The sequence below is a fragment of the Streptomyces sp. CBMA291 genome (assembly GCF_014596525.1).
Classification (GTDB): domain Bacteria; phylum Actinomycetota; class Actinomycetes; order Streptomycetales; family Streptomycetaceae; genus Streptomyces.
Genome location: NZ_MSJP01000011.1, coordinates 1 through 112,928 on the forward strand (window position 1 = coordinate 1; position 112,928 = coordinate 112,928).

Annotated in this window: 117 protein-coding genes and 2 pseudogenes (1 of these 119 running past the window's edge); 83 read left to right on the forward strand and 36 right to left on the reverse strand. The window is 70.8% G+C overall.

The features are described from left to right. Positions 1-3,426: multifunctional oxoglutarate decarboxylase/oxoglutarate dehydrogenase thiamine pyrophosphate-binding subunit/dihydrolipoyllysine-residue succinyltransferase subunit (locus BU197_RS02575; protein ID WP_188266511.1), on the forward strand; the 3,426-nt coding region annotated here is incomplete at its 5' end. Positions 3,427-3,513: 87 nt separating this feature from the next. Here the strand turns inward: BU197_RS02575 and fxsT are convergent. From fxsT to BU197_RS30180, 7 genes are all read right to left on the reverse strand, one after another. After that, positions 3,514-6,531, reverse strand: coding sequence for an FxSxx-COOH system tetratricopeptide repeat protein (fxsT, locus tag BU197_RS02580; protein WP_188266512.1), 3,018 nt, complete (start codon positions 6,529-6,531; stop codon positions 3,514-3,516). A gap of 58 nt (positions 6,532-6,589) precedes the next feature. Next, positions 6,590-8,086 (reverse strand): aKG-HExxH-type peptide beta-hydroxylase, encoded by a 1,497-nt coding sequence (locus BU197_RS02585; protein ID WP_188266513.1) that lies wholly within the window; start codon positions 8,084-8,086, stop codon positions 6,590-6,592. Positions 8,087-8,128: 42 nt separating this feature from the next. Then, the gene (locus BU197_RS02590) at positions 8,129-8,413 is read right to left on the reverse strand and encodes a hypothetical protein (protein WP_188266514.1); all 285 of its coding nucleotides are present in this window, start codon (positions 8,411-8,413) and stop codon (positions 8,129-8,131) included. A 316-nt stretch (positions 8,414-8,729) separates the two neighbouring features. Beyond that, positions 8,730-11,909, reverse strand: coding sequence for an SAV_2336 N-terminal domain-related protein (locus BU197_RS02595; protein ID WP_188266515.1), 3,180 nt, complete (start codon positions 11,907-11,909; stop codon positions 8,730-8,732). Positions 11,910-11,916: 7 nt separating this feature from the next. Beyond that, positions 11,917-12,933 (reverse strand): AAA family ATPase, encoded by a 1,017-nt coding sequence (locus BU197_RS02600; protein ID WP_188266516.1) that lies wholly within the window; start codon positions 12,931-12,933, stop codon positions 11,917-11,919. A gap of 121 nt (positions 12,934-13,054) precedes the next feature. Continuing rightward, a complete protein-coding gene (locus BU197_RS02605; protein WP_188266517.1) occupies positions 13,055-15,100 on the reverse strand; it encodes a trypsin-like peptidase domain-containing protein in 2,046 nt (681 codons plus the stop codon). After that, entirely contained in the window at positions 15,097-15,711 is a 615-nt protein-coding gene (locus BU197_RS30180) for a CU044_2847 family protein (RefSeq protein ID WP_317453375.1), read from the reverse strand. The genes BU197_RS02605 and BU197_RS30180 overlap by 4 nt, the downstream gene beginning before the upstream one ends. 94 nt (positions 15,712-15,805) lie before the next feature. On the opposite strand from BU197_RS30180, the gene BU197_RS02610 reads away from it, so the two are divergent. Next, positions 15,806-15,991 (forward strand): DUF6104 family protein, encoded by a 186-nt coding sequence (locus BU197_RS02610; protein WP_018102711.1) that lies wholly within the window; start codon positions 15,806-15,808, stop codon positions 15,989-15,991. 411 nt (positions 15,992-16,402) lie between these two features. Here the strand turns inward: BU197_RS02610 and BU197_RS02615 are convergent, their stop codons facing one another. Next, on the reverse strand, positions 16,403-17,218 hold the full coding sequence (locus tag BU197_RS02615; protein ID WP_188266518.1) for a hypothetical protein: 816 nt from the start codon (positions 17,216-17,218) through the stop codon (positions 16,403-16,405). A 152-nt stretch (positions 17,219-17,370) separates the two neighbouring features. On the opposite strand from BU197_RS02615, the gene BU197_RS02620 reads away from it, so the two are divergent. Beyond that, positions 17,371-18,240, forward strand: a complete 870-nt coding sequence (locus tag BU197_RS02620; RefSeq protein ID WP_188266519.1) for a DUF4097 family beta strand repeat-containing protein — start codon at positions 17,371-17,373, stop codon at positions 18,238-18,240. 1 nt (position 18,241) lies between these two features. After that, entirely contained in the window at positions 18,242-19,141 is a 900-nt protein-coding gene (locus BU197_RS02625; protein WP_188266520.1) for a helix-turn-helix transcriptional regulator, read from the forward strand. Positions 19,142-19,156: 15 nt separating this feature from the next. On the opposite strand, the gene BU197_RS02630 is transcribed toward BU197_RS02625, so the two are convergent. From BU197_RS02630 to BU197_RS02640, 3 genes are all read right to left on the reverse strand, one after another. Then, a complete protein-coding gene (locus tag BU197_RS02630) occupies positions 19,157-20,560 on the reverse strand; it encodes a cellulase family glycosylhydrolase (protein ID WP_188266521.1) in 1,404 nt (467 codons plus the stop codon). 79 nt (positions 20,561-20,639) lie between these two features. Continuing rightward, positions 20,640-21,605: a zinc-binding dehydrogenase gene (locus BU197_RS02635; RefSeq protein ID WP_188266522.1), complete on the reverse strand. Its 966-nt coding sequence runs from the start codon at positions 21,603-21,605 to the stop codon at positions 20,640-20,642. Positions 21,606-21,996: 391 nt separating this feature from the next. Further along, the gene (locus BU197_RS02640) at positions 21,997-23,208 is read right to left on the reverse strand and encodes an NADP-dependent malic enzyme (RefSeq protein WP_188266523.1); all 1,212 of its coding nucleotides are present in this window, start codon (positions 23,206-23,208) and stop codon (positions 21,997-21,999) included. A 537-nt stretch (positions 23,209-23,745) separates the two neighbouring features. On the opposite strand from BU197_RS02640, the gene BU197_RS02645 reads away from it, so the two are divergent. The 3 genes from BU197_RS02645 to BU197_RS02655 are packed head-to-tail and all read left to right on the forward strand — an operon-like array spanning position 23,746 to position 26,454. Further along, complete coding sequence (locus BU197_RS02645) at positions 23,746-24,711, forward strand: ABC transporter substrate-binding protein (RefSeq protein WP_188266524.1); 966 nt, start codon at positions 23,746-23,748, stop codon at positions 24,709-24,711. Positions 24,712-24,742: 31 nt separating this feature from the next. Beyond that, entirely contained in the window at positions 24,743-25,690 is a 948-nt protein-coding gene (locus BU197_RS02650) for an amino acid ABC transporter permease (protein WP_188266525.1), read from the forward strand. Then, on the forward strand, positions 25,687-26,454 hold the full coding sequence (locus tag BU197_RS02655; protein WP_317452175.1) for an amino acid ABC transporter ATP-binding protein: 768 nt from the start codon (positions 25,687-25,689) through the stop codon (positions 26,452-26,454). The genes BU197_RS02650 and BU197_RS02655 overlap by 4 nt, the downstream gene beginning before the upstream one ends. Positions 26,455-26,684: 230 nt before the next feature. Here the strand turns inward: BU197_RS02655 and BU197_RS02660 are convergent, their stop codons facing one another. Beyond that, positions 26,685-27,452 carry a class I SAM-dependent methyltransferase gene (locus BU197_RS02660; protein ID WP_188266526.1) on the reverse strand — a complete coding sequence of 256 codons (768 nt, stop codon included), beginning with the start codon at positions 27,450-27,452 and terminating at the stop codon, positions 26,685-26,687. Positions 27,453-27,529: 77 nt separating this feature from the next. On the opposite strand from BU197_RS02660, the gene BU197_RS02665 reads away from it, so the two are divergent. Then, positions 27,530-28,168, forward strand: coding sequence for a CGNR zinc finger domain-containing protein (locus tag BU197_RS02665; RefSeq protein WP_188266527.1), 639 nt, complete (start codon positions 27,530-27,532; stop codon positions 28,166-28,168). Here the strand turns inward: BU197_RS02665 and sodX are convergent. Next, positions 28,063-28,518, reverse strand: a complete 456-nt coding sequence (gene sodX, locus BU197_RS02670; RefSeq protein WP_188266528.1) for a nickel-type superoxide dismutase maturation protease — start codon at positions 28,516-28,518, stop codon at positions 28,063-28,065. The two genes, BU197_RS02665 and sodX, sit on opposite strands and share 106 nt — an antisense overlap. Positions 28,519-28,786: 268 nt before the next feature. On the opposite strand from sodX, the gene sodN reads away from it, so the two are divergent. After that, positions 28,787-29,182 (forward strand): superoxide dismutase, Ni, encoded by a 396-nt coding sequence (sodN, locus tag BU197_RS02675; protein WP_041131199.1) that lies wholly within the window; start codon positions 28,787-28,789, stop codon positions 29,180-29,182. Positions 29,183-29,316: 134 nt separating this feature from the next. Here the strand turns inward: sodN and BU197_RS31195 are convergent, their stop codons facing one another. Together BU197_RS31195 and BU197_RS02685 are read right to left on the reverse strand one after the other, a co-directional pair. Continuing rightward, the gene (locus tag BU197_RS31195) at positions 29,317-30,681 is read right to left on the reverse strand and encodes a LysM peptidoglycan-binding domain-containing protein (RefSeq protein ID WP_188266529.1); all 1,365 of its coding nucleotides are present in this window, start codon (positions 30,679-30,681) and stop codon (positions 29,317-29,319) included. A 410-nt stretch (positions 30,682-31,091) separates the two neighbouring features. Further along, on the reverse strand, positions 31,092-31,538 hold the full coding sequence (locus BU197_RS02685) for a hypothetical protein (RefSeq protein ID WP_188266530.1): 447 nt from the start codon (positions 31,536-31,538) through the stop codon (positions 31,092-31,094). 173 nt (positions 31,539-31,711) lie between these two features. On the opposite strand from BU197_RS02685, the gene BU197_RS02690 reads away from it, so the two are divergent. The 46 genes from BU197_RS02690 to BU197_RS02915 all read left to right on the forward strand — a co-directional run bounded on the left by BU197_RS02690 (position 31,712) and on the right by BU197_RS02915 (position 61,945). Next, a complete protein-coding gene (locus BU197_RS02690) occupies positions 31,712-31,957 on the forward strand; it encodes a helix-turn-helix domain-containing protein (RefSeq protein ID WP_188266531.1) in 246 nt (81 codons plus the stop codon). A gap of 10 nt (positions 31,958-31,967) precedes the next feature. After that, a complete protein-coding gene (locus BU197_RS02695; RefSeq protein ID WP_188266532.1) occupies positions 31,968-32,186 on the forward strand; it encodes a hypothetical protein in 219 nt (72 codons plus the stop codon). A 95-nt stretch (positions 32,187-32,281) separates the two neighbouring features. Continuing rightward, positions 32,282-32,644 carry a hypothetical protein gene (locus BU197_RS02700; protein WP_223183169.1) on the forward strand — a complete coding sequence of 121 codons (363 nt, stop codon included), beginning with the start codon at positions 32,282-32,284 and terminating at the stop codon, positions 32,642-32,644. Beyond that, the gene (locus BU197_RS02705; RefSeq protein WP_188266534.1) at positions 32,641-33,129 is read left to right on the forward strand and encodes a hypothetical protein; all 489 of its coding nucleotides are present in this window, start codon (positions 32,641-32,643) and stop codon (positions 33,127-33,129) included. The genes BU197_RS02700 and BU197_RS02705 overlap by 4 nt, the downstream gene beginning before the upstream one ends. Then, on the forward strand, positions 33,129-33,494 hold the full coding sequence (locus BU197_RS02710; protein WP_188266535.1) for a hypothetical protein: 366 nt from the start codon (positions 33,129-33,131) through the stop codon (positions 33,492-33,494). Before BU197_RS02705 ends, BU197_RS02710 begins: the two co-directional genes overlap by 1 nt. After that, entirely contained in the window at positions 33,491-33,895 is a 405-nt protein-coding gene (locus tag BU197_RS02715; protein WP_188266656.1) for a hypothetical protein, read from the forward strand. The genes BU197_RS02710 and BU197_RS02715 overlap by 4 nt, the downstream gene beginning before the upstream one ends. Then, a complete protein-coding gene (locus BU197_RS02720) occupies positions 33,888-34,175 on the forward strand; it encodes a hypothetical protein (protein WP_188266536.1) in 288 nt (95 codons plus the stop codon). Before BU197_RS02715 ends, BU197_RS02720 begins: the two co-directional genes overlap by 8 nt. 68 nt (positions 34,176-34,243) lie before the next feature. Continuing rightward, positions 34,244-34,390: a hypothetical protein gene (locus BU197_RS02725; RefSeq protein ID WP_223183168.1), complete on the forward strand. Its 147-nt coding sequence runs from the start codon at positions 34,244-34,246 to the stop codon at positions 34,388-34,390. Next, on the forward strand, positions 34,387-34,827 hold the full coding sequence (locus BU197_RS02730) for a hypothetical protein (RefSeq protein WP_188266538.1): 441 nt from the start codon (positions 34,387-34,389) through the stop codon (positions 34,825-34,827). The genes BU197_RS02725 and BU197_RS02730 overlap by 4 nt, the downstream gene beginning before the upstream one ends. 59 nt (positions 34,828-34,886) lie before the next feature. Beyond that, positions 34,887-35,918, forward strand: coding sequence for a hypothetical protein (locus BU197_RS02735; RefSeq protein WP_188266539.1), 1,032 nt, complete (start codon positions 34,887-34,889; stop codon positions 35,916-35,918). A 28-nt stretch (positions 35,919-35,946) separates the two neighbouring features. Next, positions 35,947-36,255: a hypothetical protein gene (locus tag BU197_RS02740; protein WP_188266540.1), complete on the forward strand. Its 309-nt coding sequence runs from the start codon at positions 35,947-35,949 to the stop codon at positions 36,253-36,255. After that, positions 36,252-36,899, forward strand: a complete 648-nt coding sequence (locus BU197_RS02745; RefSeq protein ID WP_188266541.1) for a helix-turn-helix transcriptional regulator — start codon at positions 36,252-36,254, stop codon at positions 36,897-36,899. Before BU197_RS02740 ends, BU197_RS02745 begins: the two co-directional genes overlap by 4 nt. Beyond that, positions 36,896-37,192 (forward strand): hypothetical protein, encoded by a 297-nt coding sequence (locus tag BU197_RS02750; RefSeq protein WP_188266542.1) that lies wholly within the window; start codon positions 36,896-36,898, stop codon positions 37,190-37,192. Before BU197_RS02745 ends, BU197_RS02750 begins: the two co-directional genes overlap by 4 nt. After that, positions 37,189-37,701: a hypothetical protein gene (locus BU197_RS02755; protein WP_188266543.1), complete on the forward strand. Its 513-nt coding sequence runs from the start codon at positions 37,189-37,191 to the stop codon at positions 37,699-37,701. The genes BU197_RS02750 and BU197_RS02755 overlap by 4 nt, the downstream gene beginning before the upstream one ends. Further along, the gene (locus tag BU197_RS02760) at positions 37,701-38,276 is read left to right on the forward strand and encodes a hypothetical protein (protein ID WP_188266544.1); all 576 of its coding nucleotides are present in this window, start codon (positions 37,701-37,703) and stop codon (positions 38,274-38,276) included. The genes BU197_RS02755 and BU197_RS02760 overlap by 1 nt, the downstream gene beginning before the upstream one ends. Next, positions 38,261-38,959 (forward strand): hypothetical protein, encoded by a 699-nt coding sequence (locus BU197_RS31200; RefSeq protein ID WP_188266545.1) that lies wholly within the window; start codon positions 38,261-38,263, stop codon positions 38,957-38,959. The genes BU197_RS02760 and BU197_RS31200 overlap by 16 nt, the downstream gene beginning before the upstream one ends. Continuing rightward, on the forward strand, positions 38,956-39,543 hold the full coding sequence (locus BU197_RS02770; RefSeq protein ID WP_188266546.1) for a helix-turn-helix domain-containing protein: 588 nt from the start codon (positions 38,956-38,958) through the stop codon (positions 39,541-39,543). Before BU197_RS31200 ends, BU197_RS02770 begins: the two co-directional genes overlap by 4 nt. Beyond that, complete coding sequence (locus BU197_RS02775) at positions 39,540-40,505, forward strand: hypothetical protein (protein WP_188266547.1); 966 nt, start codon at positions 39,540-39,542, stop codon at positions 40,503-40,505. The genes BU197_RS02770 and BU197_RS02775 overlap by 4 nt, the downstream gene beginning before the upstream one ends. A gap of 119 nt (positions 40,506-40,624) precedes the next feature. Further along, positions 40,625-40,858, forward strand: coding sequence for a MerR family transcriptional regulator (locus BU197_RS02780; RefSeq protein WP_188266548.1), 234 nt, complete (start codon positions 40,625-40,627; stop codon positions 40,856-40,858). Positions 40,859-40,919: 61 nt separating this feature from the next. After that, positions 40,920-41,141: a hypothetical protein gene (locus tag BU197_RS02785; protein ID WP_188266549.1), complete on the forward strand. Its 222-nt coding sequence runs from the start codon at positions 40,920-40,922 to the stop codon at positions 41,139-41,141. Between the two features lie 19 nt (positions 41,142-41,160). Beyond that, on the forward strand, positions 41,161-41,439 hold the full coding sequence (locus tag BU197_RS02790; protein WP_188266550.1) for an HNH endonuclease: 279 nt from the start codon (positions 41,161-41,163) through the stop codon (positions 41,437-41,439). 163 nt (positions 41,440-41,602) lie between these two features. Beyond that, positions 41,603-41,887: a hypothetical protein gene (locus tag BU197_RS30190; protein WP_223183167.1), complete on the forward strand. Its 285-nt coding sequence runs from the start codon at positions 41,603-41,605 to the stop codon at positions 41,885-41,887. Between the two features lie 192 nt (positions 41,888-42,079). Further along, positions 42,080-42,358, forward strand: coding sequence for a hypothetical protein (locus tag BU197_RS02800; protein WP_188266551.1), 279 nt, complete (start codon positions 42,080-42,082; stop codon positions 42,356-42,358). Beyond that, complete coding sequence (locus tag BU197_RS02805; RefSeq protein ID WP_317452174.1) at positions 42,342-43,829, forward strand: terminase; 1,488 nt, start codon at positions 42,342-42,344, stop codon at positions 43,827-43,829. Before BU197_RS02800 ends, BU197_RS02805 begins: the two co-directional genes overlap by 17 nt. A 10-nt stretch (positions 43,830-43,839) precedes the next feature. Then, complete coding sequence (locus BU197_RS02810) at positions 43,840-45,132, forward strand: phage portal protein (protein WP_188266552.1); 1,293 nt, start codon at positions 43,840-43,842, stop codon at positions 45,130-45,132. Next, complete coding sequence (locus BU197_RS02815) at positions 45,129-45,815, forward strand: HK97 family phage prohead protease (protein ID WP_188266553.1); 687 nt, start codon at positions 45,129-45,131, stop codon at positions 45,813-45,815. The genes BU197_RS02810 and BU197_RS02815 overlap by 4 nt, the downstream gene beginning before the upstream one ends. 91 nt (positions 45,816-45,906) lie before the next feature. Further along, on the forward strand, positions 45,907-47,121 hold the full coding sequence (locus BU197_RS02820) for a phage major capsid protein (protein WP_188266554.1): 1,215 nt from the start codon (positions 45,907-45,909) through the stop codon (positions 47,119-47,121). A gap of 61 nt (positions 47,122-47,182) precedes the next feature. Then, a complete protein-coding gene (locus tag BU197_RS02825; protein WP_188266555.1) occupies positions 47,183-47,437 on the forward strand; it encodes a hypothetical protein in 255 nt (84 codons plus the stop codon). 8 nt (positions 47,438-47,445) lie between these two features. Continuing rightward, entirely contained in the window at positions 47,446-47,994 is a 549-nt protein-coding gene (locus BU197_RS02830; RefSeq protein WP_188266556.1) for a head-tail connector protein, read from the forward strand. Further along, positions 47,994-48,464 carry a hypothetical protein gene (locus tag BU197_RS02835; RefSeq protein WP_188266557.1) on the forward strand — a complete coding sequence of 157 codons (471 nt, stop codon included), beginning with the start codon at positions 47,994-47,996 and terminating at the stop codon, positions 48,462-48,464. The genes BU197_RS02830 and BU197_RS02835 overlap by 1 nt, the downstream gene beginning before the upstream one ends. Positions 48,465-48,492: 28 nt before the next feature. Further along, the gene (locus BU197_RS02840; protein WP_188266558.1) at positions 48,493-48,696 is read left to right on the forward strand and encodes a hypothetical protein; all 204 of its coding nucleotides are present in this window, start codon (positions 48,493-48,495) and stop codon (positions 48,694-48,696) included. 3 nt (positions 48,697-48,699) lie between these two features. Continuing rightward, positions 48,700-49,686, forward strand: a complete 987-nt coding sequence (locus BU197_RS02845) for a phage tail tube protein (protein WP_188266559.1) — start codon at positions 48,700-48,702, stop codon at positions 49,684-49,686. 8 nt (positions 49,687-49,694) lie between these two features. Then, positions 49,695-50,207, forward strand: coding sequence for a hypothetical protein (locus BU197_RS02850; RefSeq protein ID WP_188266560.1), 513 nt, complete (start codon positions 49,695-49,697; stop codon positions 50,205-50,207). A gap of 8 nt (positions 50,208-50,215) precedes the next feature. Next, on the forward strand, positions 50,216-50,758 hold the full coding sequence (locus tag BU197_RS02855) for a hypothetical protein (RefSeq protein WP_188266561.1): 543 nt from the start codon (positions 50,216-50,218) through the stop codon (positions 50,756-50,758). Between the two features lie 73 nt (positions 50,759-50,831). Further along, a complete protein-coding gene (locus tag BU197_RS02860; RefSeq protein ID WP_188266562.1) occupies positions 50,832-54,614 on the forward strand; it encodes a hypothetical protein in 3,783 nt (1,260 codons plus the stop codon). Between the two features lie 8 nt (positions 54,615-54,622). Then, the gene (locus tag BU197_RS02865) at positions 54,623-56,959 is read left to right on the forward strand and encodes a hypothetical protein (RefSeq protein WP_188266563.1); all 2,337 of its coding nucleotides are present in this window, start codon (positions 54,623-54,625) and stop codon (positions 56,957-56,959) included. 10 nt (positions 56,960-56,969) lie between these two features. Further along, positions 56,970-57,362: a hypothetical protein gene (locus BU197_RS02870; protein ID WP_188266564.1), complete on the forward strand. Its 393-nt coding sequence runs from the start codon at positions 56,970-56,972 to the stop codon at positions 57,360-57,362. 3 nt (positions 57,363-57,365) lie between these two features. Continuing rightward, positions 57,366-57,869, forward strand: a complete 504-nt coding sequence (locus BU197_RS02875) for a hypothetical protein (RefSeq protein ID WP_188266565.1) — start codon at positions 57,366-57,368, stop codon at positions 57,867-57,869. Positions 57,870-57,937: 68 nt separating this feature from the next. After that, positions 57,938-58,831 (forward strand): peptidoglycan-binding protein, encoded by an 894-nt coding sequence (locus BU197_RS02880; RefSeq protein ID WP_188266566.1) that lies wholly within the window; start codon positions 57,938-57,940, stop codon positions 58,829-58,831. Positions 58,832-58,844: 13 nt separating this feature from the next. Then, positions 58,845-59,135, forward strand: coding sequence for a hypothetical protein (locus BU197_RS02885; protein WP_188266567.1), 291 nt, complete (start codon positions 58,845-58,847; stop codon positions 59,133-59,135). After that, the gene (locus BU197_RS02890; protein WP_188266568.1) at positions 59,132-59,476 is read left to right on the forward strand and encodes a hypothetical protein; all 345 of its coding nucleotides are present in this window, start codon (positions 59,132-59,134) and stop codon (positions 59,474-59,476) included. Before BU197_RS02885 ends, BU197_RS02890 begins: the two co-directional genes overlap by 4 nt. 127 nt (positions 59,477-59,603) lie before the next feature. Further along, a complete protein-coding gene (locus BU197_RS02895) occupies positions 59,604-60,341 on the forward strand; it encodes a DUF6879 family protein (protein WP_188266569.1) in 738 nt (245 codons plus the stop codon). Beyond that, positions 60,338-61,180 (forward strand): helix-turn-helix domain-containing protein, encoded by an 843-nt coding sequence (locus BU197_RS02900; protein ID WP_188266570.1) that lies wholly within the window; start codon positions 60,338-60,340, stop codon positions 61,178-61,180. The genes BU197_RS02895 and BU197_RS02900 overlap by 4 nt, the downstream gene beginning before the upstream one ends. 84 nt (positions 61,181-61,264) lie before the next feature. Next, positions 61,265-61,447: a hypothetical protein gene (locus BU197_RS02905; protein WP_188266571.1), complete on the forward strand. Its 183-nt coding sequence runs from the start codon at positions 61,265-61,267 to the stop codon at positions 61,445-61,447. A 5-nt stretch (positions 61,448-61,452) separates the two neighbouring features. Then, complete coding sequence (locus BU197_RS02910; RefSeq protein WP_188266572.1) at positions 61,453-61,668, forward strand: hypothetical protein; 216 nt, start codon at positions 61,453-61,455, stop codon at positions 61,666-61,668. A gap of 127 nt (positions 61,669-61,795) precedes the next feature. Continuing rightward, the gene (locus tag BU197_RS02915; RefSeq protein WP_188266573.1) at positions 61,796-61,945 is read left to right on the forward strand and encodes a hypothetical protein; all 150 of its coding nucleotides are present in this window, start codon (positions 61,796-61,798) and stop codon (positions 61,943-61,945) included. Positions 61,946-62,029: 84 nt separating this feature from the next. On the opposite strand, the gene BU197_RS02920 is transcribed toward BU197_RS02915, so the two are convergent. Together BU197_RS02920 and BU197_RS02925 are read right to left on the reverse strand one after the other, a co-directional pair. Then, a complete protein-coding gene (locus tag BU197_RS02920) occupies positions 62,030-62,308 on the reverse strand; it encodes a helix-turn-helix domain-containing protein (protein ID WP_223183166.1) in 279 nt (92 codons plus the stop codon). A gap of 314 nt (positions 62,309-62,622) precedes the next feature. Further along, positions 62,623-62,964, reverse strand: a pseudogene (locus tag BU197_RS02925) (tyrosine-type recombinase/integrase); the annotation flags it as partial. A gap of 1 nt (position 62,965) precedes the next feature. On the opposite strand from BU197_RS02925, the pseudogene BU197_RS02930 reads away from it, so the two are divergent. Then, positions 62,966-63,748: pseudogene (locus BU197_RS02930) on the forward strand (hypothetical protein); the annotation flags it as partial. A 51-nt stretch (positions 63,749-63,799) separates the two neighbouring features. On the opposite strand, the gene BU197_RS02935 reads toward BU197_RS02930, so the two are convergent. Both BU197_RS02935 and BU197_RS02940 read right to left on the reverse strand, forming a co-directional pair. Beyond that, a complete protein-coding gene (locus BU197_RS02935; protein WP_188266575.1) occupies positions 63,800-64,333 on the reverse strand; it encodes an SMI1/KNR4 family protein in 534 nt (177 codons plus the stop codon). Between the two features lie 84 nt (positions 64,334-64,417). Next, positions 64,418-65,074, reverse strand: coding sequence for a hypothetical protein (locus tag BU197_RS02940; protein ID WP_188266576.1), 657 nt, complete (start codon positions 65,072-65,074; stop codon positions 64,418-64,420). An 87-nt stretch (positions 65,075-65,161) separates the two neighbouring features. On the opposite strand from BU197_RS02940, the gene BU197_RS02945 reads away from it, so the two are divergent. Beyond that, the gene (locus BU197_RS02945; protein WP_317452173.1) at positions 65,162-66,295 is read left to right on the forward strand and encodes a hypothetical protein; all 1,134 of its coding nucleotides are present in this window, start codon (positions 65,162-65,164) and stop codon (positions 66,293-66,295) included. A gap of 2 nt (positions 66,296-66,297) precedes the next feature. Here BU197_RS02945 and BU197_RS02950 read toward each other — a convergent pair whose 3' ends face one another. From BU197_RS02950 to BU197_RS30195, 3 genes are read right to left on the reverse strand one after another with little or no spacing between them, the layout of a single operon-like run. Beyond that, complete coding sequence (locus BU197_RS02950; RefSeq protein WP_188266577.1) at positions 66,298-67,116, reverse strand: class I SAM-dependent methyltransferase; 819 nt, start codon at positions 67,114-67,116, stop codon at positions 66,298-66,300. Then, entirely contained in the window at positions 67,113-68,030 is a 918-nt protein-coding gene (locus BU197_RS02955) for a hypothetical protein (RefSeq protein ID WP_223183165.1), read from the reverse strand. The genes BU197_RS02950 and BU197_RS02955 overlap by 4 nt, the downstream gene beginning before the upstream one ends. A 48-nt stretch (positions 68,031-68,078) precedes the next feature. Then, positions 68,079-68,483 carry a helix-turn-helix domain-containing protein gene (locus tag BU197_RS30195; protein WP_223184038.1) on the reverse strand — a complete coding sequence of 135 codons (405 nt, stop codon included), beginning with the start codon at positions 68,481-68,483 and terminating at the stop codon, positions 68,079-68,081. Positions 68,484-68,587: 104 nt separating this feature from the next. Here BU197_RS30195 and BU197_RS02960 point away from each other — a divergent pair, with 104 nt between their 5' ends. From BU197_RS02960 to BU197_RS02975, 4 genes are all read left to right on the forward strand, one after another. Continuing rightward, positions 68,588-69,091 carry an ATP-binding protein gene (locus BU197_RS02960; RefSeq protein ID WP_188266578.1) on the forward strand — a complete coding sequence of 168 codons (504 nt, stop codon included), beginning with the start codon at positions 68,588-68,590 and terminating at the stop codon, positions 69,089-69,091. After that, the gene (locus BU197_RS02965) at positions 69,088-70,203 is read left to right on the forward strand and encodes a hypothetical protein (protein WP_188266579.1); all 1,116 of its coding nucleotides are present in this window, start codon (positions 69,088-69,090) and stop codon (positions 70,201-70,203) included. Before BU197_RS02960 ends, BU197_RS02965 begins: the two co-directional genes overlap by 4 nt. Further along, positions 70,200-70,553: an ASCH domain-containing protein gene (locus BU197_RS02970; RefSeq protein ID WP_188266580.1), complete on the forward strand. Its 354-nt coding sequence runs from the start codon at positions 70,200-70,202 to the stop codon at positions 70,551-70,553. The genes BU197_RS02965 and BU197_RS02970 overlap by 4 nt, the downstream gene beginning before the upstream one ends. Before the next feature lie 154 nt (positions 70,554-70,707). Beyond that, a complete protein-coding gene (locus BU197_RS02975; RefSeq protein ID WP_188266581.1) occupies positions 70,708-72,183 on the forward strand; it encodes an ATP-dependent nuclease in 1,476 nt (491 codons plus the stop codon). A 134-nt stretch (positions 72,184-72,317) separates the two neighbouring features. Here the strand turns inward: BU197_RS02975 and BU197_RS02980 are convergent, their stop codons facing one another. Together BU197_RS02980 and BU197_RS02985 are read right to left on the reverse strand one after the other, a co-directional pair. Further along, on the reverse strand, positions 72,318-77,420 hold the full coding sequence (locus tag BU197_RS02980) for an ATP-binding protein (protein ID WP_223183162.1): 5,103 nt from the start codon (positions 77,418-77,420) through the stop codon (positions 72,318-72,320). A gap of 743 nt (positions 77,421-78,163) precedes the next feature. After that, positions 78,164-79,126: a LysR family transcriptional regulator gene (locus tag BU197_RS02985; RefSeq protein ID WP_188266582.1), complete on the reverse strand. Its 963-nt coding sequence runs from the start codon at positions 79,124-79,126 to the stop codon at positions 78,164-78,166. Positions 79,127-79,313: 187 nt separating this feature from the next. Here BU197_RS02985 and snpA point away from each other — a divergent pair, with 187 nt between their 5' ends. Continuing rightward, the gene (gene snpA / locus BU197_RS02990; RefSeq protein ID WP_188266583.1) at positions 79,314-79,958 is read left to right on the forward strand and encodes a snapalysin; all 645 of its coding nucleotides are present in this window, start codon (positions 79,314-79,316) and stop codon (positions 79,956-79,958) included. Between the two features lie 141 nt (positions 79,959-80,099). On the opposite strand, the gene BU197_RS02995 is transcribed toward snpA, so the two are convergent. From BU197_RS02995 to BU197_RS03005, 3 genes are read right to left on the reverse strand one after another with little or no spacing between them, the layout of a single operon-like run. Further along, a complete protein-coding gene (locus tag BU197_RS02995) occupies positions 80,100-80,528 on the reverse strand; it encodes a DUF6304 family protein (protein WP_188266584.1) in 429 nt (142 codons plus the stop codon). 42 nt (positions 80,529-80,570) lie between these two features. Continuing rightward, positions 80,571-80,825 carry a hypothetical protein gene (locus tag BU197_RS03000; protein WP_188266585.1) on the reverse strand — a complete coding sequence of 85 codons (255 nt, stop codon included), beginning with the start codon at positions 80,823-80,825 and terminating at the stop codon, positions 80,571-80,573. 46 nt (positions 80,826-80,871) lie between these two features. Next, positions 80,872-81,471 carry a dihydrofolate reductase family protein gene (locus tag BU197_RS03005; RefSeq protein ID WP_188266586.1) on the reverse strand — a complete coding sequence of 200 codons (600 nt, stop codon included), beginning with the start codon at positions 81,469-81,471 and terminating at the stop codon, positions 80,872-80,874. A gap of 126 nt (positions 81,472-81,597) precedes the next feature. On the opposite strand from BU197_RS03005, the gene BU197_RS03010 reads away from it, so the two are divergent. Next, positions 81,598-82,173, forward strand: coding sequence for a TetR/AcrR family transcriptional regulator (locus tag BU197_RS03010; protein WP_188266587.1), 576 nt, complete (start codon positions 81,598-81,600; stop codon positions 82,171-82,173). 75 nt (positions 82,174-82,248) lie between these two features. On the opposite strand, the gene BU197_RS03015 is transcribed toward BU197_RS03010, so the two are convergent. Continuing rightward, positions 82,249-83,292 carry a family 2 encapsulin nanocompartment cargo protein polyprenyl transferase gene (locus tag BU197_RS03015; protein ID WP_188266648.1) on the reverse strand — a complete coding sequence of 348 codons (1,044 nt, stop codon included), beginning with the start codon at positions 83,290-83,292 and terminating at the stop codon, positions 82,249-82,251. Between the two features lie 101 nt (positions 83,293-83,393). Then, positions 83,394-84,809 (reverse strand): family 2B encapsulin nanocompartment shell protein, encoded by a 1,416-nt coding sequence (locus BU197_RS03020; RefSeq protein WP_188266588.1) that lies wholly within the window; start codon positions 84,807-84,809, stop codon positions 83,394-83,396. Positions 84,810-85,078: 269 nt separating this feature from the next. On the opposite strand from BU197_RS03020, the gene BU197_RS03025 reads away from it, so the two are divergent. Both BU197_RS03025 and BU197_RS03030 read left to right on the forward strand, forming a co-directional pair. After that, on the forward strand, positions 85,079-85,669 hold the full coding sequence (locus BU197_RS03025; protein WP_188266589.1) for an N-acetylmuramoyl-L-alanine amidase: 591 nt from the start codon (positions 85,079-85,081) through the stop codon (positions 85,667-85,669). 252 nt (positions 85,670-85,921) lie between these two features. Beyond that, entirely contained in the window at positions 85,922-86,821 is a 900-nt protein-coding gene (locus BU197_RS03030; protein WP_188266590.1) for a 1-aminocyclopropane-1-carboxylate deaminase/D-cysteine desulfhydrase, read from the forward strand. A gap of 77 nt (positions 86,822-86,898) precedes the next feature. Here the strand turns inward: BU197_RS03030 and BU197_RS03035 are convergent, their stop codons facing one another. After that, complete coding sequence (locus tag BU197_RS03035) at positions 86,899-88,491, reverse strand: Na+/H+ antiporter (RefSeq protein ID WP_188266591.1); 1,593 nt, start codon at positions 88,489-88,491, stop codon at positions 86,899-86,901. Between the two features lie 39 nt (positions 88,492-88,530). Between BU197_RS03035 and BU197_RS03040 the strand changes: the two genes are divergently transcribed. From BU197_RS03040 to BU197_RS03050, 3 genes are all read left to right on the forward strand, one after another. Continuing rightward, on the forward strand, positions 88,531-88,791 hold the full coding sequence (locus BU197_RS03040; RefSeq protein WP_188266592.1) for a UBP-type zinc finger domain-containing protein: 261 nt from the start codon (positions 88,531-88,533) through the stop codon (positions 88,789-88,791). Between the two features lie 426 nt (positions 88,792-89,217). Beyond that, positions 89,218-89,631, forward strand: coding sequence for an anti-sigma regulatory factor (locus BU197_RS03045; RefSeq protein WP_188266650.1), 414 nt, complete (start codon positions 89,218-89,220; stop codon positions 89,629-89,631). Beyond that, positions 89,628-90,683 (forward strand): RNA polymerase sigma factor SigF, encoded by a 1,056-nt coding sequence (locus tag BU197_RS03050; protein ID WP_411158431.1) that lies wholly within the window; start codon positions 89,628-89,630, stop codon positions 90,681-90,683. The genes BU197_RS03045 and BU197_RS03050 overlap by 4 nt, the downstream gene beginning before the upstream one ends. Positions 90,684-90,716: 33 nt before the next feature. Here BU197_RS03050 and BU197_RS03055 read toward each other — a convergent pair whose 3' ends face one another. Beyond that, on the reverse strand, positions 90,717-91,133 hold the full coding sequence (locus BU197_RS03055) for a hypothetical protein (protein WP_188266593.1): 417 nt from the start codon (positions 91,131-91,133) through the stop codon (positions 90,717-90,719). Between the two features lie 281 nt (positions 91,134-91,414). Here BU197_RS03055 and BU197_RS03060 point away from each other — a divergent pair, with 281 nt between their 5' ends. Together BU197_RS03060 and BU197_RS03065 are read left to right on the forward strand one after the other, a co-directional pair. Further along, the gene (locus BU197_RS03060; protein WP_188266594.1) at positions 91,415-92,383 is read left to right on the forward strand and encodes a diacylglycerol/lipid kinase family protein; all 969 of its coding nucleotides are present in this window, start codon (positions 91,415-91,417) and stop codon (positions 92,381-92,383) included. Between the two features lie 317 nt (positions 92,384-92,700). Beyond that, on the forward strand, positions 92,701-92,958 hold the full coding sequence (locus BU197_RS03065) for a WhiB family transcriptional regulator (RefSeq protein WP_003953983.1): 258 nt from the start codon (positions 92,701-92,703) through the stop codon (positions 92,956-92,958). 183 nt (positions 92,959-93,141) lie between these two features. On the opposite strand, the gene BU197_RS03070 is transcribed toward BU197_RS03065, so the two are convergent. After that, complete coding sequence (locus BU197_RS03070) at positions 93,142-94,608, reverse strand: sensor histidine kinase (protein WP_188266595.1); 1,467 nt, start codon at positions 94,606-94,608, stop codon at positions 93,142-93,144. Positions 94,609-95,205: 597 nt separating this feature from the next. Here BU197_RS03070 and nagB point away from each other — a divergent pair. Further along, positions 95,206-95,991 carry a glucosamine-6-phosphate deaminase gene (gene nagB, locus BU197_RS03075; protein ID WP_188266596.1) on the forward strand — a complete coding sequence of 262 codons (786 nt, stop codon included), beginning with the start codon at positions 95,206-95,208 and terminating at the stop codon, positions 95,989-95,991. A gap of 105 nt (positions 95,992-96,096) precedes the next feature. Here nagB and BU197_RS03080 read toward each other — a convergent pair whose 3' ends face one another. From BU197_RS03080 to BU197_RS03095, 4 genes are all read right to left on the reverse strand, one after another. Next, positions 96,097-97,620 carry a glycoside hydrolase family 3 protein gene (locus BU197_RS03080; RefSeq protein ID WP_188266597.1) on the reverse strand — a complete coding sequence of 508 codons (1,524 nt, stop codon included), beginning with the start codon at positions 97,618-97,620 and terminating at the stop codon, positions 96,097-96,099. 8 nt (positions 97,621-97,628) lie between these two features. Then, positions 97,629-98,495 (reverse strand): carbohydrate ABC transporter permease, encoded by an 867-nt coding sequence (locus BU197_RS03085; RefSeq protein ID WP_411158432.1) that lies wholly within the window; start codon positions 98,493-98,495, stop codon positions 97,629-97,631. Then, positions 98,492-99,514: a carbohydrate ABC transporter permease gene (locus tag BU197_RS03090; protein ID WP_188266598.1), complete on the reverse strand. Its 1,023-nt coding sequence runs from the start codon at positions 99,512-99,514 to the stop codon at positions 98,492-98,494. The genes BU197_RS03085 and BU197_RS03090 overlap by 4 nt, the downstream gene beginning before the upstream one ends. Positions 99,515-99,643: 129 nt before the next feature. Beyond that, a complete protein-coding gene (locus tag BU197_RS03095) occupies positions 99,644-100,942 on the reverse strand; it encodes an extracellular solute-binding protein (RefSeq protein ID WP_188266599.1) in 1,299 nt (432 codons plus the stop codon). A gap of 285 nt (positions 100,943-101,227) precedes the next feature. Between BU197_RS03095 and BU197_RS03100 the strand changes: the two genes are divergently transcribed. The 12 genes from BU197_RS03100 to BU197_RS03155 all read left to right on the forward strand — a co-directional run. Next, complete coding sequence (locus BU197_RS03100; protein ID WP_188266600.1) at positions 101,228-101,992, forward strand: GntR family transcriptional regulator; 765 nt, start codon at positions 101,228-101,230, stop codon at positions 101,990-101,992. A 424-nt stretch (positions 101,993-102,416) separates the two neighbouring features. Then, a complete protein-coding gene (locus tag BU197_RS03105; protein WP_188266601.1) occupies positions 102,417-102,623 on the forward strand; it encodes a hypothetical protein in 207 nt (68 codons plus the stop codon). 26 nt (positions 102,624-102,649) lie between these two features. Beyond that, entirely contained in the window at positions 102,650-102,928 is a 279-nt protein-coding gene (locus BU197_RS03110) for a hypothetical protein (RefSeq protein WP_188266602.1), read from the forward strand. Positions 102,929-103,075: 147 nt separating this feature from the next. After that, on the forward strand, positions 103,076-104,143 hold the full coding sequence (locus BU197_RS03115) for a glycosyltransferase family 2 protein (protein WP_223183158.1): 1,068 nt from the start codon (positions 103,076-103,078) through the stop codon (positions 104,141-104,143). Positions 104,144-104,248: 105 nt separating this feature from the next. Then, on the forward strand, positions 104,249-105,211 hold the full coding sequence (locus BU197_RS03120; protein ID WP_188266603.1) for a UbiA prenyltransferase family protein: 963 nt from the start codon (positions 104,249-104,251) through the stop codon (positions 105,209-105,211). After that, positions 105,208-106,281 (forward strand): lysylphosphatidylglycerol synthase domain-containing protein, encoded by a 1,074-nt coding sequence (locus BU197_RS03125; RefSeq protein WP_188266604.1) that lies wholly within the window; start codon positions 105,208-105,210, stop codon positions 106,279-106,281. Before BU197_RS03120 ends, BU197_RS03125 begins: the two co-directional genes overlap by 4 nt. Before the next feature lie 18 nt (positions 106,282-106,299). Beyond that, positions 106,300-107,730: an aspartate aminotransferase family protein gene (locus BU197_RS03130; protein WP_188266605.1), complete on the forward strand. Its 1,431-nt coding sequence runs from the start codon at positions 106,300-106,302 to the stop codon at positions 107,728-107,730. Next, positions 107,724-108,770, forward strand: a complete 1,047-nt coding sequence (locus BU197_RS03135) for an NAD-dependent epimerase/dehydratase family protein (RefSeq protein ID WP_188266606.1) — start codon at positions 107,724-107,726, stop codon at positions 108,768-108,770. Before BU197_RS03130 ends, BU197_RS03135 begins: the two co-directional genes overlap by 7 nt. 13 nt (positions 108,771-108,783) lie before the next feature. Further along, positions 108,784-109,827 carry a glycosyltransferase family 2 protein gene (locus tag BU197_RS03140; protein WP_188266607.1) on the forward strand — a complete coding sequence of 348 codons (1,044 nt, stop codon included), beginning with the start codon at positions 108,784-108,786 and terminating at the stop codon, positions 109,825-109,827. Further along, on the forward strand, positions 109,820-111,022 hold the full coding sequence (locus BU197_RS31205) for an endonuclease/exonuclease/phosphatase family protein (protein WP_188266608.1): 1,203 nt from the start codon (positions 109,820-109,822) through the stop codon (positions 111,020-111,022). Before BU197_RS03140 ends, BU197_RS31205 begins: the two co-directional genes overlap by 8 nt. 5 nt (positions 111,023-111,027) lie before the next feature. Further along, positions 111,028-112,059, forward strand: coding sequence for an endonuclease/exonuclease/phosphatase family protein (locus tag BU197_RS03150; RefSeq protein ID WP_188266609.1), 1,032 nt, complete (start codon positions 111,028-111,030; stop codon positions 112,057-112,059). Between the two features lie 22 nt (positions 112,060-112,081). Then, positions 112,082-112,928 carry the 5' portion of an aldo/keto reductase gene (locus BU197_RS03155; protein WP_188266610.1) on the forward strand. Its footprint extends 119 nt past the window's final position, so the window shows 847 of its 966 coding nt (coding positions 1-847); its start codon is at positions 112,082-112,084; the stop codon falls past the right edge of the window.

Here is a 112,928-nt window from a genome sequence, read left to right on the forward strand (position 1 = left end):
GCCGCCGCTCCGGCCGCCGCCAAGGCCGCTCCGGCCAAGCCGGCCGCCGAGGCCCCCGCGGGCCCCGAGCTGGTCACGCTGCGCGGCCCGGCCGCCGCGGTCGCGAAGAACATGAACGCCTCCCTGGAGGTGCCGACGGCCACGTCCGTCCGCGCCGTCCCGGTGAAGCTGCTCTTCGACAACCGGATCGTGATCAACAACCACCTGAAGCGCGCCCGGGGCGGGAAGATCTCCTTCACGCACCTCATCGGCTACGCGATGGTGCAGGCGATCAAGGCCATGCCGTCGATGAACTACTCCTTCACGGAGAAGGACGGCAAGCCGACCCTGGTCAAGCCGGAGCACGTGAACTTCGGCCTCGCGATCGACCTGGTGAAGCCCAACGGCGACCGTCAGCTCGTCGTCGCGGGCATCAAGAAGGCCGAGACGCTCAACTTCTTCGAGTTCTGGCAGGCGTACGAGGACATCGTGAAGCGGGCCCGTGTGGGCAAGCTGACGATGGAGGACTTCACCGGCGTCACGGTCTCCCTGACCAACCCCGGCGGCCTCGGCACCGTCCACTCCGTGCCGCGTCTGATGCCCGGACAGTCGGTCATCATGGGCGTCGGCTCGATGGACTACCCGGCCGAGTTCCAGGGGACCTCCCAGGACACCCTGAACAAGCTGGGCATCTCCAAGGTCATGACCCTGACCTCGACCTACGACCACCGGGTCGTCCAGGGTGCCGCCTCCGGCGAGTTCCTGCGCGTCGTCGCCAACTTCCTCCTCGGCGAGGAGGGCTTCTACGACGACATCTTCAAGGCCCTGCGCATCCCCTACGAGCCGGTCCGCTGGTTCCGTGACATCGACGCCTCGCACGACGACGACGTCACCAAGGCCGCGCGGGTCTTCGAGCTGATCCACTCCTACCGGGTCCGCGGCCACGTCATGGCCGACACCGACCCGCTGGAGTACAAGCAGCGCAAGCACCCCGACCTGGACATCACCGAGCACGGCCTCACCCTGTGGGACCTGGAGCGCGACTTCGCCGTCGGCGGCTTCGCCGGCAAGTCGCTGATGAAGCTCCGCGACATCCTCGGCGTGCTCCGCGACTCGTACTGCCGCACCACCGGTGTCGAGTTCATGCACATCCAGGACCCGAAGCAGCGCAAGTGGATCCAGGACCGCGTGGAGCGCCCGCACTCCCGTGTGGAGCGCGAGGAGCAGCTGCGGATCCTGCGCCGGCTGAACGCGGCGGAGGCCTTCGAGACCTTCCTCCAGACCAAGTACGTCGGTCAGAAGCGCTTCTCCCTGGAGGGCGGCGAGTCCGTCATCCCGCTGCTCGACGCGGTCATCGACTCGGCCGCCGAGTCGCGCCTCGACGAGGTCGTCATCGGCATGGCCCACCGCGGCCGGCTGAACGTCCTGGCCAACATCGTGGGCAAGTCGTACGCGCAGATCTTCCGCGAGTTCGAGGGCAACCTCGACCCGAAGTCGATGCACGGCTCCGGCGACGTCAAGTACCACCTGGGCGCCGAGGGCACCTTCACCGGTCTGGACGGCGAGCAGATCAAGGTCTCGCTCACCGCCAACCCCTCGCACCTGGAGGCGGTCGACCCGGTCCTGGAGGGCGTCGTCCGCGCCAAGCAGGACGTCGTCAACAAGGGCGGCACGGACTTCACCGTCCTGCCCGTCGCCCTCCACGGCGACGCGGCCTTCGCCGGCCAGGGCGTCGTCGCCGAGACGCTGAACATGTCGCAGCTGCGGGGCTACCGCACCGGCGGCACGGTCCACATCGTCATCAACAACCAGGTCGGCTTCACCGCCGCCCCGGAGGCCTCGCGTTCCTCGATGTACGCGACCGATGTGGCCCGCATGATCGAGGCGCCGATCTTCCATGTGAACGGTGACGACCCGGAGGCCGTGGTCCGCGTCGCGCGGCTCGCCTTCGAGTTCCGTCAGACGTTCAACAAGGACGTCGTGATCGACCTCATCTGCTACCGCCGTCGCGGTCACAACGAGGGCGACAACCCCTCGTTCACCAACCCGCAGATGTACAACCTGATCGACAAGAAGCGTTCGGTGCGCAAGCTCTACACCGAGTCGCTCATCGGTCGCGGCGACATCACCCTGGAAGAGGCGGAGCAGTCGCTCCAGGACTTCCAGGGCCAGCTGGAGAAGGTGTTCGCGGAGGTCCGCGAGGCCACCGCCGCCCCGTCCCCGGCGCACGTCCCGGACGCGCGGGCCGAGTTCCCGGTCGCCGTCACCACCGCGGTCTCCCAGGAGGTCGTGAAGCGGATCGCCGAGTCGCAGGTCAACATCCCGGAGCGGATCACGGTCCACCCGCGTCTGCTTCCGCAGATGCAGCGCCGTGCCGCCTCCATCGACGACGGCACCATCGACTGGGGCTTCGGCGAGACCCTCGCCATCGGCTCCCTGCTGATGGAGGGCACCCCGGTCCGGCTCTCCGGCCAGGACTCCCGTCGCGGCACCTTCGGCCAGCGCCACGCGGTCCTGGTGGACCAGGAGACCGGCGAGGACTACACCCCGCTGCTCTACCTGACCGACGAGCAGGCCCACTACAACGTCTACGACTCGATGCTCAGCGAGTACGCGGCGATGGGCTTCGAGTACGGCTACTCGCTGGCCCGCCCGGACTCCCTGGTCGTCTGGGAGGCGCAGTTCGGCGACTTCGTCAACGGCGCGCAGACCGTCGTCGACGAGTTCATCTCCTCCGCCGAGCAGAAGTGGGGCCAGACCTCCGGCGTCACGCTGCTCCTGCCGCACGGCTACGAGGGCCAGGGCCCGGACCACTCGTCCGCGCGCCCGGAGCGCTTCCTCCAGATGTGCGCCCAGGACAACATGACGGTCGCCATGCCGACGCTGCCGTCGAACTACTTCCACCTGCTGCGCTGGCAGGTCCACAACCCGCACCACAAGCCGCTGATCGTCTTCACCCCGAAGTCGATGCTGCGTCTGAAGGCGGCGGCGTCCAAGGTGGAGGAGTTCACCACCGGCGGCTTCCGCCCGGTGATCGGCGACTCGACGGCGAACCCGGCCGACGTCCGCAAGGTCGTCTTCTGCTCCGGCAAGGTCTACTACGACCTGGAGGCCGAGCGGCAGAAGCGTGGGGACACGGAGACCGCGATCATCCGTCTGGAGCGGCTGTACCCGCTGCCGGGTGCCGAGCTTCAGGCCGAGATCGCCAAGTACCCGAACGCGGCCAAGTACATCTGGGCCCAGGAGGAGCCGGCGAACCAGGGTGCCTGGCCGTTCATCGCGCTCAACCTGATCGACCACCTCGACCTGGCGGTCGGCGCGGACATCCCGGCGGGCGAGCGCCTGCGCCGGATCTCGCGTCCGCACTCCTCCTCCCCGGCGGTCGGCTCGGCCAAGCGCCACCAGGCGGAGCAGCAGCAGCTGGTCGACGAGGTCTTCAACGCCTGACCCGACCGGTCCCCGTACGGTGATCCGTACGGAGGGAGGCCCGGCACCCCACTCGGGGTGCCGGGCCTCCGGCGTTTCCCGGGCCGGTCAGCCGAGGTAGGCCTCGAAGTCCCAGTAGGGCCGGTTGCGCTGGCGGGCGGAGAGGGTGTGCGGGTGCTGGGCGCCGAGGCTCCGGGTGAGGGTGAGCAGGGCGTCCTCCTCGACCTTTCCCGCCTCCTCGACCTCGCGGATGCCCCGCAGGTCGGCGGCGAGCGCGATCTGGCAGGAGAGGGTGAGCGGGTGTTCGCCGCCGAGGACCCGGCGGGCGCGCCGGAGCGTCTCCCGGCTCAGTTCGGTGGCGTCGGCGACCCGGCCGTTGAAGTTGCGGGCGGCGGCGGTGTTGAGGGCGCAGCCGAGGACCCAGGGATGGTCGGGGCCGAGGGTCGCGGTCAGTCCGGCGAGGGCCGATTCGAGGAGGGCCAGGGCGTCGGAGCGTTCGCCGGAGGCCTGGAGGACGAGTCCGGTGTTGGCGACCATGCCGGTGGCGACGGGGTGGGCCGGGCCGAGGAGGGAGCGGAATCCGGCCTCGGCCTCGGTGGTGAGTTCGCGGGCGTGGTCGAGGTCGCCGTGTTCGCGGAGGAAGCTGGCGTAGTTGTTGATGAAGGTCAGGGTGGTGTGGTGGCTCCGGCCGTGGACCTGCTCGATCTGTTCGAGGAGGTGTTCCATCTGGCCGCCGATGTCCTGCTGGGTGCCGCCCTCGCGGCGGCGGCAGAGGGAGAGCTGGGCGCGGGCGGAGAGGGTCTGCGGGTGCTGGGCGCCGAGGACCTGGATGTGGAGGCGGACGCTGGCCTCCTGGCGTACCAGGGCGTCGCGGTAGCGGCCGAGGAGGCGCAGGTCGTGCGCGAGGGAGTTGCCGGAGTTGAGGGTGTTGGCGTGGAGGGGGCGCAGGATGGTCTCGCGGCGGGCGAGGTTCTCCGCGTCGAGGTCGTACGCCTCCTGGTAGCGGCCGAGGAGGCGGAGGCTGACGCCGAGGTTGTGGCGGGCGAGGAGGGTCATGAACTCGTTCTCGCCGAGGAGCCGGTGGGATTCGTCGAGCAGTCGGCGCTGGAGCGTCTCGGCTTCGGCGTACTGGCCGAGGTAGCGCAGATTGCTCGCGGTGGCGCTCTGGGCGATGAGTTCGGCGTGCTCGTTGCGGGGTGACTGGGCGCGGAGCCGGTCGAGGGCGGCCGAGTCGAGGAGTTGCGCCTCGCGGAAGCGGCCGCTGGCGCGGAGGATGTTGCCCTCCTGGGTGGTGAGGCTGAGCATGGGCGCGGCGACCGGGTCCATGAAGCCGCTCCAGCTGTGCCTGATCCGCTCGGCGAGCCGGGTGCCCGCTTTGAACTCGCCGCTGCGGTAGCAGTAGCGGAGGCAGTTGAGGACGGCGGTCTGCATGCGGGGGCTGCGGCTTTCGAGGGCGCCGGACGGTTCGAGGTGGGGCAGGAGTTCGGCGTAGCGGGGCCAGTGGCGGCTGTCCATGGGGGCGCCGGGGTCGGCTTCGGCGAGGAGGGCGCGGACGGCCTTGCGGTGGGCGGCCCGGTGGGTGCCGTCGGTGAGCCGGGACACGATGTCGTGCACCAGTCGGTGCATGTGGATGGACTCCTCGGACGGCCCGGTGTCGCTGGCGATGGGGCCGCGGGTCTCGCGGGTGAGGACGGAGTAGTTCACCAGGGTGTCGAGGGCGCGGGTCCAGGCGGGCCGGTCGGTGGCCATCCAGTGCAGGTCCTCGGGCAGGTCGGCCTGCGGGTAGGCGCGGACGAGGCCGATGGGGATGCGGCCGGGGGCGAAGGAGGCGCAGAGGCTGAGGATCTCCACCGCCTGGGGCTGGGAGCGGCGGAGGCGGTTGATCAGTATCGACCAGGAGGTGAGGGAGGCGTTGGGCATGCCGTCGGCGGCGGTGGGGTCGTCGACGGTGGAGAGGCGCCCGTCGCGGACCATGCGGAGGTATTCGGGGGCTTCCATGCCGGACTCGCCGAGCCAGGCGGCGGCCTGGACGAGTGGCAGGGGTACGTCTCCGAACTCGGTGGCGACCTCGTCGGCTTCGGCGGCGGTGAGGTGGGGGGCGCGGCGCATCAGGTAGCCGGTGGACTCGGCGCGGTCGAAGCCGCCGACCTCCAGGATCTGGGTGTGTTCGCCCCAGGCGCGGTTGCGGGAGGTGACGAGGACGTGGCCGGTGCCCTGGGGGAGCATGACGGCGGCGTCCTTGATGTCGTCCCAGCCGTCGAAGACGACGAGCCAGCGCCCGTGCGGGTCGCCCCGGCGCAGGGCTTCGCGGACGGCGCGGATGCGTTCGCCGGGTTCGCTGCCGACGGGGAGGTGGAGTTCGACGGCGAGTTCGCCGAAGCGGTCGCGCTGGACGTTGCGGTCGTCGGAGCTGACCCACCAGACGGCGTCGTAGTCGGGGCTGAAGCGGTGGGCGTACTCGGCGGCGATCTGGGTCTTGCCGATGCCGGACATGCCGAGGAGGGTGCAGGCGGCGTGGCCGCGTTCGGCGTCCATGAGGCGTTCCTGGAGTGCGGTGAGGAGGTCGTCGCGGCCGGTGAAGCGGGGGTTGCGGCGGGGGACCTCGCCCCAGATCTCGGGTGGGGTGTCGGGGTAGCGGGCGAGGGCGGCGGGCGGGATGCGGCGTCCGCCGCGGCGGGCTTCGACGCCGAGCCTGGCGAGGAGGCGGGCTTCGGCCTCGTCCTCGCCGACGCCCCAGAGGCTGACCGGTTCGAGGACGGCGGTGGCCGGGAGCAGGGGCCGGTTGGTGAGGTTGACGGCGGCGAAGCGGTCGGCGTGGGCGGCGACGAAGCCGCGCAGGACGTCGTTCCACTCGCCGGCGGGCCGGGGGCCGAGTTCGAAGAACCAGTCGTTGAGGACGAGGAGGACCTGTCCGCGGGCGAGCAGCAGATCGCCGAGGGAGTCTTCGAGGGGGACTTCCCTGGGCGGGTCCCAGCGGTGCGGGGTGGTGCGGACGCCGTGGAGGTCGAGGCGCTGGCCGATCCAGGTGGCCCAGGGCCGGTGGTAGCCGGGGAAGACCACCAGGACGTGCTCGGGTGCCGTGATTCCGCGCGGGGCTCCGCCCGTCGGCCACGCCTGTTCCGCCATGTGTTCCTCTCCCTGTCCACTCCCGTGCCACGCTGTGTCAGCACTCTGTCGCCTAGTGTCACCCATGGGTTCCGGGAACGGTCCCGAGACGCGCGTGATGGGCGTGCATGTGGTGTGTGAACTCCCGCCCCGCATAGGTCAGTTCATCGGATTCAAGCAGGACCGAGAGGGCTCGGCCCACCTGATGGTGGAATCTTTCGAACTGTCGCCCGGCCCGGTCGCGCCAGGGGGCGGGCAGTCCGGGCGTCCGCTCCGCCCGGTACCAGAGGTCGGTGAGGGCGAGATGGGCGTACGCGCCCTGGAGGACGCCCGCGACGGGCCGCGCGTCGGACCGCCAGCCGACCCGGTGCACGGTGGTGGGTCCCGATGGGTAGAGCGGTACGAGTTCGTGGACGGTCGCCAGTTTGGAGTGCTGGGTCTCGTGCACGAGGATCTCCGCCATCTCGTGGGCTCCGGCGGGCAGCGAGGCGAGAACGGCTCCGGGCGCGGCGCGGAGGGTGGCGCCGATGGGTCCGGGGGCGTGGCCTGTGTGGCTGGCGCGGTCGGTGGCATCAGTGGGGTCGGTGTGAGCCGCGTGGGCTGTGTGACCGGTGCTGTCGGTAGGGGTCGTGGGGTTGGTGGGGCTGGTGGGGCTTGTACGGCTGGCGTGGTCTGCGGGGCTGGTGTGGCCGGTGCTCCCGGCGGGGCCGAGGGGGTCTGCGGGATCGACGGGATCGGCGAGGTCGGTGAGATCTGAGAGGTCTGCGGGTCCTATGGGGACGACGACGCGGACGAGGGACCGTACCTCGGCGGCGCGGGCGGGGTCGGTCGCCGTCAGGAGACGTAGGGCCGCGTGCCAGCGGTCGGCCCAGACCGTCCGTCCGGCGTCGGTCGGCGTGGCGGCGGTACGCGGCGGGTCGCCGACGCCGCCTCGGGGCGCCCGGTAGGGGTCCAGGTCGTCGAGGACGGCCGTCCCGCCGGGCAGCCGTCGGACGGGGCGCCAGCCGGGGCCCGCGCCGAGGGGGCGGCCGGTGCGGGGGTCGGCGAGGAGCAAGGCCGCGCGGGTGGCGTCGGCGCCTTCGGGGGTGATCCAGGTCAGGCGGCCGACGGTCCGGGCCTCGGCCCGTTCCGCGCCGGTCCACAGCCTGCCGATCCCGGCGAGCGGCAGTGTTCCCCCGGGGGTGGCGACAGTGCGGGCGAGGGGGTGGCCGCCGCGCAGGGCGGCGGTGAGGGCGAGGGCGTCGAAGTGGGCGAGGTGGGCGTCGAGACCGGGGCCGGTCGGGGCGGCGAGGGCGGCGGCGAGCCAGCCGCCGGTGGCCGGGTAGTCGAGGACGTCCCGGACGGCGCCCGGTTGGCGGGACTCGACCCGTTCGAGCAGTCGCCAGGAGGCGTCGAAGCGGTGCCGGACACCGGTGCCGAGCCGGTCCCGGTCCCGGCGGACGCGGAGGAGCAGGGCCTTGAGGAGGACGAGTCGGCGCGCGTGGAGCACGGACCGGAGGAGGGCGCCCCCGTCGCCCATGGGCCGCGTCCGCGCGAACCGCCCGATGTCCTCACCCGCGAGAGGCCCGACGCTCACCGGAACCCCCGGGAGCGCGCGGGAGGGCGCGAGTTCAAGTGGTCAGCCGGGGCGGGAGGGCGAAGGGCGGCCGGGTGCGGGCCGGGAGGGCGAGGGGTCGGCGCTGGCGTCGGCCCCCTCGTCGGAGAACCAGGACTCGCCCAGCTCGGCGACGCACCGCAGGACCCGCTCCGCCTCGGCGACCAGCTCGGGATGGTCCAGAACCCGCAGAGCCCGCAGATCGACACCACCGAGCCCGGGGAACGGCGGGGCGGCGCGGGGGGCTTGAGGGGTGGGACCGCCGGACGGAACCTGGGCCGAACGACCGGCGTCGAGGCCCGGAGACACGACCGCTTCACCGGCTTCGGGCCCCTGAGGCGCGACCGCTCCCCCGGATTCGGACCCCGGAGAACCGGCCACCCCGCCACGTTCGGGCCTTGGAGACTCGACCACTTCACCGGATTCGGGCCCTGGGACCCGCCCTGTGCGGTCGGCGTCCTCGTCGACAGCACGTGCCCGCCCCGTGTGATCGAACACCCTCGGCTCCTCCTCACCGGCGTCCGTCCCCCGCGGTCATCGCGGCGCAGCGGTTCTTCCCGAGGCCGGATGGGGAGAAACACGTTCGCCCCTACTGCGCCCGTGTGCGCCCCCGTCATCACCTCCCTCACCAGGACGAATCGCCCAGGGGCCACCAGGGCGGCGCGATCCGGTGCCGGTCCGCTTCGGCCGGGTGGGCGTGGGGCCGTTCGTTCGCGCTCTCCACCTCGGCGAGGAGGCTCAGGGTCCGCTCCTCGTCCGCCCGGTCCGCTTCCACGAGCCGTCCGGTGAGCCGTCGCCACTGTCCGGCGGCCGTCCGCAGTGCGGTCCCGGCCCGCTCCGGGCGTCCCATCAGCCACAGGGTCGCGCCTTGGGCGTGCCAGGCGCGGGCGCCGGTGACCGTGCCCGGGTCGTCGCCGTGGGCGGTACGGGAGTCCTCCCCCGCGTTGCGGTACGCGGTGAGGGCGTCGCCGATGGTGCCGTCCCGTGCCACTTCGGCCAGTTCCAGTCGTACCCGGCCCAGTTGGAGCCAGACTTCGGCCCGGTCCCCGGGGTCGTGGGTGCCCCGGAGGGCCTGTTCGAGGAGGTGGCGGCTCTCGAAGAGGTCGGGCAGGAATCCGGCGCGGTGGAAGCGGAGCGCGAGGACGCTGCCGATCAGGGTCCTCGCCGCGGCCCGTTCGGGTGCCCCGGCGGGCAGCCGGGTGAGGGCCTCGCGCAGGACGCCCTCGGCCCGGTCGACGGGGGCGGTGCCGGTGGCGCCCGCGGCCCGCCGCAGGAGCGAGGCGCCCCAGACGAGGAGGAGCGGTCCGCGCCGGGCGCTGTCGTCGGGGGCGAGCAGGGTGGCCTCCTCGTAGGCCCGGTCGGCGGCGGCGCCGTCGCCCTCGGCGTCGTACAGCCGGGCGCGGGCGGTGGTGAAGCGCAGCCGCAGGGCGGGGCCTTCGCCGAGGAGGGGTTCGGCGCGGTCGAGGACGTGACGGACGCGGCCGGGGGCGGCTCCGGCGAGGTGCAGGGCGTCGGCGAGGTCGAGGAAGGCGGTGGCGCTCTCGCGGAGGGTGAGGGCGGCGCCGAGTTCCCCGGCGGCCGCCTCGCCGTCGCCCCGGGCGAGGAGGAGCCGGCCGCGTCGCAGGTGGAGGGCGTGGCGGGTGGTCTCGGGCCAGCGTCCCGCCTCCCCCGCGAGGGCGGTGAGGGCTGCGTCGAGGTGGCCGGGGTCGTCGGTGTCGCGCCACAGCGCCTGGTGGACGGCGGCGAGTTCGAGCCGGGCCTCCGCCCATGGTTCCTCTCCGGCGGGGGCGAGTTCCCCGGCGCGTACGAGGGTCCTGGCGGCCCGGTCGAGGAGTTCGGGGCGGCGGCCGGTGCGGCGGGCCGCGGCGGTCCCGGCCTCGGCGTACAGGGCGCGGGCGAGGACGATCCGGGCCTCGACCGGTTCGGCGGGGAGAGCCGCCTCGGCGCGCTCGCGGGCGTCGGCGAGCAGCGCGGGGTCGGACTGGCCGCGGCCCTGGGAGAGGAGGCGGCGGGCCTCGGTGAGCGGGTCGGGGGTGACCAGGTCGGGGTGGTAGAAGCGGAGTACGCGCGCGGGGATGCGGGCGAAGAGTTCGGTCTCGGCGCCTTCGGGACCGAGGTGTTCCTCCGTCTCCTCGGGGGTTCCCGCGCGGCCTGACACGGGTCCTTCGCCGGGTCCTGTGCCGCTTTCCGTACCGGAGAGGCGGGCGGCGGCGAGGGCGGGGAAGTTGCGGGTGCCCTGGCCGAAATTGCGCTCCACGTAGGCGGAGCAGTGTTTGAGGACGAGGGCGGCGGCGCCGGGGTCGAGCGAGCCGAGGAAGTGCCGCTGGATGCCGGGCGGGTAGCTGAAGCAGGGGTACGGGGTGGGGCCGGGGAGCCGTCGCAGCAGGCCGCTGAGGAGGACTTCGGCCAGTTCCATGGGGCCGGTGTCGGGGAGCATGGCGCGCTGGACGAGCTGCATGACGGGCAGGGTCAGGGGGGCGGCGGCGAGGTGGACGGCGAGCCGGAGCGCGCCGGGCGACGCCCCGGCGCGGAAGGCGCGCAGGAGCGCGTCGTCGCTCCGGGGCGCGCGGGGTGTCCCGGGGGCGCGGGGCGGGTGCCGTTCGGGTCCGACCCAGGCGGCCCAGCCGCGTACGGTGTCGCCGCCGTGGCCGGTGTGGAGCCGGGTCCAGGAGGCGAAGGCCTCGGGGGTGGGGGTGAGGACGGGGACGGCCCGGCGGCCGGGGACGAGGGGGCCCCAGGGTTCGTCGTCGGAGTGGAAGGAGGGGTGGCCGCCGGGGGCGGCGGAGCGCAGGAAGGTGCCGGGTTCGGCGGGGAGCGCGGTACGGGGCCACAGGCGTGGGGGCAGGGGCTGGACGAGGGCGAGGGGGGAGTTGCGGGGCCAGTGGCGCAGGAAGCGCTGGGTGGCGCCGCGCTGCCAGAGGGGTCCGACGCAGTCGCTGACGACCAGGGTGAGGCGGCGGCCGGTGGGGTCGTGGAGCTGGTCGACGGGGCGTAGCCGGGGGTGGCCGTCGGCGCCCGAGGTGGTGGTGACGAGCGGGGGTCCTTCACCGGTGTCGTAGAGGCGGTGCACCTGGACGTCGCGGAAGGCGCCGGACTGCTGGCAGGCCTGGCGGAGTTCCTCGACCATCCGGTTCCAGACGAGCATGGCGGGGCCGGTGTCCATGAGGAGCTGGATGTCGGGGCGGCGGCCCGCGGCGGGGCGCAGGACGGGGATGAGGATGCCGGAGGCGGCGCTGCGTTCGGCGGTGGCCTCCTCGTCGAGGGTGCCCTCGCCGGGGCGGTGGGGGGCGAGGGTGTAGCCGCGCAGGGGGCGCAGGGCCTTCTGGAGGCCGAGGAGTCCGGGGAGGGCGTTGGCGCCGGGGGCGCGGACGGGGAGGGTCGCGCCCCGCTCCACGCCGGGGGTGCCGCCGGGGGTCCTGGTGGCTCCAGAGGCTCGCGGGGCTCCGGTGGCCCCATGGGTACCTGTGGCCCCAGTGGCCCCTGTGCTTCCCGTGGTTCCGTTCGTCTCCGTCGTTCCGGTCGGCATGTGGAGGGAGACGGAATCGCGCCCGGGGCCGTCCGGGGCCGGGCCGCCGACGGCCCTGCCTCCTGGGGTGCCGTCGGGCGTGCCGCCGGACGCGGTCCGCGGGTCCCGCTCCCCCGGGTCCCCCCGGTCCCCCGGGTGCCGGGGGTCCTCGGGGTCCGTCGGGGAGGGTCCTGGCAGCCACCGGGAGAGCCAGACGGCGTCGGCGATGTCCTCGGCAGTGGGGTCCTGGCCGGCGGCCCGCAGTCTGCGGGTCAGCTCCTCCAGTTGCGTCCGGAGCATGCTCCCGTCACCTCGGCTGATCGAGTGGCTGCATGAGCATGTCGGCGATGCGTTCCCGGGTGACCCGTTCGGCGCGGGAGGCGTGCTGGGTCAGATAGAGGGCGTTGAGGAGCTGATCGGTGGCGATCACCTCGCCGGGCTCCCGGTTGAGGAAGCGCTGCACGAGGCCCTGTTCGCCGTCCCCGGTGGCGGCGTCGGCGCCGAGATGGGCCTCGATCATGGCGCCGACCTGCTCCTCGCCGGGCGGTTCGAGTTCCAGGCGGATGCAGCGGCGCAACAGGGCGGCGGGGAAGTCCCGTTCGCCGTTGGAGGTGAGGACGATGAAGGGGAAGGTGGTGCAGCGGACCCGGCCGCCGAGGACCCGTACCCTGCGCCCGTCGTCGCCGAGGACCTCGACGACGGGCTCCCGGTCCGCGATCCGCTCCAGCTCGGGGATGGCGAACTCGCCCTCCTCCAGGGCGTTCAGGAGGTCGTTGGGCAGGTCGAGATCGCTCTTGTCCAGCTCGTCGATGAGCAGCACCCGGGGCTGCTCGGAGGGGAGCAGCGCGGTGCCGAGCGGACCGAGGCGGATGTACGAGCCGATGCCGGCCGGGGCCGCCGCCTCGGAGCCGGGCGAGCCGACCCGGGCGCGCTCCAGTTGCACGTCCTGGAGGCGGCCGATGGCGTCGTACCGGTAGAGCCCGTCCTGGAGCGTCGTACGGCTGACGATGGGCCAGCGCAGCACCCTTCCCAGGCGCAGTTCGTGTGCGACGGCGTGCGCGAGGGTGGACTTGCCGGTGCCGGGGTTGCCGGTGACGAGCAGCGGGCGCCGCAGATAGAGAGCCGCGTTGACGGCGTCGGTCTCGGCGGGCCTGGGATGGTGGTTCTGGACGAGTCTGCGCCGGACGCCGAGCCGCCGGTCCGAGCCCGCCCGGGTGTCGTCGGCGCCGCCCGCCGAGAAGTCGCGCCAGGGCGGCGGGGCGGGCAGCCGCCGGATCTCGTCGTGCGGCAGACCGGCACCACGGTAGATCCGCCAATCGTTCACGGTGAACTCCTCCTGGCTGTGGTGGCGTTGTCCGGCCCGTCGAACGTACCGCCCGGGAACGGGGCCTGCCGATGGTCCTTCCGGGTGGATCGGGGGCACCCGGTCCCGGTGGCCGCTCCCGTCACTGCTCCCCCTCGCCGAGCAGGGGCGGGGGCTCCAGACGGCCTCCGGAGGGCGGCCGGTCGGGCGGGTCGAGCAGGATGGCGATGCCCTCCGCCCAGGCGTACGCGGCGCGTGCCTCGGGGCCGGCCGCCGGGTCGGTCGCCCGGGTGCGCAGGGAGCGCACAGGACCGCGTACGCCCCAGGCGGTGACGGCGTCCGCGAGCAGCCGGTCGGCGCGCTCGTGGAACTCCGCGCAGTCCTCGTGGCCGTGGGCGCCGGTACGCCAGATCGCCAGCGGATGACCGGCCGTCAGGGCCGCGTTCATCGCCGCCATCCCGTCGCCGCTGCCGACCGGACCGCAGTAGACGGGCACGGTGCCGCCTTCCGCGTCCCTGAGCCTGTCGTACGCCTCCGCCCAGGTTTCCCGGCGTACGCGCGCGTGGTGCCCGTCCGGGGCCGCGCCGGGGACCTCGGCGCGCAGCGGGGCGGCGCGCAGCGGGCCGAGTTCCCCCGCCTCCCAGCGTTCGCGCCATTCGGGGGCGGGTTCCGCGGCGTGTCTGCGGGCGTCCCGGATGACGACGATCCGGCGCTGGCCGAGTGTCGTCGCCCAGGCGTCGTCGGGGCCCTGGGGCGGTTCGAGGCGCCAGGTGTCGAGGGGTTCGTCGAAGAGTTCGCGGGGCAGGACCGCCTCCACGGCGGCCAGATGGGGGCCGCTGTCGCCGCGCCGCAGGGCGTCCGCGAGCGGCTCGCGCAGGGTCTCCTTGAGCCGGGCGCGCTCGACGCCCCGGTCGTCGAAGTGGAGCGGGGTGACGGTCTGCCCGTCGAGCAGGAGCTTGACCCGCCACGGGTAACGGCGGTCGTAGCGGGGGGTGTCGATCTCCAGGAGGACGTCGGCACGCGCGCGTGGTTCGCGTACGGACAGCGGGGCGGGCCGTCCGGGGCTGAGGAGCCGGTCGATCTCGCGGCGCAGAAACCGGTCGGCGTCGCCGGACGCGTCGATGATCCAGCGGGTGAGCCCCGCCGTGTCGGCCCGGGGGCCGTACCTGCGGCCGACGTGCCGGACGACATGGGCCGCGTACAGGAGCGCCGCGTCCGCTTCGAGGTCGACGCCGCCGTCCCGGTGCGCGGCGCGCAGTCCGCGCAGGAGTCCCGCGCCCTCGCTCCAGGTGCGCGGGTCCTGCTCCAGGGCGTCGGGCAGGTCGTCGTCCCTGATCCAGGCCTTGACCTGGTCGAGGAGGTCGAGGATCTCGCCGGGCGCGGTGGGCGGCGGCAGTTCGGCGAAGTGGCCGTGGAGCTGAGTGCCCATGCCGGGGCTGAGGCCCGGTGCCGGGGGCAACAGGCGCTGGGCGCGGGTCCAGTCGGGCCGGTCGTCCAGCGAGCGGTAGCGGACGAGGTGGTGGCGGTCGTGGGCGCGCAGCGCCTCGCCCATGGCCTCGCCGCCCGGCAGGTCGTGCAGCGCGCGCAGGGCGGTGACGGGGACGACGGCGCCGCCGTCACGGCTCCGGCCCTTGTTGAGTCCGACGACGGCGACCTGCCGGTGGTCGACGACGGGGCCGCCGGAGCAGCCTTCGACGGGCATGACCCAGTCGGTGAGGAGGGCTTTGCCGTCGCTGCCGTTCAGGGTGCCGTGGACGTGCCGTACACCGAGTTCGCCGGTCTCGCGGGACCAGCCGTGCAGTCCGACGGGGGTGGGCAGCACGGGCGGGCGGTAGCCGAGGCGCACACAGGAGGCCTTCTGCGTGCCGGGCACCCGGATGAGCGCGAGATCGGGGAAGGGCCACGGGTCCGGCGGGTCGTCGGGGCGGGCGGGGCGCGGCAGCGCGAGGACGACGGTGCCGACGGTCTCCCGGGAGGTCTTGCCGTCCTCCCAGGTGATGCCGACCGCCGGCTCACTCCTCCACACCGCGCTTCCCCCCTCGGCCACGACATGGGCGCAGGTCAGCACCCAGCCGGGGGCGATGAAGAAGCCGGTGCCCCAGAACCGGTCGCCGCCGGGGTCATACCCGCCGCCGGGAGCGGCGATGCGTACGAGCGCGGGGCGCACGAGGGCGTCGTAGGCGCTCATACGGCGCCATCGGCCGCCGGTGCGCCTTCGGGGGCTCTCCCCTCCGCCCCGGAGGACGCGGGCACGCGGGGCGCGGGTGGGGCGGGCGGGGCGGGCGGCGGCGCGGGGGCGGGGAGTGGGGGTGAGGTCGGGGCGGGTGGTACGGGCGGTACGGGTGGGGGCGGCGGTGACTGGGCCCGGGTCGGGTCGCTGGCGGGAGCCGGAGCGGGTGGCGCCGGAGCGGACGAGGTCGGGGCTGGTGAGGTTGGGCCGGATGCGGTCGGGCCGGGTGGGACCGTCTCCCGGCCCGTTTCGGTCCAGGTCAAGGAGACGTTGACGGAGGCGGTGCCGGAGCCGTCGGCGAGGACCCCGATGACCTTGCCCGACTGCGCCGACAGTTCGATACCGAAACTGACGGCGACCTCCACCGGCCCCCGGGGCTCAAGCCCGGCGCGCAGCGAGCCGACCACCCCGCGCACCACGTCCGTGAGGCCACCGGTCATCGACACCACGCGGTCCCTGATCCCGGTGTCCCGGAACCCGCCGCCTCCGCCGAGTTCCTGCACATCCCTGATCCGGGCCCACACGGGCGTGCCGTCGTCCAGCCGAATCCGAGCGATCCCATCCGTCACAGCGGCCCCCGCTCCCCGAAACGATGATGGGGAAGGCTAGTGGGTGGGACCGACAGGCGACAGGGGACGTGAGGGGTACGCCTATCCTGAACGCATGTACTTCACCGACCGTGGCATCGAGGAACTGGAGAAGCGGCGCGGCGAGGAGGAGGTCACTTTCGAGTGGCTCGCCGAGCAGCTGCGGACCTTCGTCGACCTCAACCCCGACTTCGAGGTGCCGGTCGAGCGCCTCGCCACCTGGCTGGCCCGTCTGGACGACGACGAGGACGAGGACGAGTAGGAAGCGGCGAACGGGTGGCCGGGTGAACGGGCCGGTGACCGGGTAAGCGGCGGGCCGGTGACGGGAGAACAGCGGACCGGTGACCGGGAAAGGCGCCCGGCCAGCGCTCACCTGCCGACCGTCTCCCCGGGACCTGGGTACGCGTGCGGGGGGCTTGACGCCCGGGTGCCTGTCCGTGCAAGGCCTTCCGTGGCCTGGGCACGCGCGCGAGGGGACGGTGCCGCTTACGGACAGGACCCTTGCCCGCATCAAGGCCTGGGTAGGCGCGCGAAGGAGCCGTGAAGCGGCCCCTCCACTCCCCCCGCACGAGAGACCTCCGTACGCACGCGCGAGGAGGGTGATTTCGGCCCCTCGTTGACGCCTGGCGTGAATCGGCCAATCGCGCCGCACGCGCGGGAGGGTCCCGCCCCGTCAGCCCGCCCGCAGCCGGTCGTAGAGCAGACCGAGCGTGCCGTGCGCGACGAGCAGCGCCCCCGCCGTCGTCCAGCCGCCGCTGCGTCGGCCGATGCCCCAGAACATCAGCGGCACCCCCGCCGCGAGCTGCGCACCGGCGAGCACGCGTGCGCGGGGACCCCGTAGATACGGGCCGAGCGGGCCCTCCTCCACCACGTCGAGTTCGGCGCGCACGGCATCGCGCCAGCCGGGCCATTCGAGCTGTTCCGCGCCCTCGGCGAGGGCCACGGAGCGGAGCCGGTCGGCGTTCTCGCCGGGGAGCAGCCCGGTGGGCAGGGCGAGCCCGGTGCGCCCGAGGACGGCGACGACGCCGAGGAGCCTGCTGGCGGCGTCCGCCTCCGGGTCGGGCCCGGTGAGCGACTCCAGGTCCTGGACGTCCAGGACGGGATCGAGGGCGAGCCGCCCGGCGAAGGTGTGCATGGCCTCGTCCTCGCCGACGGGGGTGCCGTCCGCGAGCCAGGTGTAGCCGACGGTCCGGCGGAAGCCTGAGGCGAGGGTGAGCCCGGCCCGGTCGCGGTCCCACCAGAGCGCGACGACCGGCCAGCTGGCGGCCGAGACGGCGAGGGCGGTGGCCCAGCCGGTGACGACCTGTTCGACGGACTCGCCGCCCTGGAGCCAGGGCTTTCCCTCCGGTACGAGCACGCTCCAGCCGTCACCCGCGGGGGCGAGGAGCAGTCGTTCGCGGAGCAGCTGGGCCGGTGGGCGGACCGTCGGGAGGTCGGCACGGCAGAGCAGCAGCGCCCCGGCGGGGCTCGGTCCGGTTGTCGCGTTCATGAGCCCTACGCTAGCCAGTTTGTCCGTGTACGGCACCGATCGCCCCCCCCACCCTGTCAGGGAAGAGTCAGGGTTGACTTCACTTGGCCGCGATATATCGTGTTCAGCAGGAGACGCGATATGTTGCGTTGTCGAAACGGGAGGTCAGCACCATGACAGAGTGGTCCGTCACCGAGCCGACGAAGCTGGCCCCGGCCGAGCCCGTGACCCGGCTGCGGGTCCGCGTCGTGAACGGCGCGGTGAACGTGGTGGGGACGGAGGAAAGTTCCGCCCGGGTGGAGATCAGCGAGATCGAAGGCCCGCCGCTGATCGTGTCGCAGGAGGGCTCCACGCTGACCGTGGGCTATGAGGACCTCCAGTGGAAGAGCATCCTGAAGTGGCTCGACCACAAGGAGTTCCGCCGTCGCGTCGTGGTCTCCGTCGCCGTCCCCGCCGGAACCGACGTCGAGGTGGGCGTGGTCGGCGCCGAGGCCGTGGTGACCGGCATCAGAGGGCGGACGGAGGTCCGGGGTGTCACCGGGGACACCACGCTCCTCGGGCTCTCCGGTCCGGTCCGCGCCGAGAGCGTCTCGGGCAGCCTGGAGGCCCAGTCGGTCACGGGCGCCCTGCGGGTGAACTCGGTGACCGGGGACGTCACGGTGATCGAGGGCTCGGGCGCCTCCGTGAAGGCCGAGACGGTCAGCGGCGACATGGTCATCGACCTCGACCCGGCCGACCTCGACGGGCCGCCGGCGGACATCCGGCTCGCGAGCGTCTCCGGCGAGGTCGCCATCCGGCTCCCGCACCCGGCCGACGCCCGGGTGGAGGCGAGCACCACCAGCGGCTCCGTGTCGACCGCCTTCGAGGATCTGCGGGTGGGCGGCCAATGGGGCACCAAGTCCGTCACCGGCACCCTCGGCTCCGGCCGGGGCACGCTCAAGGCCACCACCGTCTCCGGTTCCATCGCCCTGCTCCGCCGCCCCGAGCCGGACGGGGACACCGGCTCCGCTCCCTCCCCCTCCGCGTCCGGAAAGGTGCTCTGACATGCCGCCCGTCTTCGCGCACGGCCGCCTGCGTCTGTATCTGCTCAAACTGCTCGACGAGGCCCCCCGCCATGGGTACGAGGTGATCCGCCTCCTGGAGGAGCGCTTCCAGGGGCTGTACGCACCCTCGGCGGGCACGGTCTACCCGAGACTCGCCAAGCTGGAGGCCGAGGGCCTCGTCACCCACGCCAGCGAGGGCGGCCGGAAGGTCTACTCGATCACGGAAGCGGGCCGCGCCGAGCTGGCCGGGCGCGGCGGCGAGCTGGACGACCTGGAGCGGGAGATCCGCGAGTCGGTGTCGGAGCTGGCGGCGGAGATGCGCGATGACGTGCGCGGCGCCGCCGGCCGGCTCCGCAGCGAGATGCGCGCGGCGGCGGGCCAGGCCCGTACGACGGAGTCCTCCTCGTTCGCCGACGCCAAGGAGGATCTGCGCCGGGTCGGTCAGGAGTGGAAGGAGCAGGCCCGGCAGGCCCGCGCCGAGGCCAAGTCGGCCCGCCGCCAGGCGAAGGAGTTCCAGCGGATCGCCCAGCAGGTGCAGGAGGAGGTCCAGGACCGCTTCTCGCGGGGCGACTGGCCGAAGGGCGTGTGGGAGGGCATCTCCGACATCACGTCCCAGCTCGGCGGACTGGTGTCGGGCACGGCGGGCCCGAAGGCGGGCGCCAAGGAGGCGACGTACACCCCGGCGCCGCCCGGCGACGCCCCCGAGTGGGCCCGGGACACGGAGGGCACGGGCGATCCGGCCCGTGATCTGGACCGGCTCCTCGACCGGTTCCGTGACGAGATCAGGGACGCGGCCCGTGACCACGGGGTGAGCGAGGAGCAGTTGGCCGAGACCCGCGACCGCCTGTCGGCGGCGGCGGTCGGGATCACGGGCCTGCTGCGGTCCCGGCGAAGAGCGTAGGAGGCGGGGCGGGGTTCAGCCCCGGGTGACCGAGACGGTCACCCGGGCCCCGGGAGCGGCCAGGACCCGGGCCTTGCCCGGGGACGTGCGCAGGACGAGCGCCCCGCCCCGGGCCGTCACCCGCCAGTCGCCGGGCGGCAGCGACAGCTCGGTGACCCGGGGACCGCGCCGTCCGGAGTCGTAGGCGAGGCGGTAGACGCCGGTCGCCGGGTCGTAGGCGGCGGAGCGGACCGTGCCCGCGACGGCCTCCGCGTACGGCTCGGCGGTCAGCTCCTTGTTCGTACGGAAGGTGCCGGTGTCGTCGACCGCGCAGTAGCCGCCGCCGTAGCACCACACGTAGCCGGCCCAGCCGGAGCTGTAGCGGCCGAGGGAGGCCATGGCCTCGCGGTAGAAGCGGTTCATGCGCGGAAGGGAGTTGTTGAGCGGGCCCCACTCCCCCACCACCACGGGGACCTTGAACTGCTTGGGGTAGAGGGTGACCGCCTGTTCGTAGTTCTCGATCCAGCCCGCCGCCGGGTCGTAGTCGGCGCCCGCCTCCATGCCGGTGTTGTAGAAGTGCGGCGCGTAGACGACCTTCGGGTCGTCGATCCGCCCGAGTCCGGTGGGCACGCCCTCGCCCACGATCGGGGTGGGTTCGACGAAGACCCAGGTGGACCGGTCGACCGAACGGATGGCGTCGGCGAGCCGGTTGTACAGCGGGGTGAGCTGGTCGCGTTCGATGCGCCGGGCGGCCGTCGCGAGGTCCTCGTCCTCCCGGAGTTCGCCCATCGGCTCGTTGATCAGGTCGTAGCCGAGGACGGCCGGGTGGTCCCCGAAGCGGTCGGCGAGCACGCGCCACATCCGGGCTTGGGCGCGCCGCAGGTCCTCGTCCTCGTAGAGGTGGGTGAAGGCCCGTTGGACGGCGGGCTGGAAGTACTCGGCGAACCAGTCGTCCGGGTCGGGCGTGAAGGGCAGCCCGTCGGTCCTGGTCGCCCAGACGGGCACGCCCCGATGGCCGAACGCGGTTCCGAAGACGTCCTGGTGAGCGTCGATGAGGACCTTGACGTCGTATTTCTCGGCCCAGTCGAGGATGCGTCCGATCTTCTTCAGATAGCTCTGGCTGTACTGGCCGGGACGGGGCTCCAGATCGTCCCAGAAGACGAGGAGGCGAGCGAAGTTGAAGCCCTTGGCCCGCATGTCGCGGAAGTGGCGCTCGGTGATCGCGGAGAGCGCGGCGTCCCCCCGGTGGGCCTTGTCCTCGATGTTCCAGCCGCGCAGGGTGAGGGTGCGGCCCCGCGCGTCGGTGAGGGCGGGGATGGTGGCGCCGCCCGGGGTGGCCGTACCGCCGGGACCGTCCGTGCCTGCCGTCCCGGCGTGGGCGGCCGTCGGTACGAGCAGTGCGGCGACGACGGTGGTCGCGGCAAGAGTGGTTCGCAGCAAGGAAGACCTCCGGCACAAGGATGTGAGCGATGTTCACCTTTCGCGTGCCGGAGATCCCATCAGCTGTACTGACGTGTCATCAAGAGGTCGTCAGCACGATCTTTCCGAAGAGTTCGCCGGAGGCCATCCGTGCGAAGCCCTCCCGCGCCCGGTCCAGCGGCAGGACCTCGTCGACGACGGGGCGGACGCCGGTGGCAGCGCAGAAGGACAGCAGGTCCTCCAGCTCGTCCTTGGACCCCATGGTCGAGCCCACGACCTTCAGTTCCAGGAAGAAGATCCGGGTCAGCTCGGCGTGCGGGGGCCGGTCGCCGCTGGTGGCGCCCGAGATGACGAGCGTGCCGCCGGGCCGCAGCGACTTGACCGAGTGCGACCAGGTCGCCGCGCCGACGGTCTCGATGACCGCGTCCACCCGGTGCGGGAGCCGGGCGCCGGGCTCGTACGCCTCGACGGCGCCGAGTTCCACGGCCCGCTTGCGCTTGGCCTCGTCGCGGCTGGTGGCGAAGACCCGCAGACCGGCCGCCTTGCCGAGGACGATGGCGGCGGTGGCGACCCCGCCGCCCGCGCCCTGCACGAGCACCGAATCGCCGGGCCGTACGCCCGCGTTGGTGAAGAGCATCCGGTACGCGGTCAGCCAGGCGGTGGGCAGACAGGCGGCCTGTTCGAAGGAGAGTTCCCTGGGCTTGGGCAGGACGTTCCAGCGGGGCACGGTCACCCGTTCGGCGAAGGTGCCTTGATAGCGCTCGGTGAGGATGGAACGGGGCTCGTCGGGTCCGACTCCATGACCCGTCTGGCCGATCACGGAGTGCAGGACGACCTCGTTGCCGTCCTCGTCGACGCCCGCGGCGTCGCAGCCGAGGATCATCGGCAGCTTCTCCTCGGACAGCCCGACCCCGCGCAGCGACCAGAGGTCGTGGTGGTTGAGCGAGGCGGCCTTGACGGTGACGGTGGTCCAGCCGGGCCGGGTCTCGGGCTCGGGGCGTTCGCCCAGTTCGAGGCCGTTCAGGGGCTGGTCGCGGTCGATTCTGGCGGCGTAGGCAGCGAACATGGCCCCGACCCTAGGGGCCCGTGGACGGGCAGGGAACCACACCCCGCTGTGACCCGTGTCGCCCGGCGCGCCGCCATTCCCCCACCCACGCGGACGGCCGGTCCGACACGCCCCCGCCGATACGACCCCCCGCCCATACGACCCACGTCGGCCCGACCCGCGTCGGCACGGACAGCAAGCCCGGCACGGCCCACACCCAGGCCCACGCCCACGCCCACGCCCACGCCCACGCCCAGGCGAACGCCCACACCCAGGCGCACGCGAGCGCGAACGCCCCCCACCCGCACGACCGACCGGCCCGGTACGCCGAAGGGCCCCGTTCCCCCTACGGAACGGAGCCCTCTGGCGTACGGATGCCGCGTCCGGCCGGACCGCGGCATCGGATGGCGCGTCAGCGGCGGGCGACGCCCTCCGCGCGGGCTGCGGCGGCGACCGCGGTGGCGACCGCCGGGGCGACCCGCTCGTCGAACGGCGACGGGATGACGCAGTCGGCGGCGAGCTGGTCGCCGACGACGTCCGCGATCGCGTTGGCCGCGGCGATCTTCATGCCCTCGGTGATCCGGGAGGCCCGGACCTGGAGCGCGCCGGCGAAGATGCCGGGGAACGCGAGGACGTTGTTGATCTGGTTCGGGTAGTCCGAACGACCGGTCGCCACCACCGCCGCGTACTTGTGCGCGACATCGGGGTGGACCTCGGGGGTCGGGTTGGCCATGGCGAACACGAAGGCGTTCGGGGCCATGGAGGCGACGGCCGCCTCCGGGACCGTACCGCCGGAGACGCCGATGAAGACGTCGGCACCGGCCAGCGCGGACTCCAGCGTGCCGCTGATGCCCGCCTTGTTCGTCAGATCGGCGATCTCGCGCTTGACGTCCGTGAGGTCCTCGCGGTCACGGCTCACGATGCCCTTGCGGTCGGCGACGGCCACGTCCCCGAGCCCGGCCTCCAGGAGGAACTTGGCGATGGCGACTCCGGCCGCACCGGCGCCGGAGATGACCGCGCGCAGGTCGCCGAGGGACCGGCCGGTCAGCTTCGCCGCGTTGCGCAGGGCGGCGAGGGTGACGATGGCCGTGCCGTGCTGGTCGTCGTGGAAGACGGGGATGTCGAGCCGCTCCTGGAGCCTGCGCTCGATCTCGAAGCACCGGGGTGCCGAGATGTCCTCCAGGTTGACGCCGCCGAAGGAGGGCGCGAGCCGGACGACGGTCTCGACGATCTCGTCGGTGTCGGTGGTGGCGAGGGCGATCGGGACCGCGTCCACGCCGCCGAACTGCTTGAAGAGGATGGCCTTCCCCTCCATGACCGGGAGGGAGGCCTCCGGGCCGATGTCGCCGAGGCCGAGCACGGCGGTGCCGTCGGTCACGACGGCGACGACCTGGGACTTCCAGGTGTAGTCGTGGACCAGCTCGGGCTGTTCCGCGATCGCGGTGCACACCTTGGCGACGCCGGGCGTGTACGCGAGGGACAGGTCGTCCTTGTCCCGGAGGGGGACGGTGGCCTGAATGGCCATCTTGCCGCCCCGGTGGAGGGCGAAGACAGGATCGAAGGGCTCCTCGGGAGCTCCTTCCGTACCACTGTCGTTGCGAGGATTGACGATCTCCGCTGCCATTGGGTTGACCCCTTAAGTCTTTTCATTTGAGGGTGGCCACTCCCGGTTGAGGAGGGGTGGGGAGGCACCGCGGCCGCCGTGTCTGGCAGTCGCGCGGGCGCGCCGCACAACGCGCCCTGAGCCCCGGATGAGGGGTGTAAGGATCCTTCTTACCGGACAGGGGGCACCGCAGACGAGTCCGTAACCGCTCGGTGATGTGACTCATACCCCCCTCATCCGGACGCGGATGGAGCACGACACGTCATGGAATGTCCGAACAGATGACCTCCGCCGCCGATTAGCGGCCTTCCGGTCGTCCGCATGGCGAGACCGGCAGTAAATCTTTCGGCAGGACAGGGGGTGTCCAGAAGAAGGTTCGGCCCCGAAACAAGGGGGCAACGACAATCGGCGGCCACCCGTTACCCGATTTTGACATCCGGAAGAGCTTGTTTAAGCCGGTCCAAATGGCAGGATGCCGTAATCACACGAGGTCACGACGTCCGAAGACGTGTTCGTGACCTGCCTGGCAACTCCCTCATACGCCGGAGGAACCCGATCATGCCCGCACGCATCGCGCGCTGTACGACCGCCAAGGCCCGCACGTCCCGTCTGGCCGCGGTCACCGCCCTCGCGGTCGCCGGCTCCGTCCTGCTGACCGCCTGTGGCGACCAGACCGACAGTGGTTCCACGGCCCCGACGAAGGGCGCGGGGCCCGCCTCCGCCAACTCCGCCCCGCTCTTCTCCAAGCTGCCCGCCGACATCCAGAAGGCCGGTGTCGTCAAGATCGGCACCGATGCCTCGTACGCGCCGATGGAGTTCACCGAGGACGGGAAGATCGTCGGCGTCGACATCGACATCGCCCAGGCGATGGCCAAGAAGCTGGGCATCAGGTTCGAGTTCGTCTCGGGCACCTTCGACGGTCTGATCACCTCCATCTACAGCGGTCGCCAGCAGCTGATCATGTCCTCGATGACGGACAACAAGAAGCGCCGCGAGGGTCTGGACGACGACGGCAAGAAGATCGGCACGGGCATCGACTTCGTCGACTACTTCAGCTCCGGCGTCTCCCTGCTGGTCAAGAAGGGCAACCCGGAGGGCATCAACTCGCTCGACGACCTCTGCGGCAAGACCGTGGCCGTCCAGCGCGGCACGATCTACGAGGACACCTTCAAGGCCCAGGCCGAGAAGTGCGGCGCGAACAAGCTGACGATCCAGGCGTTCGACACCAACGCCGAGGCCATGACCCGCGTCAAGGCAGGCGGCGCGGTGGCCGACCTGAACGACTACCCGGTCGCCGCGTACAGCGCGAAGACCTCCGGCGGCGGCAACGACTTCGAGGTCGTCGGCAACCAGAGCGACGTCGGTCTCTTCGGCATCGGCGTCTCCAAGAAGAACCCGCAGCTGCGCGACGCCCTCAAGGAAGCCCTCGACGCGACCATCAAGGACGGCTCGTACGCCGAGGTCCTGAAGAAGTGGAACGTCGAGGACAGCGCCGTCAAGTCGGCCACCGTCAACGCCGGATAGTGACCTACCGCTCCACTGAAGGGCAGTCGTCATGACTGACAAGATCAGCAAGGACCCGGTCGCCGCCCCGGCCGGTCCCGGCGCCCAGGGCGTCCCCTACCAGGCGATCAAGGCCATACCCGTGCGCCACTACGGACGCTGGGTCAGCGCCGTCGTGGTCGTCGTACTCCTCGCCTGGCTCGCCTACGCCTTCTCCCAGGGCAACATCATCTGGGACACGGTGTGGGACAAGCTGTTCGACGCCTCCATCCTCAGCGGACTGTGGAACACGGTGCTCATCAGCATCGCCTCCATGGCTCTGGGTCTCGTCCTCGGTGTCCTCTTCGCGGTGATGCGCCTGTCGAAGAACCCCGTGACGAGCGCGGTCTCCTGGCTCTACATCTGGTTCTTCCGCGGCACTCCGGTGTACGTGCAGCTGCTGGTGTGGTTCAACCTGTCGCTGATCTTCCAGTACATCGACCTGGGACCGATCTACAAGAACGAGACCGTGGACGTCATGATCCCGTTCATGGTGGCGCTGCTCGGCCTCGGCCTCAACGAGGGCGCCTACATGGCGGAGATCGTCCGCTCCGGCATCCAGTCGGTCGACGAGGGACAGACCGAGGCGGCGCACGCGCTCGGCATGTCCCAGACGAAGACCATGGCCCGGGTCGTCCTCCCGCAGGCCATGCGGGTGATCGTGCCGCCGACGGGCAACGAGTTCATCAACATGCTGAAGACCTCGTCCCTGGTCTCGGCCGTGCAGTACACCGAACTGCTGCGCGCCTCCTCGAACATCGGCAACACGGCCGGCGCCGTGATGGAGATGCTCTTCGTCGCCTCCATCTGGTACCTGACCCTGACCAGCGTGTTCAGCGTCGGCCAGTACTACCTGGAGCGCCACTTCGCCCGCGGTTCGACCCGTAACCTGCCGCCCACCCCATGGCAGCGCATCTCGGCGAACCTGACCACCTTCAAGCGATCGGCGGTGTCCGGATGACCGGCCAGCCCATGGTCAAGGCCGAAGGCGTCCACAAGTCCTACGGCTCGGCCCACATCCTCCGCGGCATCGACCTGGAGGTCCGCAACGGCGAGGTCTTCTGTCTGGTCGGGCCCTCCGGCTCCGGCAAGTCGACCTTCCTGCGCTGCATCAACCACCTGGAACGGATCGACGGCGGACGGCTCTCGGTCGAGGGCCGGCTGGTCGGCTACCGCCAGAAGGGCGACAAGCTCTACGAGTTGAAGGACCACGAGATCGCGGCCCAGCGCCGGGACATCGGCATGGTCTTCCAGCGCTTCAACCTCTTCCCCCACATGACGGCTCTGGAGAACGTCATGGAGGCACCCATCCAGGTGAAGGGCGAGCCCAAGGCGGTGGCGCGGGAGCGCGCCGAGCGCCTGCTCGACCGGGTGGGTCTGCGGGACAAGACGGGGAACTACCCCTCCCAGCTCTCCGGCGGCCAGCAGCAGCGTGTGGCCATCGCCCGCGCGCTGGCGATGGAGCCGAAGCTGATGCTCTTCGACGAGCCGACCTCGGCGCTCGACCCGGAACTCGTGGGTGACGTCCTCGACGTCATGCGGGACCTCGCCGAGTCGGGCATGACGATGATCGTCGTCACGCACGAGATGGGCTTCGCCCGCGAGGTCGGCGACTCGCTCGTCTTCATGGACGGCGGCGTGGTCGTCGAGTCGGGCCACCCGAGGGAGGTCCTGGGCAACCCCCAGCACGACCGGACGAAGGCGTTCCTGTCCAAGGTGCTTTAGATAGCGGCGGGTTCCAAACAGGCCCCGCGCGGGGCCTATGGATACCGGCGAGTTCCATAATCGCCCATCGCCCATCGCCCATCGCCCGTCACCCGTCGCCGGAACAGGCACCGGGGCATTCGGAAGGGGCGGTACGGGATCCCCGTACCGCCCCTTCCGTTTCCCGCACCTGCACGCCGTACGACGTATCCCGCACGCAGTGTTCCCGTACGCCGTGTCCCGTCCTCCGGCTACTTCACGGCGAGGACCATGGTGTCGGAGGGTGAGGCCCAGACGGTCCTGGCCTCGCCGAATCCGGCGGCGCGGAGGGTGTCGGCGTGCCAGCGCGCGGAGGGCACGTCGCCGTCGGCGTGCTCCCCGTAGATCTCGAAGCGGCGCGCGGTGAGCTCGGCGAGGGCCGGGTCCTTGGCGGCGAGGGCCCACCAGTCGGCCCAGTCCAGGGCTCCGGCGGCCCTGGCCCGGTCCATCACGGCGTGGCGCTGGGCGCGTTCGGCCGCGTTGATGCGGGGTGTGGTCTCGTCGACCATGTGGTCGGCGTTCATGAAGACGCCGCCGTCACGGACGAGCCCGGCGAGCTGCCCGTAGAGGGCGGTCAGCGGCTCGCTGTGGAGCCAGTGCAGGGCGGTGGCGGTGAGCACGGCGTCGTACGAGTCATGGGGCAGCCGCTTGACCCACTCGTGGTCCTTGAGGTCGGCGGTCACGAGGGTGACGCGCGGGTCGCCCGCGAAGTGCCCCTCGGCGATGGCGAGAAGGGCGGGGTCGAGATCGACACCGGTGCTGCTCGCCTTCGGGAACCTCCGGAGCAGCCGATCCGTGATACTTCCCGTACCGCAGGCGAGGTCGAGTACCCGGGGCTCCGGTCCCACCAGAGCCTCGACCATGTCGAGCATCACGCGGAACCGCTCTTCACGGTCCGGCATGTACCACTCCTGCTGACGGTCCCAGCTCTGCTGCCAGGCCGCCCAGTCGGTTCCGGTCACAGTCGTTCCTCCCCGCATTCGTAATACCCTCGAAGGGGTAACAGCCGTTACCCCTTCCCGGTCGAGACACTAGCCCGCCGAAGTAAGGACTACAAGTGGAACTGGCCCATTACTCGGATTTCGCCGTGCGTCTGGTCAACACCGAGGAACCGGCCCGCGGCAAGGACACCCTGACCTCCGTCGAGGTGCTCAGGGACCTGTTCGGCCCCGCCGCCCAGATGGCCCGGCGGGTCACCGAGGCGGACCTGCCCCGCTTCCGCTCGGTGCGCACCCGGCTGCGGGCGGTCTTCGCCGCGGCCGACGAGGGCGACCACACGGGGGCGGTGGACCTGCTGAACTCCCTGCTCCTCGAGTTCCCGGTCAGCCCGCAGATCTCCGGCCACGAGACGCTCGACGAGGAGGGCCGGCCCCGCTGGCACATGCACCTCGCCGACCACTCCTCGAACGCGACCACCGGATACGCGGCCATCTCGGCGATGGGCCTCGCCTTCCACCTCACCGAGTTCGGCCCGGACCGGTTCGGCCTGTGCCAGGCGGCGCCCTGCCGCAACGCCTATCTGGACACCTCCACCAACCGCTCCCGCCGCTACTGCTCGGACCGCTGCGCGACCCGCGCCAACGTGGCCGCCTACCGGGCCCGCAAACGCCTGGAGGCCGACCGCACCGAGCGGGACGACCCGACGGGCCTCAGCGCCGAGAACAGCCAGGAGAGCGTCACCCCCGGCGACCGCTGACGCCCCGGCGTCACCGGCCGGTACCGCGCCCGCACCCGCCCGAGGACCAGCTCGGGCGGTACGGCCCCGAAGACCCGGCTGTCCCCCTCGGCGTCCGGGTTGTCCCCCAGCACCCACCAGCCGCCGTCCCGCCGCTCGACCAGCCGCTTCACGATGAGCAGGTCCTGCTGGAGCGGATGACGCAGCACGGCCACGCAGCCGGGCCGCAGTCGGCCGCCGTAGTGTACGAACAGCCGGTCGCCGTGGAGCAGCGTGGGCACCATCGACACCCCCGTCACCTCGGCGACCCCGAACGGCGCCCCGGCCTCCGCCACCCGCTCCCGCACCGGCTCCCGCCCCGTTTCCCTCATCGGGCACCTCCCGTTCCACTCGTCCGCCGCCTCACGCCACGACCCGGACGCCGACCGACGTACCGCCGATCAGACGTACCGGCCCGTCCAACGTCAACCGGCGTACCGGCCGATCCGGCGACGACCGCCGCACCGACCAATTCACTCGTACACGAGTCCGATGATGACCCTGGACTTTTGACCTAAGCCCCAGGGGGCGCCCGCGAAAACACCCTTCTCACCGAGTAATGTCGCACCTGAGAAGACGATCACGAGGAAGGACGGCTCAATGCTCTCCCGCCTGTTTGCCCCCAAGGTCAAGGTCAGCGCCCACTGCGACCTCCCCTGCGGCGTGTACGACCCGGCCCAGGCCCGCATCGAGGCCGAGTCGGTCAAGGCTGTCCAGGAGAAGTACCTGGCCAACGAGGACCCGCACTTCCGCGCCCGCGCCACGGTCATCAAGGAGCAGCGCGCGGAGCTGGCCAAGCACCACGTCTCGGTGCTCTGGAGCGACTACTTCAAGGCCCCGCACTTCGAGAAGTACCCCGAGCTGAACCAGCTGGTCAACGACACCCTGAAGGCCCTCTCGGCCGCCAAGGCGTCGACGGACCCGAAGACGGGCGAGAAGGCGCTGGAGCTCATCGCCGAGATCGACCGCATTTTCTGGGAGACGAAGAAGGCCTGATCCAGGCCTCTGCCGCCCACTGCTCGATGCCAGGTCAGAGGGCGAATGAGAGCGGCCCGTCCGGTCATTCCGGGCGGGCCGCTCCTGTTTTCAAGATCCTTTGGGAGAGGAATGGGAGATGGGGCGGGAGAAGCTCACCCAGACCGGCGGTGCGCCCAGTTCTCACCCATCGCCTCGTCGCCCCCTTGGGACGCCTTCCACAGCTTCTGGAGCCCCTGAGCGATGGCAAGCTCCATCTCGCCCGACGTGTGCGAGTAGGTGCCCTCCACGCCCTTCAGCCTGTGCCCCATCCGCTCCTCGACCGCCACCCGCGGGTGGCCCTGCCCGTCGAGCCACACCTTGTGCCCGTGCCGGGTCCCGTGCGGAACCATGTCCTCGACTCCTGCGACGGCTGGCAGCGCCTTCTGCGCGGGTCGGCCGCGACGCTTCGGTTCCTCGTCCTGCCCATTGAGGAGCGGACGCCAGAAGCGGCCGTAGAACTGGTCGTCAACCCGGAGCGGTCGGCCACGCTGTGAGGGGAAGACCAGTGCGTGGTGAGTCTTCGCAGCCAGCTGCTCGGCCAGGAGGTCAGCGAGGAACGGCGGAAGGATCAGGGTTCGGTACGAGCTGTACTTCGGCGGTACGAGCGTGAACCCCTTGGGCAGGAGGATCTTGCGCTTGACACGGATGCGAGCGTCCACGTCGATCTCGTTCAGCTCTGCGATCTCCTCCGCGCGGGACGGGTCGGCGAGCCGGAGCCCGGCGATCGACTCGCATGTCTCCCCCTTCGCGACATCATGCTTGGCATGGGTCGACAGCCACTGGCCCTGCCACTGCACACGGAGGTGTCTGCCGTACTCCAGACCGAGCAGACGAAGCTGGTCACGGCGGAGTCCGGCGATCTCGCCCATGCGCATGCCGGTGTAGGCCATGGTCAGGATCATGACGGCCCACTGGTCGCCGCGGAGCGCGCGGGCGTTCTCGGCAGCGAGCAGGGCCTGCCTCGGCGTAGGCCAGACATAGGTGTCCTCGGCGTTGACGGGCGCATGCCGGCCGCGACGGCGCTTGGACTTGCTGGGCATGGGGTTGAAAGGGATGAGGCGTTCTTCGACGGCGTCGTCGAGGAGCATCCGCATCATGCCTTCGATGCCGTCGACGTAGTTCTTGCTGTACTCATCAGCGAGCTTGTTGCGCCAGGCCTTGTAGGCGGTGGCGGTGATGTCGCCAAGGGAAGTGTCTTTCCACTTGGGGAGAATCACGGCGTTGAGGCGGCTGAGGTAAGTTCGGTCGCTTGTCTCGGCGACGTCCATGACCTTGACCCACTCGGCAGCCCAGGACCCGAGGGTCTGCCGACCGTCCTTGGGGTTGACGAAGACCTTCCGCTGGACATCGGTCTCCTGCGCCCTGCCGTGATCGAGGGCATCTTGCTTCGTCTCGAAGCCGCTCTCGGAGTCGTACCGGCCGTCCGGAAGTTGATACCGGACTCGCCAGGTCTTGCCACGCTTCTCCGCGTACGCCACTGTGCCGCCCTCCTGGTGCGGACGGTGGCCGACAGGCACCCCTGACTGCCGATCACCTGTTCGTGACTGCTACACGGCCTGACGGAGCGGGCAACTCACCTGCTGGCACGCGTCACAGTCTTCTCCTTGACGCTTCATCAGTTCTCTCGCCTGCCGCCTGGCGGTCAAGTCCGTGTGAACCTTCGGCGTCGCTATGCACACGACTCTCTCGCCGACCCTGCCCGCCATGGCAATAAATCCCGGCCCAGGGTCGTACGCGATGAACTCGTGCATGGGCATGGGCCTCCCTTCGGTGCGATGGAACCCCAGAAGCTGCGAGCATCACACGCCAGAGCGTTCGAACGAAAGGCATATGCCACAAGATGAAATCGAACCCACCGTAACGATGTCGTTACGGCTGGAAAGTTGCACTACCGGGGGGTTGCATCCTCCCCCCTGGGCGGGATCACTCCTCGCTGACGGAGCATCTCCACGATGCCCTTCTCAAGCTCGGCCATCTTCCCGGCCGGCATCTCCGGAGTGACGGCAATGACCACATCCTGAACCGCCCGACGGGCCTCCTCGTCGATGTTGACGACGGGCGCGAACCGGGCGCCGCCCTCGACATCGCCCGCCAGCGGGGCTTCCTCAAGCCCTTCGAGGACGGCATGGCACGCGCCAGGCGCCCAGCCGAATGCCTTCTCGACGGCGGAGTAGGTGACGTCGCGCACGGACTGCGCGTTCTCGACGCGCATGTACGTCGTGTGCGTGAGGCCAGCAGCCTTGGCAGCATCCACCTTGTGCCAGCCGAGTTCTCGGCGGCGATGGATCACTAGCTTGGCAAGCCTCAGCCTGTCGGCGTGGCTGGGGATGGTCATGCCCCCATGCTCCCAGGAACTTCTAGGTACCGCCAGGAACGGCTTTCAGCCTCTACGACTCCGTGACAGTCCCTTGAGGTCTGCTTAAGAGAACATGCGATCTCTTGCCAGCTTCTGCTAGTTAATACCCACTATTGCTAGAAGTTGCTAGCAACTTCTGTTAGGTTCTCCGCATGCAGGCACCCCGACCGATTTTCGAGATGGACGGGGCGGCCATCAGGAGGACCCGCATGTCGCAGGGCTTCCAGATCGCCGACCTCGCCCGCCGCGCAGGCATCACCCCCAGCTATCTCTCGCGGCTGGAAACCGGCGCTCGTCGAAACATGCGTCCCCCGAACTACGACGCCCTCCGCACCGCCCTTGGCCTGCCGATCAGCAGCACTCAGCTCCTCGCTTGCAGCGAGGCCGAAACCGAATGAGGTGACCCGAATGCGTGCCACCGTGACCGTGCCCGACGACTTCACCGATGTCGCCGAAACCTCCCGGCGACTCGGCATCGGCGTCCGCCGTCTCCGTGACGGCGTGAACCACCGTGGCTTTCCCGCCCACCGCATGGGCCGCCGGCTGATGTTCAGCCCCCAGGACCGAGCCCAGATCGCGGAGATGCACCGCATCCCGGCGCGGCCGAAGCGTCGCCGTATCGCCTGATCTCCCACACGAAAACAGGCCGCCCGGATTGCGCCCGGACGGCCCGTCTGATCCCCCGAAGGAGACCCATGCATCACCAGAGTACCCAGCCCGGCTTGCGCGCTGCGCAGGCTGTGCATGGCGCCCGGCGGGCCAGGGCCCGCGCCCGGTTCGTGAACGTCATGGCCCGGCAGCTCCAGGAGATCGCCCCGGGAACGGTCCGCGTCCGTACGGTGCCGATCACCATGAACGACCGGCCCCGTACGTGGGTCGCGCTGCTCGACCTGAGCGGCTGCGCCATGACCACGACCACGGCCGCCGAGTCCCGCGCGGTGTTCGGATTGCTGTGCCGCGCGTTCCCCGAGGCCGACTGGTCGTGCCCCCGGACGTACACCGCAGCCACCGGTGACCTGACCGTGGACCCGCTGACGCCTCCGTTCGGCCTCGGTATTGCCGCCAACACGGCGATCTCGTGGTGACCCCCGTCCGTCTGCCTGGCCTCCTGTCCGCCGGGCGGGTCGACGAGATACGCGCGGGCCAGTACCACTACCGCACGACGGAGCAGTTGGACCGGGACATCCGTGACCTGCTGGCCGAGCGGGACAGGTTGCTCGCCGACATCGCGGAGCGGGGGAAGGACACCGCACCGGTCGGCGAGTCCACCCCCGCGCCCTACCACGCGCCCCAGGGTGAGGTCCGGTTCGCCGTGTACGGCTCCGTGCAGCTGCTCGCCCCGGCCGTCCGCGACCTGGAACCCGACTTCTACGGGCACCGCTACCGGCAGCTCGGCGGCTGGCTCCCGGACATCTGGACCGGTGAACTCCCGCGCGGCACCGAGTGCCTGGAGTGGGCGCACGTGCCCGGACTGGTCATGCCGACCGAGATCAACGTCCAGGTGGCGACATCCCTCACGAGGGACGGCTCTCGGTACATGACCGTCGAGTGGCGCCGGGAGCGTCCCTGATGGCCACCGACCCCACGGACTTCTGTCCGAACGAGAAGTGCGGCGGCACGCGCAACGCGTGCGGCTGCCCCTCCGACCTGAACACCCAGTCACTCATGGTCTGCGTCACGTGCGGCAACCAGTGGCTGCGCCCCTACGGCAGCACCTCGACCCGCTGTCGGCGTCCCGGCTGCGGCCAGGACGCGTCCCTCGTCACCGTCCCGGCGGCGCGCCCGCCGGAGTACGGGGAGGACGGAAAGCCGCTCACCACCGTCGACGGGCCGGATGACGAGTGTCACGCCGAGTTCATCGACGGCTCCTGGACCAACTGCGGGTGCCCGGACTGCGAGCAGGCCGAGGAAGACGAGATGGAGATGTACGGATGACCGCTTCCCTTCTCTCGCCCGACACGATCGACCACGGCACGACTCGCGGGTACTCCCAGCATCGCAAGCGCGGGGTGCCGTACTGCCAGCCGTGCCGCGACGCGGTCAACGCCCAGGTGAAGGCCCGAGCGGCTGGCCGGGCGGGGGCCTCGGCGGCGCAGCAGGCCTGGAACCGCGGCGCCGTCGGCGAACCGTCGGTGCCGACGCTGGTGCCGACCGGCCGGTCCTGCGGGGCGGCGGGGTGCGGCGACCTCGCCTCGGCGCCGCAGCCCGCCGCCCGGATGCTCAAGGTCTCGTGGCCCGAGTCCCGGGAGCCCGCCCGCTGGTACTGCCCCGGGGCGTGCCAGGCCTACGGCCTGGCCCTCGCCGAAGTCCGGGCGCTCAAGGACCGCTGTGCGTGACGGCCTCGCCCTGGCCGTGATCGCGCTGCTCGTCCTGGGCGCGGCCACCGCCGCCGTCGGCGCCGTGTGCGTCGCGGCGGCGGCGGCCCGCGCCGTACGGCGACTCATCCGCCCCGGCCCCCGGCGTCGAACGCCTTCGCCGCTCCTCCCGGTGCCGCAGCGGTACGTGTGGCTCGCCTGCCACACGCCCCGGTGCGGGCACCTGGAGACGGAGCACTACCCCGCTGGTCCCGGCCGTGTCGTGTGCCACCGCTGCGGCACGGTCCGGGACCGGCCGTGACCCGGCGCCGCCGTCCCCCGGCGTGCGACCACGTCGGCAGACACGGCCTTCTCCGCGCTCGTCTCTACGTGACCGGCTGGTGCTGCGACCGGCACACCCCCGCCGCCCTCGCCGGGCGGCCCGAGGCCCCGCCCGGCCCCGGCTGGCCGCCCGGCTCCTACCTCAACCGCCGTACCCCCGCGCCCCCTTCGCCTACCGACCTGGAGCACCCGTGAGCATCCCGACGCCCGCCGACCTCGCCCGCCTCGCCCCCCGCCCGCGCCCGCTGCCGCCCTCCCCGTCCGCCCGGTCCGCCACGCCCGAGGAGCCTGCGGGCGCGGCCGACGGGCCGTTCCGTGCCCTGTGGGAGCGCGGGATCACCGGGAGCACGCTGCACCCCAACGCCAAGCTCGTCGGGTACACGGTCGCGGCCGGGGCCGACTGGGACACCGGACAGCTCGCCGACCCCCGCCCGCCCGTCCGCCGCCTGGCCGGTCGCTGCGCCCTGACCCAGGGCCAGGTCGTCACCTCCCTGAACCACCTGGAGGCGCGCGGCTGGATCAGCCGCCCCGACGCGCGAGTTCGGTGGGGCACGACCGAGATCACCCTCACGATCCCGGCCCCGATCCTGCGCCACCTCCGCAGGAAGGTCGCACGGCCTGACACGGCCTGACCGCACGGCACCGCCCCCTCATGCCCCACCACGCACCACCATCCCGAGAGGCAGCACCCGTGGACGACGAGCAGCAGACCCGGCAGACGGGCGGCAGCGTGCCGCACGCCTGGGGTAACGCGCTCGCCCGGCAGTGGGCCCCGGCTCTGCCCCGGCCGTTGGTCGGCGGGTTCTTGACGACGCTGTACGTCCTGCGGGTCCTGGCCTCCGCCGACGGCCACCTCCGGTACGCCCGCGACGGCGCGGCGGTGACGATCACCCAGATCGCCACCGCCGCCCGCAGCGACCAGCGAGACGTCCGCGACTACCTGCGGGCGGCCGTCGCCGCCGGGGTCGTCACCGTCGTCCAGGCGGCCCCCGGCCGGGCAGTCGAGTACGCCCTGCTGGTGTGCCCCGCCCCCGACTGGGAGCGGGCCGCGGGCATGGTCTGGATCGCGCAGCAGAAGAAGAAGGAAGCGCGGGCCGCGAAGGCCGCCCGCGCTGCCGCCCGTGCCGCCTCGGCAGCCGCCGAGGACACCCCCACCCCAGGGGACAGTCCCCCGACCCCACAGGAGCAGACCTCGGGGGACAGTCCCCTGGGGTCGGAGGAAGAAGGGTCGGGGGACAGTCCCCCGAGGGGGGTCGGGGGACTGTCCCCCGGGGGGGTCGGGGGACAGTCCCCCGAACACCCAGGAAGTACCCATGTACTACCCCATGAGGTGGCTGAGGTAGTACCTCAACCACAGGACGTGCGCGGGCGCGCGAGCGAGAAGAAGACGAGCGGCGACCAGGAGAACCACCGCCGCTGCGCGAGCGGCTGCGGGCAGCCGGTGATCCGGCCCGACCGGCTCGTGTGCGCCGGGTGCGAACGCCGCACCCAGCCCACCCCCCAGCAGCCCTCGGTCCCCGTTCAGGGCGCGTTCATGATCTCCGTGCCCTCCAGGGCCCCCGCCCGGCCCCCGAGCGCCCCACCGGCCCGTCAGGGCTCGTGGCCCCAGGTCGACCCGTACGCCCCACAGCGCACCTGCGGCTGCGGCCGGACCTACCACGCCGAGGGCCCCGGCCCGTGCCCCGACTGCCTCGACGCAGCCGCCCACGACCGCACCGGCTGATCACCCATCACCCACCCCGGGAGACCCGATGACGACACCTCACGGCGCCGAGCCGTGCCCGAGCTGCGGTCAGGCCGTCCGCTGGGCCTACACCGCCGCCGGACGCCGCCAGGCCATCAACCCGACCTCCGACCCCGCGGGCAACCTCGGCGCCTACACCGACGGCACCGGCCGCCTGCGCGTCCGCGTCCTCACCAGCGAGCGCCCCACCCTGGAGGGCGCCGAGTGGCGCGCGATGCCCCACGCCGCCACCTGCGCCCGCCCCCAGCCCCGGCGGCACACCCCGACCCCCCGGCGTACCGGCGTCCGCCCGGCGCCCTGGCGGTGGACCCTGTGACCGCCCCCGGCTCCCCCGACATCGAGGCCGCCGCGGTCATCGCCGCCACCGCCACCACGCTCCTCGGCGCCCGCCTCAGCCCGGCCGACGCGGAGCAGCTCGGCAACGCCGCGCTCGCCGCGCTGCGTGCCGACGGCTGGAGCGTCCAGGTCGACCTCGGCCGTGTCCGGGCCGCCCCGCTGCTGTGGTCCTGCGACCTGCCGGTCCTCGCCGGACTGGCACGCGGCCGGGCCGTCGCGGAGATCGCGGCAGCAACCCAGACCCCGACCGCCACCGTCCGCGGCCGGATCCTGCGGCTGCGGGCCAGGATCGGCGCGCCGAACGCCGCAGCCGCCGTCGCCATCGCCTACCGGCACGGGTGGATGGCCGGCCTCGCCCCCGAGCCCCGGCGGCCGATCGTCCTGTCCTCCCGGGAGCGGCAGGCCCTCGCCCTGCTCGCCGACGGCCTCGGCAACGCGGCGCTCGCCCAGGCGCTCGGCATGAGCCCGGCGCAGGCCACCGAGTGCCTGCGCCGCCTGTACACCGCTCTCAACGTCACCACCAGCACCCGTGCCCCCGTCCGCGCCCACGCCGTCGCCCTCGGCTTCCAGCACGGGCTGCTCCCCCTCCCGGCCACCCGCTCACCACAGGACCCGACCCCGTGACACAGCCCCCCGCCCCCACCGCTCCGCTGCGCCCCGGTGCCGAGACGCCCGCCAAGAACTGCACGAAGTCCCGGATCACCGGGCGGCCGTGCCCGGTCCACGACACGCCCGTGCGCCCGGCCGAGACGGACCCTGCGCCCGCTGCGCACCAACTGCCCGCCCTCGCCGTCCCCTGCCCCACCTGCGGATCGCCCGCCGGCGCCCTGTGCACCTCCCACGGTGGCACCCGGCCCCGCCGCCACGACGTTCACCAGACCCGCACCACCGCGCTCAAGGACCAGAAGACCCGATGACACCTGACCAGTTCACCGAGGCTGCCCTCCGCCGCAGCACCTACCTCGACGCTGCCCGTGAGGCCGACGAGGGCGCCAAGCTGTTCCCCGACACCATGGAGTGCGCCACCGCCATCGGCGCCCTGACGGGCCTCGCGCAGCGCCTCCGCCGCCTCGCCGACCACCACACCACCGCCGAGCAGCCCACCGGCCCGACGTGGCAGACCCGCGCCGACCACGCCACCCGCCTGTACGCCCGCGCCGAGGCTGCCCGGCTGCGCGCCGAGCGGGACGAGCTGATCCAGCAGCGCGACCGCATCGCCATCGACACGACCAGCCCCATCTCGGACGGCGGCCCGGTGTCGCTCGCGGACGCCGCCCGCCAGGCGCACCACCGCCTGGTCGCCGTCGAGCAGCTCGTCGCCGGACGCCCCGGCTACCACACCGTCACCGTCAAGGCCCTGCTCACCGCCATGGGCCGTGCCGACGCGGGCGACGGCCGCGAGAGCGAGAAGGAGAGGGGGCTCTGATGTCCCATCTGCCCATGGCCGTCCGCAAGACCCGCGCGGAGGATCGTACGGACCGCCGCGCCACCTTCCTGAGCTTGCTCGGGCGCACCGACCGGCTGACCCCCGCCGAGCGGGCGCTGCTCGTCGAGTACGGGCACGCCGAGGCTGCTGCGGCCGACGCACTGCGCTCCACCCTCGTCGGCCTGGAGCGCGCCCTGGAGGAGGAGCGGGCGCGGGTGCGGGCGGCCGAGACCGCGATCGTTGAGGCCGAGCGGGACCGGGCCCAGGCCCTCGACGACGTTGAGCGGCTCGCCCGCTACCTGGTCGGTGCCCGGCAGGCGTGCGGCGCCCCGACGTGGCCCGACGTTCCGTACACCGTTCGCCGTATGGCTGCCGACCGCGCCCGGCAGCACGCCGCGTACCGCTCCGCCCGGCAGCGCGCCGTCCGCGGGCAGGCTGCCCGTGACTTCGCCGCCGACGTCGCGGACCTGGCCGACCGCTGGATCCTCGGCGACACCGCCGACACCGCCAGCTGCGGCCCCGCCCTCCTGACCGTCCTCGACAGCTACCGGGAGCGCCTGTGGCCCTCTGCCTGATCTGCGCCTACTCCACCGAAACGGCCCGTACGGCCTGCGCCCGGTGCGAGCACCGGCTGCGCGGGTGGCTGGGCGAAATCCCCCGCCAGGTCGTGCTCCTCACCGCACTGCTGGAGCCCGGATCCCGCCCCGCCGAGGGGCGCGGCGGGGCCGGCCGCGCGTACTCGCCGCTCCCCGCGCGCGGGGACATCGTGTCCCTGCTCGGCCCGGCCGCGCCCGGCCCCGTGCGGGACGCCGCATCGGCCCCCGACCAGACCGGTGCCACGCCCATCCACGCCGTCCTGCACGCCTGGGCCGACCAGCTCGCCGACGACCTCGGCCACGACCTTCCGCCCATCAACTCCCGCGCCCCGTACGCCGACTACCTCACCCGGCACCTCGACCACGTCGTCCGCGCGCCGTGGGTCGCGCTCATGAACGCCGAGCTGTACGACCTCGTACGGTGCGCGCGGGCGATCACGCACACCGAACCCCGCCGCCGCCCGATGACCGCACCCTGCCCCTCGTGCAACGCCTTCGGACTCGGCCTGACGGACTGGGCCGCCTACGTCGACTGCGAGGTCTGCGGACTGCTCCTCACCCCCGCCGAGTACGACGCGCACCACACCACCGTCATGCCCGGTCTCGCCCGAACCGCCCTCGGCCTCCTGGTCGCCGAGCACCTCCCCCGGAAGGCATCGTGACCACCGCCACCACCATCGCGGCCCGTCGCGCCCGCGTCGCCAAGTACCTTGACGATGGCGTCTCCCAGCGCGACATCGCCCGCGCCCTCGGCGTCACCAAGGACACGGTCCACCGCGACGCGAAGGCCTTGGCGCGCGCCGCCTCCCAGGACAGCCCCTCGCCGCGCCCCTCGTCGGCACCGCCGCGACGGCCCGCGCGGCACCGGCCGCGACACCGTCTCCGGCGTCCGCGACACGACCGCGCGATACCGGCTCCGGCTTCTCCGACGCCGGACCCGAACCCCGCGACGGTGTCGCGCGACACCGTCGCGACGCCGTCCGTGCCCTGCGTCGCCATGCCCCTCACCCCGGACCTCCTGGCCGACCTCGGCACCCTCACCCAGACCGGAGCCACCCCTACGGCCGCCCTGCGCCACGCCGTTGCCACCGTGGCTGCCACCTACCGCCAAGCGTGGAGCGCTGGCCTTTACCCGCCCACCGCTACCCCAGTGGTCGCCCGGCTCCAATTCGCTCCGTACAAGCCGACCAACCCCGAGACAGCCCCGGCGCACATCGTGGATCCTGCAACCAGGAGGCCTCTGTGACAACCGATCCCATACTCCCCCTGCCAGTGAGTACATCCCCCGAGTACTACCTACGGCTTGCCCGGCAAGGCACATCTGGCCGAGCCCTGCTCCTCACGGAGCGGTACTGCTCCCGCACCAGGGGGCTGGAGTTGTACCTGAGCCTGCTGTACGGCGCGGTCATCCTCGACGAACCGCAGCTCGAACCGACGCCGCAACATCTCTCGTCGAGCTTGGCCTCAGGAGACCAACGCACTCTCGACTACGTCGACATGCTCTACCAGCCGCTCGACCAGGCCGCTCTCGCCCTTGCCTCCCTCGATACCTTCACTCACAACGAACGGCTGACCGAATACGCTGAGCGTGTTGGTGCCGACCGCCGTCTCTCCACGACGCCGCTGCACCAAGAGGCACCCACCCGAGTACACGAGGCCCTTGCCGAACGGCGTGGACTGACTGGCTACATGGAAGCCGTTGGGTTCCCCACGGCGGGTGTCATCGACCTCCTCACCCAGGTACAGCACCACGCCAATTCGCTCCGCGAGATCTTCGTGGTCGACCACTCGGCAATCTGGCGAGGACCCGACGGCACGCACTACGTCATCGGTGACTTCACCTACATGGAACGCCGGTACTGGCTTCACGTCGCAGCCCAAGATCCAGACACCCGGCAGTGGGCCAAGGTCGATCCCGCGCCCCCTCCCCTCGGCGTATCCGAGTGGGACCTGCACCGACAGTACGTTGCAGTCCCCAGGGCACCGCTCGCGGATCCCCGGATCACCCGGCTCGGCACTCTGATCAAGGCCGTCCTCGCCGACTACGAGAACGAAGTCGGCCGCCCAGCCCCAAGCACCGAGAACGTCCTTGATGCGCTCACCGCTGTTGAGGCGATCCCCGACGAGGCCCGTCGGCAGCGGCACGGCGCCGCAAGCTCAGCCTCCAGGATGGGGTACATCAGCGGCCGTCATCGAGGCGGTCGATGACCAACCAACTGGACATGATCGCCGCGTAGCGTCACACTAGCGCCAGCGGCACACCTGTGCCCGAAGACCACCACGGCCTCCGCCAGCGCGGGGGCCGTCGTCGTGCCCCGGGGGTGTCCGTGTCCACGCTCTACACCACCGGCCAGGCCGCCGCCGTCGCGACCACATGGCGGCAGCGGCTCGCCCCGGCCGCCACGGTCACCCCAGCGGCCATCCGGCAGTGGGCCCGCCGAGGGCACCTCTCCCCCGCCGGCCTCGACGACCGGCACCGCCCGCTCTACTCCTCCGCCGCCCTCGCCCACGCCGAGGCCGCCACCCGCGAGCGCGCCCTGCTCACCGCCTCTCGCCCGTAGGCTTGGTTACAACCCGGTCACTCCTGCCGACGGCGCCTCACCCGCCCGGCAGACTGACCCGATGCGCAGACACGTCACCATCCCCCTCGTCGCTGGTCTCCTCTTCGCCCTGACCTCCTGCGGGTCCTACAGCGCCGAGGACTGCCGGAAGGCGCTGGCCAGCGGCCCCATCACGAGCAGCCGCCCGAAGGAGTGCCAGGACATCGACGAAGAGGACTACAAGGCCCTCCTCGCGGACCGGGCGATCCAAGAGGGCCTCAGCAAGATGACCGACGGGAACTGACCGACGGGAGGTGGCGCCCATGCCCGGCAACCCGCGCAACGGACGCCCCTACCGCCGCCTCGTCGCCGCGCTGAAGGCCCGGGGCCTGCCCTGCTGGATCTGCGGCCACGCCATCAACCCGCGGCTCGACGCCTGGCACCGGCTCAGCTTCACCCTCGACCACATCCAGCCGCTCAGCCTCGGCGGCGACCTCCTCGACCCCGCCAACGCCCGCCCCGCGCACCGCGCCTGCAACTCCGGGCGCGGCAACCGAACCAGACCGCCACGCTCGCAGCAGCGCACCTCGAAGAGGTGGTGACACCCTGCTGTACGTCGTCACCGGCCCCCCGGCCGCAGGCAAGTCCAGCTGGATCCAGGCGCACGCTACGGCCCGTGACATCGTCATCGACCTGGATCTGATCGCGGTCTCGCTCACCGGGCCCGGCGCCCCGCAGTGGAACCACGATCCGATCGTGCAGCGGGTGGCCCAGCGTGCACGGTTCGCCGCCATCGAGGAGGCGACGCAGCACCTGGGCAAGGTGGACGTCTACCTGATCCACACGATGCCCAGCGCGAAGGCCCTCGCGAAGTACAAGCGGCTGGACGCCCAGATCGTCGCCGTCGACCCCGGCCGGGACGTCGTGATGGCCCGGATCGAGGCCATGCGGTCACCGGAGATGAAGCGGGTGGCGAGCCGCTGGTACAGCCAGCGCACCCTGCCGGGTGCGTCACGCAGTGCGATGCCACAGTCCACCGGCCGGTGGTGACCCCGCCAGACCGCACAGGCGGCAGGGGGCCTGGTCCGTTCTTTGAGAGGGGCACCGGGCGACCCAAAAGCCCTTGTCGCCCGGTTTTTTACACGGGGCCTGTACCTCGCTAATCACCCGGAATCTGATTCGACCGAATTAGCAGACGTCACCCTGCGTGATGTAACGCTGTGTGACAGACTGGGGGTGATCATGTCCACGAACGTGGAGGCGACCCAGGCCGAGATCGACCGGCTGGGCGTCGGCGTCCTCGCCCCCGGCCTTGCCCAGCTCGCTCTGTCGCTCGCCGCCTCGGTCGACACCCCGGGCAATGTGACCGCGCAGGCGAACGCCGCACGCGAGCTACGCACCGCGCTGGAGACCCTGCGGAAGCTGGCCCCGCCCGCGAAGGAGATGGACGCGGTCGACGAGCTGGCCGCGAAGAAGGCACAGAGGCGGGAGGACGGCCTTGTCCGTGCTCGCCGAGCCTGACCAGCGGGGCGCCCAGGCGCCCCGGTTGTTCACCGCCCCGCCGGTCTTCGAGTCCTCGGCTGCCCAGGAGGCTGTCGAGCTGGCCGCGATGGCGGGCCTGGAGCTTTTCCCCTGGCAGCAGCACGTCCTCGATGTCGGCATGCGGGAGCGAAGGGACGGCAAGTGGTCGGCCTTCGAGTGCTGCGTGAACGTGCCCCGACAGAACGGGAAGGGCGGGATCATCGAAGCTCGGCAGCTCGCGGGGCTGTTCCTGCTGGGCGAGCGCCTGATCATCCACTCCGCACATGAGTTCAAGACGTCCCGGGTGGCGTTCCAGCGGATCCAGTCCCTCATCCTCGGCACCCCTGACCTGCGGAAGCGTGTCAAGCGGATGCTGAACAACACCACCGAGACGTCGATCACGCTGACGACCGGGCAGTCCTTGCAGTTCATCGCCCGCTCCGGCGGCTCGGGCCGGGGTTGGACCGGGGATTGCAACATCCTCGACGAGGCGATGGCCCTGGGCGACGAGGCCATGGGCGCGCTGATGCCGACCATGTCCGCGATCGAGAACCCCCAGCTCTGGTACTTGGGGAGCGCTGGGATCGGGGCACCGTCCGTGCAGCTGGCCCGCCTTCGGCGCCGCGCGCTGGCCGCCCTGGAGGCGGGTGCGCCGGATCCGTCGCTGGCGTACTTCGAGTGGTCGGTGGACCCACACGTGGACGAGTGCCGCACCGACTGCACGGCGCACGACGGCTCCGACGACCCTGCGGCCTGGGCACGGTCAAACCCCTCGCTCGGATACCTGATCTCCCACGAGTTCGTCCGCAACGAGCGGGCCTCCCTCGGAACCTCCGGGATTTTCGAGCGTGAGCGGCTCGGCGTGGGCAGTTACCCGAGCGACGAGGCCGACACCTGGCAGGTCATCGGTGAGGACGCCTGGCGGGCCCTGGCGGAAGCCAAGCCCCCTGCCCAACGGGGTGACACGGTGGCCTTCGCGATCGACGCCACCCCGGAACGGTCGCACGCGGCCATCGCGACGGCGACGCCGTGGCGGGGCGGCACGCACATCGAGGTGCCCGAGCACCGGCCCGGCCTGGGCTGGGTGGTGGACCGGGCAGCGGAGATGCACGCTCGGTGGAAGCCGCGGTGCTGGGTGATCGACGGCGGTGGTCCGGCCGGGTCCCTTATCCCCGCCATCGAGGAGCGGCTGGGCATCACCGTGGTCCAGCCGAAGGCCCGACAGATCGCGCAGGGGTGCGGCCAGTTCTACGACTCGGTCGCCGACCAGTCCCTGTCCCACCTCGACGAGCCGTCGATGGCGGTGGCCCTCGCGGGCGCCCAGACGAGGCCGCTGGGCGACGCCTGGGCCTGGGCCCGGCGCAGCGTCGGCGTCGACATCAGCCCGCTGGTCGCGGCCACGCTCGCCCGCTGGGGGCTGACGGCCGAGGTCGAAGAGACGCCCAAAGACATTCTGAGCAACGTGTGGTGAGGGGGTCGGCATGAGCTGGTGGTGGCCCTTCCGCCGCAGGCAGCAGCGCGCGATCACGTACCAGGACGTGTGGGGGTCGGGCGGCGACCCGGCCGTCCTGCGGGGCGGCTCGCAGGAGCGGGCCCTGCGCCTGGCTCCGGTGTACGCCGCGACGCGGTTGCTGGCGGACTCGGTGGCGTCGCTGCCGATGAAGAGCTTCGTGGTCGCGGGAGACGAGCGTCGGCCGACCCCGCTGCCCGAGTTGTTCCGGCGCCCGGCGGCGGTCGGCACGCGCTACGACTGGCTGCACCGCGCGGTCACGTCCTTGACCCTGCGGGGTAACGCGTACGGCCTGGTCGTCGCGACGGACAGTGCGGGGTGGCCTTCGCAGATTGAGTGGCTGCACCCCGATGACGTGTCGATCGCGGACAACTTCGCGGCCGTCCCGGTCTGGTACTACAAGGGCCGGCGCCTGGAGGACGGGCAGATGTTCCACATTCCCGCCTACACCCTGCCCGGCCAGATCCTCGGTCTGTCGCCGATCGGCTACCTGATGGTCACGACGGAGACGGGCCTGCTCGCCCAGCAGTTCGGCCGAGACTGGTTCGCCAACGGCTCGACCCCGGCCGCCGTCCTGGAGACCGACCAAGAGGTCTCGAAGGAGGCCGCCACGATCCTGAAGGCCCGGTTCAAGGAGGCCGCCGCCGAGCGGGACGTGGTCGCTCTGGGGGGCGGCGTGAAGTACCGGCCCATCAGTGTGCCTGCCGAGGAATCGCAGTTCCTGGAGACCATCAAGGCCACCGCGAACCAGATCGCGGCCTGGTACGGCGTGCCGCCCGAGAAGGTCGGCGGCGAGACCGGCGGCAGCTTGACGTACAACACCGTCGAGCAGAACAGCATCGATCTCGCCACCTGGACCTTCCGGCCGTGGCTGGCCCGCCTGGAGCAGGCGTTCTCCCTGCTCCGGCCGCCGGTTGAGGAAGTCACGTTCAACGCCGACGCGATGATCCGTACCGATCTGAAGTCCCGGTACGAGGCTCACGGGATGGCGCTCGACCAGGGCTGGCGCAACCGCGACGAAGTCCGAGGCATCGAGAACGAGGCGCCGCTGCCGAACGGTCTCGGCCAGACGTATCTGCCCCTGTCCTCGGCGCTGTCCGTCAGCCTCGATCCGGAGCAGGCCAACGCCCGCAACATCGTCGAGATGATCCAGAAGGTCGGGACTGGCGTGGGCGTCATGCTCACCGCCGACGAGGCCCGCGCGATCCTCAACCAGGCCGGAGCCCGTCTCGTCGGCCACTACCAGCCCCCGGAGGAATCATGACCGAGACCGAGCAGGAGCGCCGGTTCACCCGCGGCCTCGTCGAAGTCCGGGCCGCCGGGACCAGTCGGACGATCGGCGGGTACGCCGCGAAGTTCAACACGTTGTCGCGGAACCTCGGCGGCTTCGTCGAGCGCATCGACCCCGGCTTCTTCGCGAAGTCGGAGGGCGACGGGTGGCCGGAGGCCCTGGCCCGCTACAACCACGACGACAACCGCCTCCTCGGCACGAGCGAGGCGCAGACTCTGCGGCTGGTCACGGACGGCACCGGCCTGGACTACAGCGTGGACGTGCCCGCCTCCCGAGAGGATGTCTACGAACTCGTCCAGCGCGGCGACGTACGGCGCAGCTCGTTCGCGTTCTACACCTTCACCGACGACTGGGGCATGACCGACCAGGGCTTTCCCGTGCGGACGCTGCTGGCCGGCGCCCTGGTCGACGTGGCCCCCGTGAACACCCCCGCGTACCTGGATACCTCGACCGGGCTCCGGTCGCTCGCCGCGAAGGCGGGCGCCGAGCTGGCCGAGGTCCGAACCGCAGCCGACGAGAACGCGCTGCGCCGCTTCCTGGAGAAGCCGCAGACCGTCATCGACCTGGCACCGGCCAGAAGCGGACAGGGCGACCCCCACCCCCTTCTGGCCATTCGGCAGCGGCGCGCCGAGCTGATGAAGCGCCGCACCTTCTGAGGCAGGGCGAAACCCACCTCGACCACCACCCACCCCGACACCCCCGGCCACCGGCCGTACGGGGTGCCGTCGTCTTGCCCAGGAGGGCACCGTGAGCGAACTGATCAAGCGGCTGCAAGAGCGCCGCGTCAACGTGTGGGAGCGGGCCAAGGGGCTGCTCGACACCGCCGAGGAGCGCGGCGGGACTTGGGAGGGCGAGGAGGAGCAGACATACCAGCGCCTCAACGCCGACCTCGACGCGATCGACCAGCGTGTCCGGGACATGGTCGATGCCGAGCAGCGCGCGAAGGACGCCGAGGCGGCGTTCGCCGGGCTTCTGGCCAGGCCCCAGTCCGCCCCGGCCCCGGACAAGAAGGACTCCGCGCTGCGGCGCTGGGCGCGTGGGGAAACGCGCAGCCTCGACATCGCCGTCCCGGACGGCATCAGCTTCCGCGACCTGGCCAAGAGCACGGCGACCGCAGGCGGCAACACTGTCTTCACCACGTTCTACGGCCAGCTCATGGCCCACCTCATCGAGGTCTCGGGCGTGATGATGGCCGAGCCGACCGTCCTCACGACCGCCTCCGGTGAGACCATCGAGATCCCGGTCACCACCGCCCACTCCACGGCGGCGCTCACCGCCGAGGCCGCCGCCATCGCCGAGTCCGACCCGGCGTTCGGCAAGCGAAGCCTGGGGGCCTACAAGTACAGCGTCCTGCTCCAGGCGTCCGCCGAGCTGCTGGCCGACACCGGCGTGGACCTGGAGGGCTACCTCGCCATGCAGGCCGGGCGTGCGCTGGGCAACGCCCTGGGCGTCCACCTCGTCACGGGCGACGGTTCGGCCAAGCCCACCGGCCTGCTCACGTCCGCGACCACCGGCAAGACCGGTGCGACCGGCGCTACCGGCGCGTTCACGGCGGACGACCTGATCGACCTGTACTACAGCGTCATCGCGCCGTACCGGAACTCGGCCTCCTGCGGCTGGCTGATGCGCGACGCCACCCTGGGCGCCGCCCGGAAGCTCAAGGATCAGCAGGGCCAGTACCTGTGGCAGCCCTCGATTCAGGTCGGAGTCCCGGACCTGCTGCTCGGCAAGCCGGTCCACACCGATCCGAACATGCCTGGCGTCGCGGCCTCGTCGAAGTCCGTCGCCTTCGGCGACTTCGCCCAGTACTTCGTCCGCATGGCGGGCGGTCTGCGATTTGAGCGCTCCGACGACTACGCCTTCAACAGCGACCTGGTCACCTACCGAGCGATCATCCGCGCTGACGGTCTGACCGTCGACCAGACCGGCGCCATCAAGGTGTTCGCCGGCGCCGCCACCTGATCCCACATCCCAGCGGGGCGGCGCCCGTACGGCGCCGCCCCCCCTCTGAACGGAGACGACCATGCGTGTACGCATGACCGCGACCCTGTCCGGTACCCGCGACGGCAAGCCCTGGCCCGACCGCGGCAAGACGGCTGAACTGCCCGACGCCGAGGCGCTGCACCTCATCCGGGCGGGCCTGGCCCTTGAGGCCACCGACGGCGACGAGGCCGAGGGCACCCCGCCGGAGGAGACAGCCGCCTCCCGCGAAATAGCGGAAAAGGCCGTACCCGGCGGACGGCGGCGCGGTTCCATGACGAAGTCCGGCAGCGAGTAGGGGGCCCGATGCCCCTCGTGACCCTGGCCGAGGCCAAGGCCCAGCTCGACATCGACAGCAGCGCCGACGACGCTGAACTACAGCGGTACATCGACGCCTTGACGGCGCCCATCGAGCGGTACGTGGGCCCGGTCGAGAACCGCGACGTCGCCGAGGTGGCCGAGGGCCGGTCCACCACCCTGTGCCTGAGCCACGTGCCCGCCGTGTCGCTCACGTCGATCCTGCCCGTGCTCACTGGCGGACAGGCCATCGACCCCGACAGCGTCCACCTCGACGGCGCCACGGGCATCGTCCGGCGCCGGGACGGCGGCCTGCTGCGGGGGCTGTGGACCGTCACCTACACCGCCGGGCGCGGCCAGGTACCCGACACCATCAAGCTCGCCGCCCTGATGCTGCTGCAACACCTGTGGCGCACCCAGTACGGTGCCGCGCGCGGCACCGTCGGCGGGGGCGACGACTACGACGTCCACGAGCCCATCCCGGGCTTCGGCTACGCGATCCCCAACCGGGTCCTGGAGCTGCTCCAGCCCTACCGGGTCCCCCCGGCGGTGAGCTGATGACGACCACCTCCCGCGTCCCGGCCGCCGTCAACGCCTTCCTGGACATCTTGCGGGGCTCCCCCACACTGTCGAATGTGCGGGTCGTCGACGGGCCCCCGGCGGTCAACCTGAGCGATCGCCGCATCCTCTACGTCGGATGGCAGCCGGACACCCAGATGGCCGTAACCCTGGAGCAGGACTTCAACGCGGCCGGGGCCCGGAGCCGGGACGAGACGTTCGTCATCGCCGGGTACATCGAGGCCCGCGGCGGCGAGAAGACCATGTCCGTCCGCCGGGCCGAGGCCTTCGACATCCTCTCCGCCGTCGAGACCGCGCTGCGGGCCACCGACGCCGCTCCCACGGCCCCGACCTTGAACGGCACCGTGCTGTGGGCACACCTGACCGCCGGTGACCTGTCCCAGCAGCAGACCAGCAGCGGCGCCCTGGCCGGGCTGAACTTCGCCCTGAGCTGCCACGCCCGCATCTGAACACCCCACCCCACCTGAGGAGTACGCGATGGCGCGAGCGCGCTTCATCGGCCCGGAGCCGGTCACCGTGCCGGAACTCGGCGACCGCCTGGTCCACCCCGACGAGGTCATCACCGTCCCTGACCACCGATACGAGGGCTACGTCTGCCAGACCATCACCTGGTCGCCGGTCGAAGAGCCTGGTGCCCCGAAGAAGACCGCCGCCAAGACCGCCATGCCGAAGGAGAACTGAGCCATGGCCATCGGATCGGGCCTCGGAGCCCAGCTCGGCATCGCCGCCGAGACGACCTACGGCACCTACACCGTGCCGAGCGTCTTCCCTGAGTTCACCAAGCAGTCCCTCGCCCTGAAGAAGACCACCGCGACCAGCTCAGGCATCGCGGCGGGGCGCCTGATGGCGCTGGCCTCCCGGCGCGTGGTCACCCAGCGGGAGGTATCCGGCTCGGTCGACCTGGAGGTGTCCACCCGGGGCATGGGGCTGCTGCTCCAGGCCCTGATGGGCTCGACGGCGGCCCCGGTCCAGCAGGGCGCGGGCCCGGCCTACCTCCAGACCCACACCCTGGCCGACACCCTCGGCCGGAGTCTCACCATCCAGGCCGGGATCCCGCTCACCACCGGCATCGTGACCGCCAAGACCTTCCTGGGCTGCAAGGTGACCAGCGCCGAGTTTTCTTGCGAGGCCGGCGGCATGCTCACGGCCAGCGTCGAGTTCGACGGCCGGGACTGCGACGAGACCAAGACCCTCGCGGTCGCCAGCTACACGCCCTCGGCGCCGTTCACCTTCATGGGGATGGCGCTCAAGACAGGTGCGTACGGCGCCGAGGCCCCGCTCGACGGCGTCCGCAAGGTCAGCGTGAAGATCGAGAGGGCACAGGCAACGGACCGGTTCTATGCCAACGGCTCGGCGCTGAAGGCGGAGCCGGTGTCCAGCGATCTGGTCAAGGTCAGCGGGTCGCTGGAGATGGACTATGTGGCGACCACGGTCGACGACCTCCACACCAGCGACGGCACGACCAGCCTGGTCTGGGAGTTCACCGGGGCGAACATCGCCCCGACCTACTCGGAGACGTTTCGGGTCCGGCTTCCCGCGATCAAGGTGGACGACGCGCCGCCGACCGTGGACGGCCCCGCCATCGTGCGCCCCACGTTCAACTTCACCGCGCTCTACGACGGCGTCAACAAGGTCGCCATCGACTACATGAGCGCGGACACGACGCTGTAGGAGGGCTCGTGGCCGTCTCCTCTGTCCAGATCACCGGGACCGGCCAGCTCATCGAGCTGTCCCGCCGCCTGCGCGCGGCCGGCGGCCCCCGCCTCCAGCAGAACCTCGCCCGCCGCGTCCGCCGGGCGGCGGAGCCGCTGCACCGCGACATGCGGCAGACGATCCGGGACCTGCCGATCACCTCCCAGGCGCGCAGGGCCGGGTCCCGGGGCGGGCCCTCGCCGACGTCCCGGCCGCTGCGGGCGACGCTCGCGGACGCGGTACGGATCTCCGTCCGCACCACCGCCAACCCCGGCGCACGGGTCTGGGTGGACCGGGCCGCGCTCCCCGCCGACCTGCGCGGCATGGCTGCCGCCCTGAACGAGGGCCGGATCCGGCACCCCGTGTTCGGCAACCGTCGCCGCTGGGTGCAGCAGAACACGACCCCCCTGTGGTGGGACCGCACGGTCCGCGCCCACACCCCCCGCATGCGGGCCGAGGTCGAGCGGGTGCTCGCCGACGTCCGCCACGACCTCACCTAGGAGCCCCTGTGATCATCGTGCATACCCCGGCCGACGGCACCGTCGAGCGCTACGACGTCCGGAGCGTCCGTACCTCGGAGGCCTCGATCATCACCAGGTTGGTGGCCGCCGACCTGTCCTGGCCGCAGATCAAGGCGCGGGCCGCCGACAGCGATCCCGAGGCGATGAGGGCCATCGCGTTCGTCATCAGGAAGCGGAGTCAGCCGTCGCTGCGCCTCGACGACTTCGACCCGGTCGCCGACGAGCTGGAGTCCCTGATGGACCACCAGGAGATCGACACGTGGGCCGAGATCGCGGCCGGGCAGCTCGCCGCGTTCGACGGGCCGGTCGAGGCCGCCCGGCCCGCGCTCGCGCAGATCCTCGACCAGGCCGCCGACACCGACTACGCCCAGGCCGTGATCGACCGGCTCCTGGCGGGAAAATTCCCCGCCGCCCCCGACGAGAGCCCGACCGACAGCCCGACGCCCGGACCATCGCTCAGCTCCGCGCCGAGTACCTCGGCCTCTTCGCCCACCTCCTCCACATCGACGGGCCCCGACTCGACGGACTGAGCGTCGACGACTTCGAGGCGTACGTCGCCTGGATCGACCAGCACCTTGCACAGCAGAACGGAGGCGGTGAGTGATGTCCGAGCGCCTCACGTTCACGCTGGAGGGGAGGGACCGGCTCTCTGGCGTCCTCGGCCATGCTGGAGCCTCGGCCGAGCGGCTGCGCCGCCAGATGGAGGACGCCTCCGACGGCTCGGGCCGCGCGATGCTCACCCTCACCCAGGACGCGCAGGGCCGCCTGCACGACCTGGAGGGGCGGTTCGTGTCCGCCGCCGACGCCGCTGCCCTCTTCGGGCACCGGACCACCGAGGCCGAACGGCCGGTCGCCGACTGGGGCCGGGTCGCGACCGAGGCCGGCCGCGCAGGCCGGGAACTGGCGACGTCGCTCCTGACACTGACGCCCGCCGTGATTCCGATGGCGGCGACCCTCGCCCCCATCGCGGCATCGACCACCGCCGCCGCCGGCGGTCTCGCGGTCTTCGCTCTGGCCGCCGGGCGCCAGGTCGCCGCCATGACCCAGGCTGCCGAGGCGGAGACGAAGTACACCGACGCGGTCGAGGAGAACGGGGCCGCTTCGCAGGCGGCCCTCACGGCGCAGATCGCCTACGCCAGGCAGATGGCGAAGCTGCCCCCGGCAACCCGCCAGGCCGCCGCCGCACTGTCCGTCTTCAAGGACACGTACGCCGATTGGTCCGACGCGGTCGCCCAGGACACCACCGCCCCGCTGATCAAGGGCATGGGCGTCCTCGGGGCGATCTTCCCCAAGCTGACCCCGATGGTGAAGGGCTCCGGCGACCAGCTGGACCGCGTCCTCACCCTCGCGGGCGGCGGTGTCGCCAGCCCTGGGTTCGACGCCTTCATGGGCAAGATGGACCGCTGGTCCACCGGGGCGCTCACCAGCGCCACCGACAAACTGGTCCACCTGCTGCGGGTCGCCAACGACGGCGATGTCGGCAGCGGCATCGGCGACTTCATGGACTGGGCCCGTGAGCAGGGGCCCGCCACCGCCGCAGTCCTTCAGGACCTCGGCCGTGCCCTGGTCCACGTCCTGGAGTCCGGCGCCGACGTCGGTGTCGGCATGCTCGACGTAGTCTCTGCTCTCAGCCACCTCGTGGGCTCGGTGCCCTCCGAGGCGATCACGCTGATGCTCCAGCTCGCCATCTCCATCAAGGCCACGTCCCTGGCCATGGCTGGACTGGGCACTGCGCGCGCCGTCGTCGCGGCGTTCACCGCGCAGGTGGCCACGATGGGCGCGACGAGCAGCACCGCGTCGGGCCGCTTGGCGGCGCTCACCGCCGGCTTCGGCGCGATGAGCCGCGGGGCGAAGGCCGCGCTCATCGGGTCCGGCATCGGGCTGCTGGTGATCGCTCTGTCCGAGCTGTCCGCCGGATCGGCGAAGGCGCCCCCGGACGTCGACAAGCTGACGTCCTCCCTCAAGGAGTTGGGCTCCACCGGCAGGGTCACTGGAGAGGCCGCCGCCGCGTTCGGCAACGACCTGGCGGGCCTGTACGACAAGGTCCGCTCCCTCACCGACCCCTCGACCGCAGACGCCGTTCAGCAGTTCATCGTCACACTCGGCGGCCTGGGCACCTGGGATTCCACCCCGGTGAAGCAGGCCAAGGAGAACATCGAGGCCGTCGACCAGGCCCTGACGAACCTTGTCCGCAACGGGCAGACCGACCTCGCGGCGGCAGCCGCACAGCGGCTCGGCGAGGAGTACGCCAAGTCCGGTCGCGGCGCCGAGGAGTTCACGGGCCAGCTCGATGGGTATCAGTCCGCGCTGGCCGACTTGCGGTTCGAGCAGCAGTTGGCCGGGCAGGCTATGGGGCTCTTCGGACAGCAGGCCGTTGCCACGAAGGCGAAGCTCGACGCGCAGAAGCTGTCGGCAGACGGGCTCCGCCAGTCGCTCCAGGCCCTGAACGACGTGAACCGCGCGGGCCTCGGCGGGATGGTCGCGTTCGAGGCGGCGTTGGACGCGACGACCGACGCGGCGAAGAAGAACGCGGGCGCCTGGGGGACGAACGCGAACACGTACGACCTGACGTCCGAGAAGGGCCGGACGGCTGCGACCGCGCTGTCCGACCTCGCGGCGAAGACCGACGCGGCGACGGCGGCCGCGAGGGAGTCCGGGGCGTCATGGTCCACGGTCAACGGGATTTACGACCGGGGCCGGACGGCGCTGATCGCGGCGGCGCAGCAGATGGGTCTCTCCGAGGCTGCGGCCCGAAGGCTTGCCGACCAGATCCTTCGGACACCGGACAAGACCGCCCGGCTCAAGGGCAACATGGAGGATCTCCAGGCCAAGCTCACCGCTGCGCGAGCCCAGTTGGGTAAGGTCCCGGACTCCCGCAAGGCCCAGGTGCGAGCGAGCATCACGCAGCTGGAAGCGCAGCTGGCGGCGGCCCGGCAGAAGCTCGACGCTCTCAACGGCAAGACCGCCACAACCTATGTGAAAACGGTTTTCTCCTCGGACCGCGTCGTCTCCCCGAGCGGCTCGGGCCCGGGTGGCTTCCCGAAGTACGCGAGCGGCACCGACTCGGCCGCATCCGGGTGGGCGCTCGTGGGCGAGGAAGGCCCCGAGCTGGTCCGGATGCGGGGCGGCGAGCAGGTCTTCGACCATCGCACGTCGCTCCGGATGGCCGCCGCGATGGCCGACTATCCGACGATCAGCCTCGGCCAGGACGCGGGCGCCGGCCTCGCGGCGGGGCTGCTCCGGTCCGTGTCCTCCGTGGATGTAGCGGCCCGGCGGATGGCTGCGGGCGTGGAGACCGGCGTCCGCGCCGAGCTGGAGATCGCGTCGCCTTCGAAGAAGATGACAGCCTTGATGAAGGACGTCCGCGACGGGATCGTGGTCGGCCTGACCGGGTCGAAGGCGAAGATCAAGGCCACCGCGATGGACCTCGTGGCGGATATCTGGAAAGCGTGGGAGGGCAAGAAGACCAACGTCGACAACGCCCTGGTCAAGATGGTCAACCGCGAACACGCCAAGCTCCAGAAGCTCGCGTCGACCCGGGACGCGGTGAAGGCCCGGCTGGGGAACGCGCAGGCGCTCCTCAAGAGCCGGATCGAGGAGCGGGACCGGTACGCGGCAGACATCCGGACCCAGGCGCGGTCGGCGTCGGGCCTGTCGAGCCTGGGTCTGGAGCCGAAGCAGGTCACGACCAAGGCGATCAAGCAGGGCCTCGCGCAGAAGCTCTCCAAGCTGCGGCAGTTCACCCGGTGGATCGGTGTGCTGGCGAAGCGGGGGATCAACAAGAACCTGCTGCGCGAGGTCCTCGCAATGGGCCCCGAGGACGGCTACGCCTACGCGAGCGCACTCGCCGGCATGTCCAACGCCGACCTGCGCGCGGTCAACTCCTTGCAGTCCCAGATCGACAAGGAGTCCGACACCCTCGGCAAGAGGGCGGCGAGCACGCTGTACGACGCCGGAGTGAACTCCGCGAAGGGGCTCGTAGCAGGGCTCCAGTCCCAGGAGAAGGCGATCGAGCAGCAGATGGTGAAGATCGCCAAGGCCATGGAGAAGGCCATCAAGACGGCCCTCGGCATCCGGAGCCCGTCGAGGGTGGCGTGGGGCATCACCACCAACTTCGTCCGCTCCCTGGGCGGAGGCGCACTCGCCGGAATCCCCTACCTCGACGGAGTCATGGGGAAGGTTGCCGGGCGCATGGCCGGGATCAACCCCATGCCTGGCCGTCCGGCTGCCGGGCTCGCCGCGAACGGGACCGGTGCCGGGGGCGGCATGACGGTGAACGTCACCGTGCAGGGCGCGATCGACCCGATGTCGACCGCGCGGCAAATCCAGAAGGTGCTGCTGGAGCTGAAGCGGACCGGCGGCGGCGTGACCTTGGGGGTGGCATGACAACGAGGGTGACCGTTCAAGCCGGTTTCGGCTACTCGCCGACGGAGCCAGGCATCGTGTGGACGGACCTGACCGGCCGGGCGCGGCTCGCGGGCGGCGGGGAGATCTCCATCACCCGGGGGGCATCCGACGAACTGGCGGAGACGCAGACCGGCACCATGTCGCTGGAGCTTGACAACCAGGACGGAGTCCTCACGCCCGGCAACGCGGGGTCGCCGTACTGGCCGGAGGTCCGCCGGGGCACCCCGGTCCGGGTCATCGCCACCGCCCTCGCCGGGAAGAACTACCTGACCCAGCCGGGCTTCGAGGCCGACGACGGCAGCTGGTCGGCCGTCGCTGGTGCGGCGCCTGCCAGCGCGGGGCCGGACACCGGCCGCGCGAAGTCGGGCCCCTGCTCGTACCGGATCGGCTGGGCAGCGGCAGGGACCGGCGGCGTGGTCCAGTGCCCGCTGTACGGGCTCACGATCGGCGTGCCCTACACCGCGTCCGTCTACGTGTGGGTGCCCGCCGGAAGCCCGGCCGTACGCCTCGACGTCGACGGTCTGGCCGTCGGCCCCGCGTCCACCCTGACCGGGGCGTGGCAGCGGGTCTCTGTCACGTGGACGACGTCCTCGGCGGCGCACGTCCTGCGGGTCACGACCACCACCGCGTCCCCGGCGCCCGGCGCCACCGTGTGGCTGGACGAGGCCCAGGTCGAGGAAGGGCCGGTGGCCACCACCTGGTCGTCGAGCGCGGCCACGCACCACCCGCGGTTCTTCGGGGTGGTCACGTCCTGGCCGGTGGTCTGGGCGGGCCTGCACTCCACGGTCCGGCTCACCGCGAGCGACATGCTCTCGTGGCCGGGACGGCGCGGTGCCCTCGGGCCGATGCTCGTGGAGGAGGTCCTGGGCGACGAGGCCCGGCTGTACTACCCGCTGTCCGAGCCGGAGTCCTCGACGTCGGGCGGCGACCAGTCCGGCTACGGCCGACCCTCGATGACGATCCGCCAGTCCGGGACCGGCGGCGGCACGCTCGACTTCGGCAAGGGCGTCGGGCCGCCGTCGGACGAACTGCCAGCGCCGCTCTTCGTCCCGACCTCGGCGAGCGCGGGCCTCTACCTCCAGACCCGTATCGCTCCGCTGCTCACCTCCAGCGGCGCCACCGGCACCCCCGTCCTCGGGGACCAGGTGTTCGAGTGCTGGTTCAACACCGGCACCCCCGGCCGCACCATCATGTCCTGGTCGTCCGGCGCACCGGGTGCGCTCGACAGCGCGCTCCGCTTTCAGCTCGACGGCACCGGACGGCTCCAGATCGCCGAGGTGCTGCCCACCGGCACGAGCACCTACACCGTCGCCGCCCCCAGCCTCGCCGACGGACGCCCGCACCACCTGGTGTGGGACGAGGCCGGGCAAGCGGTGTGGGTCGACGCCGTGCAGTACCCGGTGGCCACCGGCACCTGGGCCGACCGCGCCGTCCTGACCGTCGGTGCCACCGAGACCGGTGGCAGCCTGTGGGTCGGCACGATCAGCCACGTCGCAGCCTACGTCCGCACTGGCGGCTACCCGGCCATCGCCGAGATGACCGACCACTACCAGGCCGGGATGACCGGCCACGCCGGAGAGCCCGCCTGGATCCGGATGTACCGGCTGGCCGGGTACGCCCGGATCCCGGGCGTCATCCCCCGCGGCGTGTTCTCCGCCGTCTCCGCTCAGGGCACCCTGGGGGCGGCGCCGCTCTCGCACATGCGGGAGATCGAGCGGACCGAAGGCGGCCGACTCTTCGCCGACCGGGCGGGGCCGCAACTCGTCTTCCAGAGCCGGACCGTCCGCTACAACCCCACCGCTACCGCCAGCGTCCCGTACGCGTCCCTGGAGACCGGCGACGTGGTGGTGGCCGTCGACGACCAGAAACAGACCAACCTCGTCACGGCGTCCCGTCCGGGCGGGGCGACACAGCGGGTCCAGGACCCGGCGTCGATCCGCCGAGACGGGATCTACGAAGACCAGCTCGACATCCTCAAGGTCACCGACGCGGAGGTCACCGACGCCGCGACGTGGGTGGTCAACCGCTACTCCGTGCCGCAGCCCGAGCTGCGCCAGGTCCCCGTCGAGGCGGCGACCCTGGGCGCCGCAACCTACCGGGCTCTGCTCGACGCCGACATCTCCACCGTCATCCGCGTCCCGGGCATGCCCGCCCAGGCCCCGGCGCCGAGCGCGACCGTGATCGTCGAGGGCTACACCGAGCGCATCACCGCCGCCCAGCACTTCCTGGACTTCCACACCTCCCGCGCCGACACCGACAGCGTCTGGGTCCTCGACGACCCCAGCTACTCGGTCCTCGGCAGCACGACCCGCCTCGCCTACTGAAGGGGTCCACATGATCGTCCGGTCCGAGACCTTCTACTTCCCTCCGCCCTACCTGGAGCCCGACGCCTGGGCCGCCGAACCCCCGGCGATGCTCGTCGTCCGCTGGTACGAGGAGCGGGCCGGGCGCCGGATCCGCACCGACCCGGCTGCGGTCGCGGGAGAGCAGGGCGCCCAGATCAACCACGGCCGGTGGGTGGCCGACTGCACGGCCTGCGGGTCCGCGCAGATCGTCACCCCCACCGACCCCCGCATGTGGTGCGTCGAATGCGGCACCGGCTGGTGGCAGCTCCGCTTCCCCACCGACGTCGCCGCCATCGAGGCGGCCCTGGACGGGCTCCCGGTGGCCGCACAGAACTGGTCCGAGGCTGAGACCGCCCCCGGCCAGCCTGGTCTGGAGGGCTGACCCATGGCTCTGACACCTCCCCGAACTTGGGTCGTCGGTGAGGTCGTTGCCGCCGCCCAGCTCAACACCGAGATCCGCGATCAGTGGCTCGACATGCTCGCCGCCTGGACCGCCTACACCCCGGCCTGGACCGCCGTCACCACCAACCCGAACCTCGGCAACGGCACGCTCACCGGCCGGTACAAGAAGACCGGCCGCCTGGTCCACGTCCAGATCGACCTCACCATGGGCTCCACCACCACCTACGGAACCGGCGCCTGGTCCCTCACCCTGCCCGTGACCGCCGCCGCAGCTGCCGGCAGCCGCATCGGCTCTGCACAAGCCCTCGGCGGGGCCTCCCGCTACCAGGGACAGATCGTCATCAGCCCCGGCGCGGGCGGCACAGCCGCGTTCTTCCCGGCCAGCGCCACCGTCTCCAACCTCTCCTCGGTCGCTGGCGGCGTCCCGTTCGCCTGGGCCGCAGGCAACGAGCTGCGGATCACGGGGACGTACGAAGCCGCGAACTGACCCCGCCCTCACTTCACCGCCCCCGACACCGCCATGGTCTCGGGGGCTCGTCATGTCTGGAGACCTCCATGAGCGCACCGCTCACCGCCGCCCGCTTCCTCGCCGCGCTCCGCGCCGAGGGCCTGGCCGTCGTCACCACCCCCGGCTGGGAGACGCACAACCGCAACCACAAGGGCCCCTGGGGGCCGGTGCACGGGGTGATGATCCACCACTCCGTCACCCGGGGCACCGAGACCACCGTCCGGATCTGCCGGGATGGACACAGCACCCTGCCGGGGCCGCTCTGCCACGGGGTGATCGCCAAGGACGGCACGGTCCACCTCGTCGGCTACGGCCGCACGAACCACGCCGGACTCGGCGACGACGACGTGCTCCAGGCCGTCATCGCCGAGCGCCCGCTGCCGCCCGACGACGAGGCCTCCGCCGACGGCAACCGGCACTTCTACGGCTTCGAGTGCGAGAACCTCGGCGACGGCAAGGACCCATGGCCCAAGGCCCAGCTCGACGCCATCGCGAAGGTCTCCGCCGCCCTGTGCCGGGCGCACGGCTGGGGCCACCGCTCGGTGATCGGCCACCTGGAGTGGCAGCCGGGGAAGGTCGACCCGAAGGGATTCACGATGGACTCCCTGCGCACGGCCGTCGCCGCCGCCCTCGCTCCGGGCCCGACCGCGCCCGCCACGAAGCCCCCGGCGCCGACGCCTCCCGCACCTTCGCCCGCGCCCCGGCCGCCGTTCCCCGGTCGGGGCGCCTTCGCCCCCGGCCAGTCCAACGCCGACGTCGAGAGACTCGGCCGCCAGCTGGTGAAGCGGGGGTTCGGCCGGCACTACCGCGTCGGCCCGTCCCGCCAGTGGGGCGAGGCCGACCGGCAGAACGTCCGCGACTTCCAGCGGTCGCGACCCGAGCTGCGCGGCGACGCCGACGGCTACCCCGGCCCCCTCACCTGGCACCTCCTCTTCTCCTGAAAGGCGGCCCTCCATGAGCCTCTACCCCTCCGTCCTCCGTACGGCCGTCCCGCTCCTCGCCGGATGGATCCTCACCGTCACCGGAGCCCTCGGCATCGAGACCGACTCGACCGCCGTCACGGGCGGCATCACCGCCGCCATCACCCTCGCCTACTACGTGCTGCTGCGCCTGGCCGAGCACGGTGCTGCCCACATCGGCTGGGAGCCCGGACGCCTGCTCGCCGGGCTCCTCCTCGGCTGGGCGCGACCGCCGCAGTACCCCGCCCCGGCAGCGGTCACGATTCAGCGGGACGGCGTCGAGTGACCGGGGTCCCGGCCGTCGACCTCGCGGTCCTGTGGGCGGGCATCATCGCGGCCGTAGGCGGCGCGGGAGCGGTGCTCTACCGGTGGTGGCGGTCCGCCCGGCGGGCCCTGCGCCGTGTCGGGCAGGTGCTGACGGACTGGGCCGGCGAGGAAGCCCGCCCGGGGGTGCCCGCGCGCCCCGGGGTGATGGAGCGGCTCTGCGGCATCGATGACCGTCTCTCCACCCTGGACAGACGGACCACGATCATCGAGCACGAGCTGCACCCGAACAGCGGCAGCTCACTGCGGGACGCGGTCGACCGAGTCGACGCCCGTACTGCCCGTCTCGACAAGACCTCTTGACCTGCCGTCGCCCCGCCCCCTCTCGTGCTACAGCGCGGGAGGGGGCGATTTTCCGCGTTCCGCCACCGGTACAGGCTGCCGCCAGAGATGCTGAATCGACCCGTACCAGCTCATGATCGGAGACCCCATGCCCGCACTCAGGTTCATCGGCAGCACGTCCGACGAAGGGGACTGCCCCACCCTCTACGAGATCGAGGGCACTGACCAAGTCCTCGTCCAGGGCGACCGTGTCACCTCCCCGGAGCAGCTGGCCGAACTGCGACACGTCAAGCCCAGCGAGACGTTCGTGACCGTGCCCCGCGATCTCCTCGTGCGGTTTGCACCGCGCGCCACTCCCCGCGAGATCATCCCCTTCTCCGAAGCTGCCCACCTCTTCCAGGAGTTTCGACACACTGCGTGGCGGCTAGAGACTCGGCGCGGTTACGCCACCGACCGACGAAGCCCGAAGTGGGCCCGCTGGCAGGCCGGGGAAGACATCAGTGCCGAGCCGTCGACCCCGTGGCGCGAGGCTGTTGCCGCGGCTGTCGCCACCGGCCGCCGGTATGAGCGAGTCCGCATCGTCGACTCGCCGATGACCGACGGGCAGCGGTTCCTTCTCGCCTCCAGCCCGAGTGCTCTTGCGTCCGGCGAGGACATCCGTCTCCTTCCCCGCGCCGACGCCGAACTACTGAACCTGCCGAACACCGACTTCTGGCTGTTCGATTCGCGGCTTCTGGCCCGGCTCGTCTTCGGCGACGACGACACCACCCTGGGCATCATCCTCTCCGAGGACCCTGCTGAGATCGCTGCCGCCTGCCAGGCCCGTGATGCCGCATGGCACCGTGCAATCCCCGCCCACGACTACGCGCAGACGTCGGCTCCGTGACGAACGACTTCCAGACCGGTAGGACAGCCCTCGGCGCGCGACTCCGTGAGCTGCGCGTCGAGGCTGGCTTGAACGGCAAGGAGTTCGCGGCACGCCTTGGCTGGCCGCCGTCGAAGGTGTCCAAGCTGGAGCGGGGGCGGCAGACTCCCGACCCCGGAGACCTCGCTGAATGGGCGGACGCATCTCGGCGATCCGACGTGTTGCCCGAGCTGCACGCGCGGGCGACAGGCATAGAGGAGACCTACCGGTCGTGGCGTCGCCAGATGGTGGCCGGCTACCGCGCGCGCCAGGAGGAGGCCATCGCGGAGACCGCAGCCACAACCCTGACCCGCGCCGTAGAGATCGGAAGGATCCCGGGTCTTCTCCAGACCCCGGCCTACGCCCGCGCCGTGCTCCAGGCCGCCGCCGATTTCCGGGGGGTGAAACGCGACGTCGAGGGCGCCGTCCGGACGCGGATCCGCCGCCAAGAGGCCCTGTACGAACCGGAGAAGAAGTTCCGGTTCTTGGTTCACGAGGCTGCGCTGCATGCCCGTACGAGCACGCCCGCCGTACAGGCTGCTCAGCTCGACCGGCTGATCAGCGTGATCGGCCTGGACACCATCGAGTTGGGCATCATCCCTCTCGGAGCACGACTCCGACGCGCGCTCGCACATGGTTTCTGGATCTACGACCGCCGCCTCGTCATCGTCGAGACCCTCAGTACCGAGATGTGGCTCACCGACATCGAGTCCGTCGAGACGTACGAGCAGGCGTGGGAGTGGCTCTCCGAGTCGGCCGTGACCGGTGACCAAGCCCGCCGAGCCATCGGCCGTGTCCGAGCCGCCCTCGCCTCTGAGTGAGCAATCCGAGGAACCCCGGGCGCCTACGAGAAATCCCGAGAAATCTCGCGGCGCCTGGGGAAACCGGAGTCCTACCGTCTCCTCATGTCGACACGACCCACGACGAGGGCCTGCACCTATTGCCTTCGGACGGGAGCGGACATCTGCGTTCGTAAGCAGGTGGCTCCCGAGGGCGCCCTCATCTACGCCCACAAGGACTGCGCCTCCGCGCGCAAGGCCAAGCCGCTCTTCGAATTCACCGACTCCCGAGGAGATGAGCGACCGTGACCCGCATGCGCTTCGTCGAGTGGAGCATCGGGGCCGATCCCGACCGGCCCGCGCCCACCCGCCACTCCGCCTGCAAGATCTGCACGGCGATTTCTCCCGTGAGCACTGTGCTGCAAGGGCCGGACGAGTGGGCTCTGCGACATGCCGGGCGCACCGGCCACAGGGAGTTTCGCGAAATCGTCTCCGCCGACCTCATCGCCCGGCCCAAGGAGGAACGATGAGCCGCGCGTACGGGCCGATCATCTGTGCTCGGTGCAACGGCCCGATCCCGGGCGTCCCGAAGCGCGTCCCCGTGTTCTCCTCCTCCGGTGCTCGTCCGGACTTGACGATGTGCCCGGACGGGACTCCGTGCGCGCAGCAGTCCGAACCGGGCCGCCACCGCAATCCGGTGGCGGCGCCTCGGCCTTCCACGCCGTGACCGGGTGGCAGCAGCAGACGGTCTACTGTCTGGTGCTCCTCGGCACCCTTGCCGCGCTCGTCGTCGGCATCACCCACTGACTCCCGCCTCGGACGAGACGGGCTGAGCCCCCTGGTCGGCACTGGCACCCGGTACCGACCAGGGCACAGATGTGCTCCGGCCGGCTACGACCCGGCCGGAGCACATCCCATGAGGTCGGCGAGCGATGTCTCCAGGGCCGCGGCGATGAGCAGCAGGTCGCCGTAGCGCGGGTCGCTCTGGCCGGCCTCGATCCGTTGGTACGTCCTGCGGTCTATATGGGTCATCTCCACGAGGACCTCCTGCGTGTGCCCTCTGGAATCGCGCATGTCGCGGATTCGACGCCCGAGGGCGCGGCGACGGTCGTGGACCCAGGGCGGCTGTTCGTGAGGCACTCGACAACGCTGTGACCTGCATGGTCCCATGTCAGCGTCACCAGTGACGCTTTTTAGGATCTTGGAATCCTTCCCCCCGAAGACAGCCACCCGTTCGCCGAGCACCCCCGGCGGGCGGGTGGCTTCTCGCTTTCGCCGTCCAGGAGTGGGAGGCGTGGGAGATTCGATGGGAGATGATCATGGGGAGAGGATGCATGAACCTGCAAGATTCTGCTAACTCCTGCTAGATGCAGGCACCTCATTAAGGCAGGTCAGAGGCATACATGCAGGTCACAATCACGCCACTGGAATCGCCACGCAGATCGACCGCATTTTCTGGGAGACGAAGAAGGCTTGATCTCCCTCTAGGCCGTCTGACCTGCACTTTCGCGAGTCTGACTGCCTACCAGTCCGCACCCGGTCCGCAGGCCGCCGAGCACGGCGTCCATGACGGCCCGGGTGCGGTCTTCTTCCCCCGGCCACAGGTGCGCGTAGATCCGCAGCGTGATGACGGCGGACGCGTGCCCGAGTACGAGCTGCACCTGCTTGACGCTCGCGCCACCGGCGATGAGCGCGGAGGCGTAGAAGTGCCGCAGGTCATGGGTGACCATGTGCGGCAGCTCGACGGCCTTACGGCCTTCCCGCTCGGCGGCCCCGTTCTCGGCCGCCTGGAGCGCCTTGCGGGCACCATTCCACTCGGTCTTCCACGTGGCCGCCTGGGACATGGCCGACGCCCCCGACCCCGGCCGCGACCCGGCAGCCGCCTACTCCCAGCTCGCCAAGCGCCTCGACACCACGTCGACATGCGCACCCGCGCACTGGGCGGCAAAAAACCACCCCAGCACGTCTGGCACTACCCGGTCCGTACCACGCCCGGCGACCGCTACCTCACCGACGCCGAGTGGGCCGAAGTCGCCCGCCGCATCGTGCACGCCACAGGCATCGCCCCCGAAGGCAACGACAAGGCATGCCGATGGACCGCCGTGCACCTGGCCCGCGCCGCCGCCAAGTGACACGAACAGCGGGGCCACGAGCAGCAGGCGGCAAGCAGCCGAGGAAGCCTTCAGCCACCTCCAGGCGGGCTACCAGCAGGCCGCCGCACCCGTCTTGGCGGACCTGGCCCGCCGCACACCCCGCCCACAAACCGCCCGCCGCTACGAGCAAGACGTTCGCGCGGCCCTCCCCGACCAAGCCGACCGGATCCTCACCGACCCCACTTGGACCGCCCCGACCACAACCCTCGCCCAAGCCGAGACCGCCGACCACAACCCCCGACGTCTCCTGGCGGAGGTGGGCACCCAGCGGGAACTCGACAGCGCGGAACACCCCGCCGAGGTCCTGAACTGGCGCATCACTGCTCAACCGAACCGGCGCACGCAAGCAGCCCGCAGCCGAAGCACCACCAGCGGCACATCGGCCATGTCCGCCACGCCACACCCTCCGGCCACACCAGTGGCTACGAGGCCCGAAGAGCGCAGTCGACACCGCTGACACCAGTCATATGCCCTCGCCACACACCGTGGCGGGGGCATCGGGTCGGGTTCAACGGCAAAGCTTCATGATGGTGTCGTCGAAATCGGGAAACTCTCGTGTGACCTGCGCGATGATCACCGCTGCCGACGCGCGACGCTCCGGAGCGAATTGCTCCGCGATGGCCACCAGGTCGCGATTGACCTGCGGAGCCCACTCAGGCTCGGGCTCATACGATGCGGCCGCTTCCCACGGGCCGAAGCCATCAGCCAGCAGCCACAGGAAGGCACCGAGGTCGCAAGCAACAACGCCTGTCTCCCCTTCGGAGCCCAGAAAGACAACGGGCTGCTCGACCAATTCCCGGCCTGGACGAACCAACCAGAACGCGACGTACCCGCCAGTGCCGTCCTGGCCGAAGACGCGGAAGTCGTCGCCGTTCAACTCGCTGTTACCCGTCCACGCGCGAAACCACTCGGTGGTCTCATCGGCAGCCAGGAAAGACTCGTACGGTTCGAAGTCGACATCGTCCTCGCCAATGCACTCAAGCCGGACCGCCATGGCGGCGGCAAGCGCGGCAGGGAACTGACGATCTCCGTTCGCGGTCATGCGATGACAGTAGCGCTCAGTTTGGGCTTGGCAGCACTGCCTGCTCCATATCCGCCCCAGCCGAGACGAGGTTGAACGACGAGGTCAGCCAACGTCGTCCACACCTCCTCGCAGTCCCCAGTCATCGAGGCCGGAGTAGATCACTGCGATGCGGCTCCTGGGGAAGCCGAAAGACGTGGCCTCCCCGTTATAGAGAGCCACCAGCGAATCGGGCCCTCTCCACCAGGTGTCCGCCAGGCCCATCACCTCGCGCACCGGCGCATAGCCGTTCAGATCGACGTCATCGCCGACGAGCGTGGTGACCTGCCTTGCCCACATGGATGCGTGGTGAGCCAAGGCAAGCGACTCCACCCAGCCCTCGATGGTCGCGTGGAGGGGCGCCCATTCATCTCCCTGGATACCGAACTCGCCAGACGGACTGATCATGAATGCGTAGGGGACTGCCGTCCGCTGCATTCCGGCTTCGAACCACCACCCTGCGGAGTCTGCTTCGGGTGAGTCCGGATCGAGGTACTTGGGGCCTCCGTCGTACTGCGGTGCGGGTGGCAAGAGCAGACCGCCCCATCGCTCTTGGTAGGCCGCCATTCGATCGATCACCGCTGCTGGGATGTCCCGCTCAAGCCACCACTGCCTGTGCCCCTCGATGGGGCGAACGTCGACCTTGACTCCATGCGCGGCGACAAAGGATCGCCCTCGTCGGGTCAGGCCGTCGGGCACATCGTTGATGAGGTGAAGATTCACCCGCGGGACGCTACCCAGCAGCCGTGGGGAGAGCACCCTCGCAACCTCCTGGCATGTCCGGCCGCATCGCTCACTACGCTGGCAGGCGTGACCACGCCGCCGACCCCACGACTGACTCTGGACGCCGCCCGCGCCATTCAGGGCATGCTCCGAACCGCGATCGGACCTGGGCTCACCGAGCAGGAACTCGACGCGGTCGAGACACGGTTCGGCTTCACCTTCGCGGCCGACCACCGCGTCTTCCTCTCCGCCGGCCTCCCGAACGGCTCATCGAGGTGGCCCGACTGGCGCGACGGCGACCCTGGAGACCTGGCTGAGCAACTGGCGTGGCCGGTGGAGGGCGTGCTCTTCGACGTGGAGCACAACGCGTTCTGGCATCCCGCCTGGCCGTCGAGGCCGGCGGACACATCCGAGGCACTGGACGTCGCGAGGACCGAGCTGGAGGGCGTGCCGCAGCTGGTCCCGGTCTACGGACACCGCTACCTGCCCGGCACGGCGGGCGAGCACGGGCACCCCGTCCTGTCCGTCCACCAGACCGACATCATCCTGTACGGGAACGACCTCGCCGACTACATCCACCACGAGTTCGCTGGCCGATCGAGCGGACTCCTCGCTCGTACGACAGTCGACTTCTGGTCGTACTTCGTCGAGGGCGGTCCGGGCATCGACGTCTCCCTGCCCACGCCGTTCACGCCGTACGCCAGGAGCGCACAGGAGGCCGTCAACTGCCTCCGAATGCTGGCCCTGGAACGCCTGATAGGCCGCCGGCACCACCCAGAGCAGCTCATCGAAGCCGGCCTCACGGCCCTGGCCCTCGACGTCGAGACGGAGTCCCTCCCCCTCCTCGCCGGCCTGTCCCGCTCCGAGCACGAGCAGGCCGACACCCTGTTCGACCAGGTCCTGGACGAACTCGGCCCACTCCAGGGCCTCCCGGCCGACACCACCGACCTCCCCTGGGAAACGGCGCGCTGGGAACTCGTCCGCTGGTGGCTCCGGCTGATCGTGAACGGCAGCCTGGACCCCGGCGCCGGCGGTGACCTGATCACGTACGAAGGATGGGGCGCACTGGCTCGCCCACAGTCACTCAGACCCCTGGTCGACATGACCGACGCCTACAACGACTGGGCAGCGATCCAACGCGGCAACCGGGAACCTCTGGCGGAAGAGATCACCGAGGAGGCAAGACGCCTCCTCGCCGGGCCCTGGCCGCCACTGGGCTGATCTCACCGGCGGCAGACAAGGATACCGCCAAGGCAGGTGATCTCGTACGCGCCATTGCGGGCGATGTCCTCGGCGACGATGGCCCGGGCCCGTTCGATGGTCGCGTCGAAGGGCACGTCGTGCTGGTCTGCCCAGGCTCGATACGAGGCCATGTGGGCGATGACGGGCTCGGGGTCGCGGACCGTGATGGTCCCCGGCAGTTCGGTGGCCTCCACCTGTCCGAACTCCTCTCCGAGGAAGGCCGGAGCCTCCTCCAGGGAGAAGCGGGCGCTGAGAGAGATCCGGGCCGGGCCGCGCTCGACGCCGAGGATGTCGCCGGTGGCCCGCTGCCAGAGGTCGTCCATCTCAGCCTTGTCGCGGTCACTGTTGGTGGAGACGACCACCAGCCCGTCACGGGCGACGATCCGAGCCAGCTCCCTGACCGCCTGAGGGATGTCGGGTACGTGGTAGAGCATGTGGAGCGCGAGGGCGGCGTCGACGCTGCCCGTCGCCAGCGGAAGCCGGGTTGCATCCGCCACGGCGACCGGGCCGGGGACACCAGCGAGGATGCCGGGCGCGATGTCGAAGCCGAGCAGAGACAGGTCCGGGCGGTCCTGGCGGAGCCGCTGGATGAACTTGCCGTTGCCGCATCCGATGTCGACGACCCGCCCACGTACGTCGCCCAGCTGCTCGGTCACGAGGCCGGGGAGGTCGTACCGAGGCGTCTGCCACTGGTAGAGCGACTGCCGGGCGGCCAGGTCCCGGTCTCCGTTGTAGGCGCTGCCCGCCAGGCGGGCCCGGTCGGTGACGGCGGCGTCGTGGGCGGCGGACAGGTCGGTCACGTCGGCAACTCCGGTGGGTGGGCTGGGGGCACCTCCCACGCCCTTGAGGCAGTGGGGGAGGGCAGGGACGCACGGACGGCCGTGTGCTGGAGTCGTTCGCGCAGGTGCACCGCCTGCGCGGCTCCACCGTACTGCGGCCCTTCCAGCTCCCGCCCGAGAACGGTGAGCCGGCGCACGATACTGGCCGACATGCGCTCGGGCGAGGACTGGAGAACGAAGCCGAGAATCTCCTCCGTGCCGTCCAGGTCACCCAGGAGCATGCGGCCGCGGGCGAGGTCGAGGTGCGCGGCGAACAGGTCACCGACCGACTGGTCGTCTCCGTCCGCGCTGCGGTAGAGGCGGATCGCCGTCTCCGCGCTGACGATGGCCCGCTGGACGTGCTCCTGCCCGCCTACGGCCAAGAGGGTCGTTCCGGCGTACGCGAACTGCTTGGCCGCGGGGAAGTCGAAGACTCCCAGTACCTCGTCCCCACCCGAGATCGCCTCGCGCAGTCGTTCGGCATCCGACAGGGCAGCGAGCGCACCTGTCGAGTCGCCGACTATCGCCAACGCCCGCGCCTCCAGACTCGCCAGCCGTGCGCCGATGCTGCCGCTGGCCCTGTGCCGCCGGCCGGCTTGCGCCAGTCGGGCCGCCTGTTCGTACCGCCCTGTCCAGTACGCAATCAACGATTCCACGGCCCGTACCCAGGCCAGCATCCCCTCGTGCCTCGCCGCCTCGGCACAGGCGCGTGCGGTGCGGGCGTGGGTGGCGGCGGAGTCGTAGTCACCGAGGTCGAGGCAGACGTGCGCGGACAGGCCACAGAGGCGAGAGGCGGAAAGGTAGAGGTCGGTGGTCTGCCGGGGGTGCTGGCGCCCGCGCAGCAGCTCGAACACCCCGTCCCGTAACCGCTTGATCTCGACGTACTGCTCCATCAACGGGTGGCTGACGTACGTACGAGCGAGTCGGCCGACATCCGCCTCCAGTTACTCAACGACGAACTCGTCGGCGTTGCGCTGCGCGATGAACCGGGCGAACTCGGCCGACGTCACCGCGTCCTCAGAGAGTGGGGCTCCACGGACGTGGGTGTCTTCAGGCGGCAGCACCGGCGGCATGAACTCGACCTCGGCAGCATCGGACCCGTCCCGCTGCCCCTTGCTGACGGCAACAGCTTGGTCGAGCACGGCGACATCGACACCGAAGACCTGCGCCAGGTACTTCCGGGCGTACGGAACGGGAACTCGCGCTTCGCGCTCGTACCGCCCGATCTCCTTGCCGGTCTTCGCGGAACGCCCCTCCAGGGCGTTGTACTCGTCGGCAACCCTCTGCTGGCTCCGACCGCGCGCGGTACGCAGCCGGACGAGCAAGGCGCCGATCCCGGTGTCACCCATGCCGTCCCCCAGGAACACGTGACCTCTGGCCCCCATAGTGGCCCCCGTCTTGGCCCCCACGCTGGCTCCCGACCCAAATGAGTTAAGTCGCTTTGCTGTTAACCATGGCAAGCAGACTCACCAACCAGGCGACCGGCGCCGCCCCGGACCTCCTTCCGGGCACGGGCCGGCACCGCACCATGCTCTTCCCCCGCCGTCGGATCACGCCGCGCACTGCTCGCGACTTCGTCGCCGCCACGCTGGCCGAATGGGGTGAGACGAGCCGCCTCGACGACATGCGGCTGTGCACCTCGGAACTCGTCACCAACGCCGTGCTTCACGGAGTGCCCGTGGGCCGACTGGTCCTGGTACGGGTCGAGTCCCTCGACCCGGAGCTGCGGATCGAGGTCCACGACAGCGGCGAGAAGAGGCCGACGAAGCGCGTTCCCGAGGAGTCCGCCGTCGACGGCCGCGGTCTGCTGATCGTCGCCGCGACCGCTGACAGTTGGGGCGTGAAGGAGCGGACGGGCCCCGGAAAGTGCGTCTGGGCCGCATTCGACCGTGCCAAGAACGGGGCCGCTCCCCTGCCGCCCCACACCACCGGCCCCCACCAGGGAGACACCACGTGACCACCCACCCCGTCTCGCCGAACACCGTCCTCGCCAACGCCCTCCACCACGCCGAGGACGTCCTGACCCCGCGCATCCTGGCCGCCCCGCCCGAGCGGATCGTGCTGGTCGTCGGCACCCAGATCAACGGCGCCCCGCACATCGGCACCTCGCTCGTGCAGTCCCTGGCCTTCGCCATAGCCGCCCGACTGCGGGACCGCTTCAGTCTCCCCACCGAGGTGCTCTTCAGCGCCCTCGACAACACCCCACACGAGCTGGCGACCGACCCGACCAGCGGACACCGCTACCAGGGCGCCTACGTCCAGGCCCTCGGCGAGCAGGCCCTGATCGACCTCGTCACCGCCCTCTACCAGCCCCTCTTCACCGCCCTGTCCCGACGCCTGGGCATCCCGCACCACATCGAGACATACACACAGCAGCAGGCCGGCGAGCACTACCGCCGCACCTGGCTCCGGCTCCTCCCCCGCATCGACGCCGCCCGCTGGTGGCTCGCCCCGTCCACCGGCACCCCGCACCTCCGCGTCCCCTGCCCGCGCCCCGCCTGCGGCTGGGCCGAGAAACACGCCGAACGCACCCGGTTCCACCTCACCGGGCCCGAGTCGGCGCTGGTCTCCGCCGACTGCCTCCGCCACGGCCCGTACGAGGCCGTGATCACGCCCACCGTCGGCCCGTACCTGGACCTGGCCACCCTCTACCGCAACCTGGTCAAGGAACTCGCCCTGACCAGCCCCCACGGCACCCTGCACGTCATGGTCAAGGGCGGCGACTGGGTCTTCGGCTCCCACCTCGTCGACGAGGCCCTCCAGGCCGTGGGCCTCACCCGCGCCCAGCTCCCAGCCCGCCTGTTCTGCCCCCAGGTCGTCACCGACACCGGCGCCAAGCTGTCGAAATCCCTCATACGAGAAGGCCGTGCCCCCTTGCCGGAGGGCGCCGCCCCTTGGATGCTCGACACCCGGCAGTGGCCCGGCACCGTCACCGAGTACGCCGACCAACTGCTCGCCATGGCCGAGACCCTGCTCTCCGACCCCCGCCACTTCTTCCGCTCGTACTCGGCCGCCGAGATCGGCCGCCTGATCACCGCACCGTCCCCCAGGAGCGTTCCCTCCCGATGACCGACCGCACCGCCCGCGTCCGCGAGCTCAACCTCTACCGCCAGTACTTCGAACTCGTCGCCGCAGGCACCAAGACCATCGAGGTGCGGGTCAAGTACCCGCACCTCGTCGACCTCGCCGCCGGCGACACCATCCGCTTCCGCATCAAGGGCACGGACGAGACCTGCGACGTCGAAGTCCTCCGGGTCACCGAGTACCCCGACTTCGAGGCCCTCCTCGACGGCGAGGGCCCGTCCAACGTCAACCCGACCGCCACCCGTGACCAGCAACTCGCCAACATCCGCACCATCTACGGCCCCGAGAAGGAAGAACTAGGCGCTCTCGCCATCGAGATCGAGCGCATGGCCTGACCGAGCAAAACTCATTGAGGCCCAGGAGGACCTCGCAGCGGGCTACGGAAAATGATCCGCGCCCGAGAACCACGGCGGGGCAACATAATGCATGGAAGAAGGATCCATCGATCCTCCGGCCACCGCGCGAGTCGAGACAGAAGGAGAACACCGAGTGAGCATTCCACGCAAAACACCCCCAACCCTGTCACCACTAACCCACGAGTGGAACACGGCGCGGAACACGGCAAGGGGGTGGCCGCAATTTCTGGAAGCTGTACATATTGACGGGTTGCGGGGATGGAACGGCGAAACCATAGAATTCCGATTCCCGGTCGTCGCAGTCGCCGGAGAAAACGGGGCCGGAAAGAGCACTGTCCTTAAAGTTGCAGCCGCCGCCTATGTGGCAAACCAAGAGGATGGATTGACTTTTTACCCGGACGACTTCTTCCCTAATACTCCATGGGAGAGCGTCGAAGGCGTTTCCTTGGGCTACCAAATCAGGCGTGGAAATTCCGTCAACAACCTGACCCTGAGGAAGCCTACCAAGCGATGGCGTGGAATGCCTGACAGATTCCAGCGCCCCGTATTCTTTCTCGATATCAGTCGCACGCAGCCCATCAACACTCTAGTCGGCTACGGAAAAATCGCTAAGGAGCTGAACTTCCCAGGAGATATCACGCCATTCAGCGACTCCGACCGGGCACTCCTATCCCGGATCATGAACAAGTCGTACACTGCGAGCGGCATGGCGAAATACGAAAACAAGCAGGTCGGAGTACTGACCACAGATGCGGGAGAGTACTCCAACTTTCATCAAGGCGCTGGCGAGGATGCCACTGCAGATCTGGTGGCACTGCTCCGGTCCGCCCCTATGCAGTCCCTCGTCATCATTGATGAGGTTGAGGCCTCTCTCCATCCACGAGCCCAGCGCCGCCTAATGGCAGAACTGTTTGCCATTTCGAAGGAAAGGAAGATTCAATTCATCCTCTCCACCCACTCGGCCACAACCCTTGAACAACTTCCGACCGAGGCGCGCGTCTACATTCAGGCTCAGCGCAAGGGACCGCGGAACATTATATATGGAGTGACTCCAGAGTTCGCCATGTCACTCATGGACGATATCGACCATCCAGAACTCACACTATATTGCGAGGACGAGCAGGCGCAGACCCTCGTTGACGCATTGATCTCCCAGGAGATGCCTGAGACCAGGAACCGGGTGGCAATCATACCGGTGGGTGCTGCTTCCACAGTAAAAACCCTTGGGGAGCTAGCATCTAAGGACAAGCTCCCTAGCCGGTCCCTCGGAATCCTCGATGGAGATCAGGAGGAAAGTGCAGGTTGCATTCTTCTCCCCGGCTCACAGGCACCCGAGAAAGAAGTCTTTAGTGCTCTCGATGAAACAGCATGGGAGAAGGTTGCCAACCGTCTCGATGTCCGAGTTGCCGATCTGCTCGAAGCCGTCGACGACGCGCGCCAGATCGTCAATCACCATGCGTGGGCCCGCAAGGTGGCGGAACGACTTGGCCCGCGAGTTCGCGTCGGACGGGTCTGGGAAGACATCGCCTCAGTATGGTCCAAGGAAGTAATCGACCCAGCCGAGCGAACAGCGTTCGTCGAGGCGATTCTCCAGCACCTGATCGAGTGATTAGTGCACGTCCGACGTATTCGCGTTTGGGTGTACGCCCAGTCATGAGCTGGCCCGTCATCCTGCCGGCCGACCTAGCAGCGCTGCTCGGAATCTAAAAGTCTAACGAGGGACTGGTCAGGGACTCCGTCACGTCACCTGCTGTACGGCGCCAGCGTCTCATTTCCGGCGACCACCAAGGTGTCGACGAGCATCTGCCAATCATCCAACTTGCCGAGCTCATCAGCCGTTGTGCGAATGTCCTTGAGCCAACTATCTGAAAGCCACGACTGCTTGACCGTGACACGTCCATCTTGAATGCACAGGTCAGAGACCCAGGGCACGCCGCGGGTGACTTGCACTTCCTCCGGGAGCTTTCGCAGGATGCCGATGAGCGCGTCGACGGGCTTGACCTCGCCTCGAGCGGTCGGCAGCCAATCGTCAATCACCTCGACGAGGTCTTCAGCTCGGACCCAGTCAATGGGTTCACCGACGACCTCGTTGTACAGCCCCTGCGTCCACGACAGAGGGGACGGCAGCAAAGCAGCAGCGGCCCAGTCCCCCCAGTGGTGGTCGCGGTAGGGGCTCGGGGCATCACTCAGGTAGCCAATGGCATGGCGCAACAACGACGGCCAGGCACCTCGGGCAGCTTCGGCCAAGCGGTCGTTCTCTGCACCTGCCGCAGCAAGACCGTGGAGAAAATTCGACATCAGCTGTGCACCTGCGCGAAGGGCATCGAGGTGCTCGAGCAACGGTCCGATGTCGCCGGTCTTCGCGAAGCCTTCGAGCAGGGCCCGTGCGGCGACAAGAGTGTGCGTCCCGCGGTCGTCTGCGGACCAGCCCCTGCTCTCTTGCTCGACCATGGCACGTCGCTCAACGTCGAGGAACGCGGCGAGGAGCGCGGCTGCGTCGTCGGTGCAACAGTGGCCTGTCGACGCGGCTGCGCCGAGGCCGCGAATGGCTGCGTCGAGAAGCGCGATCCTGACGGAGTCACCCGGTAGTTCCTGGAGGCGTTCGGCCACGTCGCCAGAAATCTGGACATTCAGCCGCCTTTGGCTGCTTTGGTCCCACGGGCCGATTTCTGCGCCACGGGCGGTCTCAAGCAACCAACTCAATGCGGTCCGGTGGATGCAAGGGCTGAAGTGGCACGGGCCCCTCCAGACGACATCGCATCCACGCGCCAGGTACAGCCGGGTTTCCATAGGCGCCTTGCCTGCCATCGCAAGACCGGCTTCGGCAACATCTTCGATCGAGCCGCCGGCCGCTTCCAGCGGCGCGGCCAGCGCGGGTGTGAGGAACGCTGGCACGGCTTGAGCCACTGCCCGGTCGGCACCAAGATCGAAGAACTGACCCTCATGGTCTCGGTCCTCAGCCTCCTGGAACGACAACGCAATGCCAATGACCAGCTCAGTTGCGAATTGCCCGTCGTCGCCAAGCGCCTCCATATCACCAGCGGCGGCTCGTTCGATCGCCGCTCGGGCAACGTGGGCAACGGCGTCCACGTCCCGGGTCGACATCTGATCTCCATCAGACTCCAGCAGGGCACGTCCTGCCGCCAGATCCGCGGCGATCTCCTCCGACGGGGGCGGCACGTACTCGGCGTCGTGCTTGATCGATCCCCAATACCGGTTCTTCAGCCGCGTGCTGGTCTGCAGGGCTTCCTGGTAAGCCGTGTGCGTTTCTTGTACGGCTCGCAGCTCAGGCGGCGGCTCGACCTCGATGTGGACTGCATCGCCATGCTGCTTAACCCGGTACTGATCCGAGTCCAGACTCGCAGCCCAGTTCTTCGTAAGCTCTTGGCTGAAGCCAAGACCATCGCCATTCTCAACAAGCTTATTGGCGACTTTCTTCAGATCCTGAGCACGCCTCTGACCGCCCTGCACCATGAGCCACATGGCTACCTCGCGCGGTGTCCAGCGGCGACGTTCGAGGTTCGCAAGCCCTTCGGTCCTTGCACGCAGCCCTGAATACTCACTCGTCGTGCGACCGAACTCCAAGTCCCACACAACCGGTTCGGCGAGAAACAAGTCGAGTTCGGTGCCGACTTTCTCAATGTGGCGCACAAGCAGACCAAATAGCATCCCCGGAATCGCGAGGTTCTCGCAGCCATCCAGGAGTACCTCGACGACCCTTCTTGGTGGCGCACCCTGACTCAACCACATATCGGCGAGGCGCTCCATCGCTTGGAGCGCGCTCATCGCCGAGTATGGCCCGACCGACGTACCCCGGTACCAGCTCCAAACATGACTGTCGCCGACATACAATCGGGAAGTTCCGTCAATGTTCAGAATCGCACCGCGATCTTCTACCTCTCCATTCTCCGTCTCGCCATCAGCACCCTCGCCGCCGCCATCAAGAGGATCAGTCAACGCATAAGGTGGGCTAGGCCGCGACAGCATTGCCACACGCGCCCGCGCACCGCTATTCAGGATTCCATTCAGCACTCGCACCGAGGTTGGCAGTGATGCTGTTTGGAATAGCTGCCAGAACCCTCCGAAGTAGTACTGGAAGAAGGGCATCCCGAAACCCCTCCACCGCCCCTGATGCCCTCGGACACCCTCATCTCGGTGCCAGCTTGGCTCGTCGTCGATGTAGTAGGCCGTCATCAACGTCGCCAATAGCTCCGGGTCTTTCTGCGCCAAGGCTCGAGCGCTCCATAGCGCGTCCGCGGCCGGAGCCAGGAACGCTGGCGCATCGTCCGCGATGGTCCGAAGGCACGCTTCGACGGCGTCATCAATGTCCGGACCGAGCAGCGCCAACGTTTCGACGAAATTCTCCCTCGTCAGGTGGTAGTCCAGCTCACGTCGGCGTCGACGGCGCTGCAAAATCCTCCCGGATGGCACGTCCCCTCCCATTTTGCGCAGAGGAAACGAGTTCCAGTAGGCAAGGAGACGGTCCCGCAGGCGGATTCGCAGATCGTTGCCAGCCGGAATGTTTGCCAAGGATAGAGCTTGCAGCCAGTCCGCAAGTAGTTCGAACGACTCCTTCGACACGTCCCAAGGCTTTGCGTCATCGAGAAGAATCTGCACAACCGGGTTCGTGATGAGACGGTCGACCAGCCCGTTGACCTTATGTCTCTGCTGAACAACTCGAACCACGTCGCCGAGCACCAGGCCGACCGACTGATCCGCGCATGCGAACTTCAGGCATTCGTACGCGAATGGCGTCTCCAAAACCGCCTCTACCGGGACGTCAGACCACCGGGGTCCGTGCGCTGCCGAGAATCCCTGAAATTGCGAGCATTGTTCGATAAAAATCCGAACGGGTCGAGTGTCCGGCGCTTTCAGCAGTCCCTTGCAGGCAAGCGTGGCGGCCGACAGTGCCCACCGGGGCGCCCCCGCTGCCTGCAGCAAATCGGTCGGGCTCTGGCTACGCACGAGAAGGATGGCGGTCGCGTACCGGCGCACTTCGTCATGCGCAAAGTCCGGCTGGCTCCGATACCGGCTCGCTGGCGCGAGCAGATGATCCCGACGCAGTGCGTCGACCGCTGCAGCATCGACGCCTGCGCTAGGTCGACGGTCCTCTGGCAGCTTCATCGTCGCTGCAGCTACCGCGAGCAATGTCTGTTCGCGCGCCTCCGCCGAGCCGACACTGGGCCGCCCATCGCCCCGAACAATCCTGCTCCACACCAGATCAAGGCACTCCCACTCACCCAGTGAGCTATCTGGCTCCGCACCGGTCCGCGCCAGAAGGTCCAACACAACGGGTCTGCGCAGCAGGGAGTTCACGGGCAGGTCTCTCAGGACCGTACGCAAGAGCGGAAAGCGGCCTGAGACGACCGAGATGTCCTCATCACCCAACGGTCCCATCGCGAAAGATGAAACGGACTTCGCGAACCCCAGCTCCACCTGCTCCCGTACGAAACCCAGTGCCACGTCAGATGTCACCGCGACGAGCCCAACACCCGCCGCGGCCGCTGCCAGCACCAGATCGTTCAAGAGGCCGGCGGACCGCTCCAGAGCAGCGTCAGCCGCGTCGATGACCAGGACCCGAGACGGTGCCGATGTCTCCGCGAGCACGTCTTCCAGGGACATCCCAAGTGCAGCTCGCAGCTCCAAACTCGACTGCGGCAGTCCCCGGAAGTTCACCACCACCCCCTGGAACCCGGCAGGGTCTGCAGCTTCCAGCCCTGCGACGGCCGACAGCGTCAGCGCACTCTTGCCGATGCCCGACTCGCCGGATACCAACAGAGCCGAAGCACGGGTACCGGCCTCGCGCAGGGCCTCAGCGAGTTGCTCGCGGCGGTCGGCGAACGAGATCTCGACCGGTCCACCGGATGACTCATCACCGATAGTGGTCCGAACGCCAGCAATGGCCAGCTTGCGTTGTTCAGCGAGCACCGACCACGCGTGTCGGCTTCGAGTCGCGGCCGAGTCCAGGACCACGTGAATGTCACGGCGAAGCATCTTGAGGTCCACCCCGGCGCCCGTCGCGTCGTAGCGGGTTGCCTCAACCTCTAGCTGGTTCCGGACCTCCACCCCGTCGGCTGCAGACGAAGCCACGATATCCAGCGACGTCGCGGCCGCCGCGCGGTCACCTTCATCCGGGCTCTGAACCGCGAATCCGAGGATGTGCAGCCGGCCAAGCAGCCGCCACGCCAGGCGAAGGGCCTCTTTCGGCGTGGTGTCGCCTTCGACCACCTTCGCGACCATTTTCAGAAAATGCTCATGGCGCTCGCGCACCGGCTTCGACCAGCGGCCATCTACGTCCATAGACGCTTGGAACGCCTCCGGGTCGGCATGAGCACGCGCGATGTCGCAGAGCGTTGCGAGCTCGTCCCACTGATTGCGCCGGCCCGCGGTCGCGACAGCGACTTGGTGAGCATCGGTGTCGAACTTCTCGACCTCGGCGAGCAGCGACCCGACAAGCTTCACCGTATCGTCATGGCTCTGAACGAAGTTCGGCGTTGCTCGGCATGCCACGGCAAGGACGACCTCGGCTGCCTCATCACCGCACTCAACCAGAAGGTCATCCACCGGGTGCGCCGGACCGGTTTGGAATGACACCCTCTGAACCGGCAGCTCAGATACCTCCGCGCGTCGTGCGCCGGTCAACATGCCAGCGAGATAGACGGCCGCGACGCGGTGCGCGAACGAAACGCCGCCACCTCCGGTGGCATAGGTGCTCGACCCTCGCCCAGTTTCACCGGCTGCGGCGATGGCACCCCCGGCGGTCGCGTCCTTGGGAAAAGCGGCGGATCCAGATGTCGTCTCGCCCTCGGACCGAGCAGCAGCATCCGGTGCAACAGACTCGTTCATGCGTTCCTCGGTGGCATCGTGCTTTCAGTGGCCGCGCTGCTCACCGTAGCGGTGCATCGAGAGCTGTGTAGTGATATCGCATCAGTCCCTGCCCAGTCCGCACACAGTCCGCAGGACACCCGATCAGGACCGTCGCACCCCATCGCCACCCAACACCAAAAGGCCAGGTCAGCGACCTGCGGCCATCATCGCCGCAGGTCACCGACCCGCCCCGTTACTAGGAGACGAAGAAGGCCTGACCTTCCCCCTCCCCCGACCGCACCCGGCCCGCAAGCCGCCCCTTTCCGGGGTGGCCGTGGCGGCCGGGTGCGGTTTTTTTCGTATGCCGGAACAGCCGGCGGCTCGACGGTCTCCACCCGGCCGGGCTTCTCGCCGAGGGCGTCGGGTGTCTTCTCCAAGGAGAAGCGGGCGCTGAGCGGGATGCTTGCCGTGCCCCGGTCGGCGCCGAGGACGTCGGCGGCGGGCCGCTGCCACAGGGCGTCCAGTTCGGTCCCGTCCCGGTCGCTGTTGGTGGAGACGACTCCCTCCAGCCGCTGCGGGACGAGACCCGGATAGGTCGTGGCGGAGGGCTGCCGCCCTGGCCGTCGGGACGGGCGACGGCATCCGAGCGGCCGTGAGCCTGAGCCGGCCGGAGCCTGTAGAGGGCGTACGGGCAGCCGTACGCCCTCTCGGGTCGCGCAGGTCGACCACCCGCGAGGCTTCATCCGAACCGCACCACGCGCCTCCCCCGACCCACCCCCACCTCACGCCGTCATCAGCAACGACCCCACCCACCCCTCCGCCCCCCGTCGGCGCAGCCACTCGCGGTACGGGGCCGCGCCGAGGGCCACCTCCCGGTAGGCGTCGGCCAGTTCCGCGTACGCGAGGTCCAGGGGGACGCCGGGGCGGGCGTACAGCATCAGGCGGACCGCCAGGGGGTCGCCGCGCAGGGGGCGGATGGCCATGTCGTCGCGGGGGCCCGAAGTCGGCTGGCAGGGGGCGACGGCTTCGCCGAGGACGACCATCGACGCGGCCGTGTGGTAGTCGCCGTGCAGCAGCGGAGGGTCGATGCCCGCCGCGCCCAGGACCCGGCGCAGGCCGTCCCATTCGCCGTCCACGGTCGGGTCGACCATCCAGTGGTCGGTGGCCAGTTCGGCGAGGTCCACGACGGGGCGGGCGGCCGCCGGGTGGTCGCGGGCCATGGAGATGAACTGCGGTTCCCGCGCGACCAGCACCCGCCCCTTGATCCCTTCGGGCACCCGTAAGGGACTGCCCTCCACCTCGTGGACGAAGGCCACGTCCAACTGCCCCGCGGCCACCGTGCGCAGCAGCGCGTTCGCCGAGACGTCCATCCGGAGGCCGACCTCGGCGCCCGGCAGCCGTCGGCGCAGCCCGCGCAGCCAGCCCGGGAGCGCCCGGCTCGCGGTGGAGCCGACACGCAGCCCGGGGCCGTCGGCGCTGGCGGCCGCGGCGCGGGTCTCGGTGACCAGCGCGGCCATGTCGGCGACGAGCGGGCGCGCCCGGCTGAGCAGGGAACGGCCGAGCGGGGTGGGGCGGCAGCCCGTGCGCCCCCGGGAGAACAGCTCGGCGCCCAGGGAGTTCTCGATGCGGCGCAGCTGGGTGGTCAACGAGGGTTGTGTCATGCCCAGTTGCCGGGCCGCCTTGTGCAAGCTGCCCGTGTCCGCGATGGCGCAGAGCGCCCGCAGGTGTCTCACCTCCAGCTCCATGCCCCGAGGGTAGGACGGCTCCCTGAGTCGCACCAGACGCCCGGAACCCTCCAATCGCCTTTGATTTCAAGGCAGTTGGCGCAAATTTGGGGCGGGTGATGCGGTGGGGCTATCAGGGGCTGACATCATCCGCGCGCGCCCCGGCTCCCCCCACACTCGCTCCGACCCCAAACAGGAGGAGCCCCCCATGCGTCACCCCAAGGTCCTCACCTCCGTACTGACCGCCGCCCTCGGTCTCGGTCTCGCCGCCTCCCTCGGCGCGGCCCCCGCGGCTGCGGTGAACACGGCCCCGGCCGACAACGTCACCGTCGGGTACACCGGTTCGGCGGCGGAGGCCAAGGCCAACAAGGCGTTCTTCGACGCCGTCATGAAGTCGGTGGCGAAGAAGCGCGCCGCCACCCCGGGCACGGCCGCCGTCACCGTCGTCTACAGCGCCGCCAACGCGCCGAGCTTCCGCTCCCAGATCGCCAGCTCCGCCCAGATATGGAACAGCTCGGTGGCGAACGTACGCCTCGTCGAGGGCAGCAACCCCGACTTCGCGTACTACGAGGGCAACGACTCCCGCGGCTCGTACGCGAGCACCGACGGACACGGCGCCGGCTACGTCTTCCTCGACTACCGGCAGAACCAGCAGTACAACTCCGTCCGGGTGACCGCCCACGAGACCGGGCACGTCCTCGGCCTGCCGGACCACTACACCGGTCCGTGCAGTGAGCTGATGTCCGGCGGCGGCCCCGGCACGTCCTGCCAGAACTCGCAGCCGAACGCGGCGGAGCGCGCCCGCGTCAACCAGCTGTGGCAGTACGGGCTGGCCTCCGCCTTCAAGGGCTGATCCGGCCCTGAGTGAGAAAGGCTTGATCCGACCCTGAGCGGAAAGGGTTGATCCGGCCCTGAGCGGGAAGCGGCGGCGCCCCCTCCCCGGGGCGCCGCCGCACCTGTCGTTCCCGCCCGGAGCCCGCCGCCCCGGGGCCTTTCAGGCCGTCTGCAACAGCCCCCGGGCGAAGTCCGCGCCCGGCGGGAGCTGGCCGCGGACCCGTGCGAGCGCTCCCTCGAAATCACCTCCGGCGACGCATGCCTCGAAGGCCGCTCCGCCGCAGTGCAGCGTCAGGCTGAGGTCCGCGCGCTCGCCGAGCGTCAGCAGACAGCTCAGGGTGGCGTGTTGGGTCTCGCCGTCCATGACGACGGGCAGCGGCAGGTCCCATTCCAGGACGCAGCCGGTGAGGGGCGCACCGCCCTCGTCGGGCGCGCTGAGCGCGGCGAAGCTCTCGCCCGTGTACGTGATTCCCCTGATCCGGGTGGCGACCTGCCGCCCGTCGGCCGTGATGACGATCGCTTCCGCGCCGCTGCGGTCCCGGTACCAGCCGGTCCAGATTTCCGTCGATTCCGACGACTCCGATGACATGCGCGGACTGTAGCGGCATGGCCTGCTCCGGCGCGCGTCCGGTCACCTTCCGGTCCGGCTTCTCCCGGTCTCGCCGTTTGTGCCGGTGACCTGCGCGCTCGCGGCTTCCGCACCCGTGCCTCCGGGGCCCGCGTGGAGGGGGCAGTCCGGGTTTCCGCAGGGGCGCGCCTCCCACTCCGGCACCCAGGCCCCGAGGACCTTGTGCCGGGTGGCCATCGTGCCGCGCGGGCGCCCGCAGGCCGGGCACGGGGGCTCGGTCCGGGGGTCCCGTGTCGTGCGGAGCACGTTCTCGCCCATGGATCCAGGGTAGGCCGCCCCGTCGGACCCCGCGCGTCCGTCGCCGCTACCCGTCGCTCGGGTCCGGGCGCTTCCTGGTGTACGTACGGACGAGGACGCCGTTGCCGAAGACGCGCACCGCGCCGAGGGTGAAGTCGCGGGGTTCGAAGTCCGCGCCGAACATCGGCATGCCAGTGCCGTAGACCTGCGGATAGGTCTTGATGATCAGCTCGTCGATCTCCTCGATCAGCTCGCCCGCGATGACGGAGCCGCCGCAGAGGTAGATGCCCAGGGGGCCGTCCTCGGCCTTGAGCTCGCGGATCCGGCCGACGAGGTCGTCGGCGATCAGCTCCACGTCGGGGTGGGGCGACTCGGCGAGCGAGCGGGTGGCGACATACTCGCGCAGGTGGCCGTACGGGCTGGTGACGCCGATGTCCAGGGCGAGCCGGTAGGAGCGCATCCCCTGGACGACGGTGTCGAAGTGCCGGTTCTCCCCGTCGACCCCGAAGGCCTCGCGCCCGTGGGCGGGGACGGTCTCGGGGTACTCCGCGTTCATGAACTCCAGGTACTCGGGGTCCAGGAACCCGAACATGGAGGTGGCGTCGCCCTCGGGGTCGCCGATGAAGCCGTCGATGGTGCAGGCGATGTAGTACGTCAGCTTGCGCAAGCCGGTCCTCTTCCTCCTGGGATCATGGCCGCGACCGCAACCACGACAGCTATAGTGCTTCAGGTGTAGTGGTTGCGCAAGTCCCTTTTTCCGAGGGGAACTTTCCAGAAGAGGAGTACGCCCGACATGGCGAGAAACCCCGAGCGCCGTACGGCCCTGCTCGACGCCGCGATCGAGGTGCTGGCGGACGAAGGCGCCCGCGGTCTGACCTTCCGCGCGGTCGACGTCCGGGCGGGGGTCCCCACGGGCACCGCGTCCAACTACTTCCGCGACCGGGACCTGCTGCTCTCCCAGGTCGCCGACCGGATCTTCGTACGGCTGACCCCGCCCGCCGACTCCCCGGACTTCGCCCTGCTCGCGAGCCCCGGCAGGAAAGTGGTCGCCGAGCTGATGCGCCGGGCCGCCCGTCGGCTCGCCGCCGAACGCACCTGCTACCTGGGCCTCTTCGAACTGCGCCTCGAAGCCGTACGCCGCCCCGGGCTGCGCACCCAGCTCGCCAAGGTGCTCCGCTCCGACCTCGACCTGAACGTCCGGACCCATCTCGACGCGGGCATGCCCGGCGACGCGGACACCGTCCGACTGCTCTACTTCGCCCTCACCGGGCTGCTGTTCGACCACTTCACGGTCCCGGAGCTGCACGGCGACCGGGAGCTGGACGAGCTGATCGACACCGTCGTCACCCGTCTCGTCCCGGAGGGGTGAGCTGGGGCCCTCGTACGGGACCGGCCCCGGCGGCGGGCCCCGGCCCGAGCCGCCGGGGCGCCCGCCGCACTCCCGTCAGCGGGTACGGCGGGTGACGTACTCCGCCAGGGCCAGCAGATCGCCCGCCGCCTCCGGGTCGGGGACCGCCCGTGCCAGATGCTCCACGGCGCGGCCCATCCGCTCGGCGGCCTGGGCCTGCGCCCAGTCGCGGCCCCCGGCCCGCTCGACCGCGTCCGCCGCCGCCCGTACCGCCGTCTCGTCCAGGTCCGGGCGGGCGTAGATCTCCGCCAGCTCCTCCCCCGCCGGGGTCCCCGAGGTCAGCGCCGCCACCACGGGCAGCGACTTCTTGTGGGCGACCAGATCGGCCCCGGCCGGTTTCCCCGTACGGTCCGGGTCGCCCCAGATCCCGATGAGGTCGTCGATCAGCTGGAAGGCGAGACCCGCCTCGCGGCCGAAGGAATCGAGGGCGGTGACCTCCTCCTCGCCCGCGCCCGCGTAGAGCGCGCCGATGGCGCAGGAGACGCCGAGCAGCGCGCCGGTCTTCGCCGTGGCCATGGCCAGGCACTCGTCGAGGGTGACCTCGCGCGGTCCGCGCCGCTCCAGGGCGCAGTCGGCCTGCTGTCCGGCGCACAGCTCGATGACGCAGGCGGCGAGCCGGGCGGAGGCGGCGGCCGAGGCGGGGTGCGGGTCCTCGGCGAGCAGCCGCAGGGCGAGGGCGCTCATCGCGTCACCGGCGATCAGCGCGTCCGGGACGCCGAAGACGGTCCAGGCGGTGGGCCGGTGTCTGCGGGTCACGTCCTCGTCGACGATGTCGTCGTGGAGCAGGGTGAAGTTGTGCGCCAGCTCGACGGCGGCGGCCGCCTTCACGGCCTGGGTCTCCTCCGCGCCGAGCGCACGGGCCGCGGCGAGGACCAGGGCGGGCCGGATCGCCTTGCCCGGCTGCTCCGCCGCCGGAGTGCCGTCGGCGTGCTCCCAGCCGAAGTGGTACATCGCGACCCGCCGCATCGACCCGGGCAGGGTCTCGACGGTCGAGCGCAGTTGGGGATTGACAGCGGTCCGCGTCCGGTCCAGGAGCCGGACGGCCCCCTGACCGTCGGTGGCGGCATCCGCGCTGGCCATGGTCACGGTCACTTCCTTCGTTTCTCCGTGGCGGGCTGCGCGGCGCCGAACCGGAGCGTCCCGGGGCGGGGGCCGTACCCCCGCCCCGGGACGCCGTCGGCTCAGCGCCGGCGGCCGACCTCGACGTTCTCCAGGACACCGAGCGCGTCGGGGACGAGGACCGCCGCCGAGTAGTAGGCGGTGACCAGGTACGAGGTGATCGCCTGCTCGTCCATCCCCATGAAACGGACCGAGAGACCGGGCTCGACCTCGTCCGGGAGGCCGGTCTGCCGCAGCCCGATCACCCCCTGGTCGGTCTCGCCGGTACGCATGCAGATGATCGAGGTGGTGCCGACGTCGGTGACCGGGATCTTGTCGCAGGGATAGACCGGCACACCGCGCCAGGTCAGGATGCGGGTGCCGTCGACGTCGATCGTCTCGGGCACCAGACCGCGCTTGTTGATCTCGCGGCCGAGGGCGGCGATGGCCCGCGGATGGGCGAGGAAGAGACGGGAGCCCCGGCGCAGGGAGAGCAGCTCGTCCAGGTCGTCGGGGGCGGGGACGCCCGCGTGCGGCTGGATGCGCTGTCCGTAGTCGCAGTTGGCGAGGAGACCGAACTCCCGGTGGTTGACCAGCTCGTGCTCCTGACGCTCGCGGAGCGCCTCGACCGTGAGCCGCAACTGCTGCTCGGTCTGGTTCATCGGCTTGTTGTACAGGTCGGCGACGCGGGTGTGGACCTTCAGCACGGTCTGGGCGATGCTCAGCTCGTACTCGCGGGGCGAGGCCTCGTAGTCGACGAAGGTGTGCGGGACGACGGGCTCGCCGACATGACCGGCGGAAAGCTCGATCTCGGCCTCGCCGTGGGAGTTGGTCCGCTGATCGGGCCGGTCGGCCACGGTCGCCAGATGGGAGGCGAGCGAGCCGACGCGGGCCGCGAGGCTCCGCACGTCGTCCCGGGTCAGCTCCAGGACCGTACAGGCGGTGGCGGCGCGGGCGGTCCACTCCCAGCGGGCGTCCCCGTCGACGAGGGACGCCTCGCCGAAGTAGGAGCCGTCGGCGAGGACCCCGAGCACGGCCTCGTCGCCGTACGGCCCCTCGCCGACCTGCTCGACCCGGCCGTGGGCGAGGAGGTGGACCCGGTCGCTCGACGCGCCCGCGGCGGCGATCACCTCGCCCGGCGCGTACGCCCGCTGGCGGCAGCGGGCGGCCAGCTCGGCGAGGGCCTCCTCGTCCTCGTAGCCGCGCAGGGCGGGAAGCTCGCCGAGTTCGGCGGGGATGACCGCGACTCGCTCCCCGGTCTGGACGAAGGTGACCCGCCCGTCCCCCACGGAGTAGCTGAGCCTGCGGTTCACCCGGTACGTGCCGCCCTGCACCTGGACCCAGGGCAGCGCCCGCAGCAGCCACCGGGAGGTGATCTCCTGCATCTGCGGCGCCGACTTGGTGGTCGAGGCCAGGTTCCGGGCGGCGGCGGTACCGAGACTCTGCTGCGGCGCCTGCTGCTCCGCGAGCATCTCGTCGCCAACCGAACCAACGGACATGGAACTCCCTCTCGTGTGACTGGGCTGCGAGACGAAAGCTTTTCAGTACGGAGTGTGTTGACGCCATTACACATTCGGGTGGGACTGTTCGACGGACTTCGGGGCATGTCCCGTGATTTCCATCCGAACAGCGAGCCTCATCCGCCCCACCAGCACCTGTCCGGATCGGCTCGCACACCGCCCGAACGGATGGCCACCGCGAACGGACTCCGGTACTCCGGAACTTCCGGTCAACCGGAAGCACACCCGTCCTCCGAAGGGAGTCGGTCATGTCCGTACCCATCACCGCGAGCAGGTTCCTCGAAGTCCTGCGCGCCGAGGGCCTCACGGTCGTCCAGGTCGGCGACTGGTCCACCCACAACCGCAACCAGAAGGGCCCTTGGGGGCCGGTGCACGGGGTGATGATCCACCACACCGTCACCCGCGGCACCACGAACACCGTCCGGATCTGCCGGGAGGGCTACGAGGCCCTGCCGGGGCCGCTCTGCCACGGGGTGATCGCCAAGGACGGCACGGTCCACCTCGTCGGGTACGGGCGCGCCAACCACGCCGGGCTCGGCGACGCCGACGTGCTCCGCGCGGTCATCGCCGAGCAGGGACTGCCGCCGGACAACACCGCCACCACCGACGGCAACCGGTACTTCTACGGCTTCGAGTGCGAGAACCTCGGGGACGGCGAGGACCCCTGGCCCAAGGTGCAGCTGGACGCCATCGCGAAGGCGGCGGCCGCGCTGTGCCGGGCGCACGGCTGGTCGCACCGCTCGGTGATCGGGCATCTGGAGTGGCAGCCGGGGAAGGTCGACCCGAAGGGATTCACGATGGGCTCCCTGCGCTCGGCCGTCGCCGAATACCTGCGCTGAGAGAACGGCCGGGCCACGCGCGCGTACCCGGGCCGTACCGACTCCCCTCGACTCCCCCACGCGCGCGTACCCGGGCCCGGGGCCACACCACGCGCGCGCGGGCCCCCGATTTTCACAATAAATAAGGTGGACTCCGCCTTTCGCCCCACCACGCACGCGCGCGGGCCCCCGTGGCCCGCGCGCGTGCGTGTCCGGGCCGCGCCCGTCCAGGGCCCCCGTCCGTACGCGCGCGCAGGCCGGGACAATGGGCGGGTGAACGCGCTCGACCTCGCCCTTCTGCGGCCCCGGCTCCCCTCTCCCCTCGTGCCGCTGGGGGACGAGCGCTTCGCCCGGCGCGGGCTCACCCTGCTGCTCAAGCGGGACGACCTCATCCATCCCGAACTGCCGGGCAACAAGTGGCGCAAACTCGCGCTCAACCTGGAGGCGGCGGCCGGGCGGCCCGTGCTGACGTTCGGCGGTGCCTACTCCCACCATCTGCGGGCGACGGCCGCCGCCGGGCGGCTGCTCGGCTTCCCCACGGTGGGGATCGTGCGCGGCGACGAACTGGCCGGGCGGCCCCTCAACCCCTCGCTCGCGGGCTGCGCGGCGGACGGGATGCGGCTGGAGTTCGTGGACCGGAGCACGTACCGGGCGAAGAACGACCCGGCGGTCCTCGCCCGGCTCCTGGAGTACGCGCCCGCGGACGCCTACGTGGTCCCGGAGGGCGGCAGCAACGCGCTCGCGGTCCGCGGGTGCGTGGAGCTGGGCCGGGAGCTGGCCGGGGCCTCCGACGTCGTGGCGGTCGCCTGCGGCACCGGAGGCACCCTCGCGGGTCTGGCGGCCGGTCTCGCCCCGGGGCAGCGGGCGCTGGGCGTTCCGGTCCTCAGGGGCGGTTTCCTGGGCAGGGAGGTACGGGCCCTCCAGGAGGCGGCGTTCGGCGGGCCGCGCGGCGACTGGACGCTGGACGAGCGGTTCCACGGCGGGGGGTACGCGCGCACCTCCCCCGATCTCGACGCGTTCACACACGACTTCGAGGAACGGCACGGACTCGCCATCGAGCGGCTCTATGTGGCCAAAATGCTGCACTGTCTGACGACTCTGGCGGAGGAAGGCGCGTTTCCGCCAGGGACCCGCCTCGCGGCGGTGGTGACGGGCGGCAGGGACGCGTACTGAGACCCGGTCCCGGCCGGGTCCGCCGGACCCGGCCGCCCGCGTGACCAGGGCCTCTCGCCCCTGGCCCGCCCCGGGCGTCAGTCGATCTCCTCCCGGTACCCGGCCGCCTCCTCCAGGTCCAGCCTGCGGAGCAGCGTACGCATCATCTCGTCGTCGATCCGGCGTTCGTCGCGCAACCGGACGAAGACCTCCCGCTCGGCGTCGATCATCTCCCGCGAGAGCCGTCGGTAGGTGTCGTCGGCGGTCTCCCCCGTGGTCTCGTCGACGGCGCCGAGCCGCTCCCAGACCGCGTTGCGGCGCCGCTCCAGGACGGTCCGCAGCCGGTCGGCGAGGGGCTGCGGCAGGGCGTTGCGCGGGTCGGCGAGGAGCACGTCGAGACGTTCCTCCGCCGCCCGCGAGGCCTCGCTCTGCGCCTGGGCCTCGGCGAGGGTCTCCGCGCGCCGGTCCCGGCCGGGAAGCCTCAGGAGGCGGATGAGCGGCGGCAGGGTCAGGCCCTGGACCACGAGGGTGCCGATGACGGTGGTGAAGGTGAGGAAGAGGACGAGGTTGCGGGCGGGGAACGCCTCCCCCGCGGCGACGACCGGGATGGAGAAGGCGATGGCGAGGGAGACCACTCCGCGCATGCCGGCCCAGCCGACGACGAGCGGCGCCCGCCAGTCCACCCCCGGTTCGCGGGCCCGGATCCGGGCGGAGAGCCGGGGCAGGAAGGTCGCCGGGTAGACCCAGACGAAGCGGACGAGGACGACGGCGACGAAGACCCCGACCGCGTATCCGGCCGCCTCCCCGATGCCGTACGGGCCGAGCCCCTCGACGACGTACGGCAGCTGGAGGCCGATCAGGGCGAAGACGGCGGACTCCAGGACGAAGGCGACCATCTTCCAGACGGCCTCCTCCTGGAGCCGGGTCGCGAAGTCGACTTGCCAGGCGTGGTGGCCGAGGAAGAGGCCGACCACGACGACGGCGAGGACTCCGGAGGCGCCGACCTCCTCGGCCGCCGCGTAGGCGATGAAGGGGATGAGGAGGGAGAGGGTGTTCTGGAGGAGGGAGTCGCGCAGATGACGGCGGAGCCAGTGGATCGGAAGCTGGAGGAGCAGGCCGACGCCGATGCCGCCGAGGGCCGCGAGGGCGAACTCCCCGATGCCGCCCGCCCAGCTCACTCCCTCGCCGACGGCCGCAGCGAGGGCGACCTTGTAGGCGGTGATGGCGGTGGCGTCGTTCACCAGGGACTCGCCCTGGAGGATGGTGGTGATCCGGTTGGGCAGCCCGAGCTTGCGGGCGATGGCGGTGGCGGCGACCGCGTCGGGCGGGGCGACGACCGCGCCGAGCACGAGGGCGGCGGTCAGCGGCAGATCGGGGACGAGGACGTACGCGAGCCAGCCCACGGCCACGGTGGCGAACAGGACGTACCCGACGGAGAGCAGGGCGACGGGCCGGATGTTGGCCCGCAGGTCGAGATACGAGGACTCGACGGCGGCCGTGTAGAGGAGCGGGGGCAGGATCAACGGCAGCACGATGTGCGGGTCGAGCGTGTAGTCGGGCATCCCCGGGAGGTACGAGGCGACGAGACCGACGGCGACCAGGAGCAGCGGGGCGGGGACCGGGGTCCTGCGCGCGAACCCCGCGACGGCGGCGCTCGCCGCCACCAGTGCCACCAGCTGGAGTGCGTCCATGCCCGTCCTCGTCCCGTGCCTCGACGTAACCTGGCCATCATGAGCGAGTGTTCGCACGTTGCCGAAATGCCGCGCCCCGAGCCGGTGCCTCTGTCCGCGACCTGCCCGGAGTGCCTCGCCAACGGGACCAACCCGGTGCAGCTGCGGCTCTGTCTGAGCTGTGGGCACGTCGGCTGCTGCGACTCCTCGGTGGGACGGCACGCGACGGGGCACTACAGCGCGACCGGTCACCCGCTGATGCGTTCGTTCGAGCCGGGCGAGGCCTGGCGCTGGTGCTACGCCGACCTGACGATCGTCTGAGGAGCGGGTCGGCCGAGGGACGGTCGGCCGAGGGACGATCGTCTGAGGAGCGGTCGACCGGCGGTGGTCGACCGACGGTGACCGGCCAGGGGCGGCCGTACGCCCCTCCGGCCGCCCCGGCCCGTACCGCCATCCGGTGATTCAGCCGTCCGGTGATTCCGGCGTTCGACGGTTCGCCCGGCTTCCCGCTGGGTACGTCACCCCTCCCCCGGTCGCCCGGTTCAGGCTTCCGCCCACCCCCCTCCACCGTCCGCACCCATGGACCTACCATGGGTGACGATCGGTGACGGGGGAGGCGGGATCGCGGCGACACGGCGGGACGGATCGCGATAGCGTCACGGCGGACTGCGCAGCCCCTGCGCACCGCCCGGTCCGGGGCCTCTCCCCCCGGACCCCGAACGAGCTTGTGCCACCTTGGAGGTGAGGGTGTCCCAGATCACAGGCGAGCCCGGGACCCAGGACTTCGTGGAAGTCCGGCTGCCGGCTGCGGGTGCCTACCTGTCCGTGCTGCGTACGGCCACGGCCGGTCTCGCGGCGCGCTTGGACTTCACCCTCGACGAGATCGAGGACTTGCGGATCGCGGTCGACGAGGCCTGCGCCATCCTGCTCCAGCAAGCCGTGCCGGGCTCCGTCCTCAGCTGCGTCTTCCGGCTGGTCGACGACGCCCTCGACGTGACCGTCTCCGCCCCGACGACGGACGGCCGGGCACCCGAGCGGGACACCTTCGCCTGGACGGTGCTGTCGGCGCTGGCCGGAAAGGTGGAATCGTCCGTGGCGGACGACCGTACGGTCTCGATCAGCCTGTACAAACAGCGCGGCGCGGGGCCAGGCCCGGCGTGAGGAGCGGGGACGCGACGGCCGGCATCCCTCAGCAGCAGGCGCGGCCGCATGAGGTCGCTACGGAGCGGGCGGACCAGATGAGCGAGCACGAGCAGCACCACGAGGTTCCCGAGACGCCGGGCGTCTCCGAGACCCCCCGGGGCCCCGCGGGCGCGGAGCCGGTGCGGGCGACGGACGCGGGCGCGCCCGGGGGCGGTGCCGCCGACGACGACACGGAGGGCGAGGACGCCGACGGCTCCGGCCACGCCGGGGGCGCCGACCACGCCGCCCCCGCCGACGGGTCCGGCGCGCCGGACCCGCACGACCGGAGCGGCGCCCGTGCGCTGTTCGTCACGCTGCGCGAGCTGCCCGAGGGGTCCCCGGAGAAGGCCGAGCTGCGCAATCGGCTGGTCCGGATGCATCTGCCGCTGGTGGAGCACCTGGCCCGGCGGTTCCGCAACCGGGGCGAGCCACTGGACGACCTGACACAGGTGGCCACGATCGGTCTGATCAAGTCGGTCGACCGGTTCGACCCGGAGCGCGGTGTCGAGTTCTCGACGTACGCGACCCCGACGGTCGTCGGCGAGATCAAGCGCCACTTCCGTGACAAGGGCTGGGCGGTCCGGGTGCCGCGCAGGCTTCAGGAGCTGCGGCTCTCGCTGACCACGGCGACGGCGGAGCTGTCCCAGCAGCACGGGCGCTCGCCGACCGTGCACGAGCTGGCGGAGCGGCTCGGGATCTCGGAGGAGGAGGTTCTCGAAGGGCTCGAATCGGCGAACGCCTACTCGACGCTCTCCCTGGACGTCCCGGACACCGACGACGAGTCGCCCGCCGTCGCGGACACGCTCGGCGCCGAGGACGAGGCCCTGGAGGGGGTCGAGTACCGCGAGTCCCTGAAGCCCCTCCTGGAGGACCTGCCGCCCCGGGAGAAGCGGATCCTGCTGCTGCGTTTCTTCGGGAACATGACGCAGTCGCAGATCGCGCAGGAAGTGGGCATCTCCCAGATGCACGTCTCCCGGCTGCTGGCCAGGACCCTGGCGCAGCTGCGGGAGAAGCTGCTCGTCGAGGAGTAGCGGGGTCCGGGGCCCGAGGGCCCCGGACGGGCCTCAGGGGGCGTCCTGGCCCGGCCTGCGGATGCCGAGTGCCTCCGTCGTGGCCGGGTTCACCAGGAGGACGAGTCCGCCGACGGCCAGGACGGCGAGGAGGATGCCGGCCGGGATCACCCCGGGGGTCTGGAGCATCTGCCAGGCGACCGGCAGCGCGAGGATCTGGGTGATCACGGCCGGGCCCCGGCTCCAGGAGCGCAGCAGCCACAGGCCCCGGGCGGCGGCGAGCGGGATCAGACCGAGCGCGACGACGGTCAGGGCGCCCACGACGGCGCCGAGGAGGTCGCCGGAGCCCGAGGTCAGGGCGTGCACCAGCATGAAGATCCCGCCGGCCAGGAGCCCGAGTCCCTCGATGCCGGCCACGGCCGCAGCGGCGGTGAGTCGGGTGGGGCGGGGGGTCTGCTCCGTGCTGCTCATACAGGGCAGGGTAGCGGGATCGGGGCGGGCGGAGCGGGGCGGCCCGGGTCGTCTCCTTCGGATCCTGCCGGTCAGGCCCGCGTCCTCCGGTGCCGTGCATCGCAAGGCGGAGAGGCTGCCGCGTACTGGACGTACCCGGGTGCCTCGACAACGCGGCGAGGTGCGGTGCCGGGCGGCGTGGGCCGGGCAGGGTCCGGAAGGGACGGCCGAGGCCGGGCGGGAGGCGTCCGGGGGCCGGGCCGGGCTGAAACATGTACCGCCGGGTAGGTACCCTGGCGGTCATGCGCGCACTTCTCGTGGTCAACCCGGCAGCCACCACCACCAGTGCCCGCACCCGTGACGTCCTCATCCACGCGCTCGCGAGCGAGATGAAGCTGGAGGCCGTCAGCACCGAGTACCGGGGGCACGCGCGCGACCTGGGACGGCAGGCGGCCGACTCGGGGAACATCGACCTCGTGGTGGCGCTCGGCGGCGACGGCACGGTCAACGAGGTCGTCAACGGACTGCTGCACGGCGGGCCCGAACCGGAGCGGCTGCCGAGCCTCGCGGTGGTCCCCGGCGGCTCGACGAACGTCTTCGCCCGCGCGCTCGGTCTGCCGAACGACGCCGTGGAGGCGACCGGCGCCCTGCTCGACGCGCTGCGTGAGCGCCGGGCACGCACGGTGAGCCTGGGCTACGCCTCGGGGACTCCCGGCACGGAGGACGAGTCCGTCCCCGGCCGCTGGTTCACCTTCTGCGCGGGGCTCGGATTCGACGCCAGCGTGATCGGCCGGGTCGAACAGCAGCGGGAGCGCGGGAAGCGTTCGACGCACGCGCTCTATCTGCGTCAGGTGGTGCGCCAGTTCCTGGAGGAGCCGAACCGCCGGCACGGGACGATCACCCTGGAGCGCCCCGGCGCCGAGCCGGTGGAGGACTTGGTCCTTTCCATAATCTGCAACACCTCCCCCTGGACCTACCTGGGCAATCGTCCGGTGTACGCGTCCCCGGAGGCGTCCTTCGAAACCGCGCTCGACGTGCTCGGACTGCGGCGTCTGTCCACTCCGGCGGTGGCCCGGTACGCCACCCAGCTGCTCACTTCGACCCCGGAACGGGGCCCTCGCGGCAAGCACGCGGTACCCCTTCACGACCTCACCGACTTCACCTTGCATTCGAAGGCGCCCCTCCCCCTCCAGATGGACGGCGACCACCTCGGACTGCGTACGAGCGTGACGTTCACAGGCGTACGCCATGCACTGCGTGTGATTGTGTGAGTAGAAGGGCCCAAAGTCCTTTCACTCGAACGTTTAGGCGCGCATCCACCCCTTAGAAGTACGGCTGTGACCTAGCCGACACCGAGGAATCAAAAAAAACTTTCCGGAAGGGGTTGTATCCGCTGCCGAGGTTTGCGAGTCTCTTCTTGGCGATCGGGACGGCCCGCAAGACCGGCCTCCACTGAGAGCCAGAACCCCTCCTCAGTCTTAGGACCACACCAGTTCATCTGGCAGTCGGCCCTTCCCTTGCGGGGGGATTCGTGAAAGCGTTCACATTCACAAGCAACCCGCATGTAATACCAAGAGAGGTAGCAGCCATGGACTGGCGTCACAACGCCGTTTGTCGTGAGGAAGACCCCGAGCTGTTCTTCCCCATCGGCAACACCGGTCCTGCGCTGCTGCAGATCGAGGAAGCCAAGGCCGTCTGCCGCCGCTGCCCCGTCATGGAGCAGTGCCTGCAGTGGGCGCTTGAGTCCGGCCAGGACTCCGGCGTCTGGGGTGGCCTCAGCGAGGACGAGCGCCGCGCGATGAAGCGCCGTGCCGCTCGCAACCGGGCGCGTAACGCCAGCGCCTGACGCCCACCGACAGCCTGAGGCGAGCGGCGCATACATCGCGTATGCATTCACCGCATTCGAGCCGCAGCGCGCAGCAGTAACCCACAGCATTCGAGCCCCGGACCGAATTCACTTCGGTCCGGGGCTCGCTGCTTTTGTCACGGGCTATTCACCGTCCGTGACGGATTCCTCTTCCCAGGGCGCTCACTTCTGCGGGTGCACGGGAATGTCGAGGACCACCTTCGTGCCGCCTTCCGAACCCGGGAGCATGTCGAAGGAACCGCCCAACTCCCCTTCCACCAGGGTTCGTACGATCTGAAGACCGAGATTTCCGGCGCGCTGGGGATCGAATCCCTCGGGCAGTCCGCGACCGTCATCCTGAATCGTGATCAGAAGCCGGGCGTCGGCCCTGGATTCGCCGCGCACGGCCGTGACTTCGACCGTTCCCTCGTCGCCGGGCGCGAAGGCGTGCTCCAGGGCGTTCTGGAGGATTTCGGTGAGGACCATGGAGAGCGGCGTCGCCACCTCCGCGTCGAGAATGCCGAAACGCCCGTTGCGCCGGCAGGTGACCCGGCCCGGGGAGATCTCGGCGACCATCGCGATCACCCGGTCGGCGATCTCGTCGAACTCGACGCGCTCGTCCAGGTTCTGGGACAGCGTCTCATGGACGATCGCGATCGAACCGACGCGCCGTACGGCTTCGTCGAGGGCCTCGCGGCCCCGTGCGGAGTCCATCCGGCGCGACTGGAGGCGCAGCAGGGCGGCCACCGTCTGGAGGTTGTTCTTCACCCGGTGGTGGATCTCCCGGATGGTGGCGTCCTTGGTGATCAACTCGCGCTCGCGGCGGCGCAGTTCGGTGACGTCCCTGAGCAGGACCAGCGAACCGATCCGGGTGCCCTTGGGCTTGAGCGGGATGGCCCGGAGCTGGATCACCCCACTGTTGCCCTCGACCTCGAACTCCCGGGGCGCGTAGCCGGAGGCGAGGGTGACCAGGGCTTCGTCCACCGGGCCCCGGGAGGGGGCGAGTTCGGCGGTGATCCGGCCGAGGTGCTGGCCCACCAGGTCGGCGGCGAGACCGAGGCGGTGGTAGGCGGAGAGGGCGTTGGGCGAGGCGTACTGGACGATGCCCTCGGCGTCCATGCGGACGAGCCCGTCGCCCGCTCGGGGCGAGGAGTCCATGTCGACCTGCTCGCCGGGGAAGGGGAAGGTCCCGGCGGCGATCATCTGGGCGAGGTCGGAGGCCGACTGGAGATACGTCAGCTCCAGTCGGGAGGGGGTGCGGACGGTGAGCAGGTTGGTGTTCCGGGCGATGACGCCGAGGACCCGGCCCTCCCGGCGTACGGGGATGGACTCGACCCGCACCGGGACCTCCTCGCGCCACTCCGGGTCGCCCTCGCGGACGATCCGGCCCTCGTCGAGGGCGGCGTCGAGGAGCGGGCGGCGTCCGCGCGGCACCAGGTGGCCGACCATGTCGTCCTGGTAGGAGGTGGGGCCGGTGTTCGGCCGCATCTGCGCGACGGAGACGTACCGCGTGCCGTCGAGGGTGGGGACCCAGAGGACGAGGTCGGCGAAGGACAGGTCGGAGAGCAGCTGCCACTCCGAAACCAGCAGGTGGAGCCACTCAAGGTCGGAGTCGCTCAGGGCGGTGTGCTGGCGCACGAGGTCGTTCATGGAGGGCACGGTGCGAGCGTACCCGCGGAACAAAGGGGCGGTGAACCTGGATCTCCCGGGCTCCGTGCTGGAGTATGGGCCGGGAAAGACCGCGCTCCCGTGGATGGACAGGGAAGAATGGTCTAGTCCACAATGAACGCAACAGAGCCTCCATCCTCCCCGCACAGGAGGGTGGAACGAGGTACCCGGCGCTCTCTGCCCTGACTGCGCCGAGACCTCCCACAACGGCCGAGGGACCGCACACCCCCGGCCGGCGCAACTCCGGGCTGCGGTGCCGGGCGGGCTGAGGGTCCCGTCAGGCGCCGCGGCCCGCGGGTCTTTCCGGGGCCGTTCCCGCGCCATCCGCGCGAAGCCCCGCTCCCCCTTCTCTCCCCGTCACGCCACAGCCCCGCGAGGGGCCTCTCAGGCGCGCCCTCAAGGGGGCTGCGGGGTTCGAGTGGCTGGGGGGACCCGGGCGGCCGACGATGGGGGGTGGGGAGGGCGTCCGGGGGACGGAACGGCATAGGGGGAAAGGGGCCTCCTCTGCTAGATTTGCCCTTGGATTGGTCTATACCACACGACCCTTCACCAGCCCCTCACCAGATCGGCAGGCACAGCGTGGAAGTTGTCATCGTCAAGGACGCCAAGGCGGGCGGGGAACTCATCGCGGACGGCATCGCCGGGCTCCTGCGCCGCAAGCCCGACGCGCTGCTCGGCGTGGCCACGGGCTCGACTCCGCTGCCCATCTACGACGCCCTCGTCGCCCAGGTCAAGGCCGGTTCGGTCGACGCCTCGCGGGCCCGGATCGCCCAGCTGGACGAGTACGTCGGGCTGCCCGCGGGCCACCCCGAGTCGTACCGCTCCACCGTGCTCCGGCAGGTCGTCGAACCCCTCGGGCTCCCCGAGGACTCCTTCATGGGCCCCGACGGCTCCGCCGAGGACGTCCTGGCCGCCTGCGAGGCCTACGACAAGGCGCTGACCGACGCCGGCGGCGTGGACCTCCAGATCCTCGGCATCGGCACCGACGGGCACATCGGCTTCAACGAGCCGTGCTCCTCCCTCGCCTCGCGCACCCGGATCAAGACGCTCACCGAGCAGACCCGCGTGGACAACGCCCGCTTCTTCGACAACGACATCGAGCAGGTGCCGCACCACGTCATCACCCAGGGCATCGGCACCATCCTGGAGGCCCGCCACCTGGTGCTGCTCGCCACCGGCGAGGGCAAGGCCGAGGCCGTCGCGCAGACCGTCGAGGGCCCCGTGGCGGCGCTCGTACCGGCCTCCGCGCTCCAGCTGCACCCGCACGCCACGGTCGTGGTGGACGAGGCCGCCGCCTCCAAGCTGAAGCTCGCGGACTACTTCCGCCACACCTTCGCCAGCAAGCCCTCCTGGCAGGGCATCTAGCCGGTACGGACGCCCGTCGTCCTCACCGCCGCGACGCGTACGACGAAGGGGCCCGGCACCATTCCTGGTGCCGGGCCCCTTCGCGTACGGACGTCGGAGCGGGTGTCAGGCGCCGGTTCCGACGACCGCCTCGGCGGCGGCGCGGCCGCAGACGCGGGCCGCACCGTGGGTGGCGATGTGCAGGGCCCCGCGGGGCTCCGCCTCGTTCAGGCCCATCTCGACCACGACCGTGTCGGGGCGGGCCGCGACGAGCCCGTCCAGTGCCTCCGTCATCCAGGGATGACGGTGGAGGTCGCGGACGACCGCCACGATCCGCCGCTCTCCTGCGGCGGCGAGGACGGCGTCCACGGAGGACTCGGAGTACGAGCCCGTCTCCGTGCCGGGCAGCAGCCGGTCCAGCTCCGCCGCGACGCCCCAGGGCGTCTCGTCGCCCACCGCGAAGTTCGCGACGGGAGTGAAGGCGGCCACGTAGGGGGCGCTGGTCATCGGCGTGTACGGCCGCTCCCCGCGCGTCACCTTCAGGGCCCTGCGGGCCGCGACGAGTCCGATCTCGGCGCCGGGCGCGGTCCCCTCCTGCACTGCCGCGCCCGACACCGATCCGGCCCCCTTCGCCCGGTGCGCCTGGGTCCAGGACGCCAGGGCGCGTACCCGCGCCGCGGCGTCGGCCAGCCGCTCCTCGGGCAGCTCTCCGGCCTTCACCGCGTTGACCAGCGCGTCCCGCAGCTGGAGCACGGTGCCCTCGTCGCAGAGCCCGCCGCCGACGCAGATGGCGTCGGCGCCCGCGGCGATGGCGAGGACGGAGCCGCGCTCGATGCCGTAGGTGGCCGCGACGGCCTGCATCTCCATGCCGTCGGTGACGATCAGGCCCTCGAAGCCCAGTTCCTGGCGGAGCAGACCGGTGAGGATCTGCGGGCTCAGGGTGGCCGGGCGGTGCGGGTCGAGCACGGAGAGCAGGATGTGCGCGCTCATGACCGCCTTGGTGTCCGCGGCGATGGCCGCGCGGAACGGCACCAGCTCGCGGGCGTGCAGCGTGGCCAGGTCCACGTCGATCCGGGGCAGCGCGTCGTGCGAGTCGACGTTGGTGTCGCCGTGCCCGGGGAAGTGCTTGGTGCAGGCCGCGACACCGACCGCCTGGAGGCCGTCGACGTACGCCACCGTGTGCCGGGCGACCAGGTCGGGGTCGGCCCCGAAGGACCGGACGCCGATGACCGGGTTCTCGGCGTTGGAGTTGACGTCCGCCGAGGGGGCCCAGTTGAGGTCGATGCCGCAGCGGGCGAGCCGGCTGCCCAGCTCGCGGGCCACGGCCCGGGTCAGCTCGACGTCGTCGACGCTGCCCAGCGCGTAGTTGCCGGGGAACGAGGAGCCCTGCTTGACCTCAAGCCGTGTGACGTCGCCGCTCTCCTCGTCGATGGCGACGAGGACGTCGTCGCGCTCGGCCCGGAGCTGGGCGGTGAGCGCGGCGAGCTGCTCGGGGCTCTCGACGTTCCGGCCGAAGAGGCCGACGGAGGAGAGTCCCTCGCCGATGCGGCGGAGCAGCCAGTCGGGGGCGGTGGTGCCGACGAACCCGGGCTGGAGCACCGTGAGCGCGTCACGGGTCAGGGTGTCGGAGCCGTGTGCGAGTGTGGTCATGGGAGCCGTTATCCCTTCACCGCGCCGGCGGTCATGCCGCCGACGGCCTTGCGCTGGAGGAAGAGGAAGACGATGAGCACGGGGAGCGCGAAGAGCGTCGAGGCGGCCATGGTGGCACCCCAGTCGCTGCCGAACGCGGTCTGGAACTTGGTGAGCCAGAGCGTGAGCGTCTGGGACTCCTGGTTCTTGTTCAGCATGAGGATCATGGCGAACTCGTTCCAGGCGGTGATGAAGCCGAAGAGCGAGGTCGACATCAGACCGGGGGCGAGCAGCGGGAAGATCACCTTGCGGAACGCCTGGGCGCGGGTGCAGCCGTCGATCTGCGCCGCCTCCTCCAGCTCGACCGGGACGGCGGCGATGAAGCCGCGCAGGGTCCAGATCGTGAAGGGGAGGACCATCACGAAGTAGATCGCCGTGAGCATCGGAATGCTGTTGAGCATGTCGTTCTCACGGGAGATCATGTACATCGCGATGACCATGACCTCCCAGGGGGCCATCTGCGCCATCATCACGATGAGGACGATGCCCTTGCGGCCCTTGAACTTGATACGGGCGATCGCGAAGCTCGCCGCCAGGGCCACGATCAGGGCCAGCAGGACGGCACCGATGGTGACCGTGAGGCTGTTGGTGACGAACGTCCAGAAGAGGTCGACACCGGTCGCCGTCGTGTAGTTCTCCAGCGTCGGCGTGAAGAAGAAGACGGGGTCCTTCGTCATGATCTCGTGCTGCGGCTTCAGCGAGGACGAGAACATCCAGTAGACCGGGAAGACGAACACCACCGCGATCACGAGGGCGCTGAGGTTCTTGACGACCGCGCCGACCGTGATCGGCTTGCGGGTGCGCAGCTTCTGCGGCGTCTGGGTGGTGGTGCTCACAGCTCCTCCTCCTGCTTCAGGATCAGGCGGAAGTAGAAGGACATGATCGCGATGAGCATCACGATCGTGAGGATGGAGATGGCGGCGGCGACACCGTAGTGGAACTGTCCGACACCTTCGATGTAGGCGTAGACCGGGAGGGTCTCGGAGCCTCGGTCGGGACCGCCCGCGTTCATGGCGTAGACCTGGGCGAACGCCTTGAAGATCCAGATGATCTCCAGGAACGTGGTGATCATGAAGAAGGACTTCAGGTTCGGGAAGACCACGGCCCAGAAGGTGCGCCAGCCACTGGCGCCGTCCATCTTCGCGGCCTCGTACAGCTCCGTGCCGATGGTGGTCAGGCCGGCGTACATGTTGAGGGCGACGAACGGCACCGAGCCCCAGACCAGCAGGACCAGGATGATGACGAGCGAGGAGAAGCCCGTCTCGAACCAGTTGTGCTGGTCGTAGCCGGAGAAGCCCAGGGTGCGCATCAGCCAGTTCACGACACCGAACTGCTCGTCGAAGAGCCAGCGGAAGACGGTGACGGAGGCGACGATCGGCATGGCCCAGGCGAACATCAGGGACAGCGAGAGGACGAGCCTCATCTTCTTGCCCAGGCGGTTGAGCAGCAGGCCGAGGCCGGTGCCGATCGCCATGATGAGGATGACGTTGACCGCGGTGAAGACGACGCTTCGCAGCGCGACGTCCCAGAAGTGCGAATCGCTCAGGAGGTCCGTGTAGTTGTCGAACCCGGTCCAGACCGTCTCGCGGGTGATGAACTCCTTCCGGTCCAGCTTCTGGAAGGAGAGGATCACATTGCGGATCAGCGGGTAGAGCAGCAGCACCGCCATGGAGAGCAGGGCGGGCGCGACGAGCAGGTACGGCAGCAGCCCGCTGGGCAGGGAGCGTCTGCCACGCGAAGGCTGAAGGACTTCCTTGGGGCCGGAAGGGGGTGGCGGAGTCTGGGACTGCGCTGCCGCCCTCCCGGGCGCGTCCTGGGGACCGGCGGTCGCCGTCCCCTGGGAGTCCACGGTCATGGTCTTATTCCTCGCGGTTCTGGGGCTCCCGCGCCCACCGGGGCGCGGCCCGGGGGAGCGGGCCGCTGATCACTGCAAAGCGCCGGTGGTGCGGCCGGTGCGGAACCGGCCGCACCACCGGGCTGCGGATTACTGCTGGTTGATGCGCTCGTTGATGATCTTGTCGGCGGCTTCGCCGGCCTTCTTGGCGTCCTCGCCCTTCAGGACCTTCGTCATGAAGTCCTTGATCGGGTTCGGAGCGGTCTCGACGTTGGCCCAGCCCGGGGTGACCGGGGTGACCTTGCCGGAGGCGGACGACGCGGCCATGGCCTCGGCGAAGGAACCGGCGGCCGGCTTGAACTGCGCGGCGTCGCTGTTCGGAAGCAGCGCGCCCTCGGTGGCGGCGGCGTACTTCGTCATGTACTCCTTGCCGGCGGCGAGCGCCAGCCACTCCTTCGCGAGGTCCTTGTTCTTGGAACGCTCGGCGATGGCGAGGTTGGAGCCACCGAGGAAGACGGAGCCCGGCTTGTCGGCCGTCTTGCCCGGGATCGGGAAGTAACCGAAGTCGGCGGTCTTGCCGGCCTTCTTCATGGCCTCGACGGCGCCGCCGGCCTCCCAGCCGAGACCGATCCAGGACGACACGCCGCCCTTGGGAACGATGTCGGTGGACTGCTGCGGGGTCGCCTCGTCCTTGTCCTTGGGAGCGGTCGAGAAGGCCGCCAGCTCCTTGTAGAAGTTCATGGCGTTGACGGCCTCGGGGGAGGACAGGTTGCCCTTCCACTTGTCGCCGTCCTTGACCGCCAGGTCGCTGCCCTCGTCCCAGATGAGACCGGCGAGGACGTACCACGACTGGCCCGGCAGGTAGATGGCCTGCGACTTCGGGTCGGCAGCCTTGAGCTTCTTCAGGCCGTCGATCCACTCGGCGCGGGTCTTCGGCGGGGTGACGCCGGCCTTCTTGTAAGCGGCCTTGTCGTAGATGACGACGCGGTTCGCGGCGTACCACGGAGCCGAGTAGAGCTTGCCGTCCAGCTCGTTGGAGGCGACCATGCCCTTGTTCCAGGCGTCGTAGCCGAGCGCGGCCTTGTCGCCGGACAGGTCGGCCAGACCGCCGGTGACCGCGTAACCCGCGGTCTGGGTGTTGCCGAGCTCCAGAACGTCCGGCGGAGTGTCCTCGGAGAGGGCGGTGGTGACCTTCTCCTGGATGCCGTTCCAGACCTGGCTCTCGACCTTGACCTTGACGCCCGGGTGCTTGGCCTCGAAGGCCTTGTTCACCTCGGTCATCCAGGCCTCGGGAGCCGAACCGTCCATGACCCAGACGGTCAGGGTCTTGTCGCCCCCGGCGGAAGGCTTGGTGCCCTCCTTGCCCTTGCCGTCACTGTCCGAACCACACGCAGCGATGGAGACCATCATGCCCGCGACGCCGATCGCCGCAATGAGCTTACGCTTCACGCCACCCTCCTCAGGGATGCCTGCAACCCCTGCCCACCGCGCGAAGACATACGTCAGGTAGTGCTCGTGGGGCTGGGACCTGGTCTTTAATGGTTTAGACCAGTACCCGGAGCTTGGCCTAGACCTTTAGGGGTGTCAAGGGTGTATAAGAAGGGCAGTCGCGTCCGTTATCGGACCGACACCTGAGGGAGGGCGACGACCCGTGACCGGTCCGTGCCACCATGTGAGCCGCGACAGACGGAGGAGCCGGTGACGGCAACAGCACAGGACCCGGGAAGGCATTCCATGGCCACGGACGCGGGCGGCACGGAGACGGAGGGCGGGACACCCACCCGTACCGCGCGCGTGCCCAAGTACTACCGACTGAAGCGACATCTGCTCGACATGACAGAGACGCTCCCACCGGGCACTCCCGTCCCGCCCGAGCGTACCTTGGCCGCCGAGTTCGACACCTCGCGGACCACCGTGCGCCAGGCCCTTCAGGAGCTGGTCGTCGAGGGGCGCCTCGAACGCATCCAGGGCAAGGGCACCTTCGTGGCCAAGCCCAAGGTCTCCCAGGCGCTGCAACTCACCTCCTACACGGAGGACATGCGCGCCCAGGGCCTCGAACCCACCTCGCAGCTGCTCGACATCGGGTACGTCACGGCCGACGACACCCTGGCCGGGCTGCTCGACATCACGGCCGGCGGACGGGTGCTCCGCATCGAGCGGCTGCGGCTCGCGAGCGGCGAGCCGATGGCGATCGAAACCACCCATCTCTCCGCGAAGCGGTTCCCGGCCCTGCGCCGTTCGCTTGTGAAGTACACCTCGTTGTACACCGCGCTCGCCGAGGTGTACGACGTGCACCTGGCGGAGGCCGAGGAGACCATCGAGACCTCCCTGGCCACTCCGCGCGAGGCGGGGCTCCTCGGTACGGACGTCGGCCTTCCGATGCTGATGCTTTCCCGCCATTCCGTGGACGCCCAGGGCGAGCCGGTGGAGTGGGTCCGCTCCGTCTACCGCGGCGACCGCTACAAGTTCGTGGCCCGCCTGAAGCGCCCCAACGACTGAGCCCCGCACACCGACGCGACGGCCGCACCCTCCGGGGGTGCGGCCGTCCGGCGTTTCCGGGGGCGTACGGGGGAAGGGACCAGCCCCACGGCTCCCGCCCCCGGCCACGGCCACGGCCCTGACATCGCGCCCGCCCCTACCCCCGGCATCGCACCCGCCCCCGGCCCCCGTGTAACCCCCCGGCACCTTCCGCCTGGCAGGAACGTGACCGGTCCCGTCAAGCCGCTGGTCAGCGGCGTGCGGAACGCGCGCGCACCGCGTGGCTCCAAGTGGCCACGCGGTTGGCGCCAGTCGTTCTCCGGTGACAGGGGCTCCCGGCCAGGCCAGTCTTGGACATGTCGAAGCCGCCCGGCACAGCCCGGGAGCGGCGCCGGGAGATCTTCCCCGACAGCTCCGATCCCGTACGCCAGGAAGGCAGTCCCCCATGTCCAGCACCGCCCGTTTCGCCGCTTTCGCCCAGCTTTCCGCTCGCCCTGTGCTCGCCCTGCTCGTCCCCGCCGTCGCCGCGCTGACCGTCGCCGTCGCCGCCCCCTCGGCGCCCGCCGGGACCACCGCCACCGCCGGGGACGCCGCTGTCACGGTGACGCCGACGCCGAGCCCCACCAGCGACAACGGGTTCTCCTGGGGCTGATCGTCATCTATCTGATCGGCGTCTCGATGAGACCGCCGGACGACGAACCCGCACCGGACGCCGACCCCCCGCCGGCCCCGTCCGCCACCGCACTCGTCGACACGCTGCACCGCGTCGCCCGTCCGTACGAGCACTTCGACTCCGCACGGGCCCTGGTCGTCGACCGGTCGGTCCGGCTCGCCCTGTACATCAAGGCCCCCGACGAGATCGAGGCCGTCGGCCACGCGTTACGGCTCGCCCGGCTGCTCCTCCGCCACTCCCCCGCGCTCCACCGCCACCGCATCGCGGACTTCCGGCTCCTCTGACCCCTCCGGCGGAGCCCCACCCCCCACAGACCGGCCGTGCCCCCACCGGCCGGACCCCGTCGGCCGTGCCCCCACCGGCCGGACCCTCCACCGGCCGTGCCCCCACCGGCCGGAAACCATCGCCCACGCCCCTCCCGAGGAACCCCCATGCCCAGGGCTCGTCCCAGCGTGTCCGTCATCATTCCCAACTACAACTACGAGAAGACCCTCCACGCCTGTCTGGCCTCGGTCTTCGCCCAGACCCACGCCCCGCTCGACGTGATCGTCGTCGACGACGCCAGCACCGACCGGTCCCGCGACATCGCCCGCGAGTTCGACGTCGTCCTGATCGCCAACCCCCGCAACCGGGGGGTGTCCGCCGCCCGCAACATGGGCGCCGCCGCCGCCCGCGGCGAGATCCTCTTCTTCCTCGACTCCGACACCGCGCTCCACCCCGAAGCCCTCGCCAACGCCGTCGACCTCCTCGGCGAGGACCCCGGTCTCGGCTGCGTCCACGGCGTGCTCGACCCGGAACCGCTCTTCGACGACGGACCCGTGGAGCGCTACCACGCCCTGCACGCCCACTTCTGGCGCCACCGCGCCGCCGGTGAGGTCCGTACCGCCTTCTTCGCCCTCGGCGCGATCCCCAAGCGGGTCTTCGAGGAGACCGGCCCCTTCGACGAGAACCTGCGGGACTCCGAGGACGTCGAGTACAGCGGACGTCTGGTGCGCACCCACCGCATCCTGATGAGCGGGGCGATCCGCGGGCGGCACGACGACGTCGACCGGCTCGGGGCGATGCTCTCCGAGCAGTACCGGCGCTCCCAACTGCTGATCGCCGCGCTCGGACAGATGCGGGAAGGCGGGCTCACCGCCAACAGGCCGCTCGGGGTCCTCGCCGCCGCCCTCACCCTGCCCGCCCTCCTCCTCGGGCTGCTCACCCCCTGGCTGCTGCTCGTCCCCGCGCTGTGCGCGCTGCTGTTCGTCTGCGCCGACCCGGGTCTGAGCCGGTTCGCGCTGCGGACCCGGGGGCCCGGCTTCCTCCTGTACTTCACCGCCGTCCACTTCGTGCTGCACCAGGCGATCGTGCTCGGCGCCGCCCGGGGCGCCGTGCGCTGGCTCACCGAGCCGGACTTCGGCCCCAGCGTGCGCCGCCGTGCCGACGGCACCGGCCGTACCGGGAGCGCCCACCGCGCCGACGGCGCCGGGGCCACCGCCCCCACCACCTCCGGATGAACCCCGGCACCCCCGCGTGAACCCCCGCCACCTCCGGATGACCGCCGTCGCTCTCCGGACGCCCACCGCCGACCTCCGTACGCCCCTCCCCAGAGGAGTCCGTTCATGGCCACGCCCACGCTCACCGGCCGCCCGGCGCCGGCGGACCGCCCACCGGCCGCCCGACCGCCCACCCTGCTCGCCGATCTCACCGCTCTGGTCCGCCCGGGACAGTGGACGAAGAACCTGGTCGTCGTCCCCCTCGGGCTGCTCGGCGCCCCCCGGGTCGACGCCGGGGCGGTCGGCGGCGCCGTCGCGGCCGTCGGTGTCTTCACCCTCGCCTCCGCGCTGATCTACCTGGTCAACGACATCGGCGACCGGGACCGCGACCGGCGGCACCCGGAGAAGCGGCACCGGCCGATCGCCGCCGGGCGGATCGGGGTCCCCACCGCCGTCTCCTTCGCCGCCGTCCTCGCCGTGCTTCTCGCCGCGACGGTCGGCCTGACCGTCGTCACCGGCGCCGCCTCACCCCTCGACTGGTGGCCGGTGGCCGCGTACGTCGCCCTGAACGCCGCCTACAGCAAGGGGCTCAAGCACGTTCCGCTGCTCGATGTCTTCATCGTGGCGCTCGGTTTCGTGCTGCGGCTCGCCCAGGGCTGTCTGGCCTCGGGCAATCCGGTGCCGAACTGGCTCGCCCTGTGCGTCTTCTCGCTCTGCCTGCTGCTGATCCTGGGCAAGCGGCGCCACGAGATGGCGGTCGGCGGGGTGTCGCACCGGCCCGCGCTGCGCGGCTACACCCTCGGTTTCCTCGATCAGCTGCTGGCCTTCGCCGCCGTCCTCACCGCCGTCAGCTACGTCCTGCACATCCAGGGCAGCCCGGCGTTCGGGCCGCACGGGCCGCTCGTCGCCGTGCTCACCGCGCCCTTCGCGCTCTTCGGGCTCGCCCGCTACCTCCAGCTCCTGGTGGTCGACGCGGGCGGCGGGAACCCCTCGCGCGCCCTGTTCAGCGACCGTACGACCGTCCTCAACGCCCTGCTCTGGTCGGCGCTGCTCGCCGTCGCGTGGCCGCTGAGCCACCTGGGCTCATGACGCCGACGGCCACGGCGGACACCACCCCGCACCCCACACCGTCCGAAACCACTCCCCCCACCGAAACCACTCCCCCCACCAACACCAACGCCGACACCCATACCCACACCGGCACCGGCACCGCCACCGGCACCCCCGCCGAAGCCCCCACGCGGCGCGGTCTCCTCCGCCGGGCGCTGCCCGTCCTCTTCCCGCTCGCCGTCGTCACCGGCATCGGCTTCGCCCTGTACGGGCACGCGGGCGAGCTGGCCGGTCTGGTGCTGCGGCCCGACTCCGTCCCGTACCTCCTGGCGGCGCTCGCCGCGAACGCGCTCGCCGTGCTGTTCTCGATGAGCACCTGGCGGGCCCTCCTGACCGATCTGGGCCCGCCGGTGCCCGGCCGGACCGCGACCCGGATCTACTTCACCTCCTACCTCGGCAAGTACGTGCCCGGCGCGGTGTGGGGCGTCCTCGCCCAGCTGCGGATGGGCGGTGCGGCGGGCGTGCCCGCGCCGGTCGTGCTCGCCGTCTTCCTGCTGAACCTGATCGTGGCCGTGCTCACCGGTCTGGCCGTCGGTCCGATCGCCGCTCCCTGGACGATCGGCGCGGAAGCCTGGTGGCTGGTGCTGCCCGGCGCGGTCACCCTCGCCTTCGCCGTACGGCCCCGGCTGCTGCACCGGCTGGCGACCGGAGCCGCTCGCCTCGCCCGGCGTCCGGCGCCCGCCACCCGGGCCAGCGACCGGGGCATGCGGCGGGCGATGGCCCGCGCCACCGCCTCCTGGCTGGCCGGCGGGGTGCACCTGTGGGCGCTCGCCGTGATGCTCGGCGCCCCGCCGCTGACCGCGCTGCCGGTCTGCGTGGGCGGCTTCGCCCTGGCCACCGCCACCGCGAGCCTCGTGGTGGTGCTGCCGGACGGCTGGGGTGCCCGCGAGGCGCTGCTGCTGCTGGCCCTGACCGCCGTACTGCCCTGGCAGGAGGCGACCGCCGTCGCCGTCGCCAGCCGGGTGGTCTGCACGCTGAGCGAGGTCCTCGTCGGCGGCGGCGCCCTCCTGCTCACCCTCCCCCGTCGTTCCCGCCCCTCCGCCCCCTGACCCGTGAAGGACCGAGAGATGCCTCAGCTGTACTCCGTCGACGACTGCGAGTCGCTGACGACCAAGCAGGTCCACGGCCTGTACAAGGACCACGTCAACAAGAGCCAGGTCTCCCTGATGACCTCCTTCGGCTTCGGCCAGGAGCTGGTGGAGAGCGCGGAGGGCGTCTGGATCACCCAGCGCGACGGACGCCGCGTCCTCGACTTCACCGGCGGCGTCGGGGTCCTCAACCACGGCCACAACCACCCCCGGATCCTCGCCGCCCGGCAGCGCTTCCAGGAGCGCCGGAGCATGGAGGTCCACAAGACGTACTTCTCGCCGTACATCGCCGCCCTCGGCCACAACCTGGCGGAGCTGCTGCCCGGCGACCTGAACATGTCGTTCTTCCCCAACTCCGGCGCGGAGGCGGTCGAAGGCGCGGTCAAGCTGGCGTACAAGTACCACGGCGGGCGCCGCTCCCGGGTGCTGCGGGCGGACATCTCCTTCCACGGCAAGCTGCTCGGCTCGGGCAGCCTCACCGGCCAGAACCAGTCGACCTTCCAGTTCCCCGGCATCCCCGGCGTGGAGATCTTCCGCTACGGCGACCTGGCGTCGGTCACCGAGCTCGTCACCCGGCTGCGTACCGCCAAGGGCGAGTCGGACGTGTACGCGATCCTCATCGAGCCGCTGTCGGCGTCCACGATGAACGAGTGCTCGGAGGAGTTCCTGCGCGGACTGCGGGAGATCTGCACGGCGGAGAACATCGTGCTGCTCTTCGACGAGATCTACACCGGCTGGGGCAAGACGGGCACCCTCTTCCACTTCATGCGGTACGAGGGTCTGGTCCCCGACATCCTCACCACCTCGAAGTCCTTCGGCGGCGGCAAGTCCTCCATCTCCGCCTTCGTCGCCCGCGAGCCGATCTTCCGCAAGGCGTACGACAACCTCACCGACGCCCTGCTCCAGTCGACGTCCACCACCTACTACGGCTTCGGCGAGGAGGCCGTCACCGCGATCGAGGCGGTCAACGTGGCCGTCGAGGACGACTATCCTGCCCGCGCCCGCGCCATCGAACGGATCCTCGCCCCCGGTCTGGAACGGATCGCCAAGGAGTACCCGGACGTGGTGGCGGAGGTCCGCGGCCACGGCGCGCTGCACGGCGTCTTCCTGCACAAGGGCCCGAAGGTGCTCGAAGTGCTGACGAAGCTGGTGCCCAGCGCGATGACGAAGGACCCGCGCTTCCGCACCAAGCTCGTCACCTCGTCGGTCGTCAACGCCCTCTACCGGGACCACGGCGTCTACACGTACTACACGCTCAACGGCGACAACCCGCTGATGGTGGCCCCCTCGCTGGTCGCCGAGCCCGAGGAGGTCGAGTACTTCCTCGCCTGCCTCGACGAGACCCTCGCGCAGGGTCTGCCCCGTCTGCTCACTCGTTTCGTCAAGGAGAAGGTGTCGTCGCTGTGGTAGATCGTGTGGTGGTGACCGGCGGTGCCGGCATGCTGGGTTCGACCCTGATCGAGCGGCTTCTCGCCGACGGGCGGCAGGTGCACTGCGTGGACCTGCGGGCCCCGCGCACGGAGCACGCGGCCCTGACGCACACCGTCTCGGACGTCCGGGACGCCGTCGTGATGAAGCGGGTCACGGCCGAAGCGGACGCGGTGGTGCACTGCGCGGCGGCCCTGCCGAGCTATCCGGCGGAGACCATCCGTTCGGTGATCGTCGGCGGAACGGAGGCGGTCCTGACCGCCTCCGAGGCGAACGCGGTCCCCCGGGTGGTGCACATCTCCTCGACCGCCGTCTACGGGCTGCCGAAGGTGGTGCCGACGCCGGAGGAGTACCCCCGCGAGCCCGTCGACACCTACAGCGCGGCCAAGGCGGAGGCCGAGGAGGTCGCCGAGCGGTTCCGGGCGCGCGGCATGTGCCTGCCGATCCTGCGTCCGAAGACCTTCCTCGGGCCGGGCCGGATGGGCCTGTTCGCAATGCTCTTCGAGTGGGCGGAGGAGGGCCGGAACTTCCCCGTCCTCGGCCGGGGCGACGTCCGCACCCAGATGTTCGACGTGGCCGATCTGGTCGACGCGGTGGTGACCGCGATGGAGGCGCCGGGCGAACGCGCCAACGACACGTTCAACCTGGGCGCCACCGAATTCGGCACGATCCGCGAGGACTTCCAGGCCGTCCTGGACGCCGCCGGGCACGGCAAGCGGATCCGCTCGATGCCCGCGAAGCCCGCGCTCGCCGTCCTCGGCCTGCTCCAGCGCTCCGGACTCTCCCCGGTCTACGGGCGGCTGCTCCACAAGCTCCTCGACGACAGCTTCGTCTCCACCGACAAGGCCGGGGACGTCCTCGGCTTCCGGCCGAAGTACTCCAACCAGGACGCGATCCTGCGCACCTACGCCTGGTGGCGCGAGCACCAGCGCACCGCCCGCCCGGCCCCCGGCGGCCAGGGCGTCACCAGCGTCGAACCGTGGCGGCAGGGAGCCCTCTCCCTCGCCAAGGTCCTCTTCTAGGAGCACGCCGAACATGTCCTTCCCCCTGGTCTCCGTCATCGTCCCCAACTACAACTACGGCCGCTCCATCGGCCTCTGCGTCGAGGCGGCGCTCGCCCAGACGTATCCGAACATCGAGGTCGTCGTGGTCGACGACTGCTCCACCGACGACTCCGCCGCGATCGCCGCGGCGGCCGGTGCCCGGGTGGTCTCCACCGGCGTCAACAGCGGGGTCGCCGTCGCCCGCAACCTCGGCGCGGAACTCTCCTCGGGCGAGATCCTGGTCTTCCTCGACTCGGACGTCGCCATGCACCCCGACGCGATCGCCAAGTCCGTCGGACTCCTCGGCTCCGGGCAGGGATACGGGGCGATCTGCGGCACGTACGAGCCGGAGCCGCTGATCCGCGACAGCCTGATCGAGGAGTACCGCTCCCTCCAGCAGTACTACCTGCTGCTGAAGTCGGAAGGGATCATCGACACCGTCCACACCGCGATCCTGGCCCTGCCCCGGCGGGTCTTCGACGAGGTGGGACCGTTCAACCCGCTCCTGCGGCACACCGAGGACCAGGACTACGGGCGCCGGATCTCCGAGCGGTACACGGTCCTCAGCTCCCTCGACGTACGCGGCAGGCACGACCACGACGACACCGTCCGGATCGTGCTGCGCAAGGTCTTCGCCCGCGCCCGGCTCGCGGTGCCGCTGATCCTGGGCAGACGCCACCTCCAAGGCGGCTTCGTCACCGGTCCGCGTGCGGGCGCCAGCCTGGCCGCGCCCCTGACGGTCGCCGCGCTCGCCGCGCCCGTCCTGGGGGGCGCCCTCTGGTCGCTGCTCCCGCTGGCGCTCTTCGCGCTCGGCGTCTGGGGCGACCTGGACATGTACCGGGAGGTGCGACGGCACCGGGGGCGCCTGTTCCTGGGGTACTTCGTGGCCGTCAACTTCCTGGTCAACCTGACGGTGTTCGCGGCGATCGGGGTCGCGGGCGTCCAGTGGCTGTGCTCGAAGCGGTTCCGGCACCTGTACGACCCGCAGCCGCTCCCCGAGCGGACCCGCCCGGTCGCGGGGGCCTCCCGTGGCTGACACGCTCGTGCCGGGACCCGCGGGGGAACCGGCGGAGGCCGTACGGGAATCGCCCGGGTCCGTACGCCAGTCGGCGGAGGCCGTACGCGAGTCGGCGGCCCCCGGTCCCGCCGGCCGGGCGCGGGCCCGGGTCCGGCGCCGGAACGGGCTGGTGCTCGGCGCCGCCCTGGTCTGGCTCGCGCTGCTACTCGTGGAGTGGGCGGCGGACGGCCGGATCTGGCTGGGAAACCTGGTGGGCATCGTCCCACCTGCCGCGTTCGTCCTGGTCCCGCTGGTCCTCGCGGCCCTGGCGCCGCTGGCCCGGGGGGCCGCCCGGTGGCGGAGCCTGGCCGCCGTCGTGCTCGCGCTCCTGGTGGGCTTCGGGCAGTCGGGGCTCGACCCGGCGGCGCTGTGGCGGTCCACCCCGGGCCCCGGACCGGACTCCGTGCGGGTCTTCGCCTGGAACACCAACTCGTGGAACCAGCTGCTCGGCACCCAGGACCACTTCTACGCCTTCCTGAAGGCGAAGGACGCGGACGTCTATCTGCTGCACGAGTACCAGCACGTGACCGCCGACCGGAAGGGCAGGCTGCCCGTCGACGACCTGGCGCGGCTGCGCCGGGAGTTCCCCGGCTACCAGGTGGTCGTCAGGGGCGAGCTGGTGACGCTCTCCCGCTTCCCGGTGCTGCGGCAGCCCGCCGTGGGCCCCGCCGGTGACCTGCCGGTGGACGCGGACTGGCAGGCGGTCTACCGGGACGCCAAGGTCCTGCGCACGGACGTGCTGGTCAGGGGCCGGGCGGTGTCGTTCTACAACGTGCACATGCCGGTGTGGAACAGCATGCCGGACGGTCTCCTCTCGGCCGCGTTCTACCGGCACATGCGGGAGCGGTTCGCCCCGCGCCAGGCCCAGTACACGGCCCTGGAGGCGGACCTCGCGGCCAACCGCAACCCGGTGGTGGTGGCGGGCGACTTCAACGCGACGGCCGCGATGTCCGACCTGGACCCGCTGCGGGAGCGCCTCGACGACGCGGCGGACGTGAGCACCGACCCGTACCCCACGAGCTGGGAGAAGGGTGGCTGGAAGCCGTTCTGGCGGACCGACTGGGCGTTCACCGGGAACGGGGCGAAGGCCGAGCGGTACGAGTTCAACGAGCCGGAGAAGCTGTCGGACCACGCGGTGCAGGACCTGTGGGTCGCGCTGCCGGGGAACGGGTGAGGGACGTGGTGGGGTACTGCGCCGGAGGCTGGGCGGTCTTCCTCGCCCTGCACCTCGCGCTGAACGGGCGCTGGTGGCCCTGGCTTGCGGTCTCGCTGCTGCCGCCGGTCCTCTTCGTCGCCGTACCGCTGGCCCTGCTCGTCGCGGCGGGAGCGGCGGGCGTGTCGGGAGCGGCGGGAGCCGCGGGCCCGGCGGGCAGTGGTCCGGAGGCGGTGCTCGCCGCCGGTTGTCTGCTCGCCGGGTGGACGCAGAGCGGGGTCAACTGGCGTGCTTTCGGCCATCGTCGGGGCCCGTCGGAGGGGCTGCGACTGGTGTCGTGGAACACTCAGCACTGGAACCAGGGCGGCGATCCCGACCGTTTCTACGGCTTCCTGCGCTCGCTGGGATCGGACGTCTACGTCCTCCAGGAGTATCTGAACGGCTTCGAGGGCGGCGAGGTCTGGGACATCGACGACGAGGCCCGGCTGCGGGCGGCGTTTCCCGGCCATCATCTGGCGGTGGGGAACAACTCGGTGACGCTGTCCCGGTTTCCGCCCTCGGGTCCGCCCGTCCCGGTCGGCGCCTGTTCGCTCCGGGTCGACCTGCGGGTCGGGGACGGGCTGCTGTCCACGTACAACGTGCACATCCCCGTCCAGCTGACCGTGATGAACCCGCTGCGTCCGGCCTTCTTCCGGGACATGCGGCGCCGGGCCGCCGCCCGTGACCGGGAGTACGCGGCGCTCGTCGCGGATCTGCGGGACAACCCGTATCCGGTCCTGGTGACCGGGGACTTCAACACCAGCGCGGCCATCGGGGACATCCGCCGGATGCCCCGCTCGCTGCGCGACGCGATCGGCTCCTGCCGCTCGGTCCTCCCGGCCAGCTGGAACGCCCGCGCCCGGCTGCGGCTCTGGCGGATCGACTGGGCCTTCACCGGGGGCGGAGCCCGGGTCGGCGCGTACCGCTTCCGGGACGCGCAGGGCCTGTCGGACCACCTGGTCCAGGAGCTGACCGTGACGACCCCCGGGGCCCTGGCGAGCGCCCCACCGACGTCATGACGACACGAGGAGAGCACCACTGATGGAGTACACCAACCTGGGCGGGCCCGAGGGCCCGCGCGTGAGCACCCTGTGCCTGGGCACCCTGCCGTTCGGCACCCGGATCGACGAGGCCACCGCCTTCGCCGTCCTCGACCGTTTCCACGAGGCGGGCGGCACCTTCATCGACACCGCCAACACTTACGCCTTCTGGGAGCCGGGGGCGACGGGCGCCGAGAGCGAGCTGGTCATCGGCCGCTGGCTGCGCAGCCGGGGGGTGCGGGACGAGATGGTGATCGCGACCAAGGTCGGCGCGCTGCCGGAGCCGCTGGACGCGGCCTGGCCGGAGTACGCGGAGGGGCTCTCGACCCCGGTCCTCCGGCGGCAGGTGGAGCGGAGCCTGCGGAACCTGGGCACGGACCACATCGATCTGTACTACGCGCACATCGACGACCGGGCGACCCCGGTGGCGGAGACGATGGCCGCGTTCGGGGAGCTTGAGGACGCCGGGAAGATCGGCCGGGCGGGCTGTTCCAACTTCGCGGCCTGGCGGATCGAGGAGTCGCGGGCGGCGGCGGCGCTCGCCGGGGTGCCGGACTACGCGGCCGTGCAGCAGCGGTACACGTATCTGCGTCCGGCTCCCGGGGCGGAGTTCGGGGTGAACCCGCACGCCTCGGAGGAGCTGCTCGACTATCTGGGGACGCGGCCGGAGCTGACGTTCACGGCGTACACGACCCAGCTGACGGGGGCGTACACCGATCCGCGCAAGGAGGTGCCGGAGCAGTACCGGCACGCGGGTTCGGAGCGGCGGCTCAAGGCGCTCGCGGAGGCCGCGGCGGAGCTGGGGGTGACCGCCAACCAGGCGGTGCTGGCCTGGGCGATGGGCGGCG

Bases quoted from the DNA above. Each gene is read 5' to 3' on its own strand.
- BU197_RS02885 (WP_188266567.1), top strand. From the start codon at position 58,845: ATGAGCCTCTACCCCTCCGTCCTCCGTACGGCCGTCCCGCTCCTCGCC.
- BU197_RS02620 (WP_188266519.1), top strand. From the start codon at position 17,371: ATGACAGAGTGGTCCGTCACCGAGCCGACGAAGCTGGCCCCGGCCGAG.
- BU197_RS02635 (WP_188266522.1), bottom strand. From the start codon at position 21,605: ATGTTCGCTGCCTACGCCGCCAGAATCGACCGCGACCAGCCCCTGAAC.
- BU197_RS03020 (WP_188266588.1), bottom strand. From the start codon at position 84,809: ATGTCCGTTGGTTCGGTTGGCGACGAGATGCTCGCGGAGCAGCAGGCG.
- BU197_RS02910 (WP_188266572.1), top strand. From the start codon at position 61,453: ATGCGCTTCGTCGAGTGGAGCATCGGGGCCGATCCCGACCGGCCCGCG.
- BU197_RS02650 (WP_188266525.1), top strand. From the start codon at position 24,743: ATGACTGACAAGATCAGCAAGGACCCGGTCGCCGCCCCGGCCGGTCCC.
- BU197_RS03120 (WP_188266603.1), top strand. From the start codon at position 104,249: ATGGCCACGCCCACGCTCACCGGCCGCCCGGCGCCGGCGGACCGCCCA.
- BU197_RS02835 (WP_188266557.1), top strand. From the start codon at position 47,994: ATGACGACCACCTCCCGCGTCCCGGCCGCCGTCAACGCCTTCCTGGAC.
- BU197_RS03025 (WP_188266589.1), top strand. From the start codon at position 85,079: ATGTCCGTACCCATCACCGCGAGCAGGTTCCTCGAAGTCCTGCGCGCC.
- BU197_RS02875 (WP_188266565.1), top strand. From the start codon at position 57,366: ATGGCTCTGACACCTCCCCGAACTTGGGTCGTCGGTGAGGTCGTTGCC.
- BU197_RS02640 (WP_188266523.1), bottom strand. From the start codon at position 23,208: ATGGCAGCGGAGATCGTCAATCCTCGCAACGACAGTGGTACGGAAGGA.
- BU197_RS02970 (WP_188266580.1), top strand. From the start codon at position 70,200: ATGACCGACCGCACCGCCCGCGTCCGCGAGCTCAACCTCTACCGCCAG.
- BU197_RS02860 (WP_188266562.1), top strand. From the start codon at position 50,832: ATGTCCGAGCGCCTCACGTTCACGCTGGAGGGGAGGGACCGGCTCTCT.
- BU197_RS02605 (WP_188266517.1), bottom strand. From the start codon at position 15,100: ATGAGCGCCTACGACGCCCTCGTGCGCCCCGCGCTCGTACGCATCGCC.
- BU197_RS02960 (WP_188266578.1), top strand. From the start codon at position 68,588: ATGGCAAGCAGACTCACCAACCAGGCGACCGGCGCCGCCCCGGACCTC.
- BU197_RS03080 (WP_188266597.1), bottom strand. From the start codon at position 97,620: ATGACCACACTCGCACACGGCTCCGACACCCTGACCCGTGACGCGCTC.
- BU197_RS02660 (WP_188266526.1), bottom strand. From the start codon at position 27,452: ATGCGGGGAGGAACGACTGTGACCGGAACCGACTGGGCGGCCTGGCAG.
- BU197_RS30195 (WP_223184038.1), bottom strand. From the start codon at position 68,483: ATGGGTGACACCGGGATCGGCGCCTTGCTCGTCCGGCTGCGTACCGCG.
- BU197_RS02655 (WP_317452175.1), top strand. From the start codon at position 25,687: ATGACCGGCCAGCCCATGGTCAAGGCCGAAGGCGTCCACAAGTCCTAC.
- BU197_RS03015 (WP_188266648.1), bottom strand. From the start codon at position 83,292: ATGGCCAGCGCGGATGCCGCCACCGACGGTCAGGGGGCCGTCCGGCTC.
- BU197_RS02710 (WP_188266535.1), top strand. From the start codon at position 33,129: ATGGCCACCGACCCCACGGACTTCTGTCCGAACGAGAAGTGCGGCGGC.
- snpA (WP_188266583.1), top strand. From the start codon at position 79,314: ATGCGTCACCCCAAGGTCCTCACCTCCGTACTGACCGCCGCCCTCGGT.
- BU197_RS02920 (WP_223183166.1), bottom strand. From the start codon at position 62,308: ATGGGACCATGCAGGTCACAGCGTTGTCGAGTGCCTCACGAACAGCCG.
- BU197_RS03000 (WP_188266585.1), bottom strand. From the start codon at position 80,825: ATGGGCGAGAACGTGCTCCGCACGACACGGGACCCCCGGACCGAGCCC.
- BU197_RS02840 (WP_188266558.1), top strand. From the start codon at position 48,493: ATGGCGCGAGCGCGCTTCATCGGCCCGGAGCCGGTCACCGTGCCGGAA.
- BU197_RS02895 (WP_188266569.1), top strand. From the start codon at position 59,604: ATGCCCGCACTCAGGTTCATCGGCAGCACGTCCGACGAAGGGGACTGC.
- BU197_RS02825 (WP_188266555.1), top strand. From the start codon at position 47,183: ATGCGTGTACGCATGACCGCGACCCTGTCCGGTACCCGCGACGGCAAG.
- BU197_RS02610 (WP_018102711.1), top strand. From the start codon at position 15,806: ATGTACTTCACCGACCGTGGCATCGAGGAACTGGAGAAGCGGCGCGGC.
- BU197_RS03115 (WP_223183158.1), top strand. From the start codon at position 103,076: ATGCCCAGGGCTCGTCCCAGCGTGTCCGTCATCATTCCCAACTACAAC.
- BU197_RS02985 (WP_188266582.1), bottom strand. From the start codon at position 79,126: ATGGAGCTGGAGGTGAGACACCTGCGGGCGCTCTGCGCCATCGCGGAC.
- BU197_RS03060 (WP_188266594.1), top strand. From the start codon at position 91,415: ATGCGCGCACTTCTCGTGGTCAACCCGGCAGCCACCACCACCAGTGCC.
- BU197_RS03130 (WP_188266605.1), top strand. From the start codon at position 106,300: ATGCCTCAGCTGTACTCCGTCGACGACTGCGAGTCGCTGACGACCAAG.
- BU197_RS03090 (WP_188266598.1), bottom strand. From the start codon at position 99,514: ATGACCGTGGACTCCCAGGGGACGGCGACCGCCGGTCCCCAGGACGCG.
- BU197_RS02905 (WP_188266571.1), top strand. From the start codon at position 61,265: ATGTCGACACGACCCACGACGAGGGCCTGCACCTATTGCCTTCGGACG.
- BU197_RS03140 (WP_188266607.1), top strand. From the start codon at position 108,784: ATGTCCTTCCCCCTGGTCTCCGTCATCGTCCCCAACTACAACTACGGC.
- BU197_RS02690 (WP_188266531.1), top strand. From the start codon at position 31,712: ATGCAGGCACCCCGACCGATTTTCGAGATGGACGGGGCGGCCATCAGG.
- BU197_RS02685 (WP_188266530.1), bottom strand. From the start codon at position 31,538: ATGACCATCCCCAGCCACGCCGACAGGCTGAGGCTTGCCAAGCTAGTG.
- BU197_RS02790 (WP_188266550.1), top strand. From the start codon at position 41,161: ATGCCCGGCAACCCGCGCAACGGACGCCCCTACCGCCGCCTCGTCGCC.
- BU197_RS02800 (WP_188266551.1), top strand. From the start codon at position 42,080: ATGTCCACGAACGTGGAGGCGACCCAGGCCGAGATCGACCGGCTGGGC.
- BU197_RS02980 (WP_223183162.1), bottom strand. From the start codon at position 77,420: ATGAACGAGTCTGTTGCACCGGATGCTGCTGCTCGGTCCGAGGGCGAG.
- BU197_RS03065 (WP_003953983.1), top strand. From the start codon at position 92,701: ATGGACTGGCGTCACAACGCCGTTTGTCGTGAGGAAGACCCCGAGCTG.
- BU197_RS02845 (WP_188266559.1), top strand. From the start codon at position 48,700: ATGGCCATCGGATCGGGCCTCGGAGCCCAGCTCGGCATCGCCGCCGAG.
- sodX (WP_188266528.1), bottom strand. From the start codon at position 28,518: ATGAGGGAAACGGGGCGGGAGCCGGTGCGGGAGCGGGTGGCGGAGGCC.
- BU197_RS02645 (WP_188266524.1), top strand. From the start codon at position 23,746: ATGCCCGCACGCATCGCGCGCTGTACGACCGCCAAGGCCCGCACGTCC.
- BU197_RS02715 (WP_188266656.1), top strand. From the start codon at position 33,491: ATGACCGCTTCCCTTCTCTCGCCCGACACGATCGACCACGGCACGACT.
- fxsT (WP_188266512.1), bottom strand. From the start codon at position 6,531: ATGGCGGAACAGGCGTGGCCGACGGGCGGAGCCCCGCGCGGAATCACG.
- BU197_RS02880 (WP_188266566.1), top strand. From the start codon at position 57,938: ATGAGCGCACCGCTCACCGCCGCCCGCTTCCTCGCCGCGCTCCGCGCC.
- BU197_RS02595 (WP_188266515.1), bottom strand. From the start codon at position 11,909: ATGCTCCGGACGCAACTGGAGGAGCTGACCCGCAGACTGCGGGCCGCC.
- BU197_RS02870 (WP_188266564.1), top strand. From the start codon at position 56,970: ATGATCGTCCGGTCCGAGACCTTCTACTTCCCTCCGCCCTACCTGGAG.
- BU197_RS02995 (WP_188266584.1), bottom strand. From the start codon at position 80,528: ATGTCATCGGAGTCGTCGGAATCGACGGAAATCTGGACCGGCTGGTAC.
- BU197_RS03055 (WP_188266593.1), bottom strand. From the start codon at position 91,133: ATGAGCAGCACGGAGCAGACCCCCCGCCCCACCCGACTCACCGCCGCT.
- BU197_RS03035 (WP_188266591.1), bottom strand. From the start codon at position 88,491: ATGGACGCACTCCAGCTGGTGGCACTGGTGGCGGCGAGCGCCGCCGTC.
- BU197_RS03100 (WP_188266600.1), top strand. From the start codon at position 101,228: ATGGCCACGGACGCGGGCGGCACGGAGACGGAGGGCGGGACACCCACC.
- BU197_RS02935 (WP_188266575.1), bottom strand. From the start codon at position 64,333: ATGACCGCGAACGGAGATCGTCAGTTCCCTGCCGCGCTTGCCGCCGCC.
- BU197_RS03070 (WP_188266595.1), bottom strand. From the start codon at position 94,608: ATGAACGACCTCGTGCGCCAGCACACCGCCCTGAGCGACTCCGACCTT.
- BU197_RS03125 (WP_188266604.1), top strand. From the start codon at position 105,208: ATGACGCCGACGGCCACGGCGGACACCACCCCGCACCCCACACCGTCC.
- BU197_RS02810 (WP_188266552.1), top strand. From the start codon at position 43,840: ATGAGCTGGTGGTGGCCCTTCCGCCGCAGGCAGCAGCGCGCGATCACG.
- sodN (WP_041131199.1), top strand. From the start codon at position 28,787: ATGCTCTCCCGCCTGTTTGCCCCCAAGGTCAAGGTCAGCGCCCACTGC.
- BU197_RS02760 (WP_188266544.1), top strand. From the start codon at position 37,701: ATGTCCCATCTGCCCATGGCCGTCCGCAAGACCCGCGCGGAGGATCGT.
- BU197_RS02785 (WP_188266549.1), top strand. From the start codon at position 40,920: ATGCGCAGACACGTCACCATCCCCCTCGTCGCTGGTCTCCTCTTCGCC.
- BU197_RS03040 (WP_188266592.1), top strand. From the start codon at position 88,531: ATGAGCGAGTGTTCGCACGTTGCCGAAATGCCGCGCCCCGAGCCGGTG.
- BU197_RS02755 (WP_188266543.1), top strand. From the start codon at position 37,189: ATGACACCTGACCAGTTCACCGAGGCTGCCCTCCGCCGCAGCACCTAC.
- BU197_RS02815 (WP_188266553.1), top strand. From the start codon at position 45,129: ATGACCGAGACCGAGCAGGAGCGCCGGTTCACCCGCGGCCTCGTCGAA.
- BU197_RS02695 (WP_188266532.1), top strand. From the start codon at position 31,968: ATGCGTGCCACCGTGACCGTGCCCGACGACTTCACCGATGTCGCCGAA.
- BU197_RS02625 (WP_188266520.1), top strand. From the start codon at position 18,242: ATGCCGCCCGTCTTCGCGCACGGCCGCCTGCGTCTGTATCTGCTCAAA.
- BU197_RS03110 (WP_188266602.1), top strand. From the start codon at position 102,650: ATGAGACCGCCGGACGACGAACCCGCACCGGACGCCGACCCCCCGCCG.
- BU197_RS03010 (WP_188266587.1), top strand. From the start codon at position 81,598: ATGGCGAGAAACCCCGAGCGCCGTACGGCCCTGCTCGACGCCGCGATC.
- BU197_RS03105 (WP_188266601.1), top strand. From the start codon at position 102,417: ATGTCCAGCACCGCCCGTTTCGCCGCTTTCGCCCAGCTTTCCGCTCGC.
- BU197_RS02740 (WP_188266540.1), top strand. From the start codon at position 35,947: ATGACGACACCTCACGGCGCCGAGCCGTGCCCGAGCTGCGGTCAGGCC.
- BU197_RS02615 (WP_188266518.1), bottom strand. From the start codon at position 17,218: ATGAACGCGACAACCGGACCGAGCCCCGCCGGGGCGCTGCTGCTCTGC.
- BU197_RS02830 (WP_188266556.1), top strand. From the start codon at position 47,446: ATGCCCCTCGTGACCCTGGCCGAGGCCAAGGCCCAGCTCGACATCGAC.